109 protein-coding genes, 1 tRNA gene and 1 riboswitch (2 of these 111 running past the window's edge) are annotated in these 112,724 nt (G+C 61.4%); of the genes, 55 read left to right on the top strand and 55 right to left on the bottom strand.

Annotation, left to right across the window (positions count from 1 at the left end):
* Nucleotides 1-2,174: the 3' portion of a 1,4-alpha-glucan branching protein GlgB gene (glgB, locus tag AC3YMN_RS06335; protein WP_489889372.1), read on the top strand. It extends 46 nt beyond the left edge of the window; 2,174 of the gene's 2,220 nt are visible here — the last part of the coding sequence; its start codon lies beyond the left edge, outside the window; it ends in the stop codon at nt 2,172-2,174.
* Nucleotides 2,175-2,187: 13 nt separating this feature from the next.
* Here the strand turns inward: glgB and AC3YMN_RS06330 are convergent, their stop codons facing one another.
* The 3 genes from AC3YMN_RS06330 to AC3YMN_RS06320 all read right to left on the bottom strand — a co-directional run bounded on the left by AC3YMN_RS06330 (nt 2,188) and on the right by AC3YMN_RS06320 (nt 4,471).
* Nucleotides 2,188-2,955: an amino acid ABC transporter ATP-binding protein gene (locus AC3YMN_RS06330; RefSeq protein ID WP_489889371.1), complete on the bottom strand. Its 768-nt coding sequence runs from the start codon at nt 2,953-2,955 to the stop codon at nt 2,188-2,190.
* Nucleotides 2,952-3,632 (bottom strand): amino acid ABC transporter permease, encoded by a 681-nt coding sequence (locus AC3YMN_RS06325; RefSeq protein ID WP_489889369.1) that lies wholly within the window; start codon nt 3,630-3,632, stop codon nt 2,952-2,954. Before AC3YMN_RS06325 ends, AC3YMN_RS06330 begins: the two co-directional genes overlap by 4 nt.
* A gap of 71 nt (nt 3,633-3,703) precedes the next feature.
* Entirely contained in the window at nt 3,704-4,471 is a 768-nt protein-coding gene (locus AC3YMN_RS06320; RefSeq protein ID WP_489889368.1) for an amino acid ABC transporter substrate-binding protein, read from the bottom strand.
* 293 nt (nt 4,472-4,764) lie between these two features.
* On the opposite strand from AC3YMN_RS06320, the gene AC3YMN_RS06315 reads away from it, so the two are divergent.
* The 11 genes from AC3YMN_RS06315 to AC3YMN_RS06265 all read left to right on the top strand — a co-directional run bounded on the left by AC3YMN_RS06315 (nt 4,765) and on the right by AC3YMN_RS06265 (nt 17,181).
* On the top strand, nt 4,765-5,814 hold the full coding sequence (locus AC3YMN_RS06315; RefSeq protein ID WP_489889367.1) for a mannonate dehydratase: 1,050 nt from the start codon (nt 4,765-4,767) through the stop codon (nt 5,812-5,814).
* A gap of 65 nt (nt 5,815-5,879) precedes the next feature.
* On the top strand, nt 5,880-7,001 hold the full coding sequence (locus AC3YMN_RS06310; protein WP_489889366.1) for a lactonase family protein: 1,122 nt from the start codon (nt 5,880-5,882) through the stop codon (nt 6,999-7,001).
* Nucleotides 6,998-8,155, top strand: coding sequence for a mandelate racemase/muconate lactonizing enzyme family protein (locus tag AC3YMN_RS06305; RefSeq protein WP_489889365.1), 1,158 nt, complete (start codon nt 6,998-7,000; stop codon nt 8,153-8,155). Before AC3YMN_RS06310 ends, AC3YMN_RS06305 begins: the two co-directional genes overlap by 4 nt.
* A gap of 7 nt (nt 8,156-8,162) precedes the next feature.
* The gene (locus AC3YMN_RS06300; RefSeq protein ID WP_489889364.1) at nt 8,163-9,161 is read left to right on the top strand and encodes a hypothetical protein; all 999 of its coding nucleotides are present in this window, start codon (nt 8,163-8,165) and stop codon (nt 9,159-9,161) included.
* Between the two features lie 363 nt (nt 9,162-9,524).
* Nucleotides 9,525-11,315, top strand: a complete 1,791-nt coding sequence (locus AC3YMN_RS06295; RefSeq protein ID WP_489889363.1) for an ABC transporter substrate-binding protein — start codon at nt 9,525-9,527, stop codon at nt 11,313-11,315.
* 67 nt (nt 11,316-11,382) lie between these two features.
* Nucleotides 11,383-12,381 (top strand): ABC transporter permease, encoded by a 999-nt coding sequence (locus tag AC3YMN_RS06290; RefSeq protein WP_489889362.1) that lies wholly within the window; start codon nt 11,383-11,385, stop codon nt 12,379-12,381.
* 9 nt (nt 12,382-12,390) lie between these two features.
* Nucleotides 12,391-13,305, top strand: a complete 915-nt coding sequence (locus AC3YMN_RS06285; RefSeq protein WP_127751623.1) for an ABC transporter permease — start codon at nt 12,391-12,393, stop codon at nt 13,303-13,305.
* Nucleotides 13,306-13,309: 4 nt separating this feature from the next.
* Nucleotides 13,310-14,353 (top strand): ABC transporter ATP-binding protein, encoded by a 1,044-nt coding sequence (locus AC3YMN_RS06280; RefSeq protein WP_489889361.1) that lies wholly within the window; start codon nt 13,310-13,312, stop codon nt 14,351-14,353.
* Entirely contained in the window at nt 14,346-15,353 is a 1,008-nt protein-coding gene (locus AC3YMN_RS06275; protein WP_489889360.1) for an ABC transporter ATP-binding protein, read from the top strand. Before AC3YMN_RS06280 ends, AC3YMN_RS06275 begins: the two co-directional genes overlap by 8 nt.
* A gap of 7 nt (nt 15,354-15,360) precedes the next feature.
* A complete protein-coding gene (locus AC3YMN_RS06270; protein ID WP_489889359.1) occupies nt 15,361-16,323 on the top strand; it encodes a mannonate dehydratase in 963 nt (320 codons plus the stop codon).
* Between the two features lie 9 nt (nt 16,324-16,332).
* A complete protein-coding gene (locus AC3YMN_RS06265; protein WP_489889358.1) occupies nt 16,333-17,181 on the top strand; it encodes an NAD-dependent epimerase/dehydratase family protein in 849 nt (282 codons plus the stop codon).
* Between the two features lie 7 nt (nt 17,182-17,188).
* Here the strand turns inward: AC3YMN_RS06265 and AC3YMN_RS06260 are convergent, their stop codons facing one another.
* Nucleotides 17,189-17,575, bottom strand: a complete 387-nt coding sequence (locus tag AC3YMN_RS06260) for a cupin domain-containing protein (RefSeq protein ID WP_489889357.1) — start codon at nt 17,573-17,575, stop codon at nt 17,189-17,191.
* 244 nt (nt 17,576-17,819) lie between these two features.
* Between AC3YMN_RS06260 and AC3YMN_RS06255 the strand changes: the two genes are divergently transcribed.
* The 5 genes from AC3YMN_RS06255 (at nt 17,820) to AC3YMN_RS06235 (ending at nt 22,817) form a co-directional block, all read left to right on the top strand.
* On the top strand, nt 17,820-18,908 hold the full coding sequence (locus AC3YMN_RS06255) for an ABC transporter ATP-binding protein (protein ID WP_489889356.1): 1,089 nt from the start codon (nt 17,820-17,822) through the stop codon (nt 18,906-18,908).
* Nucleotides 18,909-18,938: 30 nt separating this feature from the next.
* Nucleotides 18,939-20,231, top strand: a complete 1,293-nt coding sequence (locus tag AC3YMN_RS06250; RefSeq protein ID WP_489889355.1) for an ABC transporter substrate-binding protein — start codon at nt 18,939-18,941, stop codon at nt 20,229-20,231.
* A gap of 174 nt (nt 20,232-20,405) precedes the next feature.
* A complete protein-coding gene (locus AC3YMN_RS06245; protein ID WP_489889354.1) occupies nt 20,406-21,263 on the top strand; it encodes an ABC transporter permease in 858 nt (285 codons plus the stop codon).
* 1 nt (nt 21,264) lies between these two features.
* Nucleotides 21,265-22,083, top strand: a complete 819-nt coding sequence (locus AC3YMN_RS06240) for an ABC transporter permease (protein WP_489889353.1) — start codon at nt 21,265-21,267, stop codon at nt 22,081-22,083.
* Nucleotides 22,080-22,817 (top strand): aspartate/glutamate racemase family protein, encoded by a 738-nt coding sequence (locus AC3YMN_RS06235; protein ID WP_489889352.1) that lies wholly within the window; start codon nt 22,080-22,082, stop codon nt 22,815-22,817. The genes AC3YMN_RS06240 and AC3YMN_RS06235 overlap by 4 nt, the downstream gene beginning before the upstream one ends.
* A gap of 13 nt (nt 22,818-22,830) precedes the next feature.
* On the opposite strand, the gene hdhA is transcribed toward AC3YMN_RS06235, so the two are convergent.
* The 5 genes from hdhA to AC3YMN_RS06210 form a co-directional block, all read right to left on the bottom strand.
* Nucleotides 22,831-23,598 carry a 7-alpha-hydroxysteroid dehydrogenase gene (hdhA, locus tag AC3YMN_RS06230; RefSeq protein WP_489889351.1) on the bottom strand — a complete coding sequence of 256 codons (768 nt, stop codon included), beginning with the start codon at nt 23,596-23,598 and terminating at the stop codon, nt 22,831-22,833.
* A gap of 167 nt (nt 23,599-23,765) precedes the next feature.
* On the bottom strand, nt 23,766-24,527 hold the full coding sequence (locus AC3YMN_RS06225; RefSeq protein WP_489889350.1) for an ABC transporter ATP-binding protein: 762 nt from the start codon (nt 24,525-24,527) through the stop codon (nt 23,766-23,768).
* Complete coding sequence (locus AC3YMN_RS06220) at nt 24,524-25,552, bottom strand: FecCD family ABC transporter permease (RefSeq protein WP_489889349.1); 1,029 nt, start codon at nt 25,550-25,552, stop codon at nt 24,524-24,526. Before AC3YMN_RS06220 ends, AC3YMN_RS06225 begins: the two co-directional genes overlap by 4 nt.
* 8 nt (nt 25,553-25,560) lie before the next feature.
* Entirely contained in the window at nt 25,561-26,559 is a 999-nt protein-coding gene (locus tag AC3YMN_RS06215; RefSeq protein ID WP_489889348.1) for an ABC transporter substrate-binding protein, read from the bottom strand.
* A gap of 152 nt (nt 26,560-26,711) precedes the next feature.
* Nucleotides 26,712-26,917: riboswitch (cobalamin riboswitch) on the bottom strand.
* 49 nt (nt 26,918-26,966) lie between these two features.
* Nucleotides 26,967-27,992: a LacI family DNA-binding transcriptional regulator gene (locus tag AC3YMN_RS06210; protein ID WP_489889347.1), complete on the bottom strand. Its 1,026-nt coding sequence runs from the start codon at nt 27,990-27,992 to the stop codon at nt 26,967-26,969.
* 252 nt (nt 27,993-28,244) lie between these two features.
* On the opposite strand from AC3YMN_RS06210, the gene AC3YMN_RS06205 reads away from it, so the two are divergent.
* The 3 genes from AC3YMN_RS06205 to AC3YMN_RS06195 all read left to right on the top strand — a co-directional run bounded on the left by AC3YMN_RS06205 (nt 28,245) and on the right by AC3YMN_RS06195 (nt 31,809).
* Complete coding sequence (locus tag AC3YMN_RS06205) at nt 28,245-29,786, top strand: sugar ABC transporter ATP-binding protein (protein WP_489889346.1); 1,542 nt, start codon at nt 28,245-28,247, stop codon at nt 29,784-29,786.
* Nucleotides 29,767-30,792, top strand: coding sequence for an ABC transporter permease (locus tag AC3YMN_RS06200; protein ID WP_172121882.1), 1,026 nt, complete (start codon nt 29,767-29,769; stop codon nt 30,790-30,792). Before AC3YMN_RS06205 ends, AC3YMN_RS06200 begins: the two co-directional genes overlap by 20 nt.
* Nucleotides 30,793-30,861: 69 nt before the next feature.
* Nucleotides 30,862-31,809 carry a substrate-binding domain-containing protein gene (locus AC3YMN_RS06195; RefSeq protein WP_172121883.1) on the top strand — a complete coding sequence of 316 codons (948 nt, stop codon included), beginning with the start codon at nt 30,862-30,864 and terminating at the stop codon, nt 31,807-31,809.
* Nucleotides 31,810-31,900: 91 nt separating this feature from the next.
* Here AC3YMN_RS06195 and AC3YMN_RS06190 read toward each other — a convergent pair whose 3' ends face one another.
* A complete protein-coding gene (locus tag AC3YMN_RS06190; protein ID WP_489889345.1) occupies nt 31,901-32,377 on the bottom strand; it encodes a MarR family winged helix-turn-helix transcriptional regulator in 477 nt (158 codons plus the stop codon).
* Nucleotides 32,378-32,496: 119 nt separating this feature from the next.
* Between AC3YMN_RS06190 and AC3YMN_RS06185 the strand changes: the two genes are divergently transcribed.
* Together AC3YMN_RS06185 and AC3YMN_RS06180 are read left to right on the top strand one after the other, a co-directional pair.
* Nucleotides 32,497-33,411, top strand: coding sequence for an alpha/beta fold hydrolase (locus tag AC3YMN_RS06185; RefSeq protein ID WP_489889344.1), 915 nt, complete (start codon nt 32,497-32,499; stop codon nt 33,409-33,411).
* 111 nt (nt 33,412-33,522) lie between these two features.
* A complete protein-coding gene (locus tag AC3YMN_RS06180) occupies nt 33,523-34,725 on the top strand; it encodes an MFS transporter (protein WP_489889343.1) in 1,203 nt (400 codons plus the stop codon).
* A gap of 225 nt (nt 34,726-34,950) precedes the next feature.
* Here the strand turns inward: AC3YMN_RS06180 and AC3YMN_RS06175 are convergent, their stop codons facing one another.
* From AC3YMN_RS06175 to AC3YMN_RS06165, 3 genes are all read right to left on the bottom strand, one after another.
* On the bottom strand, nt 34,951-36,462 hold the full coding sequence (locus tag AC3YMN_RS06175; RefSeq protein ID WP_489889342.1) for an alpha/beta hydrolase: 1,512 nt from the start codon (nt 36,460-36,462) through the stop codon (nt 34,951-34,953).
* 79 nt (nt 36,463-36,541) lie between these two features.
* Nucleotides 36,542-38,074 (bottom strand): alpha/beta hydrolase, encoded by a 1,533-nt coding sequence (locus AC3YMN_RS06170; RefSeq protein ID WP_489889341.1) that lies wholly within the window; start codon nt 38,072-38,074, stop codon nt 36,542-36,544.
* Nucleotides 38,071-39,747 carry an alpha/beta hydrolase gene (locus AC3YMN_RS06165; protein ID WP_489889340.1) on the bottom strand — a complete coding sequence of 559 codons (1,677 nt, stop codon included), beginning with the start codon at nt 39,745-39,747 and terminating at the stop codon, nt 38,071-38,073. Before AC3YMN_RS06165 ends, AC3YMN_RS06170 begins: the two co-directional genes overlap by 4 nt.
* A 401-nt stretch (nt 39,748-40,148) precedes the next feature.
* Here AC3YMN_RS06165 and AC3YMN_RS06160 point away from each other — a divergent pair, with 401 nt between their 5' ends.
* Nucleotides 40,149-40,850, top strand: coding sequence for a DUF1236 domain-containing protein (locus AC3YMN_RS06160; protein WP_489889339.1), 702 nt, complete (start codon nt 40,149-40,151; stop codon nt 40,848-40,850).
* A gap of 530 nt (nt 40,851-41,380) precedes the next feature.
* On the opposite strand, the gene AC3YMN_RS06155 is transcribed toward AC3YMN_RS06160, so the two are convergent.
* Nucleotides 41,381-41,752, bottom strand: a complete 372-nt coding sequence (locus tag AC3YMN_RS06155; protein ID WP_489889338.1) for a hypothetical protein — start codon at nt 41,750-41,752, stop codon at nt 41,381-41,383.
* 308 nt (nt 41,753-42,060) lie between these two features.
* On the opposite strand from AC3YMN_RS06155, the gene AC3YMN_RS06150 reads away from it, so the two are divergent.
* The 4 genes from AC3YMN_RS06150 (at nt 42,061) to AC3YMN_RS06135 (ending at nt 47,077) form a co-directional block, all read left to right on the top strand.
* Nucleotides 42,061-42,723 (top strand): response regulator transcription factor, encoded by a 663-nt coding sequence (locus tag AC3YMN_RS06150; RefSeq protein ID WP_489889337.1) that lies wholly within the window; start codon nt 42,061-42,063, stop codon nt 42,721-42,723.
* Nucleotides 42,720-44,093 carry a sensor histidine kinase gene (locus AC3YMN_RS06145; protein WP_489889336.1) on the top strand — a complete coding sequence of 458 codons (1,374 nt, stop codon included), beginning with the start codon at nt 42,720-42,722 and terminating at the stop codon, nt 44,091-44,093. The genes AC3YMN_RS06150 and AC3YMN_RS06145 overlap by 4 nt, the downstream gene beginning before the upstream one ends.
* A 765-nt stretch (nt 44,094-44,858) precedes the next feature.
* Nucleotides 44,859-45,350, top strand: coding sequence for a YciE/YciF ferroxidase family protein (locus AC3YMN_RS06140; protein ID WP_127751649.1), 492 nt, complete (start codon nt 44,859-44,861; stop codon nt 45,348-45,350).
* A 413-nt stretch (nt 45,351-45,763) separates the two neighbouring features.
* Nucleotides 45,764-47,077 (top strand): esterase-like activity of phytase family protein, encoded by a 1,314-nt coding sequence (locus AC3YMN_RS06135; RefSeq protein WP_489889335.1) that lies wholly within the window; start codon nt 45,764-45,766, stop codon nt 47,075-47,077.
* Between the two features lie 588 nt (nt 47,078-47,665).
* Here AC3YMN_RS06135 and AC3YMN_RS06130 read toward each other — a convergent pair.
* The 5 genes from AC3YMN_RS06130 to AC3YMN_RS06110 form a co-directional block, all read right to left on the bottom strand.
* Complete coding sequence (locus AC3YMN_RS06130) at nt 47,666-48,430, bottom strand: phosphodiester glycosidase family protein (protein WP_489889334.1); 765 nt, start codon at nt 48,428-48,430, stop codon at nt 47,666-47,668.
* A gap of 52 nt (nt 48,431-48,482) precedes the next feature.
* Complete coding sequence (locus AC3YMN_RS06125; protein WP_489889333.1) at nt 48,483-48,848, bottom strand: VOC family protein; 366 nt, start codon at nt 48,846-48,848, stop codon at nt 48,483-48,485.
* Nucleotides 48,849-49,081: 233 nt separating this feature from the next.
* Nucleotides 49,082-49,465 (bottom strand): response regulator, encoded by a 384-nt coding sequence (locus AC3YMN_RS06120; protein WP_172121895.1) that lies wholly within the window; start codon nt 49,463-49,465, stop codon nt 49,082-49,084.
* Between the two features lie 163 nt (nt 49,466-49,628).
* The gene (locus AC3YMN_RS06115; RefSeq protein ID WP_489889332.1) at nt 49,629-50,657 is read right to left on the bottom strand and encodes an aldo/keto reductase; all 1,029 of its coding nucleotides are present in this window, start codon (nt 50,655-50,657) and stop codon (nt 49,629-49,631) included.
* 99 nt (nt 50,658-50,756) lie between these two features.
* Nucleotides 50,757-51,698: an AraC family transcriptional regulator gene (locus AC3YMN_RS06110; RefSeq protein ID WP_127751655.1), complete on the bottom strand. Its 942-nt coding sequence runs from the start codon at nt 51,696-51,698 to the stop codon at nt 50,757-50,759.
* A gap of 97 nt (nt 51,699-51,795) precedes the next feature.
* Between AC3YMN_RS06110 and AC3YMN_RS06105 the strand changes: the two genes are divergently transcribed.
* Nucleotides 51,796-52,542, top strand: a complete 747-nt coding sequence (locus AC3YMN_RS06105; RefSeq protein WP_489889331.1) for an SDR family oxidoreductase — start codon at nt 51,796-51,798, stop codon at nt 52,540-52,542.
* Nucleotides 52,543-52,747: 205 nt separating this feature from the next.
* Here the strand turns inward: AC3YMN_RS06105 and AC3YMN_RS06100 are convergent, their stop codons facing one another.
* The 4 genes from AC3YMN_RS06100 to AC3YMN_RS06085 form a co-directional block, all read right to left on the bottom strand.
* Nucleotides 52,748-54,739 carry a BCCT family transporter gene (locus AC3YMN_RS06100; protein ID WP_489889330.1) on the bottom strand — a complete coding sequence of 664 codons (1,992 nt, stop codon included), beginning with the start codon at nt 54,737-54,739 and terminating at the stop codon, nt 52,748-52,750.
* Between the two features lie 242 nt (nt 54,740-54,981).
* Nucleotides 54,982-55,686 (bottom strand): DnaJ domain-containing protein, encoded by a 705-nt coding sequence (locus tag AC3YMN_RS06095; protein ID WP_489889329.1) that lies wholly within the window; start codon nt 55,684-55,686, stop codon nt 54,982-54,984.
* On the bottom strand, nt 55,683-56,402 hold the full coding sequence (locus tag AC3YMN_RS06090; RefSeq protein WP_489889328.1) for a VWA domain-containing protein: 720 nt from the start codon (nt 56,400-56,402) through the stop codon (nt 55,683-55,685). Before AC3YMN_RS06090 ends, AC3YMN_RS06095 begins: the two co-directional genes overlap by 4 nt.
* Nucleotides 56,403-56,611: 209 nt before the next feature.
* Nucleotides 56,612-57,385 carry a class I SAM-dependent methyltransferase gene (locus tag AC3YMN_RS06085; RefSeq protein WP_127751660.1) on the bottom strand — a complete coding sequence of 258 codons (774 nt, stop codon included), beginning with the start codon at nt 57,383-57,385 and terminating at the stop codon, nt 56,612-56,614.
* A gap of 104 nt (nt 57,386-57,489) precedes the next feature.
* Between AC3YMN_RS06085 and AC3YMN_RS06080 the strand changes: the two genes are divergently transcribed.
* From AC3YMN_RS06080 to AC3YMN_RS06045, 8 genes are all read left to right on the top strand, one after another.
* A complete protein-coding gene (locus AC3YMN_RS06080; RefSeq protein WP_489889327.1) occupies nt 57,490-58,626 on the top strand; it encodes an ABC transporter substrate-binding protein in 1,137 nt (378 codons plus the stop codon).
* 3 nt (nt 58,627-58,629) lie between these two features.
* Nucleotides 58,630-59,706 (top strand): FecCD family ABC transporter permease, encoded by a 1,077-nt coding sequence (locus AC3YMN_RS06075; RefSeq protein WP_489889326.1) that lies wholly within the window; start codon nt 58,630-58,632, stop codon nt 59,704-59,706.
* On the top strand, nt 59,700-60,455 hold the full coding sequence (locus AC3YMN_RS06070; RefSeq protein ID WP_489889325.1) for an ABC transporter ATP-binding protein: 756 nt from the start codon (nt 59,700-59,702) through the stop codon (nt 60,453-60,455). Before AC3YMN_RS06075 ends, AC3YMN_RS06070 begins: the two co-directional genes overlap by 7 nt.
* 834 nt (nt 60,456-61,289) lie before the next feature.
* Nucleotides 61,290-64,562, top strand: a complete 3,273-nt coding sequence (locus AC3YMN_RS06065) for a helicase-related protein (RefSeq protein ID WP_489889324.1) — start codon at nt 61,290-61,292, stop codon at nt 64,560-64,562.
* Complete coding sequence (locus tag AC3YMN_RS06060) at nt 64,562-65,227, top strand: DUF4391 domain-containing protein (protein WP_489889323.1); 666 nt, start codon at nt 64,562-64,564, stop codon at nt 65,225-65,227. The genes AC3YMN_RS06065 and AC3YMN_RS06060 overlap by 1 nt, the downstream gene beginning before the upstream one ends.
* 28 nt (nt 65,228-65,255) lie before the next feature.
* Entirely contained in the window at nt 65,256-67,127 is a 1,872-nt protein-coding gene (locus AC3YMN_RS06055) for a site-specific DNA-methyltransferase (protein WP_489889322.1), read from the top strand.
* 4 nt (nt 67,128-67,131) lie between these two features.
* Nucleotides 67,132-68,787, top strand: coding sequence for an RNA-binding domain-containing protein (locus tag AC3YMN_RS06050; protein WP_489889321.1), 1,656 nt, complete (start codon nt 67,132-67,134; stop codon nt 68,785-68,787).
* Between the two features lie 55 nt (nt 68,788-68,842).
* Nucleotides 68,843-71,923, top strand: a complete 3,081-nt coding sequence (locus tag AC3YMN_RS06045; RefSeq protein ID WP_489889320.1) for a type III restriction-modification system endonuclease — start codon at nt 68,843-68,845, stop codon at nt 71,921-71,923.
* Between the two features lie 419 nt (nt 71,924-72,342).
* On the opposite strand, the gene AC3YMN_RS06040 is transcribed toward AC3YMN_RS06045, so the two are convergent.
* The 4 genes from AC3YMN_RS06040 to AC3YMN_RS06025 all read right to left on the bottom strand — a co-directional run bounded on the left by AC3YMN_RS06040 (nt 72,343) and on the right by AC3YMN_RS06025 (nt 76,683).
* On the bottom strand, nt 72,343-74,097 hold the full coding sequence (locus AC3YMN_RS06040; RefSeq protein WP_489889319.1) for a type IV secretory system conjugative DNA transfer family protein: 1,755 nt from the start codon (nt 74,095-74,097) through the stop codon (nt 72,343-72,345).
* Between the two features lie 196 nt (nt 74,098-74,293).
* On the bottom strand, nt 74,294-74,731 hold the full coding sequence (locus tag AC3YMN_RS06035) for a hypothetical protein (protein ID WP_489889317.1): 438 nt from the start codon (nt 74,729-74,731) through the stop codon (nt 74,294-74,296).
* A 176-nt stretch (nt 74,732-74,907) separates the two neighbouring features.
* A complete protein-coding gene (locus AC3YMN_RS06030) occupies nt 74,908-75,762 on the bottom strand; it encodes a hypothetical protein (protein WP_489889316.1) in 855 nt (284 codons plus the stop codon).
* A gap of 54 nt (nt 75,763-75,816) precedes the next feature.
* Nucleotides 75,817-76,683 (bottom strand): hypothetical protein, encoded by an 867-nt coding sequence (locus tag AC3YMN_RS06025; protein WP_489889315.1) that lies wholly within the window; start codon nt 76,681-76,683, stop codon nt 75,817-75,819.
* A 607-nt stretch (nt 76,684-77,290) separates the two neighbouring features.
* Between AC3YMN_RS06025 and AC3YMN_RS06020 the strand changes: the two genes are divergently transcribed.
* On the top strand, nt 77,291-77,701 hold the full coding sequence (locus AC3YMN_RS06020; protein ID WP_489889314.1) for a hypothetical protein: 411 nt from the start codon (nt 77,291-77,293) through the stop codon (nt 77,699-77,701).
* Between the two features lie 116 nt (nt 77,702-77,817).
* Here AC3YMN_RS06020 and AC3YMN_RS06015 read toward each other — a convergent pair whose 3' ends face one another.
* Both AC3YMN_RS06015 and AC3YMN_RS06010 read right to left on the bottom strand, forming a co-directional pair.
* Nucleotides 77,818-79,413: a DUF6538 domain-containing protein gene (locus AC3YMN_RS06015; protein ID WP_489889313.1), complete on the bottom strand. Its 1,596-nt coding sequence runs from the start codon at nt 79,411-79,413 to the stop codon at nt 77,818-77,820.
* 85 nt (nt 79,414-79,498) lie between these two features.
* Nucleotides 79,499-79,588: transfer RNA gene (locus tag AC3YMN_RS06010), tRNA-Ser, on the bottom strand.
* Between the two features lie 244 nt (nt 79,589-79,832).
* Between AC3YMN_RS06010 and AC3YMN_RS06005 the strand changes: the two genes are divergently transcribed.
* The gene (locus AC3YMN_RS06005; protein ID WP_489889312.1) at nt 79,833-80,156 is read left to right on the top strand and encodes a hypothetical protein; all 324 of its coding nucleotides are present in this window, start codon (nt 79,833-79,835) and stop codon (nt 80,154-80,156) included.
* Between the two features lie 29 nt (nt 80,157-80,185).
* Nucleotides 80,186-80,842 carry a peptide-methionine (S)-S-oxide reductase MsrA gene (msrA, locus tag AC3YMN_RS06000; protein WP_489889311.1) on the top strand — a complete coding sequence of 219 codons (657 nt, stop codon included), beginning with the start codon at nt 80,186-80,188 and terminating at the stop codon, nt 80,840-80,842.
* A gap of 76 nt (nt 80,843-80,918) precedes the next feature.
* On the opposite strand, the gene AC3YMN_RS05995 is transcribed toward msrA, so the two are convergent.
* The 4 genes from AC3YMN_RS05995 to AC3YMN_RS05980 form a co-directional block, all read right to left on the bottom strand.
* The gene (locus tag AC3YMN_RS05995; RefSeq protein ID WP_172121920.1) at nt 80,919-81,554 is read right to left on the bottom strand and encodes a peroxiredoxin; all 636 of its coding nucleotides are present in this window, start codon (nt 81,552-81,554) and stop codon (nt 80,919-80,921) included.
* Between the two features lie 123 nt (nt 81,555-81,677).
* Nucleotides 81,678-82,205: a CreA family protein gene (locus AC3YMN_RS05990; RefSeq protein ID WP_489889310.1), complete on the bottom strand. Its 528-nt coding sequence runs from the start codon at nt 82,203-82,205 to the stop codon at nt 81,678-81,680.
* Nucleotides 82,206-82,718: 513 nt separating this feature from the next.
* Nucleotides 82,719-83,291, bottom strand: a complete 573-nt coding sequence (locus AC3YMN_RS05985; RefSeq protein ID WP_489889309.1) for a hypothetical protein — start codon at nt 83,289-83,291, stop codon at nt 82,719-82,721.
* Nucleotides 83,292-83,590: 299 nt separating this feature from the next.
* Complete coding sequence (locus AC3YMN_RS05980) at nt 83,591-84,850, bottom strand: hypothetical protein (RefSeq protein ID WP_489889308.1); 1,260 nt, start codon at nt 84,848-84,850, stop codon at nt 83,591-83,593.
* Between the two features lie 215 nt (nt 84,851-85,065).
* Here AC3YMN_RS05980 and AC3YMN_RS05975 point away from each other — a divergent pair, with 215 nt between their 5' ends.
* Nucleotides 85,066-85,662 (top strand): LuxR family transcriptional regulator, encoded by a 597-nt coding sequence (locus AC3YMN_RS05975; RefSeq protein WP_127751714.1) that lies wholly within the window; start codon nt 85,066-85,068, stop codon nt 85,660-85,662.
* On the opposite strand, the gene AC3YMN_RS05970 is transcribed toward AC3YMN_RS05975, so the two are convergent.
* The 4 genes from AC3YMN_RS05970 to AC3YMN_RS05955 form a co-directional block, all read right to left on the bottom strand.
* Nucleotides 85,634-85,837: a DUF2283 domain-containing protein gene (locus AC3YMN_RS05970; protein ID WP_127751715.1), complete on the bottom strand. Its 204-nt coding sequence runs from the start codon at nt 85,835-85,837 to the stop codon at nt 85,634-85,636. The genes AC3YMN_RS05975 and AC3YMN_RS05970 overlap by 29 nt on opposite strands.
* A 177-nt stretch (nt 85,838-86,014) precedes the next feature.
* Entirely contained in the window at nt 86,015-87,820 is a 1,806-nt protein-coding gene (lepA, locus tag AC3YMN_RS05965) for a translation elongation factor 4 (protein WP_489889307.1), read from the bottom strand.
* Nucleotides 87,821-87,872: 52 nt separating this feature from the next.
* A complete protein-coding gene (locus AC3YMN_RS05960) occupies nt 87,873-88,286 on the bottom strand; it encodes a hypothetical protein (RefSeq protein WP_172121924.1) in 414 nt (137 codons plus the stop codon).
* 74 nt (nt 88,287-88,360) lie between these two features.
* Nucleotides 88,361-88,504 carry a hypothetical protein gene (locus AC3YMN_RS05955; protein ID WP_173088493.1) on the bottom strand — a complete coding sequence of 48 codons (144 nt, stop codon included), beginning with the start codon at nt 88,502-88,504 and terminating at the stop codon, nt 88,361-88,363.
* 105 nt (nt 88,505-88,609) lie between these two features.
* Between AC3YMN_RS05955 and AC3YMN_RS05950 the strand changes: the two genes are divergently transcribed.
* The 4 genes from AC3YMN_RS05950 to AC3YMN_RS05935 all read left to right on the top strand — a co-directional run bounded on the left by AC3YMN_RS05950 (nt 88,610) and on the right by AC3YMN_RS05935 (nt 91,045).
* Nucleotides 88,610-89,521, top strand: a complete 912-nt coding sequence (locus AC3YMN_RS05950) for a LysR substrate-binding domain-containing protein (RefSeq protein WP_489889306.1) — start codon at nt 88,610-88,612, stop codon at nt 89,519-89,521.
* An 83-nt stretch (nt 89,522-89,604) separates the two neighbouring features.
* Nucleotides 89,605-89,970: an ArsR/SmtB family transcription factor gene (locus AC3YMN_RS05945; RefSeq protein ID WP_489889305.1), complete on the top strand. Its 366-nt coding sequence runs from the start codon at nt 89,605-89,607 to the stop codon at nt 89,968-89,970.
* The gene (locus AC3YMN_RS05940) at nt 89,967-90,404 is read left to right on the top strand and encodes an SRPBCC family protein (protein WP_489889304.1); all 438 of its coding nucleotides are present in this window, start codon (nt 89,967-89,969) and stop codon (nt 90,402-90,404) included. Before AC3YMN_RS05945 ends, AC3YMN_RS05940 begins: the two co-directional genes overlap by 4 nt.
* Nucleotides 90,405-90,487: 83 nt before the next feature.
* Nucleotides 90,488-91,045 carry a dihydrofolate reductase family protein gene (locus tag AC3YMN_RS05935; protein ID WP_489889303.1) on the top strand — a complete coding sequence of 186 codons (558 nt, stop codon included), beginning with the start codon at nt 90,488-90,490 and terminating at the stop codon, nt 91,043-91,045.
* 99 nt (nt 91,046-91,144) lie between these two features.
* Here the strand turns inward: AC3YMN_RS05935 and trhO are convergent, their stop codons facing one another.
* Nucleotides 91,145-92,164 carry an oxygen-dependent tRNA uridine(34) hydroxylase TrhO gene (trhO, locus tag AC3YMN_RS05930; protein ID WP_489889302.1) on the bottom strand — a complete coding sequence of 340 codons (1,020 nt, stop codon included), beginning with the start codon at nt 92,162-92,164 and terminating at the stop codon, nt 91,145-91,147.
* 108 nt (nt 92,165-92,272) lie between these two features.
* Between trhO and AC3YMN_RS05925 the strand changes: the two genes are divergently transcribed.
* The gene (locus AC3YMN_RS05925; protein ID WP_172121931.1) at nt 92,273-93,310 is read left to right on the top strand and encodes an aldo/keto reductase; all 1,038 of its coding nucleotides are present in this window, start codon (nt 92,273-92,275) and stop codon (nt 93,308-93,310) included.
* On the opposite strand, the gene AC3YMN_RS05920 is transcribed toward AC3YMN_RS05925, so the two are convergent.
* Nucleotides 93,307-94,194 carry an NAD(P)/FAD-dependent oxidoreductase gene (locus AC3YMN_RS05920; RefSeq protein WP_489889301.1) on the bottom strand — a complete coding sequence of 296 codons (888 nt, stop codon included), beginning with the start codon at nt 94,192-94,194 and terminating at the stop codon, nt 93,307-93,309. The genes AC3YMN_RS05925 and AC3YMN_RS05920 overlap by 4 nt on opposite strands.
* The gene (locus AC3YMN_RS05915) at nt 94,187-94,645 is read right to left on the bottom strand and encodes an Rrf2 family transcriptional regulator (protein ID WP_489889300.1); all 459 of its coding nucleotides are present in this window, start codon (nt 94,643-94,645) and stop codon (nt 94,187-94,189) included. The genes AC3YMN_RS05920 and AC3YMN_RS05915 overlap by 8 nt, the downstream gene beginning before the upstream one ends.
* A gap of 139 nt (nt 94,646-94,784) precedes the next feature.
* Here AC3YMN_RS05915 and AC3YMN_RS05910 point away from each other — a divergent pair, with 139 nt between their 5' ends.
* Nucleotides 94,785-95,993, top strand: coding sequence for an O-antigen ligase family protein (locus AC3YMN_RS05910; protein ID WP_489889299.1), 1,209 nt, complete (start codon nt 94,785-94,787; stop codon nt 95,991-95,993).
* Nucleotides 95,990-96,865, top strand: coding sequence for a glycosyltransferase family 8 protein (locus AC3YMN_RS05905; protein WP_489889298.1), 876 nt, complete (start codon nt 95,990-95,992; stop codon nt 96,863-96,865). The genes AC3YMN_RS05910 and AC3YMN_RS05905 overlap by 4 nt, the downstream gene beginning before the upstream one ends.
* A gap of 101 nt (nt 96,866-96,966) precedes the next feature.
* Here the strand turns inward: AC3YMN_RS05905 and AC3YMN_RS05900 are convergent, their stop codons facing one another.
* The 6 genes from AC3YMN_RS05900 to AC3YMN_RS05875 form a co-directional block, all read right to left on the bottom strand.
* Entirely contained in the window at nt 96,967-97,764 is a 798-nt protein-coding gene (locus AC3YMN_RS05900; protein WP_489889297.1) for a glycosyltransferase family 32 protein, read from the bottom strand.
* A 176-nt stretch (nt 97,765-97,940) separates the two neighbouring features.
* A complete protein-coding gene (locus AC3YMN_RS05895) occupies nt 97,941-98,429 on the bottom strand; it encodes a hypothetical protein (RefSeq protein WP_172121936.1) in 489 nt (162 codons plus the stop codon).
* A 117-nt stretch (nt 98,430-98,546) separates the two neighbouring features.
* Nucleotides 98,547-99,383 carry a metal ABC transporter permease gene (locus AC3YMN_RS05890; RefSeq protein WP_489889296.1) on the bottom strand — a complete coding sequence of 279 codons (837 nt, stop codon included), beginning with the start codon at nt 99,381-99,383 and terminating at the stop codon, nt 98,547-98,549.
* Nucleotides 99,380-100,234: a metal ABC transporter permease gene (locus AC3YMN_RS05885; protein WP_172121938.1), complete on the bottom strand. Its 855-nt coding sequence runs from the start codon at nt 100,232-100,234 to the stop codon at nt 99,380-99,382. Before AC3YMN_RS05885 ends, AC3YMN_RS05890 begins: the two co-directional genes overlap by 4 nt.
* Nucleotides 100,231-101,106 carry a manganese/iron ABC transporter ATP-binding protein gene (locus AC3YMN_RS05880; RefSeq protein WP_127751731.1) on the bottom strand — a complete coding sequence of 292 codons (876 nt, stop codon included), beginning with the start codon at nt 101,104-101,106 and terminating at the stop codon, nt 100,231-100,233. The genes AC3YMN_RS05885 and AC3YMN_RS05880 overlap by 4 nt, the downstream gene beginning before the upstream one ends.
* Nucleotides 101,103-101,993, bottom strand: coding sequence for a metal ABC transporter substrate-binding protein (locus tag AC3YMN_RS05875; RefSeq protein WP_489889295.1), 891 nt, complete (start codon nt 101,991-101,993; stop codon nt 101,103-101,105). Before AC3YMN_RS05875 ends, AC3YMN_RS05880 begins: the two co-directional genes overlap by 4 nt.
* A gap of 130 nt (nt 101,994-102,123) precedes the next feature.
* Between AC3YMN_RS05875 and AC3YMN_RS05870 the strand changes: the two genes are divergently transcribed.
* Nucleotides 102,124-102,270 carry a hypothetical protein gene (locus tag AC3YMN_RS05870; protein WP_489889294.1) on the top strand — a complete coding sequence of 49 codons (147 nt, stop codon included), beginning with the start codon at nt 102,124-102,126 and terminating at the stop codon, nt 102,268-102,270.
* Between the two features lie 10 nt (nt 102,271-102,280).
* Here the strand turns inward: AC3YMN_RS05870 and AC3YMN_RS05865 are convergent, their stop codons facing one another.
* From AC3YMN_RS05865 to AC3YMN_RS05845, 5 genes are all read right to left on the bottom strand, one after another.
* The gene (locus tag AC3YMN_RS05865; RefSeq protein ID WP_127751733.1) at nt 102,281-102,688 is read right to left on the bottom strand and encodes a DUF1801 domain-containing protein; all 408 of its coding nucleotides are present in this window, start codon (nt 102,686-102,688) and stop codon (nt 102,281-102,283) included.
* Between the two features lie 56 nt (nt 102,689-102,744).
* On the bottom strand, nt 102,745-102,957 hold the full coding sequence (locus AC3YMN_RS05860; RefSeq protein WP_172121943.1) for a hypothetical protein: 213 nt from the start codon (nt 102,955-102,957) through the stop codon (nt 102,745-102,747).
* 17 nt (nt 102,958-102,974) lie between these two features.
* Entirely contained in the window at nt 102,975-103,163 is a 189-nt protein-coding gene (locus AC3YMN_RS05855; RefSeq protein WP_127751735.1) for a DUF3606 domain-containing protein, read from the bottom strand.
* 77 nt (nt 103,164-103,240) lie between these two features.
* Nucleotides 103,241-104,134 carry a hypothetical protein gene (locus tag AC3YMN_RS05850; protein ID WP_489889293.1) on the bottom strand — a complete coding sequence of 298 codons (894 nt, stop codon included), beginning with the start codon at nt 104,132-104,134 and terminating at the stop codon, nt 103,241-103,243.
* Nucleotides 104,131-105,030, bottom strand: coding sequence for an ABC transporter ATP-binding protein (locus AC3YMN_RS05845; protein WP_489889292.1), 900 nt, complete (start codon nt 105,028-105,030; stop codon nt 104,131-104,133). The genes AC3YMN_RS05850 and AC3YMN_RS05845 overlap by 4 nt, the downstream gene beginning before the upstream one ends.
* 254 nt (nt 105,031-105,284) lie before the next feature.
* Here AC3YMN_RS05845 and AC3YMN_RS05840 point away from each other — a divergent pair, with 254 nt between their 5' ends.
* Nucleotides 105,285-106,073 (top strand): siderophore ferric iron reductase, encoded by a 789-nt coding sequence (locus AC3YMN_RS05840; protein ID WP_489889291.1) that lies wholly within the window; start codon nt 105,285-105,287, stop codon nt 106,071-106,073.
* Here AC3YMN_RS05840 and AC3YMN_RS05835 read toward each other — a convergent pair.
* Nucleotides 106,070-106,588 (bottom strand): SH3 domain-containing protein, encoded by a 519-nt coding sequence (locus AC3YMN_RS05835; protein WP_173088703.1) that lies wholly within the window; start codon nt 106,586-106,588, stop codon nt 106,070-106,072. The genes AC3YMN_RS05840 and AC3YMN_RS05835 overlap by 4 nt on opposite strands.
* Nucleotides 106,589-106,747: 159 nt before the next feature.
* On the opposite strand from AC3YMN_RS05835, the gene AC3YMN_RS05830 reads away from it, so the two are divergent.
* Genes AC3YMN_RS05830 through AC3YMN_RS05815 form a run of 4 tightly spaced genes read left to right on the top strand, consistent with a single transcriptional unit; the run spans nt 106,748 to nt 109,382 of the window.
* On the top strand, nt 106,748-107,773 hold the full coding sequence (locus AC3YMN_RS05830) for a 2-hydroxyacid dehydrogenase (protein ID WP_489889290.1): 1,026 nt from the start codon (nt 106,748-106,750) through the stop codon (nt 107,771-107,773).
* 57 nt (nt 107,774-107,830) lie between these two features.
* Nucleotides 107,831-108,250, top strand: coding sequence for a 30S ribosome-binding factor RbfA (gene rbfA, locus AC3YMN_RS05825; protein WP_172121950.1), 420 nt, complete (start codon nt 107,831-107,833; stop codon nt 108,248-108,250).
* Nucleotides 108,247-109,149 carry a tRNA pseudouridine(55) synthase TruB gene (gene truB / locus AC3YMN_RS05820; RefSeq protein WP_489889289.1) on the top strand — a complete coding sequence of 301 codons (903 nt, stop codon included), beginning with the start codon at nt 108,247-108,249 and terminating at the stop codon, nt 109,147-109,149. Before rbfA ends, truB begins: the two co-directional genes overlap by 4 nt.
* A gap of 59 nt (nt 109,150-109,208) precedes the next feature.
* A complete protein-coding gene (locus tag AC3YMN_RS05815) occupies nt 109,209-109,382 on the top strand; it encodes a hypothetical protein (RefSeq protein ID WP_489889288.1) in 174 nt (57 codons plus the stop codon).
* Here the strand turns inward: AC3YMN_RS05815 and AC3YMN_RS05810 are convergent.
* A complete protein-coding gene (locus AC3YMN_RS05810; RefSeq protein ID WP_489889287.1) occupies nt 109,379-110,128 on the bottom strand; it encodes a phosphatase PAP2 family protein in 750 nt (249 codons plus the stop codon). The genes AC3YMN_RS05815 and AC3YMN_RS05810 overlap by 4 nt on opposite strands.
* A 153-nt stretch (nt 110,129-110,281) precedes the next feature.
* Here AC3YMN_RS05810 and AC3YMN_RS05805 point away from each other — a divergent pair, with 153 nt between their 5' ends.
* The gene (locus tag AC3YMN_RS05805; RefSeq protein ID WP_489889286.1) at nt 110,282-111,235 is read left to right on the top strand and encodes a diacylglycerol/lipid kinase family protein; all 954 of its coding nucleotides are present in this window, start codon (nt 110,282-110,284) and stop codon (nt 111,233-111,235) included.
* Nucleotides 111,232-112,062, top strand: a complete 831-nt coding sequence (locus AC3YMN_RS05800) for a metallophosphoesterase family protein (protein ID WP_127751745.1) — start codon at nt 111,232-111,234, stop codon at nt 112,060-112,062. Before AC3YMN_RS05805 ends, AC3YMN_RS05800 begins: the two co-directional genes overlap by 4 nt.
* Before the next feature lie 151 nt (nt 112,063-112,213).
* On the opposite strand, the gene AC3YMN_RS05795 is transcribed toward AC3YMN_RS05800, so the two are convergent.
* Both AC3YMN_RS05795 and AC3YMN_RS05790 read right to left on the bottom strand, forming a co-directional pair.
* Complete coding sequence (locus tag AC3YMN_RS05795; RefSeq protein ID WP_172121954.1) at nt 112,214-112,384, bottom strand: hypothetical protein; 171 nt, start codon at nt 112,382-112,384, stop codon at nt 112,214-112,216.
* Between the two features lie 143 nt (nt 112,385-112,527).
* A protein-coding gene (locus tag AC3YMN_RS05790; protein WP_489889285.1) for a Crp/Fnr family transcriptional regulator crosses the window boundary here: on the bottom strand, nt 112,528-112,724 show its end. It continues 556 nt past the right edge of the window; 197 of the gene's 753 nt are visible here — the last part of the coding sequence; the start codon falls outside the window, past its right edge; it ends in the stop codon at nt 112,528-112,530.

Here is a 112,724-nt window from a genome sequence, read left to right as displayed (position 1 = left end):
AAGCGATCGTGCGGGGGCGGCATGGTAATCCCTTTGCCACGCTGGGCATGCAGGGAGGCGATAGCGAGCCCCTTGCCGTCAATGTCTTTGCCCCCCAGGCCGGGCAAGTTGAGGTGGTGGATAGCGCTACTGGCAAGAAGGTCGCCAAGCTCGAACGCATCCACCCTGAAGGGTTCTTTTCGGGGTTCATCACGGACCGCAACGAACGTTTTGCTTATCGGCTCGCCATGTCGGCCGGCGAATTTGCCTGGGAAGTCGAAGACCCCTATCGCTTCCCGCCCATCCTGGGTGAGATGGACGAATACCTGCTGGGCGAAGGGCGCCATTTCCGCCTCTACGAAAGACTGGGGGCCCATCCAACAGTTCTGGAAGGGGTAGACGGGGTTGCCTTCGCCGTTTGGGCGCCCAATGCCTCGCGCGTCAGCGTCGTGGGCGAGTTCAACGCCTGGGACGGGCGCCGCCACCCCATGCGCAAGCGCATCGGTGTCGGAATCTGGGAACTGTTTATCCCGGGTCTAGAGAAGGGCACCGTCTACAAATACGAGATCATCGGCGCCCATGGCGAGCGGCTGCCGCTCAAGGCCGACCCGCTGTCCTTTTACCAGGAGCATCCACCCGCGACTGCTTCGGTTGTGCACGGCCTGCCCGAACATGACTGGCAGGACGGCGAGTGGATGGGCAACCGCGCGGGGCGTCAGGATCTATCGGCCCCGATGTCGATCTACGAGATGCATCTGGGCTCCTGGCGAACAGGAGGGGACGGCGAGGCGCTCGACTACGACGCCATTGCCGACCAGCTCGCTGATTACCTGACCGATATGGGCTTTACCCATGTTGAACTCATGCCGGTCACCGAGCATCCATTTGGCGGATCCTGGGGGTACCAACCGGTGGGCCTGTTTGCCCCCACGAGCCGCTTTGGCACGCCGGAAGGTTTTGCGCGCTTCGTGGACCGTTTGCATGCGGCCGGCATTGGCGTCTTGATGGATTGGGTACCCGCACATTTCCCGTCCGACGCCCATGGCCTCGTTCGGTTCGACGGCACCGCGCTTTACGAGCATGAAGATCCCCGGCTGGGCTTTCATCGCGACTGGAATACGCTGATCTACAATTTCGGGCGCAATGAAGTGGCCAATTTCCTTGAGGCCAGTGCTTTGTTCTGGCTCGACCGCTACCATATCGATGGCCTGCGCGTGGATGCCGTGGCCTCCATGCTTTACCTCGATTATTCCCGTGAGGCGGGCGAATGGATCCCCAACAAGTTCGGCGGCAACGAAAATCTCGAAGCGATCGCTTTTCTCAAGGAAACCAATACCCGCGCCTATGAGCTCAATCCCGGCTCGCAGACCATTGCCGAGGAATCAACCGCTTTTCCCAAGGTCAGCCGCCCCATTTATGATGGGGGCCTCGGCTTTGGCTACAAATGGAACATGGGGTGGATGCACGATACGCTCCACTATATGCAGCTCGACCCCATCTATCGCCGGCATCACCAGGGTGAGATGACCTTCGGGCTGCACTACGCCTATACCGAGAACTTCGTGCTGCCGTTGAGCCACGACGAGGTCGTTTACGGCAAGGGGTCACTCCTGGGCAAAATGCCGGGCGACCGCTGGCAGAAATTTGCCAATCTGCGCGCCTATCTTGCCTTTATGTGGACCCACCCGGGCAAGAAGCTCCTGTTCATGGGCGGCGAGTTCGGCCAGGAGCGGGAATGGAACCACGACCAGTCGCTCGACTGGCATCTGCTCGAAGATCCCATGCACAAGGGCGTGCAGTCGCTGGTGCGGGACCTCAATCATACCTATCGCAACCATCCGGCGCTCCACCAGCTCGATGCAGACCCCGAGGGGTTTGAATGGATCGACGCCAGCGATGCCGAGGGCAGCGTCTTTATCTATCTGCGCAAGGGGCGCGATGGGGTGCCGCCGGTGGTCATTGCCTGCAACATGACGCCGGCAGTGCGCTCCGATTATCGGGTGGGGGTGCCGCAAGGTGGAAGCTGGGGCGAGATTTTGAACTCGGATTCAGAAGTCTATGGCGGCTCCAATGTCGGCAATGGCGGCCATATCAATGCTGAAGACGTCAGCTGGCACGGCCGGCCGGCGTCCCTGCGGCTCACCTTGCCGCCGCTCGCCGCCATTCTGCTGACGCCGAACGATCCGCCGGTATAAGAGCCGGCGGGAGTCACACCATCTGGATGGGCGCAGCCTGCGCCGTCAGCGTCGAGACAAAGCGCTTGGTCCGTTCAGAGGCGGGACTGCCGAACACCTGTTGCGCCGGGCCTGCCTCGACGACTTCCCCGGCCTCGATGAACACCACATTGGAGGCTATGGTGGCGGCAAGGCGCAGGTCATGGGTGGCCATCAGCATGGTCGTGCCTTCCCGCGCCAGCTGCGCCAGGACCTCCACGACCTCGCCTGCCAGCTGCGGATCGAGCGCGGAAGTGGGCTCGTCGCACAACAAGACCTTCGGGGTGGGCGCAAGGGCACGGGCAATGGCAACGCGTTGCTGCTGCCCGCCCGATAGGCTGGACGGCCAAGCATTTGCCTTTGCAGCCATGCCAACTTTTTCGAGCAGTTCGAGACCGCGTTGGCGCGCCTGGTCGGGGGGCCATTTCAGCACGGTCAGCAGTCCCTCCATCACATTTCCCAGCGCGGTGAAATGGGGAAACAGCTGGAAGTTCTGGAACACCATGCCGGTCTTGCGCCGTAGAGCCAAGACGGCTTTGCGGTCCACCTTGATCTCAGGCCCAAAATGGATGACGGCATCATCGATGCGGACATCGCCCGCTTGCGGCATTTCCAGCAGATTGACGCAGCGCAACAATGTGCTCTTGCCACTGCCCGACGGGCCGATCAGCGCTGTAACGCTGCCTTCGGGGACGGCCACGCTGACGCCCTTGAGCACCTCAGCATCGCCAAAGCTCTTGTGGATGTTTTCGAGCGTGATCACGCGCCAGCCTCGATGAAACCGCCATAGCGGGAAAAGCGTCGCTCCACTCTGGCCTGCAGGCTCGACAATACCGAGCTGACAACAAGATAGATCAGGGCGACCTCAACATAAAGAATGAGCGGCTCGTAGCTAGTCGCGACGATACGCTGGCCGGCGCGGAACAGCTCGGGCACGGTGATGGCGGCCGCCAGCGATGTGTCCTTCACCAGCGAGATAAAGGTGTTGGACAATGGCGGAATGGCTACCCGCGTTGCCTGGGGCAGGATGGCGCGGCGCATGGCCTGGGGCCAGGTCATGCCAATCGAATAGGCGGCTTCCCACTGCCCCTTGGGCACTGACAGCAGGACGGCGCGGATGATCTCGGACGTATAGGCGCCGACATTGAGGGTGAAGCCGATCAGGGCGGCGGGAAACGCATCAAGCACGATGCCGATGCTCGGCAGGCCGTAAAAGATCAGGAACAGCTGCACCAGCAACGGCGTGCCGCGGATGATCCACACATAGAATTTGACCAGTGCGACCAGCGGGCGCGGCCCGAACAGCCGGGCGATGGCGGCAAGAAAACCCAGGCTCAGGCCCAAGATAAACGACAGCAGCGTCAGCGGGATGGTGAACAGCAGGCATGCCCAAAGCAGCGAGGGCAGGGAGTCCAGCATCAAAGAAAGCCAGGGCGGCATCGCGGGGTTTCCGTCAACAAAAAAGGACCGGCCGAACCGGGCCGATCCTTTCACACAATATCGGAGAAAGTTTACTGGGAAACGTCTTCGCCGAAATACTTCTGGGAAATTTCAGCATAGGTGCCGTCGGCCTTGATCTCCTCCAGGGCCGCATTGATGGCGGCCAGCAGCTCGGGCCGGTTCTTGGCCAGCAGCACGCCAGAGAAATCGGCATCTTCGGCTTCGGCGACGATCTTCACTTCGGCACCGGGCTGCTGCTTTTTGAAGTCGTAAAAGGAGAGGCTATCATTGATGGTGGCATCGGCACGGCCCTGGGTGACGAGCGCGATCGACTGGTCGAACCCTTCGGTGGGCACCAGCTCAGCGCCATATTGCTGCGCCAGCTTGCCGAAATTGCTGGTCAGCGTCTGGGCCGAGCGCTTGCCGGAGAGATCCTCGAAGCTCGTGATGTCGGTATTGTCCTCGCGCACCACCAGCACGGCCTTGGAGGCGATATAGGGCTCGGAGAAGTCGTATTTGGCCTGCCGCTCGGCATTAATGCCGACCTGGTTGATGACGACGTCATAGCGATTGGCGTCGATGCCGGCGATGAGGCCGTCCCAGGGACCTTCCACAAATTGCGGCTCGACCCCAATATGCTCGGCGATGGCACGGCCGATCTCGACATCAAAGCCCACCAGTTCCCCGCTAGCGTCATGGAAGGTGAAGGGGGCATAGGTGCCTTCGGTGCCGATGCGCAGCGCACCCGACTGCTTGACCGCATCGAGGTCCGTCTGCGCCCATACCGGCGTGGCCACGGCCATCAAACCGACAGCAACAAGCACTTTAGCTAGCTTCATCTTTTTCTCCTGGCTGTCCGGTTCCTGCTGAGGCCCGGATTTGGTCAGGCAAACTGCGCCCAAGCCCGCCCGGTTTCAACTAGTTGAATGGATGTTTTCTCCCAGGCGCCGCGCAGAGTGCTCCCATGCTCCGCTTGCCGGGCGCTGACATCTTTTGTTGTGCCAAGTGCCACGGGCGCAAAACTTTCTTCGGTTGTTAGTTGGCAGCGGCGGGCGGCTGGCCTAGTCTCATTTGCATCACGGCCGCTTCAGCCCGCCAAGAGGCACGAGCTGGCCAGTGCAAGGGGGACGTCGTGGCGATCAGGATCGCTGTCGGGCAATTCCACGAGCTCAGCCAGGAGCGCCTGCGCTTTGCCGCGCAGATCGGGGCCACCGGGATCCAGATGAACAACCCCACCCTTCCCGGCGACGCACGCTGGGAAGAAGCGGATGTGCGCGCGCTGGTGGAAGAGGTTGAGGCGGCGGGGCTGGTCTTCGAGGCCATCGAGAATGTGCCCACCCATTTCTACCACAAGGCCATGCTCGGGCTTGAGGGCCGCGACGAGCAGATCGAGAATTACCAGGCTACCATCCGCGCGGTCGCACGAGCCGGGGTGCCGGTGCTGGGCTATCATTTCATGCCAAATTCGGTCTGGACCACCAACCGGACGGCGCAGACCCGGGGCGGGGCGCTGGCGCGCCAGTTCGACATGAGCGTCGTCGAGGCCCATGCCGACGATCTCGAAACCCTGCGCAGCTTCATGCCCACAACGCTCGGGCGGGCGAGTTCCATGCCGCTCTTTGGCAAGGACGGCCCGGTGATCACCGAAGAAGCGATGTGGAGCAATTACCGCTATTTCATCGAAGCGGTGCTGCCCGTGGCCGAAGAAGAAGGGCTGCGGCTGGCGCTCCATCCCGACGATCCGCCCGTGCCCATGCTGGGCGGGGTGGCGCGCCTCTTCTACCAGCCCGAAAATTTCCGCCGCGCCTATGAGCTTGCCGGCCAATCACCGGCCTGGGCGCTCGATCTGTGCCTCGGCTGTTGCTCGGAAATGCCCGGCGGCAAGGCGGCGGTGATTGAGATGATTGAGTTTTTCGCCCCGCGCGGCACCATCGCTTATATCCATTTCCGCGACGTGCAGGGCGCGATTCCCAATTTCACCGAATGCTTCATCGGCGACGGGAATTACGATCCGGCTGAAGTGATTGCGCTCTTGGCCAAGCATCGCTTCGATGGCTTTCTGCTCGACGACCATGTCCCCAAACTGGATGGCGACAGCGACTGGAACCATCGCGGCCGCGCCCATGCCATTGGCTATATGCAAGGTTTGCTGCGCATGGCCGATTATTGCGACCTGCTCTGAAACCCTTGCCGGCCGGCGTTCCCCCGGCCAGCCCCTGCGCTGCAAAAGTTTGAGGACCTGGTTTAATGCCTTCTGCCCTGGTGTTCGTTGGTGGTGTCAATCGCGGGATCGGCTATGTCGCCAAGCCTGCCGGGGAAGGGATCGCAGCCTTCCGGCTGGACCTGGCGAGCGGGGTGGCAGAGCCGCTGGCCATCACCAAGGGCATCGACAACCCGACCTTTGTGGCCGTGGCGCCCGATGGGCAAAGCCTGGTCGCCGTCAGCGAAGTGGATGGCTGGCATGAAGGCTTGATCACCGTCTATGGACTGGATCGGGCGACCGGCGCCCTGCGCTATCGCAACAAGCAGCCCACCCGGGGCGATTACACCTGCTTTGCCGGCTTTGATCGCTCGGGCCGCTGGGCCGGCATTGCCAATTATGGCGGCGTGCCGATCACCGAAGAGCCCAACCGCTCCTTTGCCATTTTCCCTGTGCGCATCGATGGGAGCCTCGGCGCTCCTTGTGCCGAAATCACCCATACCGGGCAGGGCAAGGATCCCGACCGGCAGGGGCGGCCCCATGCTCATTGCCTGCGCTGGAGCTCTGACAACCGCTTTATCCTCGTGGCCGATCTCGGGATTGACCGGCTGCTGATCTATCGCTTCGACGCGCAAAGCGGCGCCGTTTTGGCGCATGGCGCGGCCGAGTTGGCGCCGGGTGCCGGGCCGCGGCACCTGCAATTCCATCCCAGCCTGCCGCTGGTCTATTGCGTCAACGAACTCGACAGCACCCTTGCCACCTTGCGCTTCGACCCCGAGGCGGGGCAGCTCGAACTGCTGGGGGCCGTATCCACCCTGCCAGCGGGCGGGCACCCCGGCAATTCCTGCTCCGCCATCGCCGTGCACCCCAGTGGGCAACACATTTTTGTCGGCAATCGCGGCCATGACAGTGTCGCTCGCTTTGTTCTCGATATCCAAACCGGACTGCCGACGCTGCTGGGCACCACGCCGGCAGGCGGACACATTCCGCGCGACCTGGCGCTCGACCCCTCCGGTACGCTCCTGGCCGTTGCCAATCAGGAAAGCGATCGGGTGTCCCTGTTCCGCTACGAGCCGCAGAGCGGCGGGCTCGAGCCGCTCGACGTCCCCATCGATGTGGGCTCGCCGACCGTCGTTGCCTTTCACCCTGAACTCGGGGGCGCGGCATGAAGATCACCGCGATCAAGCCCTTTCCCGTTTGGGTCGGACACCGCAACCAGCTGATCCTCAAGATCGAAACCGACGAGGGGATCTATGGCTGGGGCGAAAGCGGGCTGTCGGGCCGCGAAAAGGCGGTGATCGGCGCGATCGAGCATTTCCGCGAGTTCCTGCTCGGGCGCGATCCCATGCGCATCGGCGCCATCTGGCAGGAGCTTTATCGCAGTCAGTATTTCGAAGGCGGGCGCGTGTTGCTCGCCGCCCAATCGGCGATCGACATTGCGCTCCATGACATCAAGGCCAAGGCGCTGGGCGTGCCGGTTTATGAGCTGCTGGGCGGCAAGCAGCGCGACGTGATCCCGACCTTTCCCTCCGTCGCCAATGTCGAGGGCTCCGAGGGGATTGCAGCCGCGCAGGCGCTGGTTGAGCGTGGCTGGAATGTGGTGCGGTTCTTTCCCGCCGCCTGGAGCAATGCCGACAACATCTTCGAGCCGCGCGTTTCTGTCGGCCGAACGGCAAAGGCGCTGGTTGCCGCGCGCGAAGCACTGGGCGAGGAGGTGGTGATCGGGGTGGACTACCACCATCGGCTGAGCGTGGCGGAAGCGGCGAGCTTCTGCCAGCGCATGCCGGCCGGCACGCTCGACTTCCTTGAGGAACCCATTCGCGACGAGACGCCCGAGGCTTATGAGGCCCTGCGCCGGCTCACCGATGTACCCTTCGCCATCGGCGAGGAATTTGCCAGCAAGTGGCAGTTCCTGCCCTTTATCGAGCGCGACATCCACCAGTTCAACCGGCTTGATCTCTGTAATGTTGGCGGCTTCACCGAAGCCCTGAAAGTGGCCGGCTGGAGCGAGGCCCATTATGTAGACATGATGCCCCATAATCCCTTGGGGCCGATCTGCACCGCCGCCACCATCCATTTCTCCGCCGCCGTCCCCAATTTCTCCTGGCTCGAAACCCGCGTGGCGGTGGGCGATCTTTATAGCGGGGAAGCGGGCAATGAGATCTTCACCCAGCAGCCGCGCCTCGAAGGCGTGGTTTACCGGGTCCCGGACGGACCGGGCCTTGGCGTCGAGGTGGATGAAGGAGGGCTCGCGGCGCAAAGCTTCCGTTTTTGGGAAGCGCCCCATCTGCGCCGCACCGATGGTTCGGTGACCAATTGGTGAGGCTGGGGTGAAACAGTTCGCACTGGGCTGGAGTCATGGCGACGCGCTGGTGCTGAGCACCGCTGCCATGCTGGCCGAGTGCCGCTTTGATCTTGGCGGCAGAGATTTCCGCCCCTTTGCCCGCGCCCCCTGGATGGGGCAGGTGAGCGATCCCGCCATTATCGGGCATCTGCGCGAACTAGGCGGCGATTTTGCCTGCCTGCCCTTTGGCGCCGGGGCCCCACAGCCCATCGGGCCACCCGAATGGGCCGAACTCATGGGCGAGCCGCCCCTTGTGCCCATTCACGGCCCGGCCGGTGACGCGGAATGGGAGCTGGTTGCGCGAACCGAGCACAGCGTAACCCTGGGGCTCGATTACCCCGCGGACTCCCTGGTGCGCCGGCTCGAGCGCCGGGTCGCCGGACGGCCGGGAGCGCCGGTTCTCGACTCGAGCCTCACTATTTACCCCCGCCGCTCCGGCGCCGTTTCGGTGGGCCTGCATCCCATTATGCGGCTGCCTGAAGCGCGCGGGCAATTGCAACTCGAAGCCGAGTTTGAGTTTGGCCTCGTTCATCCCCGGCAGGTGGGGGCAGGGGAGGCGCAGGAATTTTCCGCGCTCGCTGCGGTGCCGCATCGGGGCGGGCACATCGATCTGAGCCATGTGCCCCTGGGTGAGCTCAATTTCAGCGTCCAGCTCTGCGGCATGCGCGGACCGTTGCGCGCCGTGTTCCTCGAGGAAGGCGCGGGGGTGGAGATCGAATGGGACCGCGACCTGCTGCCCTCGCTGCAGATCTGGTGCACCGATCGGGGCATCGAGGGCGAGCCCTGGCAAGGGCGCTATCGCGGCATCGGGCTCGAGCCCATTGCTTCCGCCTTCGATCTCAACACCCGGCTTTCCGAGCGGCCCAACCCTATCAGCCGGCGCGGCGTCGCGACGGCAGTCCAGCTTGTGGCCGACACCCCGCTCACCCTTTCTCACTCGGTTTCCGCTTTCGCCACCGGAAGCACAGCCGCAGGCGGAGGTTGATCGCGCCCTAGTTATTGTTCCCTTCAGCCGCATTGCTCTGCCTGGTGCAAAGTAAATCATCTGATTTGCTTGACGGCCGGCTTTGTGTTGTCTGCGCCATATCTGCAATAATGCAAGTAACAGCATTGCCAATTCTGCCGGGCGGGCGCACAATAGTTATGTTGGTCCTCCAATCGCTGGCGTCAGATCAGGATGGAGGCAAACACAAGGAGGTGCAGGGCCCGGCTGGTTTGAGGAGACCGGGGCCTTGCCGGATCACAGCAATGCCGGCCCGCCGGCTTGAGGTGCGCGCAGGTGCCCGGCGCAGCCATGCCCTGCGGCATGCCGCCAGCCGGCTGGAGCCAACAAGGGAGAGAGCGTTTGATGTTCAAGTTTCATGCAGTTGCCGCAGCCTCGGTGATCGCGCTGGGGCTGGTGGCGGTGCCGGTGGCCAGCCTGGCCCAGACCGGCGCCCCGCCCGCGACCGAAATCACCCCCAGCGGGCCCCTGCCCGAATTGCCGCGCAACCAGACGCTGAACCTGGCCTGGGGCGTTTCGGCATCCTCCTCGATCGGCACCACCAATCCCTGGGTTCTGCCCGGTTATACCCATCAGGAAGGCAACAACCTGCTGTTCGAACCGCTGATGTATTTCGGCATCTACACCAACGAGTTCATTCCCTGGCTGGCCGACAGCATGGAATACACCAACGAGGATTTCACCGCGCTCGAGATCAAGCTTAACGAGAACGCCGAATGGTCCGATGGCGAGCCGGTAACGGCCGATGACGTCGTTTATACCTTTGAAGGCCAGCGCGATTACGAAACGCTCCCCTATCACGCCCAGTTCGCCGACCTTGTCGATACCATCACCGCCAAGGACGAGCTGACCGTCGAGGTGACCTTCAAGCAGCCGGCGCCGCGCTTCAAGTTCGAGGTGCTGACCGAGAAATTCGATACCGGCATCCCCATCGTGCCCGAACACTGGCTGTCCCAGCAGGAGGATCCGACCAAGGTGCCGGGCCTGGCGGAAATGCCCCATTCGGGTCCCTATGACGTCGTCGCCTGGAACGCCAACCAGAAGATCCTCGACCTGCGCGACGACTGGTGGGCGGTCAAGGCCGGGCGCGTCGAGACGCCGGCGGTCAAGCGGGTGGTGGTGGTCAACATCCTCAACCAGCCCATCGACACGGTGGCCCAGCGCCTCGTCAACAACGAGTTCGACTCCTCGGTCGATATGCGCGCCCAGATCATCGGCAATATCTTGCAGCAGAACCCCGACATCCAGTCCTGGACGGGCACGGAAAGCCCCTATGGCTATCTCGACTGGTGGCCCAATTCGCTGTGGATGAACACCCAGCTCGAGCCCTACAACGATGTGCGGGTGCGCAAGGCGGTGAGCCTCGCCATCAATCGCGACCTCATCAACGAGGTGCTTTACGAAGGGGCCGAGATCGCCACGATCTATCCCTTCCCGCTTTACCCCAACCTGCAAACCTTCGCCGACTCGCCCGAAGTGAAGGCCGAGGAGGAGAAGTATAGCCCCCTGACCTTTGATCCGGACCAGAGCGCGGCGCTGATGGAAGAAGTGGGCTTCACCCGCAATGGCGATGGGCTTTGGGAAAAGGATGGGCAAACGCTCGACGCCACCATCCAGGCCTTTGAAACCATCCATGGCGACGTCGCCCCGGTGCTGGCCGAAATGCTGCGCCAGGCTGGCTTTGACTCCAATGTCAATTTCGGCACCGATGCCTACCAGAACATGGTGGACGGCAAGGCCGGGTTCTACATGTTCGGCCACGGCGCGAGCCTGTTTGATCCCTTCGAGGCGCTCAACCTCTTCCATGGCCGTTATTCCAATGTGATCGGCTCCTCGGCCGGCAACAACCGCTTCTCGCGCTATTCCAACCCCGAATACGACGCACTGGTGGATGCCATTGCGCCCCTTGATTCCCAAGATCCCGCCTTTATCGAGGGCGCCGCCAAGGCGCTGGGGATTTACTGGCGCGACGTGATCGATGTGCCAGTGATCCAGTGGCTGCACCGCATTCCCTACAACAACCATTATTGGACCAACTGGCCGAGCGCCGAGAATGTGGGCCTGGGCACCAATGGCGCCTTTTGGGCCCATACTGGGCTCCTTGTGATCGCGGGGCTGCAGCCTTCGGGCAACTAAGACTTCCGGCACCCGGGGTGCGCGGCACGCGCGCACCCTTTCCCCCAAGTTTATCGGGATCAGTGCAGTGAACATTCGGATCGTTGCCCGGCGCCTGCTGTATTTCGTGTTGATCGTCTGGGCTGCCTCGACCATCGTGTTTTTCATTCCGCGCCTGTCGCCGCGTAACGCCATTCGCGAGCGCTTTGGCGAACTGGCGCGCACCGGTGGCTTTTCGCCCGCCGATATCGAAAAGCTGATCGGCTCCATGCAGCAGCAATTCGGCCTCGACCGCCCGCTGCTCGAGCAATACTGGCAGTATCTGGGCAATATCCTGCGGCTCGATTTCGGCTATTCGCTCAGCCGCTATCCCATGACGGTCACCGATGTGATCGCCCAGTCATTGCCCTGGACCATCGGGCTGCTGCTGGTCACGACGGTTCTGAGCTTCATCATTGGTACACTTCTCGGCGCCGTTGCCGCTTGGCCGAGGGCGCCGGGCTGGCTGCGCTCGACGGCAACCCCCTTCATTCTCCTCACCGGCGTGCCCCCGGTGATCATGGGCATCCTTCTGCTGTTCTTCATCGGCTTTCGCCTGAAATGGCTGCCGCTGGGCGGGGCCTATTCGGTGGGGCTGGTGCCCAACTGGTCCTGGGCGTTTTTTACCGATCTAATGGCGCACCAGATCCTGCCCGCCCTGTCGCTGATCCTGGGCTCCGTAGGCGGTTGGGTGCTCTCCATGCGCGGCATGGGCGTCACCATCCAGGGAGAGGATTACGTCAATTTCGCCGAACACAAGGGGCTGAGCGGGCCACGCATCTTCCGTGATTATTATCTGCGCAACGCGCTGTTGCCGCAGGTAACCGGGCTGGCGCTGGCGCTGGGCACGGTGGTCACCTCGGCGGTGATCGTTGAAGGCTTGTTCGGCCTACCCGGCATCGGCACGGCGCTGAACCTCGCCATCCGCGCCAACGATTTTCCGGTGATCTACGGGATCGTGCTGTTCATCACCATCGCCATTGCACTGCTGATGACGCTGCTCGAATTCGTTTATCCGCTGCTCGATCCGCGCATTCGCAACAGCTAGGAGCCCGCCATGACCCTCGTCAATGCTACGGGCGTGCCGGTGAGCCCCGCCCTGCCGACCCAGCCCTCCCGCGTGCGGCTGACGCTCCGTTATCTGCGGCGCAACAAGGGGCTGGCGCTCGGCGCCGCCATCCTCCTCGCGCTGGCCCTTTTCACTATTATCGGGCTCATCCTCATCGATCCCAAAAAGGCCTATCCGCTTTCGGCCGCGCTCAAGCAGCCCCCCAGCCTCAAATACCCTTTCGGGACCGATTTCTTTGGCCGCGATCTCTTGGCGGCCATGGTGGTGGGCACCTGGCAGACCGCCTTTATCGGCCTTCTCGCCGGCGGAATCGGTACGCTGGTGGGCGTGGTACTGGGCTTCACCGCCGCCTATTTCGGCGGCTGGATCGATGGCACGGTGCGCACGATCTGCCAGATTTTGACGCCCATTCCGGTGCTGCTGATCCAGGTCGTCGCGGCGGGCTCACTCGACAAGCGCGACGTCACCATCGTCACCATGGCGATCATTGTCGCCATGCTGGCCTGGATGGGCCCAACCCTCGTGATCCGGGCTCAGGTGCTGACCATGAAGGAGCGCCAGTTCGTGGCCGTCGCCAAGCTTTCGGGCGTTTCGGACATGGGCATCATCTTCAAGGAAATCCTGCCCAATCTCCTGCCCTTCATCGCCGCCGCCTTTGTCGGCCAGGTCTTTGCCGCCGTGTTCGCATCCTTCTATCTTGCCGTGCTGGGCCTGGGACCGCTGCGCGAGCCGCTCCTGGGCAACATCATCTGGGCGGCTCAAAGCCAGGGCGCGTTCTTTAATGGCTGGTGGTGGTGGCCGCTCGAGCCGGCCTTCGCCATGATCCTGATCCTGGGGGCGCTGGCCCTGGTCAATATGGGGTTGGACGAGTTGGCCAATCCCCGCGTCAGAAGGACGGAGTAGCGCTATGGCTGCCGTGACCCTCGACCCCCTGAGCGCACCATTGCCCCATGCCGGAATGCTGGCGCAGGCCGCGCCCAGCCCCGTGCTGCGCGTCAACCAGCTCGCCGTCACCTACTACACCGATCTTGGCCGTGCCCGCGCGCTCGATGATGTCAGCTTCACCCTCAATGCCGGCCAGAAGCTGGGCATGGTGGGGGAGTCAGGCTCGGGCAAGAGCACCTTGGCGCTCGCCATGATGCGCATGATCAAGCCACCCGGGCGCATCGAGGGGGGTGAAGTCTTTGTGGGCGACACCGAACTCATGGGCCTGAGCGAAGACGCCATGCGCCGCACACGCCTCAGCAAGATCGCCTATATCCCGCAAGGGGCGATGAACTCGCTCAACCCCGTGATCCGCATCGGCGCGCAGATGGTGGATGCCGTCAAGGCGCATCTGCCAGCGGAAAGCCGGTCGGCCATCCATGATCGTTGCCGCCAGGCGCTGCGCTCGGTCGATCTCGATCCGGGCGTCTTCAACATGTATGCCCATGAGCTGTCGGGCGGCATGAAGCAGCGCGTCTGCATCGCCATTGGCGTGTTGCTCGAGCCCAGCGTCATCATCGCCGATGAGCCTACCAGCGCCCTCGATGTGGTCACCCAACGCCAGGTGATGGAAACCATCGACCGGGTGCAGGACCAGATCGGCGCCGCCGTGATCCTGATCGGGCACGACATGGGGCTGATGGCCCAGTTCGTCGATCGGGTGGCGGTGATGTATGCCGGCCGGCTGGTGGAGATCTCCAGCGTGCGCGAGATGTTCACCGATCCAAAACACCCCTATGCAAGGGCGCTGATCTCGAGCCTGCCCAATCTCGACAATCGCGGGGTGTTCCAGGGCATTCCGGGCCTCGCGCCCTCTTTGCTGCGCATTCCCAGCGGCTGCGCCTTTCACCCGCGCTGCCCCTTTGCCATGGACGTCTGCACCACGGTGCGGCCCGAAGTGCTGGAACTGGAAGGCGGGCGGCGCGTCGCCTGCCACCTGTTTGACGAGGAGGCCCGCCATGGCTGAACTGCTCGAGCTGCGCGGGGTCTCGAAAGTCTATACCCGCGGGCTGACCCATTCCCACCCCACCGTGGCGCTGCGCGAGATCTCGCTGACCCTCAAGGAGGACGAGCCCACCATCCTCACCGTTGCTGGCGAAAGCGGTAGTGGCAAGACGACACTCGCCATGCTGCTGCTGGGCTTCATCAGCCCCACAATGGGGGAAATCCTCTATAAGGGTCGCAATATCACGACGCTGACCGGCCCCGAACGGCTGGCCTATCGGCGCGAAGTGCAGGCGGTGTTCCAGGATCCTTTCGCGGTCTTTAATCCCTTCTATACCGTCGATCACCTGCTGACGGTGCCGATCAAGCGCTTCAAGCTGGCAAGCACAAGGGCTGAGGCGCGGGCGCGCATGGAAGACGCGCTCAATGCCGTGGGGCTGCGCCCCGAAGACGTACTCGGGCGTTTTCCCCACCAGCTTTCGGGCGGGCAGCGCCAGCGTATCAATGTCGCCCGCGCCTTGTTGCTGAAGCCGCGCCTGCTGATCGCCGACGAGCCGGTGTCCATGGTGGATGCCTCGCTGCGCGCCACGATCCTTGAAACCCTGCGCAACCTGCAGCGCGATTATGGCGTCTCCATCATCTACATCACCCACGACCTAACCACGGCCTACCACATCGCCAAGTCGATCATCGTGCTTTATCGCGGTGGGGTGATGGAGGCGGGGGATGTCGATCGGGTGATCAAGTCGCCCCAGCACCCCTATACCCAGCTGCTGGTCGATTCCATTCCCTGGCCCAATCTCGAGCAGCGCTGGGGCGAGCAATCGATCATGGCGCGCGAAAGCACCGCGCCCCCGCCCGGCGCCTGCCCCTTCATGCCGCGCTGTCCCAAGGCCATGCCGATCTGCGCCAGCCGCCCGCCGCTGTTCCAGATCAATCCGCACCAGGCGGCCGCTTGCTACCTGCATGAGCGGCAGCCCCAACTCGTGGCTGAAAAGCTCTCCGAACTCCTGCCTGCCTGAGAACCCTATGCTGGAAATCGCCGAATTCATCAGCCCCACGCCATCGCCGGTCTGGCAGCTTGCCTTGCAGGCCGGGGTGAACCTTGCCGTGGGCGGGCTGCCCTTTGACAGCTTGCGCCCCGGCGAAAGATTGGGGGATCTCGCTCCGCTCACCCGCATGCAGCAAAGCTACGGGGATGCCGGCTTTGAGCTGCGCGTCATCGAGGCACGCCCGCCGCTTAATCTGGCCAAGCGCGGCTTGCCGGGGCGGGACGAAGAGATCGATGTCGTCTGCGAACTCCTCACCAGCATGGGCAAGCTTGGCATCGGGGTCTGGTGCTATGAATGGATGACCGATTTCAACTGGGTGCGCACCAATATGGCGACGCCCTCGCGCGGCGGCTCGGTGGTCACGAGCTTCAATCTCGATGATGTTCCCGAGGACCTGACGAGCAATCCGCCCATTGGCGAGGAGGCGCTTTGGGAGAACCTCGATTATTTCCTCAAGCGGGTGCTGCCGGTCGCCGAACAAGCCGGGGTCAAGCTCTCCATGCACCCCGACGATCCGCCGATCACCCCAATTCGTGGCGTCAGCCGCATCATGCGCAGCATCGAGAACTACCAGCGCCTCCTCGTCATGGCGCCCAGCCCGATGAACACCATTACCCTGTGCCAGGGCAATTTCACCCTGATGACCGATGACCTCCCCCGCGAGATCAGGCGCTTTGGCGACAAGATCTCCTTTGTGCATTTCCGCGATGTGCGGGGCGTGCCGACCCGGTTCGAGGAAACCTGGCACGACGACGGCAAGACCGACATGCTCGCCTGCATGCAGGCCTATCGCGATATCGGGTTCAGCGGCGTGCTGCGGCCCGACCACGTGCCCACCGTTGCGGGCGACAGCAACGATAATGCCGGCTATTCCGCCTTCGGGCGGCTTTACGCCATTGGTTACATCCGCGGCCTGAACGAGGCCGTTTATGCGCAATAGGTCAGATCCATGAGAATTGCAGTTACCGGCGCCAGCGGCGGCATTGGCCGGGCCATTGTCAAAGAGGCCGAGGCCCGCGGCCACACGGTGGTCGGCATCGACCGGGTCGAGCATGCCGATGTCGCGGCGAGCGGCGAGCGCCGCTTCGTTCTGGCCGACATTGACAATTACGATGCCCTGCTCGATGCCTTTGCCGGCTGCGATGCGGTGATCCACATGGCCGCCATTCCGTCCCCCGGCCGCCACCCCGATCACATCGTGCACAACAACAATGTGGTGGGCAGCTATAATGCGCTCCAGGCCGCCGTCGAGAACGGCATCCGGCGCGTTTGCCAGGCCTCCAGCGTCAACGCCATCGGCCATTCCTTCAGCCGCGCCCCGCGCTATGATTATTTCCCCATCGACGAGAGCCATCCAAACTACGCCGAAGACCCCTATAGCCTCTCCAAATGGATCTGCGAGCAGCAGGCCGACGCCTTTATCCGGCGCTATCCGGAGATGGTAATCGCCTCCATGCGCTTTCATTATGTCTGCGATGACCGCTCTATCGCCAAGGCGCTCTATGACCCCAATCCCGAGATCGCCAAGCATCTCTGGGCCTATACAAGGCGCGATGCGGCGGCCGATGCCTGTCTCTTGAGCCTCGAAGCTGCCATCGAGGGTCACGAGGCCTTCTATATCGTGGCGCCCGACACGATTTCGGACACGCCGAGCCGGGAGCTGGCGCGCCAGTATTTTCCGCAGATTCCGCTGCGCGATGGCTGGGGCGGGCACCAGAGCTTTTTCAACTCGGCCAAGGCCGAGCGCATGCTGGGCTGGCGGCACGGCCATGTGCCGCCCGAGCGCCTGACCGACTAGGATCGCGCTAGAGGTCGGCCTGCAGCCATTGAGGTCCGAGATGGATGTCGATGGTTTGCAGCCGGCCCGGCCCCAGATTCTCGAACCGGTGCGGCAGCCCCCTGGGGCCGAGCACGACCTCGCCAGCTTGCGCGTCGATCACCGCATCGCCCACGTAAAAGCGCCCGCGGCCTTCCACCACGACGAAGAGCTCGTCATAGGGGTGGACATGCAGGGCCGGCCCCGTGCCCACCGCCTCATTGCCATAGGCGAGGATCGTGGTCGTAGTGCCCAGGGCCTCGCCCGGAAGGTGACCGCGCCAGGGGCCGGGCTGGGTCGGGTCGAACAGCTGCTGTTTGGCCGGGGCGCGCCCGTCCGGCACTGCGGCGCTGGGGTCGATGCTGAGTTTTGCCATTGCTGTTGCACTCCAAGGTGAGTTGCTCACGCATAATTGCGCCGGTGCACCAAGACTGCCAAGAGGTAGCAGCCAGTGCATAGGCTTTGAGCTCAATTGCGCGCAAATTAGGCACAAGCGAATGCTGCTATTCTGTTGTGCAGATTTGTGCGCCCAAATTGGCGATCAAGCGCAAGGACTTACCGCTAAAACCAAGGATTGGCACAACTGATGCATGACAGTTCCCGACAAAGGGAGCTGAGCAATGTCCAAGTCTGCCGAGATCGATCTTGCTTCTGTCTCCAAGATCTACGGCAAGACCACGGCCGTCGACAGCATCAGCCTTAAGATCCCCGCCGGAAGTTACTGCTGTCTGCTTGGGCCTTCGGGCTGTGGCAAGACCTCTACCCTGCGCATGATTGCGGGGCACGAAACCGTTTCGATCGGGGACATTGTTCTGGGCAAGCAGGTGGTGACCGACCTGCCGCCGGCCAAGCGCGGCACGGCGATGATGTTCCAGTCCTATGCGCTGTTTCCCCATCTCGATCTCGTCGACAATGTCGCCTTCAGCCTCAAAATGGCGGGGGTGGACAAGCCGACCCGCCGTGCGCGGGCGCTCGAGCTGCTCAAGCTCATGCAGATGGATGCTTATGCCGACCGCCGTCCCGGCCAGCTTTCGGGCGGCCAGCAGCAGCGCGTGGCGCTGGCCCGGGCGCTGATCACCGATCCCGAAGCGCTGCTGCTCGACGAGCCGCTTTCGGCGCTCGATCCCTTCCTCAAGATCCGCATGCGCGCCGAGCTCAAGAAACTGCAAAAGCAGCTGGGCATCACCTTTGTCCATGTCACCCACAGCCAGGAAGAAGCCATGGCACTGGCCGACCTCGTCGTGGTGATGAGCAATGGGCGGATCGAGCAGGCCGCCACCCCGCGCGAAGTGTTCGAGCGCCCGGCGACTGCCTTTGTTGCCCGCTTCATGGGCGATCATAATGTCATTTCGGGCAAGGTCACCGGCGCCAGCAACGGCCTGGTGGATTTCACCGTGGTCGGCGGCGGCAGTTTTTCCGCCACCGGCGCACCCCTGCCGCTGGGCGCCGATATGGATGTCGCCGTGCGCACCGACCATGTCCGGATCGGGGAAAGCCCGCAGCCGGGCCTCGGGTTCACCGGCATCATCTCCAACATCGAATATCGCGGCGCCACGGTGAAGCTCACCGTGGAAGGCGCCGGGATCAGCGAATTTACCGCCATCATCACTGACACCGCCTTTTACGCGACCCCGGTCGCGGTGGGCGATGCGGTGCCCCTCCATTGGGATGCCCAGGACGCCATCGTCCTCGCCCGCCCCGATGCCTAACCGTCCATCAAGCCAACAGGGAGACGTGCCATGACCGCCAAGAGTGACATCAAGTCCGGTGTCAGCCGCCGCAACTTTCTCAAGACCAGCGCTGCCGCCGCGGTCGGCGCCAGCCTGGGTTCGGGGGTGATTACGGGCTTTCCCACCATCTGGGCGCAAAACCCCATCACCCTGCGCCAGTTCGGCACCGGCGTGAGCAACCTCAATGCCATTGCCGAAAAGTGCAAGGAAGACCTCGGCATCACCATCCAGATGACGGCCACGGACAGCGATGCGGCCGCCCAGCGCGCGGTGACCCAGCCCGACAGCTACGACATCGCCGATGTGGAATACTGGATCCTCAAAAAGGTCTTCCCGGCCGGGGTCATCCAGCCCATGGATATCAGCCGGCTGACGCACTACGACCAGATCGTGCCGCTGTTCAAAACCGGCAAGCTGCTGCCCGACAGCGTCATCGCCCAGGGCACCGCGCCCCATACTGTTGGCTTTGTGGAAGGCCCCGACAGCCGCGACTTCGCCAAGGGCGAAACGGACTGGTTCACCATGGTCCCCACCATCTACAATGCCGATACGCTGGGTATCCGGCCCGATCTGGTGGGTCGCGAGATTTCCTCCTGGGCCGATATCATGGACCCAGCCTTCAAGGGCAAGTCGGCCATCATCAACGTGCCCTCGATCGGCATCATGGATGCGGCCATGATCATGGAAGCCATGGGGCTCATCACCTATGGCGACAAGGGCAACATGACCACCGAGGAGATCGATGCCACCATCGATTTTCTGATCAAGGCCAAGCAGGACGGCCAGTTCCGCGCCTTCTGGAAGAGCTTTGACGAAAGCGTCAACCTGATGAGCTCGGGCGAAGTGGTGATCCAGTCCATGTGGTCGCCCGCCGTCGCCGCAGTGCGCTCCAAGGGCATTGCCTGCACCTACCAGCCCCTCAAGGAAGGCTATCGCTCATGGGGCGGCGGCATGGGGCTGGCGGCGCACCTGTCGGGCGCCCAGCTCGACGCGGCCTATGAATATATCAACTGGTACACGTCGGGCTGGGTCGGCGGCTATCTCAACCGGCAGGGCTATTATTCGGCCAATATGGAGACGGCCAAGCAGCACATGACCCCCGACGAATGGGGCTTCTGGATCGAAGGCAAGCCCGCCCAGGGCGACATCCTTGCGCCCGATGGCACCGTGATGGAAAAGGCCGGCGCGGTGCGCGATGGCGGCTCGTTCGAAGAGCGCATGGGCAAGGTCGCCTGCTGGAACTCGGTGATGGACGAGGACCGCTACATGGTCCGCCGCTGGAACGAGTTCATCGCCGCCTGATGCCTCAGCCCGTCTGGCAGGCTCTTGCCACATCCACCGATGCGGCACCTCCCCCTTGACGGGGGAGGTTGGGTGGGGTGGCGGGAGCCACGTTATCCGGGCTTTCGACCCCCCACCCTTGATCCCTCCCCGCCAGGGGGAGGGTGTCGACTGCGACCGCAGGAGGAAGTGCCAATGAACGCTTTGCTCGCCCGCGCCACGCCCTATCTGCAGGCGACGCCGCTGCTGCTGATCCTCGGCTTTTTCCTTGCCGTCCCGATCCTGCTGCTGCTCGTGGTCAGCTTCTGGGATTATGATTTTGCCGGCATCTATCCCGATTTCCTAACCCTCAACTATGCCGAAGCGCTGGGCTCCTGGGTCACCTGGCGCATCTATGCCAATACGCTCAAATATGCAGTCATCGTCTGGGCGATCACCGCTTTCGTGGGCTTCTGGGTCGCCTATTTCCTCGCTTTTCATGTGCGCACCGCGACCATGCAGATGGTGCTGTTCCTCATCTGCACCGTGCCGTTCCTCACCTCCAACATCATCCGCATGATTTCCTGGATCCCGGTGCTGGGGCGGAATGGCTTGATCAATTCGGGGCTGACCGGGGCAGGGATCGTCGAGCAGCCCATCGAGTGGCTCTTGTATTCCGACTTCGCCGTCGTGCTCGCCATGGTCCATCTTTATACGCTCTTCATGGTCACCCCGATCTTCAACGCCATGATGCGTATCGACAAATCCCTCGTTGAAGCGGCGCGCGATGCCGGCGCCAAGGACTGGCAGGTGATCTGGAACGTGGTGCTGCCGCTGGCCAAGCCCGGCATTGCCATCGGCACCATCTTTGTCGTGACCCTGGTGATGGCCGATTTCTCCACCGTGCAGGTGATGAGCGGGGGGCAGAGCGCTTCGGTCGCACTGATGATGCGCAACCAGATGAGCCTGCTGCAATATCCGGCGGCCGCCGCCAACGCCATCGTGCTGCTGGTGCTGGTGCTCCTCATGGTCGCGGGCATGCTGCGCATCGTCGATATTCGCAAGGAGCTCTAGGATGGAACGCGAAAAGCGCAGCCCCGGCTTTTACCTGCTGGCGGGCTTTTTCGGCCTCTTTGTGCTGTTTCTCTACGGCCCTCTGTCGGCCGTGTTTATCCTCAGCTTCCAGGGGCCGCAGGGCGGGCTGACCTTTCCGCTCAATGGCGTGTCGCTGCGCTGGTTTCAGAACCTGTTCGAAACCCAGGCCGTGGGCGATTTTGGCGCCAGCTTCGGGCGCTCCTTTGCCCTCGGGCTGATGGTGATGGCGGGCACCGTGCTCGTCTCGCTGCTGGCGGGCCTGGCCTTTCGCCGCAGGTTTCTTGGCGCAACGCCCCTGTTTTACCTCACGGTTGCGAGCCTCGTCGTGCCCTCGATCATCGTTTCGCTCGGCATCGGCGTGTTGTTCCAGCAGATCGGCTGGCGCCCTAACTGGTTCAGCTCCGGCTTTGGCGCGCATCTGACCTGGACGCTGCCTTTTGGGGTGCTGATCATGTTTGCGGTGTTTAACCGCTTTTCCCCCAGCTACGAGGAAGCCGCGCGCGATCTGGGCGCCAGCAACTGGCAGACCTTTCGCCATGTCGTCTTGCCCATGATCGCGCCCAGCCTCATTGGCGTGGGGCTCTTTGGTTTTTCACTCAGCTATGACGAGTTTGCCAGGACGCTGATGACCTCGGGCAGCGCCAACACTTTGCCGCTCGAAATCTATGGCATGACCACCAATGTCACGACCCCGGTGCTCTATGCGCTGGGCACGGTCACGACGCTGTTCTCGTTCCTCGTGATCCTCGTGACCCTGAGCACTATCCTCTGGATCAACCGCCGGCGGGTGCGGGCATGAACCGCATCGCCGTCATCAATCCCAACACCACCGCCAGCATGACCGCGACCATTGCCGCGGCGGCCCGGCTGGTGGCGGCGCCCACGACCGAGATCGTGCCGCTCACCTCTTCCATGGGGCCGGTCTCCATCGAAGGCTATTACGACGAAGCCTTTGCCTTGCCTGGATTGCTGCGCGAGATCGGCCAGGCGGAGGGGGAGGGGGCCCGGGCCGCAGTGATCGCCTGTTTCGATGATACCGGGCTCGATGCCGCCCGAGCCATGGCCACCATTCCGGTGCTCGGCATTTGCGAAGCGGCGCTCGCCACCGCGGCCTTCCTCGCCAAGCGCTTCACGGTCGTGACCACCACCGAGCGCTCCCGCGTGCCCATCGAGGAGCTGGCGCAGCGCTATGGCATGTCTGGACGCGCCCGTATCCGCGCCGCCGACATTCCGGTCCTGGCGCTCGAGGATCCAGCCTCGGGGGCGCGCGAGCGGCTACGGGCGGAAATTGATCGTGCCATCAGCGAGGACAAGGCCGAGGCCATCGTGCTGGGCTGCGCCGGGATGGCCGACCTGGCGCGGGCGCTGCAGGAGGAACTCGGGCTGCCTGTGATCGATGGCGTCGGCGCCGCGGTCAAACAGGCCGAAGCGCTAATCGCGCTGGGTCTGCGCACCAGCAAACGCGGCAGCTATGCCCCGCCCCTGCCCAAGCCCTACAAGGGCGAACTCAGCGCTTTCGCGCCACGAGGATAGGGGAGCGAGCCGGTCAGTCCAGCTCCTGCACCCCACCGCCCGAAACGGTCAGCACCTGCCCGCTGATCCATGACGCCGCGGGCGAACACAGAAACAGCGCCGCATAGGCGATGTCATCGACTTCCCCGAGCCGCCGGATCGGGGTGTGCTGCAGCATGCTCTGTTCGATCTCGGGCGTCAGCACGCTCGCCAGGGCCGCGGTCCTTGTCGCGCCAGGCGCAATGGCGTTGATCCGCACGCCCATTGGCCCAAGATCAAAGGCGATATTGCGGGTCAAATGGTTGAGCGCAGCTTTGGAGGAGGCATAGGAGGCCATGCGCTGGTTGCGGTTTTCTCCGGCCATGGACGAAATATTGAGCACTGCGGCACCCCCTGCTGCCGCCAGATGCGGCGCGGCCAGCTGGGTGAGCCGGAACGCCGAAAACACGTTGAGTTCATAGGCCCGGTGGAAATCCTCCATCGGCATGTCAAAGGGCTGGGGGCCGCCGCCTCCGGCATTGTTAACGAGGATGGCGAGCTTGCCGAACTGGTCCAGTGCCGTGTGCACCAAGAGCTCGAGGTCATCGTCCCGGGTGACATCACAAGCCACCGCGACCGCCTTACCCCCTGTTGTGTTGATTTCGGCGGCAGCCGCTCGGGCCGCCTCGGGCTTGCGGTCGCTGACCACGATGGCGGCCCCCGCACCCGCGAAGAGGCGCGCAATGCCAAGCCCGATCCCGGCACCAGCGCCGGTCACCACCGCCACCTGCCCATCGAGGCGAAACTTGTCCGGGTCATACATGCTGTGCTCCCGTCGTTCTTTGCCAAACCCTAAGCCGTCGCGCCTTTCAGCTCTTGATTTCGGTCAGGCCCGGGCTGGTATTGACGGGGCGCGTGCTGTCCGGTGGACCCGTGACGTGGTGGGCCGATCTGACAGCCTGGGTTCCCGCTCCCCCGGCGAATTCGGCATCACGGCAGATACTGGATCTGCAGACCCCGGTGCAGCGTCGAGGGGGCCACCTGCGCGCGCACCTTGAACACCTCGACGATCAGCGCCTCGGTCAAGACTGCATGTGGCGTGCCCGCGGCGACGAGCCGCCCTTCGCGCATCACTGCGACGCGGTCGCAGAACATGGCGGCGAGGTTGAGGTCGTGCAGCGCCACGATCGTGGTCAGCGGCAGCCCGGCCACGAGGCGCAGGATATCGAGCTGGTGCTGGATATCGAGGTGGTTGGTGGGCTCATCGAGGATCAGGTGGGTGGGCTCCTGCGCCAGCGCCCGCGCCAGCTGCACGCGCTGCCGCTCGCCGCCCGAAAGCGTATGCCAGGGCTGGTGGCGCCGGTCGGCCAGCTCCACCCGCTGCAGGGATTGTTCGACAACGGCATCGTCCGCTTGCGTCCAGGGCGACAGGGCCGAGCGATGCGGCGTGCGCCCCAGCCGCACCACATCGAGCACCGTCACTTTGGCTTCGGTCGTGGCATGTTGCTCGACCACGGCCACGCGCTGGGCCAGCTGGCGCCGGCCGAAGCGGCCAAGCGGGGCGGCATCGAGCGTGACCTCGCCGACGGCGGGCGCGCGCAGACCCGCGAGGAGCCGGATCAGCGACGACTTGCCCGAGCCATTAGGTCCGAGCAGGCCCAGCGTCATGCCGGGCTTGGCCTCGAGGGTCACGCCATCGACGATGATCTTGCTGCCGGCCTTCCAGCTGACGCGGTGGGCGGCAATGCTCATTGCGCACCCCGCCCGCGATACAGGACGACGGCAAAAAACGGCACCCCGACCAGCGCGGTGACCACCCCGATCGGCAGCACCTGCTGGGGCAGGATGATGCGCGAAACGATATCGGCCAGCACCATGAACACCGCTCCCACCACCACGCAGGCCGGCAGCAGCCGCAAATGGTGGGGGCCCACGATGAAGCGGGCGGCATGGGGGATCACGAGGCCCACAAAACCGATCGAGCCCACCATTGACACCATGGTCGCGGCCATAAGGGCGGTGAGCGCAAACAGCACCACCCGCACCTGCGCCACGGGCACGCCGAGCGAACGGGCCGCGTCATCCCCGAAGGTGAAGGCATCGAGCGCTCGGGCATAGCGCAGGCAGACGATGAGCCCCGCGCCAACCACGCTCGCGGCAAGGCCCACATCGCTCCAGCGCACGCCGGCAAAACTGCCCAGCAGCCAGAACATGACGCTGCGCGCCTGTTCGGCATCGGCCGAAGTGCTGACGACATAGGAGGTCAGCGCATTGAACAATTGCGAGGCGGAGACCCCGGCCAGGATGGTGCGCTCGGCGCTACCCGCCGCGCCTCGCGCGAGGAGAATGACAAAAGCGAAGGCCGCCAGCGCTCCGGCAAAGGCGCCAATGGGAATGGCGGCGCTACCAGCGCCCATGCCGAGCACGATGACGCAAACCGCCCCGGTCGAAGCGCCCGCCGAAACGCCCAGCACATAGGGTTCCGCCAGCGGATTGCGCAGCAGCGATTGCAGGATCGCGCCACACAGCGCCAGCCCCGCCCCGCAGGCGGCCGCCACCAGCGAGCGGCTGAGCCGATAATCCCAGATCACGCTTTCCTGGATGCGGCTGATCTCGAACTGCGTCCAGCCCAGGCGATTGGTGATGGCCTGGAGCGTGGTGTGGAGCGAAATGGGCATTTCGCCAATGCCCACCCCGAGCGCCACGGCAAGGGGCAGCAGCAAGGCTACCCCGCCGATCACCGATCCCCCCAGCCGCGCGCGGCGCCGCTGGGTCATCGCCATGCTCATTGCAGCAAGCCCTGGCTCTGCAGTGCCTCCGCCAGAGTTTCGAGCCCGCCAATGGTGCGCAGGGTCGGGTTCATCGCCTGCGCGTCAAGCAGCACCAGATGGCCCGCCTGCACGGCGCTGAGCTGGCTGACCATGGGGTCGGTTTGGAGAAACTCCATTTTGACGGCGGGGTCATCGGCCGGCCGATTGCGCCGGTCCATCGTGCCCACGACGATGACGGTGGGGTCGGCCGCGGCAATGGCTTCCCAGCTCACCAGCGGCCAATCTTCTTCGCTGTCGACGATGTTGCGGGCGCCCAGCACCTCCATCATATAGGCCGAAGCGCCATTGCGGCCCGCCACCCAGGCATCCCCGGCGATTTCAGGGCTCGAAAACCAGAACACCATGGAAAGCCCCGCCGCACGCTTCCCCAGTTGCGCGCGCACGGCCGCTTCGCGGCTGCGCAGCTCGCTCACGAGTTCGGCCCCCCGCTCATTGACGTCAAAGATCGCCGCCAATTCGCTGATCTCCTGGTAGAGCAGTTCGCTGGTCCAGGGTTCGAGGCGCACGCCATCGCCATTGCTGGCATCCTTCATGGCGCAGGTGGTCGGCGAGATATAGCTCGGGATCCCGAGATCAGCATATTGCTCGCGGTTACCCGCTTCATCGCGCATCCCGAACTGGGCGGCAATGAAATCGGGCTCGGTGCCAAGGATTGCTTCATAGCTCGCGGTGCTGTCGGCCAGGCGCGGCACTTTTGCGTTGTCGGCGGCAACCTCTTCGAGCACCGGCGAAACCCAGGTGGCGGTGCCCACCATGCGATCGGCCAGACCGAGCAGCAGCAGGATTTCCGAGCTGTTCTGCCCGATGCCGACGGCCCGCTGCGGTGCCTCGGTAAAGGTGAGTTCGACCCCGCAATTTTCGAGCTGCAGGGGGTATTGGGTTGCGTGTTGGGCCAAGGCCGTGCTGGCCGTGGCAACAAAAATGCCGCTGGCCAGAAGGGAGAATAGACGCATCGAAACCTCTCGTGATGCTGTTCAAGCCAAACGATCAGCCAGACACGAGGGGAAAAATGAGGTCATGCTCCCGCTACCCCGAAGAGGGCGCAACGGCAACGATCGGACGAACATGAAGCCGGTCCGCACCCCACCGAAACACCTCGTTCGGTTTGCTGGTCGTTGTCCCGGCAGGTCTCCTGGCTCGCGGCTCTGGCGCTCCTCGTCCCCTTCCCGGTCGCATGACCAGTGGCTTGGACGGTGAACTTGCCGCTTACAGTTGCGAGGGCAGCTTCGGTTTTGACCCCTGATGGGTAATCCGCACCGTATTCCCTTTTCATCCGCGCTCGATGGCGGAACCGTGACCCTGCCGTCTTAGCGGCGCGTCGAAGCCTGGGCAAGGGGGAAGTGGCGGAGGAGTGTCGCAGTCAATTGCTCGCCAGCCGCGCCACCGAGCTGCGCACCACGAGTTCCGCGCGCAACAGGATATTGGTGGATTTGGGCTGCTCGTCGGCCAATAGCGTCAGCAGCAATTCCATCGCCGCTTCCCCGATCCGGTGCCGGGGCTGCTTCATCGTCGTCAGCGACGGGCTGACAAAGCTGGCAAAGGAAATATCGTCGAACCCCATCACCGAAAACTGCCGCGGCAGTTCATAGCGGCGCGTGTTGAGCGCGATGATGACCCCGAGGGCCGTTGCATCATTGACGCAGAAAAACGCGCTGGGCAGCGCATCGCGCACAAACATCAGCTCGGCGGCGGCGCGTCCGCTTTCCGTCGTGCCATCGCCATCGAGGATCAGCCGCGGATCGATGCGGATGCCGGCCCCTTCAAGGGCCGCGCGATAGCCCGCTTCGCGCAAGCGGTTAATCTCCCGGCTGCTGGAATGGCCGATAAAGGCGATGCGCCGGTGCCCCTGCGAAATCAGGTGCTCGGTGGCGACGCGGGCGCCCTCGACATTGTCGACCCCGACAAAGGGAATGCTTTGCCCCGTCACCGGCTCGTTGACGGCGACGGTCGGGGGCAGGCGGGTTTCGCCGCGATCCTGCCCGAAGCCGAACGGCAGGTGGCCGGTAAAGAGGATCAATCCATCCGCCTGGTTGGAGCTGATGAACCGGAGATAATCGGTTTCCCGGCTCGGATCGTTCTGGGTATTGCCGATCAGGACCCCATAGCCGCGCTTGCTGGCTTCGGTTTCGAGACCCACGAGGATGTTGGAGAAATTGGGGTCGCCCACATCGGGGGCCAGGATCAGGATCATGTTGGAGCGCCGCATGCGCAGCGAGCGCGCCAGGGCGTTGGTGGTGTAGCCGGTGCGGGCAACGGCTTCGGCGACCTTGCGGCGGGTGGCGTCGGCGACCTTGGTAGGCTCGTTGATGGCGCGGCTGACGGTGGCGATCGACACCCCGGCCATGGCCGCAACATCTTCAATGGTCGCCAGCTTTTGCTGCTGCACTCGGCCCCGCTCCGCCCCCCGCGCCGCTCAGTTGCGCTGCAACCGGCTTACGCCCAGACAAGTGTCATTTGCGCGATCAAACAGCGCGCCTGTGCCCCTTAGCAGAGGCCGATCCAGGCGGCACGCTCTACCACTCCCCCATAGCAGTTATGCACCTGTGTAAACCTTTACATCAATCCTGAAAACCTTTACACCGGCACTCAAGCAGAGAGCCGCACAGCAAGTGCGCCATGCTTGGGGGAGGGCGGCAGCATGATCGATGCGCAAGACGCAAATGCGTCCCCGATCTTGTCGGCCCATCGCATTTCCAAGTCCTTTGGCGATATTCCGGTGCTGTTCAGCATCGATTTCGACATCAGGCCCGGCGAGGTTCACGCCATTATCGGCGAGAATGGCGCGGGCAAGTCGACGCTGATCAAGATTCTTTCGGGCATCGAGCAGCCGACCTCGGGCACCATCACCTATCAGGGGCAGACGGTGGTCTTGCCGCCCGACGGGCAGGCGGCGGCCATGGGCATCGTGGTGATCCACCAGGAATTACTGCTGGCCGAACATCTGAGCGTCGCCGACTCCATTTTCCTCGGGCGCGAATTGCGCCGTGGCCCCTTTTTGCAGCTCAAGCAGATGCGCGAGCAGACCCGGGCCATCCTCGAGACGCTCCATGTCCATATCGACCCCGATGCGCGCATCAATACGCTCTCGGTCGCCGACAAGCAGATGGTGGAAATCGCCAAGGCGATCAGCCGCGATGCGCGCGTCATCATCATGGACGAGCCGACCGCCGTGCTGTCGGTCGGCGAAACCCAGACCTTCTTCGAGCAGATCCGCCGCCTGACCGCCAAGGGTGTCGCGGTGATCTTCATTTCCCACAAGCTCGAGGAAATCATGGAGCTCGCCGACCGGGTGACGGTGCTACGCGACGGGCAGCTGATCGCGACGGTCGGCACCGAAAACCTGACGCCCGATTCCATTGCCCAGATGATGGTGGGGCGCGAACTCTCCAATCTTTATCCGCCCAAGCACGAGCCCGATGTGGATGGCGAAGTCGTGCTTTCCGTACGCGATCTCGCCGCGCCCGGGGTCTCGGGCATCTCCTTCGAGCTGCGGCGCGGGGAAATCCTCGGCTTTGCCGGGCTGATCGGCTCGGGCCGCACCGCGGTGGCCGAAGCCATTGTCGGGCTCACGCGCAAAACTGCCGGGGCTCTGGAGGTGCATGGCGCTCCCGCCGATTTCCCGGATCTCTCGAGTTCGCTCGATGCCGGGCTGGCCTATATGACCAAGGACCGCAAGGGGCGGGGGCTGCTGCTCAATGCCGGCCTGCAGCCCAATCTCACCTTGCTGACGCTGAAAAAGCACCTGCGCCATGGCTTTCTTGACGGGCGCAGCGAAGCGCAGGCGCTCGAGCGTGCGGTGCGGCGCTTTGATGTGCGCGCGCGCGATCCGTCGGTGCCGGTGGGCAAGCTGTCGGGCGGCAATCAGCAAAAGCTGATGCTGGGCAAGACCATGGAAAGCGAGCCCGACATCATCATCATGGATGAGCCCACGCGCGGCATCGATGTGGGCACCAAGCAGCAGATTTATCACATCATCGCGGCGCTGGCCGCCGAGGGCAAGGCGATCATCGTCATCTCCTCGGAAATGCAGGAAGTTATCGGCCTTTCACACCGTGTCGTCGTCATGCGCAACGGGCGCATGGCCGGGGTGCTGGAAGGCGCTGAGATCACCGAGGCCGAGATCATGCGTTACGCGGCCGGCATCAAGCTGGGGGTGGAAAATGAGCGTGTCAGTGCCTGAAACCGCAAGCAAGCCGGCCAAGAGCTTCAAGATCGATCTCAAGATCCTGGGGCCGCTGCTGGCGCTGATCCTGCTGATCATTCTCGGCTACAGCCTCAACCCGCTGTTTTTGGGCGAGGGCAATGTCACCAATCTGCTGACGCGCTCGGCCTTTATCGGCATCATCGCGGTGGGCGCGACCTTTGTGATCACGGCCGGCGGCATCGATCTGTCGGTCGGCTCCATGGCCGCCTTCATTGCCGGCATGATGATCATCATCATGAACTCGGCCGTCGACAGCATGGGCGCTTCGATCTGGACCGTGCTGCTGGGCGTGGGCTGTTCGCTGATCCTAGGCTTGGGCGCCGGCTTCATCAACGGCTTTTTAACCACCAAGGCCAAGATCGAAGCCTTCATCGTCACCCTGGGCACGATGGGCATCTACCGCTCGCTGGTGACCTATTTCGCCGATGGCGGCACGCTCTCGCTCAACAGCGGCGCGCGCGAAATCTACCGGCCGGTCTATTACGATAGCTTCCTGCGCATTCCCTATCCAGTCTGGGTGTTCATTATCGTCGCCGTCGTCGGCTGGATCCTGATGAACCGCACCGCCTTTGGCCGCTATTGCATGGCCATCGGCTCCAACGAGCAGGTGGCGCGCTATTCCGCCATCAAGGTCGATCGCGTCCGCACCTGGACCTATGTGCTGCAGGGCCTTTGCGTATCGCTCGCCACCATCATCTATGTGCCACGCCTCGGCTCGGCCTCCTCGGCCACGGGCGTTCTGTGGGAGCTCGAAGCCATCGCGGCCGTGATCATCGGCGGCACCATGCTCAAGGGCGGTTACGGACGGATTGGAGGCACGGTGATCGGCGCGCTGATCCTCACCGCCATCGGCAATATCCTCAACCTCACCGATATCATCTCCAACTACCTCAATGGGGCCGTGCAGGGGGTGATCATCGTCGCCGCCGTCTACCTGCAGCGCGGCAGCTTCAAGCGCGCCATCCGCAAAAAGGCCGAATAGCGAAATTTCCCGGCCCAAGTGGGCGGGGCAAAACCGGCGCACAACGCGCCACACAAGGGAGGACTACCCATGTCTATCAAGGCATTGACCCTGGCTCTGGCCGCGACCACGGCCCTCGCGGCCCCGGCGCTCGCCCAAGACCAGGTCAAGATCGGCGTTTCCATTCCGGCGGCCACCCATGGCTGGACCGGGGGGCTCAACTACCACGCCAACGAAGCCGAAAAGCGCCTCGAAGCGCTGTATCCCAATCTCGACATTACCATCGTGACCGCCGACAGCCCTGCCGACCAGGCCGGCGATATTGAGGACATGACCTCGGTGCAGCAGATCGACGCCCTGGTCGTGCTGCCCTTCGAGTCCGACCCGTTGGTTGAGCCGGTGCGCCAGGCCAAGGAAGCGGGTGCCTTCATCACCGTGGTCGACCGTGGCCTGCCCGACGAAACCATCCAGGACGTTTATGTCGCCGGCAACAACACCGAGCTGGGCGCCACTTCGGCCGAATATTTCAAGACCCGGCTGGGCGAGGGCGACAACATCGTCATCCTGCGCGGCATCCCGACCGTGATCGATACCGAGCGCTTCGACGCCTTCATGGCCGGCATCGAAGGCTCGGGCATCACTGTGCTCGACAACGAGTTTGCCAACTGGAACCGCGATGACGGCTTTGAAGTGATGCAGGACTTCCTGTCGCGCTTCCCCGATATCGATGGCGTCTGGGCGCAGGACGACGACATTGCCATGGGCGTGGTGGAAGCCGTGCGCCAGGCGGGCCGGGAGGGCGATATGTTCATCGTCGGCGGCGCCGGGATGAAGGACGTGATCAAGGGCATCATGGATGGGGACGAGTTGATCCCGGTCGATGTGCTTTATCCACCCGCCATGATCGCCACCGCCATGGACGTGACCGTCGCCAATTTCATGTCCAACGCACCGGTGCAGGGGCAATATATCCTGAGCGCGCCGCTCGTGACCCAGGACAATGCCGAGCAGTTCTACTTCCCCGACAGCCCGTTCTGATTTTCCGAAGCAGTCTCAAGATTGTGGGGCGCTTCAGAGGCGCCCCATTTTGCTGAATCAAGCGCGGCTTAGCGGCCGGCAGCTTCTCTGGTCAAGCTTCGCCGATGTCAGAGACAATCTGCCCCGGGGCAGCGAGATCGATCGGTTGGGGGCCCAGAAGGGCAACGAGGCTGCCTTCCAGCCTCGACAGTTCATCGGCGCCGATCTGGCTTGCCCATCTTGCGCGCAGTTCTTCAAAGATCGCCTCGCCTTCACGCATCACGCCGTATCCCGCTGGGGTGACTTGCACGAATTTGCGCCGCGCGTCCGCAGAATCGTCGGCCCGGGTGAGATAGCCGCGCTCCTCCAGCAGGGCAATGGTCTTTGCCGCTGCCTGCTTGCTCACCCCTAGTCGGCGCCCCAGATCTGAAGCGTTGGAAGCGCCAGCCGCAATGGCGCGCATGGCAAAGTCATGGGCCGGACGCACATCCTCGTAGCCGCGTCGCGCCAGTTCCGCAGTGGCCGCATCGGCCAGGAAGCGAAAGCCGCCAAGAAGCAGAAGTGCAAGATCAGCGCCGGTCCGTGCCATAGCCGGAACCTACAATTGCGCGCCGGCAATGACAACCAGGTTGCCGAACCCTAGACAACGACAACTAGGTTGTCTATGTTGGTGAAGAAAGACAACAAGGTTGTCTAGCAGAGGTCGACATGGACTTTTCTCCCGTGAGCTCAACCAATGCCGCATTCAGCCACCAACTGGTGAGATTTGACGGCACCGACATCCATTATGTTTCAGCAGGTACCGCGGGATCGCCAATCCTGCTGGTTCACGGTTTTCCGGAAACCTGGTGGGCGTTCCACAAGCTCTTGCCTCTCCTCGCCGAGCATCATCGGGTCTTTGCAGTCGACCTGCGCGGTTTTGGCGGCTCCCGCGGGGCGATGCAGGATTACGACAGCAGAGCGGTGGCCGAGGATCTACACCGGTTGGTGGCTCACCTCGATGTTGGCCCCGTGCCTCTGAGCGGGCAAGACATTGCTGGCGGCGGCGTTTTCCGGCTTGCTGCGACCTATCCCGAGCAAGTCGCGAGTTTCACCGGCATTGAAATGGGCTTGGCTGGATTTGGCCTTGAGGCGCTTGCCGATGTTACCCTTCACCCCGGCTCCTGGCATATCGGCGTGCTGGCCGCTCCGCAAATTCCCCAACTGTTGCTGGCTGGGCGCGAAGAGGCATTCCTCCGGTTCATGTTCAGCTCGATGTCCGCTACCGCCGAGGCCGTGTCGGACGCCGACCTTGCCGAATTCGCCAAAAGCTATTCCCGTCCGGGCGCCTGGGAAGGTGCCGCCAAACTGTACCGATCCATGCTGCGCGAAGGGGCAGATATTCGCGCCATTGCCCAAGATAAGGCTTTGACAATGCCCGTGCTCGCGGTGGGCGCGGGTGGTGGCGAGTTCACGGCCACGACCATGGCCAAGGTCAGTGCGGGCACCGTGCGATCAGTTCTTCTCGATGGAGTAGGGCACTACCCGGCTCTTGAAGCGCCGGAGCGGTTGGCCCAGGCGATGCTGGCCTTTGTTGCCGAAGTTGATGCCAGCAGGAGGGATATTGCCAGCGCTCATTCGTGATGCTGCTTTCAGCAGCAGCTCGAAAGGCCCTGACTGAACACAGGCAAGGACAGTCACGGGCTAACATGTTACGAGGAAGAGAGCATCCTCCCGCCGCCCGGACCTTCCAAAGTGAATCTCACCGCCAGCTCGTCAGTGACCCATCTCGCCGGCAAGACCACGCTGCCCATCATCATTGCGGTAAGTGTTTGCCACCTCATCAACGATGTCATGCAGTCCATGCTGTCGGCGATCTATCCATTGCTCAAGGTCAACTATCAGCTCGACTACATCCAGATCGGGTTGCTGACGCTGACCTTTCAATGCGTAGCGTCGCTGCTGCAGCCGGCAATCGGCATGTATACCGACAAACGCCCGTTGCCCTATTCCCTGCCCGTCGGGATGGCGGCGAGCCTATTGGGTCTGATCATCCTCGGCATGGCACAGACATACTGGTTGTTGCTGATCGGTGCCGCATTCGTGGGACTAGGCTCGGCGATCTTTCATCCTGAATCCAGCCGCGTCGCCCGCCTGGCTTCGGGCGGCCGGCATGGTTTGGCCCAATCGATGTTCCAGGTTGGTGGCAATGCCGGCTCGGCCATCGGGCCATTGCTGGCCGCTTTCATCGTGCTGCCGCGCGGGCAGTGGAGCATCAGCCTGTTCGCTGCCGGCGCCCTGGTGGGCATATTCATCTTGTGGCGGGTGGGCAATTGGTATGCCGAGCACCAGCGCAGCAATGCTGGCAAGGCGCCCGCCAGCAAGTCGTTGATGTTCGATCACCGCACCACCATGATTGCGCTGACCGTGCTGACGGTTCTGACCCTGACCAAGAATGCCTACACCGCCAGCCTATCGAGCTATTACACCTTCTTTCTCATCGACAAATTCCAGGTCGGGGTGCAGGACGCGCAGTTGCTGCTGTTCGTTTATCTAGGTGCTTCGGCTGTCGGCGTATTCCTCGGCGGACCGATCGGGGACCGGTTCGGGGCCAAGTTCGTAATCTGGTTTTCAATCCTGGGGGTGCTGCCGTTCACGCTTGCACTGCCCTATGCCGACATGACCTGGACCGTGATCCTCACCATCATCATCGGGCTGGTGTTTTCCTCGGCCTTTTCCGCCATTGTGGTCTTTGCGCAGGAGTTGATGCCGGGCCGCGTTGGGTTGATCGCGGGCATCTTTTTTGGCTTCGCGTTCGGCGCTGGCGGGATCGCTGCGGCGGCACTGGGTGCCGTCGCCGATTTCACCAGCATCCAGCACGTCTTCTGGCTCTGCTCCTTCCTGCCACTCGCCGGCTTGCTGACGGTGTTCCTGCCCGATATGGGCAAGGTCAGGTAGCTGGCGGGGGCGCCAGGTGGACAGGTTTGGGCCGGAGCTTCAGGAAGGCGAATGGCCGAAATCAAATCTGTCGTCCACCGGGATGCCGACCCTAGCTCTCAGCCCTGCGGGTTACTTGGCCCGCCAGATACGTATTGGCTGGACGTCGGGATGGGCAGTCGGCCAATTTCGGGCAAACTGGTCAGTTCCCAGGTCACGTCGCCCGCCCGGACCACTCGCGCTCATTCATTCTTGCGCCTCTTGGATCATGTCCGCGAGCAAAGAATAAATGAGGTCGGTATTGCCAAAGATCTCCTGCGGATTAATCAGGTCGTGCGGCAGGTGGTTGGAGAACTCCAGCCGTTCGGTTGAGACGTCCGGGTTCCGCGCGCGCCACAGATTGACCAATTGGTCGGTCAACTGGTTGTTGACGGCAACATCGGCCTCGTTGAGCACAACCGAGATGCGCGCGACTGCGGGTGGCTCCCGCGCGGCATCATGCATCACCGCCTCGCCCAGCCGCATCACCTGGGCCAAGGTGTGGGTCGATGGACGAGGGAACACATAGTCGGTCTGTGGGGCGGTCACCGGCGCCAGCGGATTGATCCAGAACATCATGTTGGGCAACAACAGGAGCAGGTTGGTCGCCGCCGTGTTGGCCCAGGGCGGCACGATATAGGGGCCAAGAAAGGGCGATACCGGGACGGCCAGGCGAATGTCGGATCGGTGCTGTGCCGCCCAGGTGACGATCGTACCTCCGGCGGATAGACCGACAACCACCACGTTATCACCCAGCCCCTGCGCCAGATCGGTTGAGCTATTAGCCAGATCCACCAGGTGCTCGGCGGTGAGAGCGGCCAGGGAAACGGTGTCGGGATCGGCCTCGCCATGGCCGAACATGCGGGGCAGATACACATTGTAGCCCAATGCAAAGACCGAGCGCGCCAGCGCCTCGCCCTGGGCGGGGCAACTGGTAAGGCCATGGAAAAAGACCACGGCAATGGTGGTCTTGCGGCCATGGGTGAGGAGTTGGGAGGAGCAGCGCTTATGAAGCGCCAGTTCGCCTTCCGCCCCCCGCACCGCGTAAAAGGCCGCGAATGCCTCTTCATAGCTTTGCGCCGGCGCGGTGGCTGATGGCCTTGCGCTTAATCCCTGCACCGGCACAGGGGTGAGGGAGAGAATGACAAAGGAGCCGGTCAGGCCGACAGCAAGGATCAGGGCGCCGACCCGGGCTGCCCGACGAAGATTCCGGGAAAGCGTCCTGACAGACCGGGACGGGCGATTTCGCGCCGCGTCGTGCGGCCTGATGAAGGCAATCAGCGCCCAGGCCAAAATCCCGCCCGCCAGCCCCAGCGCCATCGCGGCGGCAAAGCCCGTGGTCATCAGGCCAAGGCCCGCAACCCAAACCACCCATTGGATGCCGCCAGTGGCCGGAGTGTCGGAGACCACCATTTCGTTGAGGCCGAGAACGACCGGATAGGACAGCGTTGCCGCCAGTATCCCCGCTGCAGCGCCGGCTAGCGGGGAAACCCTGGGCCAGTTGGGCATCAATAGCCACCAAACCAACCAGCCGCATAGGAACACCCCGGCAAACAGCACCGGCCAGGGCACGCTCCCCGCACTGTTGGGAACGGCTCCCCCCATGTTGAGCCCGAGCAAGGGCGCCAGCCCTAAGGCTAAAAGGGCGAAAAGCAGTCCGGCGGCAAGGGTCCAGGGGAGGTACCAAGCGGCGCGGCGTTGAGGAGCGTCTGTTGGCATCAATAGGCTCCCCACCCGATGCAGGCAGGCAAGGCGGGGCCCATACTGAACAGTGCTGCCATGGTGCCCACGCCCAAGCTCATTTGCTATCGACCGCGATCATGTCGAGCAGGATTGGGTAGACAATGCTCACCGCGCCATGCGGTTCGCGCGGGTCGATCACATCATGGGGCAATCCGTCCGCCTGGGGCAGGAGTCGCAGGTCGACTGTTCGTCCATCCTCGCGCCACTGCGCCACCAACTGCCGGGCCAGTGCGTTATTGACCGAGTGATCTGCCTCGTTGAGGAGAACACCGATGCCCTGCGCAGCGGGGGCTTCCCACGCCGCCTGGGCCGCAGTGATCCGCCCGAGGCGCATCAATTCGGCCACGGCGCGGGTAGCAAAGCGTGGATAAACATAGGGCATGCCGGGGGAGCTATAGGGCGTTTCGGGGTTCCACCAGAGCATCATATTGGGCAAAAGGAGGAGCAGGTTCGTTGCGGCCTGCGTTGCCCAAGGTGGCAAGAAGGCCGGCCCAAGAAAGGGCGCTACCGAAGTCGCACCCGCCAGGGTGCTGTCGTTCTGTGTCTCGAAGGTGGTGATCGTTCCCCCCGCCGAAAGGCCGGTGATGATCACCTCGTCGCCCAGGCCCTGCGCGAGAGCAATGGCAAACTCGGCTGTATCGACGAAGTCTTCGGCGGTGACACTGGCCAATGCCAGGGTGAGCGGATCGGCTTCGCCATGTCCCGGCAGGCGGGGTACGAGGACGTTATAGCCAAGGCCGAAGAGCCGGGAAGCCAGTTCGTCGCCTTGGGCCGGGCAACTGGTCAAGCCGTGGAAATAGATCACGACCCCCGCGACCTTGTCCCCATGCGTTTGCAACTGCGAGCGGCATTCCGGCCGTAGCGGCAGAGTGGCTTCCTGCGCCTGGATGACGGCAAAGCCGGCCAGGGCTTGCGCATAGCTTTCAGCCGGGCGAGGGGGCGTGCTTGCGGCGAGCTGAGGGGTGGGCAGGACGGTAAGCCCGACAAACACGGCGACCAGTGTGACCACTGCGAAGGCGGCGCAGAAGACCAGGCCTCGAAACATCCGCCGCAACAGGCCCACTTCCCGCTTCGTTCCGCGCGCCGACGGCGCGAGGTCAACGGCGAAGCGGCGCTGCAGGAGGGCGATCAGCATGCCTGTCAGTGCCAGCGCGATAGTAGAAGCGAAACCAGTGGTGACCAAGCCCAACGCGGACTGAACCAGAACATAGCCGAGTTGGCGCAGCAGGGACGCAAGGTCTGCGGCCACGCGCGCGTCCAAATGGAGGAACTCGGCCAGCAACAGCACGGCAGGATAGGAGAAGCAGGCCACCAGCACGCCCGCGACAGCGCCCCTGACCAAGCTGACCTGCCCCGGCCGAATAACAAGCAGCCACCAGACTACGGAGCCACAAAGGAAGACACCGAGGAGAATATTGGCGACGGTGATTTCGCCGCTATTGCCCAAGGCTGCCGGGTTAATCCGCAACTGGGCGGAGGCGCTCGCGAGCAAGGCGGTTACAGCAAAGGCGAGGCCAGCAAGGAGGCTCCAGAGCCAGCGCTGTGCCGCCAAAGGGCGGGCAGAATTCCTTTCCACGCCCGTGCTCATGGCTTGCCTGCCGGATAGGAGGCCATGCGTTCCTTGAGCTCGGCAATGCTGGCATCGTTCCAGCCGCGCGGGTCGACGAGGGCGCGCCAGGCATCGATGTAATCATCAATGGCGTAGTTGTGGCCATAGCCGATCGGGGAGGTCTGGGCGAGAGCCATATCCATGCCCAGTTGCAGCCAGGTGACCAGGGGATACCAGGTCAGGGCCGAGGACACCCCCGGGCCGCGCTGGCCGATCATCCAGGCCGGTTCGGTGCGATAGCTCGACCATTCGAAAAAGACGATGGGGTCGCTTGGATATTGCAGAAAGGCGATCCGCAGCGGTCCCCAAGGGGTGCCAGGGTCAGCCAATTCTGCGCCGCGATTGGCAAAGCGGACCGTCGATGCATTGCCAAAGCGGGGCCGCCATTCGGGGGAGCCGGGATCGCGATTGGCGGTGGCATAGCCCCAGATGGAACTGGTGAAAGGCGGGCCTGCCCAAAGTGCACCATTATAGGGGTCGGCAAACAGGTCAAGGATCTGCGCCGAGGCCTGGGAGCTATTGGCCCCAAGGCTGAGGCCGTTGAGATAAAGCCTTGGCCGAGTATCGCGGGGTAGCTTGGTCCAGTATTGATAAACGATGGAAAACAGGGCCTGGGCCGCCTCTGTGCCGTATTCAGGTTGAACCACCAGGGAAAGCGGGCTGGTGAGATAGGAATATTGCAGCGCAACGCTGGCGACGTCCCCCGCCATCAGATATTCCAGGCTATCAATGCTGGGCGGATCCACCCAGCCCGTGCCGACCGGCATGATGACAACGAGCACGGACCGGTCGAACGCACCCACTCGAAGCATTTCCTCCAATGCGAGGCGGGCGCGCTCTTCAAGGGTCGCAGCCGAGCGCAGGCCGACATAGACACGCAGTGGCTGTTCGGCAGGCCGCCCGATCATGGCGGCGATAGCAGACTGGCTGGGGCCCGACTGCACATAAACCCGGCCATCCCGCCCGATCGTGTTCCAGGCCACGAGCGAAGCGGCGCTGCCTGACTGGAGCGGATTGGTGGGTGGCTCGCCAAACTGGCCCGCGACCTGGTCAAGCTGCTCAAAAAAGCGGTCCGCCGAAGTGAGGGCAAAGCGCAGCAGCACGCCATTGAACAGCACAGCGGTGACCACGCCTACAAAAGTGATACCCAAGAGGAGCGCCACCCGACGTGGCACATAGCGCTTCATCCGCCGCGCCACGGCCTGGACACTGTGGACAAGGAGGGTGCCCAGGGTAACCAGCACAACGGCGGGCAGCAGCGCTACCAGCACCACCTGGAGCGGGTGGCCGCGATGCACGGGTGGCTCGCCCATGGCTGCGCGGACCGAGTTTTGCCAGGGCACGATCTGCACCAGGCTGTAAAGGACCAATGCGGCGCAAAGCACGGCGACAAGGAAGCTGACAAGGCGCGTATAGGCGCCAAAAGGGCGGCCGAGCTCGATATAGTCCCACAGCCACTGCAGCGTCGCGCCAATGGCATAGCCGAAGGCAAAGGTGGTGCCCGAAAGCAGGCCTTGAATTGGGGGTGTTCTGGGCAGCAGCGAAGGGGTTAGCGACAAGCAGAACAGGATCACCCCAACCACAAGACCTGCTCGGGACAGATTGCGATCGATCAGGGGCAGCAGCGAGGTCGCCCGCAGGGCTTTTTCCATGGCGTCATCCCTCCACTTGCGACCCCGCTCATGGTTCCTGATGGATGGTTCCTTGCCGTCCAGATGTGATTGGCCAGCTGCGGCCGGTCAATGAATGGCTTCAAAGCGGGTGAACAGGGGAGTGTTTGTGTCCGGCAGAATTGCTCGACCGTGGATAGAAATTTTAGCGTAATTGCTTCGCCTGAAGCTAAGCAATCGGAAGCTCAAGCCGATGTGCGCCGCAGGTAGCCGCAGAATGGGGGCCGGTCGCTGGCCCGAGTGGCAGCTTCAGCCGCACTGGTAGCGCTGGTTGGATGACAATACCCTTACGCCCAACTGGAGAGATTTTCAGAAATCTTTCAAGCACTTAGTGGAACGATCGGGCTGTGCAAGGGTTGGGTTGTGCAAACAAGAGAACCACAATGAACCAGCTCCTCACTTTCATGACCGCTGCCACTCTGGCGACCACCGCCTTTGCTGGCGTCGCTTCGGCGCAGAGCCCGACATCAACAGCCACCACCACAGCCACAGCTGCAACGGATCTCACCATCCGCTCCGGTCCGGGGCCACAATATGCGTCAGTGGGCTTCATTGCCGCTGGGGAGAGCGCGACCGTGGGTGGTTGTCTGCAGGGCAGCAAGTGGTGCCAGGTCAGCTATGATGGTGCCACCGGCTGGTCCTATTCGGATTATCTTACGGCCGATCTTTCGGGCGAAGCTGTGGTGCTGACGGAGCGTTACTCCGATGTGGGCCTTGCGACCGTCACCTATGAGGATGAAGGTGCTGCTCCCGGCGGCGCGGCAGCTGGTGCAACCAGCGGTGCTATCGTTGGCGCCCTTATCGGCGGCCCTATCGGCGCGGCCATTGGTGGTGTTGTCGGTGCGGCAAGCGGCGCCACCGCCGGTGCAGTGATCGATCCGCCGGAAGTCGCTCGCACCTACATCACCTCCAACCCCCAGGAGTCAGTTTATCTGGATGGGGAGGTCGTGATCGGCGCCGGTGTTCCTGAGACGGTGACCCTGCAGGCTATCCCTGAATACACGGAATACCAGTACGTCTACATCAACGGCCAGCCCGTTCTGGTTGACCCCGCCACCCGGCAGATCGTCTACGTCGTTCGCTGATCACGCGCCGGCTGGTTCAGATAACCAGCCGGCTTCCTCTCGACTGCGCTGCCTCTCTTTTCACCTTTGGCGGTGTGCTGAACTGCTCGGGGCCGTCCCTGACTGCGGGTAAGGCGGCTCAGGCGCTGCAACCTGTGCGGGTTGAAAACCCAGGGGCCGCGCGGTTCCTGGTCCCGCGAATTTCAGATGCGGCAGGCGAGACCATGCGGGTTTCGCGGCCCGGTCCGAACTTGCCTGCGGCTTTGCTCTCCAACTTCAGAGCAGGGCCGACCCGCGAGCGCGTTGAGACGTAAGTGTCTTCCCACGATGAACCCGGCATGCCCTCGCTGAGGCGGATCCGCGACCTGCCAATGGTCAGCTGATTGGTCAGTAAAACGGCACCAGAAGCGCGGGGGGATACTTCTGGCGCCGTTTTCTAGCTGACGCTCCAAGAGTGGGCAATCCAAGAAGGCATGGGACCTTGGAAGTCAACGCTACCACCATAACCCACCTGCTGTGACCCATCGGTGATAGGCTTTGTCAGGTGTTTGTCAGGCAATAAGGGGTACAATTTCGTTATGCCAATTCGCACCCTCATTGCTGCGCTTGCTCTTTTCGCCCTGCTTGGCCAGCCAAGCTGGGCGCAAGGCAATGGAAATGGGAATGGGAATAGTGGAGGGGAAAGCCGGGGCAGCGACAGCGGGAATGGCGGGAACTCCAATGGAGGGAACGGAAACGGAAATGCTGGTGACCGGGACGGCAACGGCAATAATGGCAACGGCAATAATGGCAACGGCGATAATGGCGGCGGCAATAATGGCGGCGGCAAGGGGAACGGCAATGGCAATTCGGGTAGTGCCGGGGAAGCAGGTCCGTCCAATCCGGGCAACGAAAACGCTGGGCCTGGCAACAATTCGGGCCATGGGGGAGGAGGGATTGGCAGCAACGGGCGCGCCAACGCTGGAGCGCCGGGTCAGTCGCGATCCAGGGAAGAGCCGGTTGGGGAAAGCCCGGAACGATCAGCTCTAGAAGCAGTGCGCTCCGGCAAGGCAGTTCCACTCGAAAGCTTGCTCCCCGATGTGAGGGCCAATACTGGCGGCGAGGTTATCGACGCTGAGTTGCTAACCGTGGACGGCTTCCTGCTATACGGCATCAAGGTACTGACGCCGGCTGGCCGCGTCAGCGTTCAATATTATTACGCCAATTCGGGCCGACCCGTGAGGGACCGCTGATGCGGGTGCTGATTGCCGAAGATGACGATCGGATCGCCGAGACGCTCGTTGCGGCGTTGAGCCGCGCCGGCTTTGCCGTAGAGCGCGAAAGCGATGGTGAATCGGCCTGGTTCCGCGGGGACTCCGAGGCGTTCGACGCCATCATTCTTGATCTCGGCTTGCCGCAAATGGATGGGTTGACAATACTCAAGCGCTGGCGCAACGCCGGGCGCCTGACGCCGGTACTGATCCTGACGGCGCGGGGCCAGTGGGAAGAACGCGTTGACGGCATCGAGGCGGGAGCTGATGATTACGTGGTCAAGCCCTTCCACATGATGGAGATCATCGCCCGGGTCCGCTCCCTCGTCCGAAGGTCCGCGGGCCTTGCCTCCTCGCGCATTGCCTTTGGGCAATATCTGCTCGACACGCGCACCATGCAGGTCACCAATAATGGCACTCCTGTTGATCTGACGCCGCAGGAATTCAAGCTGGTTGCCTACCTCGTGCACCAGCGCGGACGGGTTGTGTCGCAACTCGAGATCACCGAGCACATCTATAACCAGGATTTCGAGCGGGACTCCAATGCCATCGAAGTTCTTGTCGGGCGCGTACGCAAGCGTTTGGGCCCCAATGTGATCAAGACCAGGCGTGGCTTCGGCTATGTGCTGGGTGAGGAGGGGTGAGACCCAGATCACTTCGCCTGCGCATGATGGGATTGGCCCTGATCTGGGTGGTTCTGTCCCTTCTGGGCGCAGCGCTGGCTCTGCAATTCCTCTTTACTCTCAATATCGAGCGCACCGCGCGCGCCGAAATGGCGGCAGCATTGAACCGGCTGGCGGCAGAAATCGTGCCGGAAGTGGCGACGCCCGCAATTGGCACGCCCCTGCCGGACCCGCTTTACTCAACCCCATTTAGCGGCCGATATTGGCAGATCGAGGCGCTCGACAATGGCGGGGTCACCCGGTCCAAGTCACTTTGGGACTTCGTACTGCCCACACCGCCGGTCGCCACTGGTGGCGAGCTACTGCATTATGCCGAAGGCCCAGAACAGCAGCCGCTAATCCTGCTGACCCGCAGACTGGAGCTGGAGACTTCGACCGGTGAGCGACCCTTCCTAGTCACGATTGGGGCGGACCGCTCCGCCCTTGATGCCGCCAAAGTGGAATTCGCCTGGGACGCAGCCAAAGTGCTGGCCATGCTGGGCGCCATTATCGTGCTGGCGGCCTGGGTCCATATCAAGCTGGGCCTCGCCCCGGTTCAGTCAGTGCGCCGCGGAGTGGAGGCGATCCGCCGCGGCGAGGTGGAGCGGCTGGAAGGGCCCTATCCCAGCGAGCTTGAGCCGCTGATCGATGAAGTCAATGAACTCCTCGCCACGCGCGATGCCGCTACAGAAAAGGCCCGCTCGCGGGCTTCCGACCTCGCGCACGGACTGAAAACCCCCCTTGCAGCCCTTACCGGAGTGGCCGAACGGCTTCGCAACAGGGGTAATCCCGCCGACGCGGACATGATCGAAAGCCTGACGGAGGAAATGGCCGAACGCATGGATTATCAATTGCGGCTCGCCTCCCTGCGCGTGCGAACCGCCGCCCATGCCGCCAGCGCGTCCCTGAACCCCGCGGTGATCCGCACAATGACAGTGCTCAAGAAAACCGGCCACGGCGAACATCTGCACTGGGTGGCGCAACTGGGCGATGATTGTGACGTCGACATGCACCGCCAGGATCTGCTGGAGCTGGTTGGCATTACCCTCGAGAACGCGGCGAAGTGGGCCCATAGCAGGGTTTCGGTGCACAGCCGAAGGGATGGTGGTTTCGCGGTGCTCGAAATTGGCGATGATGGCCCGGGCATACCCCCCGAGCAGATTGCCCAGCTTGGCATTCGGGGCCGCCGACTGGACGAGAGCCGGCCAGGAACTGGCCTCGGCCTTGCCATGGCTGCACAGATTCTGGACCTGAATGGCGGCTCAATGCAGTTCGGCCGCGCCGATGCAGGTGGGCTTTGCGTCACACTGCGAATGCCGCTTTCGCTAGCTCGACGCCGCGCAGGACCTTAAGCGGCCGCGACTGCTTCGTCTGGAGTGTAGGCGTTCTGGTTTTGATTGGCCGCTACGTCAGCTGCGGGCGCTTGCCCCAATTGGGCGCTGATGATGAGCCCTGCCGCAGCAAGGCAGCCAAGGGACAAACAGCAAAGGATCATAAATGCGGTGACCATGAGAGTGCTCGCTTGCGAATAAGGATCGGCCTGACCAAGAAGGACGAAGCCCGGTTTTATCCAGGCATGACGGAAGAACGAAGCAAACTCGCCAGCGGTTGCGTGTATTAATTAATTGTCGCTCCGTGTGTAGCCTGACAAATCGATATCCGGACTGTCATGATCATGACAGGAAGTGCGCTTCCAAAACAACACCGAAGTAGTGCGTTAATATATATCATTCGCCATCGACGATTAATCAACGAACGACACAGTGCGTTTAGCCGTATATTGTAGGCGTCTCTCCGGACGCTGCTCCACTAAGATGTGTTTGGTTATCACGCCCCGGTCGAACCTAGGGCTCGAGCAGCCTGGCAATTCGGAGCGGAGCCAACTTGGGTAGCTATTCCACGGCAGGCGAGCAGTGCAGGGCCTGCGTGTCCACCTCCGGCATGCACGCGTTGACGCGTGTGCTTACAATCTGGTCTACGCCAGCGCCGGAGAGCATCAGCCCGGGGCGTGGCAGCGCTGCAGCCATTATCCGCTTGATCTAAGTGCAAGCCCAGGCAACGTTTCCGCACCTGTCCAGTTGACCAACACCCCTATCGATTCAATCTGGGACATGAAAATGGCAACGGAAAAGACACTCAGCGACGCTTTCTACGAAGCTCTCAAGGATGTTTACTTCGCCGAGCGCACCTCGGTGCGGGCACTCAAGAAGGCCGCGAAAGCCGCCAAGCACCCCGAGCTCAAGCAAGCCCTGGAAAAGCATGGCGAAGAAAGCGCGGAACAAGTCGAGCGCCTTCAGCAGGTGTTCGAAATCTTCGGAAAGGCGGCGCGAGGCAAGACCTGCGAGGCTATCCAAGGTTTGATGGCCGAAATGGAAGAGCATCTGGAGGACTTCAAGGACAGTGAAGCCTCGGATGCCGTTCTTATCGGGAGTGCTCAGGCAATGGAGCACTATGAGATTGCTCGTTATGGCATGCTGAAGTCATGGGCGCAGCAGCTGGGACTGAAGGATGCTGCGGACTTGCTGGAGCAGACCCTCAACGAAGAAAAGAACGCAGACCAGTTGCTCACTGAACTTGCAGAAAGCTCCGCGAACCAGCAGGCCGCTTAACCGGAGCTAGCGCAACACCGATTTGGGCCCGCCTGCCTCGGCAAGCGGGCCCACTGTTGCTCAATGAGCATCGCGCGTGCGCGCGCTCTGCCCATGCCAGGCTCAGGAATGGGGAGCTAGCCGACGAGATCCTTGCATCATGCGTCGGACGTGTGCCGTGTGCCCCACCACAGACGGGAACAGCTGCCGTTTAAACGACGGTCGGGCCGATCCCGCATATGAGGCGAATTCGGCGGCTCAAGCTGCTGAGCCGATCTTGAGAGCAGCCCGGCCGCGTGCCCAAATTGCATAACTCGAACCCAGCATACGGTGGCAGCGGCTCGTGTGGTTTATGACAGGGCTTTCATGCCGTTGTGATGGTTGCGACATGCGACGTGACTAGGAAGAAGCGTCAGTTTCTCCTGGAGAATACAATGCTCAAAGCTCTCGCGCTTGGCGTCAGCCTCAGTTGCCTTTCCGCTCTCGCCCTGGCGCAGGAGGGCGCCGAAGGTCCGGCAAAGTTCGACGCTGTGCTCAAGGCTCATGCGCAACTGCCCGCCCAGACATTCCTGCCGGCCCCGGCCGACGCGCCTCCCGGCCTTGAGCTTTCGGGTCGTTTTACCTCTGGCACGCGGGTCGAGACGCCTTACGGCTGGGACAATCCGGCTTCGGGTATTGCTATGCCTTTTCCGGGTCAGCCCCTCCAGGGCATGAGCGGCGTGCGTTCGCTCGGCAATGATCGCTTCCTGTTCCTGACGGATAATGGCTTTGGCAACAAGGCGAACTCCGCCGACGCGATGCTGATGTTCAACATCCTCAAAATGGACTGGACCGCCGGCAAGGTTGGTATCGAGGAAACGATCTTCCTCAAGGACCCCAATCGGGTCGTGCCGTTCCCGATCGTCACCGAACATAGCGAGAGCCGGTATCTTACCGGGGCTGACTTCGACCCCGAGTCGATTCAGCCTGTGGGCGAAAACTACTGGATCGGCGACGAGTTCGGTCCTTGGTTGATCGAAGTTGACGGCAAGGGCGTCGTGTTGCAGGTCATCAAGACCAATCCTGGCGGCATCGACTACAGGTCTCCGGACAACCAGTTTACCTCGCAGCCTGCGGCGGGCGCGACCGTCACCGGTATCAACACCGGCCGCTCCGGTGGCTACGAAGGCATGGCGCAGTCAATGGACGGGAAAACGCTGTATCCACTGCTCGAAAAGCAGTTCTACGATGAAGAGGCGGGGTCGCTGGAGACCGTAGACGGGCAGCCGGTTATTCGCATGCTGGAATTTGATGCCGCTGGCGCATCCTGGAGCGATACGGTTCGCCGCTATCCGCTCGATGATGCCGGCCACGCCATCGGAGACTTCAACCTATTTGAGGGCACCCGTGGCCTGATCATTGAGCGTGACAATAATGAAGGTGACGATGGTCGCGAAAAGGCCGCCGCCTTCAAGCGCATCTATCTGGTTGATCTCGCCCGTGCAGACGAGAACGGCGTGCTTGAAAAGATCGCCTATATCGACCTGATGGCCATTCAGGATCCCGATGGCATTGCCCCGCGCGGCAGCAAGGACGGGGTCTTCACGTTCCCATTCGTGACCATCGAAGACGTCGACTTGGTCGATTCCACCACCATCATCGTCGCCAACGATAACAACTATCCCGGCTCCACCGGTCGTGAAGCCGGCCGCGCCGATGACAATGAGTACATCCTCCTGGACGTCGCCGACTTTCTCGCCGCCCAATAGGCAAATTGCAAGGTGAGGAGGTCTCCTGACCTCCTCACCTTGCTCAATCCTGGACTGGGTAGTGCCTAGCGGTTCTAGTCGCCAACGCTCTCCAGGCTGCAGCCTGGTCGTCATTTCTGCAGCGGCACCAACGCCGAGCGTTTTCTATTTACAAGAAGGGAGCCAGGGAACCGCTCCTCGTCCCGTACTCGCCTTAGATTTCTGCCGATACTGCTGACACCAGTGCCCACGCGATTACGGCGAGGCCGGCCAACAATCCGCCGCCTTGCCGCTTCTTTGGAGCCGTGGCCTGATCCTTGCTCGCTGACGGAGCGCGCACATTCTTTTGCATCGCAACCTCCTCACTTCGTGCTCGACCTTAGCGGGAACGATGATGCGCTTGCCGATGGCCCAACTCAACACACTGTTGTTCACAGTCGCTAGAGCAGGGAAGCTGATCGACGCCGGCATTGCCGATGATGTTGCTGAGTTCAGGTCCAGCCGCAGGCCGAGATCGACACCGTGTTCCGCAAGGTCTAGCTCGACGTGTTCTCTTCCTGGGGCTCTCCTGCCCGGCAGGCAATCTCTTCAACAACGCTCTGGGAGCAGTTATTTCACCAGACCAAACATCGGTCCAAAGCCACCATGCCATGAGTAGTCACGCCGACCCGATGCTGGATCGTAGATGCCCGTGCCTCGCCCCCCATCAAGGAAGAGCGCATTGGGACACTGAAGATGATCCCGGAACAGTTCGGCAAAGTCATGGAAGTTGACATTGCCGTCGCTGATGGCGAGGCGCACTTCGCCCTCTTCGCACACACCGATGCCGCTTCGGCGGGTTCGATCGGAAGAGCCGGGGATCAGGAGCGGATGGATCTCGCCCTCGATCACCAGCATGGGGCCGGACTGGGTGGCGAAGCGGGCAGGGGGGCGCCCTGCTTGGAAGGCTTCGGTGGTTAGAACGCCCGCGCCTTCCTCGCTGAGGAAAAATACTCCGTTCGGCTTCTTGTAGAAATTGGGCACTCGGCCAGGTTCCGCGTTGACGGAGTTGGTGTTTAGCGGCCGCAATTCCCTACCGTCTTCAACGTAAAGCCCTGAGGGGGTGAAATCGGGCAAGTACATCCCTGCGTTCATCGCGAAACCCAGCTTCTCGCCTTGACTTTCCACGGCGTCAGCCAGTTCGCGAAAATGCCGGAAGGGACGCCCATCTGGGGACCGCCAGTACAGGCGCAAATCATCGCTCGCCGGGTCCACGGTGCAAACAAGGTATCCGTTGCCTGCAAATTGCTGCGATGCGCAATGTTGTGCCTGCGCGCGTTGAGACGACAGCAGCAGCAACAACAACAGGAACGTTCCTCGCAGTATCCACGCCATGCTCGTTCCTTTTGTTCTAATCGCATTGACCGCACTGATGAGGGACTGAGCCCTACGCTGGCAGATCCGACACGATCTGCAGTCGGTTGCCGAAGGGATCAAAGACATGGGCATAGGTGACCATGCCCGGTACGGGAACCGGGTCTCCGCATTCGACGCCTCTGGCCCGGAGCGCTGAGACCGCTTCAGCACAGTTCTCGACGTTCAGGACCAAGGTGGTGTGATGCGAGGCAAGGAATTCACCAGTCTCGGGCAAGGTGATCGCAAGGTTTCCGCCGCTCCCGCCAGTCGAAAATTCAACCCAGGCGATCTCGGGAAGATCATAAACGGGCTCACCGAGCCCAAATATGTCCCGATAGAAATCGCGTGCAAGGTCAAGGTCGGGCGTGATGGAGACAAGGTTGATGCCCTTGAACATGGCAGTTCCTCACGACTGCGTGGATCGGTCCGACGCGTCAAAGCCTGCGCAACTCTGCGGATACTGAAAGCGATGACTCGGCAGGGTTCACCATCTTAGTAGTCCGCAATGAGACAAAGTGGAACAACCGCGGTGTTGTTCGTCCAGCCGTCTTGGCGCGCCTATCGTTCTTTTTGGCGATACTGGCAATTGCGGGAATGCTGCGCCAGCCGCAGAGGCAACAAGCTTGGCGGCTATGCGTGAAACTGCTCACCCGCGGCAGTCAGACGACGGATCAAGTCTCCGACCGTGTCCAAGCTATATGGCTTGCCTACGAAAACCCCGCGAGGCGGCAGGTCGTCATGCGTTACGTTGCGGTGCCCGGATGTCACTATGACCTCGATCGGCGGCCAGGCGTCCTTGACCATTGTCGCCAGCTCCAGACCATCCACATCACCGGGCATGTCGACATCGGTAAACAGGCATTCAAAGCGCTTGCCGGATTGGAAAATGGCAATGGCTTCCCTGGCGTTTGCCGCTTCTACCACCTCAAGCCCTTGATCCGTCAGCTCCTCGACAGTGTTCATTCGGAGCAGGGCTTCATCCTCCACGACGAGGACGGTGATCTTGCTGGTCATGGCTTCCTCGATGCACTAGGTGGAGGGCAACGCAGGACCTGTAGGATCGATCCTTGTCGGCACGAGGTTGGTGTCCGAAGGGTCACTTTTTGACAGGTCCGGGCGGCGGCAGCGTTTCAAGTCAACCATTTGGATCAGCGGCGGCATCCCGGATTTCTTCACCTCATCTCGAGGGAACAGGAGCATCAGCTCGCAGAAGACCGCCCGCTTTCAATTCAGCCCAGAAGGCAACAGGTATGTCCCGCAACATATCGCTGTGGTTCCGAAAGGGGTGGGCGGGTTCTACTCCCCCCGGAATAACTGAAGCCACAAGCGGATGGTGCAGGGGGAATTGCAGCGCTGCGGCGGCTAGAGAAATCTCGTGATCCCGGCAAACCTCTTCCATCCGACGTACTCGCTCGCTCTCCTCGGAGGTCGGCTCGTGATAGTTGTATCGAGCTCCAGGGACAGGGCCCGTGGCCAGAATGCCTGATGCAAGCGGGGCGCCGACAATGATACCGACCGCTTTTTCCTCGCATAGGGGGAATTCCCGATCGAGTGCAGGCTGCTCTGCCAAGGTGTAAGGAAGCGCGACAAGAAAAAAGTCGAGCTCTAGGCATTCGAGGAACAAGGGGATGGTGCCGATCCGGTTGACCCCCGCTCCAATCGCTTGAACTCGCCCAGTTTGCTTCAGCTCCTTGAGCGCTCTGATGCCCCCGGTGGCGAGTTGGGCAAGGTGGGCCTGCACCAGGGCATCGGTGCCAAAGCTGGTGCGATCGAGATCGTGGATGATCAGCATGTCGACCCGGTTCATGCCCAGCCGCTGGAGGCTATCCTCATAGGACCGCATGACGCCCTCATAGGAGTAGTCGTGGTAGTAATCGAACGGCAGGGCAGTTGGGGCGAACCGATCCGAGCTCCGGAAGGCACGGATATTGGCGGGCGCGACGAAGATGCGGCCGACCTTGGTCACCAGGATCAGCTCGTCGCGCGGCTTGCTCGCCAGCACCGTCCCAATCCGGCGTTCGCTCAGCCCGCGTCCATACCACGGGGAGGTATCGTAGAAGCGAACCCCGGTCTCCCAGGCCGTTTCAACTGTAGAGGACGCTTGGGTCTCCGACACTTCAGTACTGCCCAGCCCGGCTGCACCGAACCCCAGCCTGGGCAGCATGAGGTCTGACCGGCCAAGGCGTTTGAGTTCGAAAGGCTCCATGACTGGTCCTAAGAATGAGGGGGCCGTTCAATCAATGGGCTTTTCCCTCATGCGTTCCGCGGGTCAGCAGATCGGCGGTTCGAACCATTGATAGGGCCGCTAAGAAGCCGTAGGAACGGTTGTACGCGCCGATGCGTGGTCCAGTTCGGTCAGGCCTGCATACTGGCTCGGCGGCAGGCCAACGAACCGGGAAAACGCGACGCTGAATGCACTTGCGGAGCCATAGCCGATGCGGCTGGCGATTTCTTTCATGCCCCCATCCCTACGCCGCAGCATGTCCTTGGCGAGGGCCATGCGCCAGGAGAGCAGGTATTCCATCGGCGCCATGCCGGTTTGCTTTTGAAAGCGATCAAAGAACACCGATCGAGACAACATGGCCGCCTTCGCCAATTCATCGATCGTCCACGCCTTGGCTGGTGTTCCGTGCATGAGGCGAATAGCTGGGCCCAGATGGCGGTCCGCCAGGCCACGCATAATACCCGGCGTTTCCGGGCTCGCGGAGTTCGATCGCAAGGCTTCGATCAACAGCAATTGCAACAGGCGCTCGAGCACGATGTCTTTCGCTGGTCGGGTGTCTTGGGCTTCGTTGCGGAGCATCCGGACCAGATCGGTAAGGCGAGCCTGGCCCCTGACAAGAAGCACGCGCGGCAGCAAGGCCACAATGAGGGTTGAGTCTGGAGAGCCGAAAGACAGCCGACCCACCAACACCCGCATATTCGGATGCCCACTTGGGTCGCCGTGCCGGGTCTCCTCCCCAAGCCGGGTCACCCGCAGGGGATCAACACCTTCCTCCACGTCGGCTTCACTGCTCGACATGGTGAAGCGACAGGATGCCGGAACGAGCACGAAGTCATTTGCTTTCAACTCTGCTTCCGGTTCCCCATCGACGCTGAGCCTCGAAGAGCCGTCCAGAATGACGGCGAAGAACGGGCTGCCTTCAGCTGCGCCCTCCACGCGCCAACTGCCTGAACCACTGGCGGCCTTCGAGAAGGGCATGCTCGGCTGCAGCATGGTGACGATTTCGGCGAGGGGATCGATCAATCGGACGCTCGCTGATGCAAACACGACGCTCTATCATAGCGCGTCCTCCTTGGCAGGTCCACATAAGCAACTTCGAACTCCGCCAAGGGATCTTTCCATGAATACCGTTCTCATCACAGGCTGCTCGTCGGGCTTTGGTCTCGACATCGCCAAACACTTTCTGGGCCATGGCTGGAAGGTCATTGCCACAATGCGGTCCCCGCGCCTGGATCTGTTCCCGACCTCGGAGAACCTGGTGCTGCTGCCGCTCGACGTGACCAAGGACGACAGCGTAGCCCGCGCGATCGAGGCCGCAGGTCCGATCGATGTTCTCGTCAACAATGCCGGTATCGGCTGGCTAAACGCTCTGGAGGGCACGCCGATAGATGTCGTGCGGTCCGTCTTCGAGACCAACACCTTCGGAACGATGCGGATGGTGCAGGCCGTGCTGCCTCAGTTCCGGGCCAGGAAGGCGGGGCTCATCATCAACGTGACCTCGAGCGTCACGATGAAGCCGCTGCCTCTGCTTTCCGTCTACACCGCAAGCAAGGCCGCCGTGAACGCATTTACCGAATCCCTCGCCATCGAGCTTGCGCCCTTCGGCATTGCGGTGAAGATCGTTCTTCCTGGTGCCGCACCTGACACCAGCTTTGGCACCACAGCTCTTTCCCGCCTGGAGGACCATGGTGGCTTCCCCGACGCCTACGCCGATTTTGCGGAAACGGTGTTTACGGCCATGAGGGCGCCTGGCGCTCCTAAAACCCGATCCTCCGACGTGGCGGAGGCCGTGTGGTACGCGGCAACCAACCCGGCAGCACCAGTGCGTATTCCGGCCGGCGCCGATGCGCTTGCGCTCGCTGACTAGTCGGAGCTTCGAGAAGTCCGATGCCGACCGTTTAGGTCCGCATCGGATCGAGGATGAGCTTGATGGAAGCTTTCAGAATTGAAAATTCGTCCCGCATGGCCGGAATGAGCCGCTTGCCGCCAGGGGGCACTCCCACTCTGCCTTCGCGTTGCGATGGTATATTTCAGCTCCAACAGCGTCCCAGCCGGCAAACATCGCCGGCATGTCAGCTATCAAGCGTGTGTTCCGGAGCCCCATGGAGGAGCTGGGACTCCGGGGCTTGTGTAAGATGAAGGTAGCGTTCGAACTGTGCCAGCACGTCGGCAATCAACTGATCGCGATGTAAGCCCATGACATCATAGCCGCGCCCACCACTGGAGAAATAGGTGCGCGCCTCATAGCGCGGTTCTGGTTGGCCGGTCGCGAGAGGGGCAAAATTGGCGACTGGCTGGGATGCAACGCTGACGCCATAAACAAAATCGCGCACCCCTTGGGCAGGAGAACGCAAGGCAACAGCGCCAGCTTCGTCCGCTTCAACCCAGGCGGGCCGACCACGTGCGGCCAATTCACGTGCGACCTGTTCGAGCGCGGGTCGAACCTCTGTGGTGATGAAGCTTTCAACTTCTTGCTTGCTGGGAGCCCGCATCATCAAGGCTAAGCGGCGTTGCCAGGTTAGCTCTACAGCCGCATGGGCGGGCACGGCAGCCGCGCCACCTTGGGGATATAGCTGTGCCAGGTCGGCGCGCATTCCGAGGTACAACGACCAAACCAAGCCCAGCATGACGAAGGTGAAGGGCAGGGCGGTGGCAATTGTTGCCGACTGCAATGCGCCCAAGCCTCCGGCCACGAGGAGCGCTGCGGCAACAATTCCTTCCATGAAGCACCAGAAAACCCGCTGGCCGGTGGTGGTCTGGGTCTCGCCACCTGCGGCGATGGAATCGATGACCAATGAACCTGAGTCTGCTGAAGTGACGAAGAAAATGGCGACCAGAAGTATTGCCAAAATTGAGGTGATGTTGCTGAACGGAAGGTATTGGAAGAAGTGGAAGAGGCCAGTTGAAACATCCGCCGCAATAGCCTGTCCCACTGCGCCTGCTGCTATACCCGTGTCGATGAAGATTGCCGTGTTGCCGAAAATAGTCATCCAGATGAAAGTGAAGCCGGCGGGAATGAAAAGCACCGCAGTCACAAACTCCCGAACGGTGCGACCGCGGGAGATACGGGCGATAAACATCCCGACAAAGGGAGACCAGGAAATCCACCAGGCCCAATAGAACAATGTCCACTCGTCGATCCAGGGTGTCGGCTGGTAAGCGTAGATATTGAAGGTACGTAGTACCAGGGTATCGAGATAAAGCCCCAGGTTCTGTACCAGATCACGAAACAACTGTGTGGTTGGCCCGACGACTAGCACAAACAGCATCAGCAGAATCGCCACTACCAGGTTGGTTTCCGACAAAATGCGCACGCCTCGGTCCAGTCCAGTGGCGACCGAGACGGTCGCCAGCGCCGTTACCAGTGCGATAAGCGGCAGTTGAACAACAGGACCGATGGGAACACCCAGCAGGTAAGCCAGCCCTGCATTGATCTGGGAAACACCCACCCCGAGTGAGGTAGCTATGCCGAACATGGTGCCGACAATCGCAAAGATGTCGACCGCATGGCCGATGGGACCGTTGATACGCTCCTTGAGCAGCGGATAAAGACCCGAGCGAATAGTTAGCGGCAGGTTGTAGCGGTAGCCGAAATAGGCCAGCGACAAGCCAACCACCGCATAGATCGCCCAGGCATGGATGCCCCAGTGAAAAAAGGTGACGGTCATAGCTTCGCGCATCGCGGCAATAGAGCGCGGCTCGGCGGTCGGGGGCGCCATAAAGTGGGTCATCGGTTCGCCCACGGCATAGAACATCAGGCCAATCCCCATGCCGGCGGCAAAAAGCATGGCGATCCACGAGGTGAACCTGAAATCGGGCGTGGAATCATCGGGGCCGAGCTTGAGGCGCCCATAACGGCCAAAGCAAAGGAGCACGACGGTGATAAGGAAAATTCCGACGGCCAGCAGGTAGAACCAGCCGAAGCTCTGCAAAATACCGGCCTGCATTGAGCCGAAAATATGATCAGCTTGGTTCGGGAAGAAAACCCCGATCGCGACAAAGGCCCCTATGACGAGAAGGGACCCGAAGAATACCGGCTTGTTGATGATGAAGGGCTTTAACATGCCGCCATGTCCTTGAGCGTCGTGTCAGCGCATGACCGAGCCCAAACGCTGTCAGCTGCGGTGGTGATGTCCAGGGTGTAAAGCGTCGACAAGGCAGAGGTTCCGAACCGGCCCTAGGCGAAGACGCCACCCGTGGCCCGCCCGGGCGGACCGTCAGAAGTGGTCCTGGACAGTTCAATCGATCCTGGTAGTGGCGGGTTTACCAAGGAAGACGGCCAGGTGATCGCCGCAGACAGCCGGCCCTACTTGGCGTGCTTGAGTAGCAGGTCACGCGCCTGGTTGATCTTGGCTGCCAAATAGCTCGAGCCGCCATGGTCCGGATGCACCGCCTTCATCAACTCGCGATGAGCGGTTCGGATTTGCTCTTCGGTCGCGTCAGCCTCGAGACCCAGAATGGCGTAAGCTTCCTCCAGTGGATCGCGTTCAGGGGCAGCTTCCCCGGTTCCACCGCTGTCCTGTTGGGCGAAGTACTCGCGCCAGCCGCTGCGGTTGGCGTCAAGCCAGCTCTCCAGCAGGCTGAGGCTGTTGGCATCCCCCGCTACCTCGGCCAGAAGGGTGCGTGTGTCAGCCTCGCCGAGATCAAGCAGGTCCATCCCAGCGAACTCACCGTTAAGAATTCTGCCGGTAACGGCCCCGGTGTCGTGATCCAGCTCCATCGCGAAGCGGTAACTGCGCACTTTGGAGATGTTGTGGGCTGGCCCGAGTGGTCCTTGGAGGGAAAAGGGGCCAAGCCGGCCTGTACGCAGCACTGCAAAGGCCGCCGCCCCGACAAACACTGCAAGATCCAAGCGCCGGGCCACGAGCAAAAGGGTGGCGATTGCCACGCCCAGGCCGCCCACCAGCCAGCGAAGTCCACGTCTGAGCAGTTGAGGATCGTATCTTTTGATCTGGTTGAAGATGGCCAGTGTGGCGAGCAGCGCCAGGCTACCCAAAAGGATATAGGTCATGGACGCAGTTGCGAGAGCAGCCCTAGGGCCTGTGGACTGGCTTGCAGCCTCAGCATGTCGCTACCGCCACTCGCGTAAGCTGCCACCGCCTTGAGCAGCGCTGCGAGCTCTTGGGGCGCCGACGAGTCGAAACGTGCATATGCGCCCTTGCTTAGTCGGGCAAACTCTCGGAAAGCCTGCTCCACCTGCGCATCCCGCCCCTCTTGAAAGATGAACAGGGGCAGACCGAGGAGGCCTAGTTGTCCGGCGGTCTCCGCCAGCTCGTCCACACTCTCCTCCACCGCGTCCCCCACATAGATCACGGCATTGATGCGGCGCCTGGCGTGCTCCGCACGGGCATGGGCGAAGGCCTTGGAGATCTGCGTCCGCCCTCCCTGGCACTGAATCCCGCTCATGAGCTTGGCCAGGCTGCCTCCATCGACCACCCATTTGCTGGCGCGGCATTCGCCGAAGCCGCGAAAGTAGAGCAGTTGGACCTGAAGTGCGCTGGCGCTGGGGATGGCCTGAAACATCTCCGCCTGCAGCGAACAGGCGAGATCCCAGGTCGGCTGACGGCTGAGCGTCGCGTCGAGCGCGAAGAGCAGACGTCCGTCATGGCGGGCGCTTGGCCTCGCTAACTCCCTCACGTTCCTGACGAATGCAGCAACCTCACCGCTCACTCCTGGTTGGAGAGCGGTGCCGTCGGCTTTACGCCCTGATGGGTCTTTTCCTGCCATTCTCCGAATATGTGTGTGTCAGAGAGCGCCCGCAAGTGCCGGACCGACTAGTCACGCCATCGGGGAAGGGCAGGATACTACCGAAGTTTCACCATACCCGCTGGAATGCCGTCCACCAAGCGGGGGTGTATCCCCGCCGGTGGAGGGCAAAGGCATAACCTTGGCTTAAAATGTAGCGCCGCTTTGGATAAGAAGAGCCGGAGCAAATATCACGGCTTGCGAACGCAGATCGCAAAGCGGTCCTGGGTAAGCCGCTCCAGCCCGCGCCAGAAGCTCATCTTCCGGGCTTGGGGCCAGTGAATGGCGATGAGCTGGCGGTCAATGACTGGATCGACAAAGCCGACTTTGAGCAGTTCGGCGACCACCGTTTCAGCGGGCATTTCGCCGGAGAAGTGGACATGTTCCCGGATGCGCTGCAGCCGCTCGGCCATGCCCGGAGCGAGGTTGCCGTGGCCGGGCTTGCCGCCGAAGCGTAGCCGGAGCCGGGTGACCCAGCTCTTGCGGCCCATATTGCCATCGACGATTAACAGCTTGCCGCCCGGCTTGAGCAGCTCGAACCACTCCTCGAAGGCGGCCGACGCATCGACCAGCGTCCAGACCAGGTGGCGATTGGTGATGACGTCGTAGCTGGCGCGCGGCTCCTGCGTATTTTCCGCGTCGCGCATGATGAAGCGAATATTGGAGCCGCGCTGGAGCGACTTGGCGCGCGCCTGGGCCAGCATGGCTTCGGACCAATCAGCACCGGTCACCGCAAAGCCCATGTCGTGCAGCAGGTGGGAAATAACGCCAGTGCCGCTCGCCAGATCGAGCGCCTTTCTTCCCGCGCCATCGCCCAGATGCTTGCGGATCAGCTGGTGCCAGCCGCGGCGCTCGGCTTCCGAGAAGATTTCATGCCCGACGCTCTGGTCGAAGGTCGCTGCCCGTTCGGACCAGAATTCCCGAATTTCATCGCGGATAGAATAGTTTGCGCCGAAGCCACTCATGTTTCTGCCTAACACCTTATAATTGCTCTAAAAGATAATTCTTGATCTTGGAGTTCATCTTTTATAGCTGACTCTGCGTATCAAGTTTTCCGAGAGACAGCAAAATGAAAATGTCGCGTCTGATGCTCGTGCCGGCGCTGGCCGTGTTGACGTCGTTCTCTCTGCCTGCGTGGGCCCAAGCGTTCACGATTACTGATGTCGCCGGGCGCGAAGTCGCCTTTGATGCGCCCGTCGAGCGGGTCATCCTGGGCGAAGGGCGTATGCTCTATTCGCTGGCCACGATCGAAACCGAGAACCCCTTCGCCAAGGTCGTGGGTTGGCGCAATGATCTGTGGACCACCGATCAGAAGTCCTTCGATGCCTATGCGGCCAAGTTCCCGGAGGCCAAGGACCTGCCATTCCTGGGTAATCTGACCGATGGCACGCTGCAGACCGAAACCGTGGTGACGCTGGATCCAGACGTCCTGATCTTGCCAATCGGCAACAAGACCGCAGCTGACGAGGTCAAGCTCGAGGAGATGCTCGAGGGCATCGGGGTCAAGATCGTTTATGTCGACTTCCGCGAGCACATCATCGACAACACCGTGCCCAGCCTGCACATCCTAGGGCAGCTGTTTGGCAAGGAAGAGCGCGCCCAGGAAGTCGCCGATTTCTGGCAGACCGAAATGGACAAGATCGCGGCCGTGCTGGCGGCGAACAATCCCGAGCGGCCCGACGTTTTCATGTATCGCGCTGCCGGTTTGGTTGAATGCTGCGGCACCTTTGGTCCCGACAATTTCGGGCTCATGGTCGAGCTCGCCGGCGGCAACAATCTCGGTTCCGATTTCCTGCCCGGCTATACCGGCTCGATCAATCCCGAACAGGTCATCGCCTCGGACCCCGACATCATCGTCGTAACCGGCTCGGACTGGACCAATTCACCGGATGCCGCTGGTTTTGTCAGCGTCGGCCCGGGCACTGCCGATGATGCCGAAGCGAGCCGCGCGATCCTCGCGTCGCTGGTCGAGGCGCCGGCCTTTACCGGCTCCACCGCGGTGGCCGAGGGCAATGTGCACGCCATCTGGCACCAGTTCTATACGAGCCCCTACCAGTTCGTGGCGATTGCCGAGATGGCGAAGTGGTTCCACCCCGACCTTTTCGCCGACACCGATCCTGACGCCACCTTCAAGGCCTTTTACGATCGGTTCCTGCCCATCGCATACGAGCCCGGCTCCTGGCTGTCGCTCAAGGCCGACGAGTAAATCATGGCCGCCGCGGATAGCTCTCTGCTGACGGAAGCGGTGGCTGAAGGGCGCGGTGAATATCGCGCCCGCACCCGTCGCAAGTTGCTTATCTTGGGAGGGCTGAGCCTGGCGCTTTGCTTTTCCTTTGCGGTCGACCTCGCTTGGGGGCCGGCACGCTATGGTCTCGATCAGGTGGTGCTGGCGCTGTTCAATCCGGATGCGGTGTCGGCGCAAGTACGCACCGTGGTCTGGGACATCCGTATGCCCGTGGCCGTCATGGCGATCGTTGTCGGCGCCGCGCTATCGGTTGCCGGCGCACAGATGCAGACCATTCTCGCTAATCCGCTCGCGAGCCCTTTTACGCTGGGGATTTCGGCCGCAGCCAGCTTTGGCGCCGCCCTTGGCATTGTCACGACCGTGCCGCTCATCCCGGTTGCTGCCGGGCTGATCGTTCCGGTCAACGCCTTTGTCATGGCGCTGCTCGCCACGCTTTTCATCCATTTCGTGTCGCAAATGCGCGGTGTCACCGTGCAAACCGTGGTGCTGCTGGGCATCGCCCTCGTCTTCACCTTCAATGCGCTCCTGGCCTTCGTGCAATATCTGGCGTCCGAACAGGCGCTGTCGCAGGTGGTGTTCTGGACCATGGGCAGCCTGACCAAGGCGACCTGGCCCAAGATCTGGATCACGCTGGCCGTGTTGCTGGTGGCGCTGCCGCTGTTTGCCCGCAACGCCTGGGCCCTGACGGCCATCCGGCTGGGCGAAGACAAGGCGGCGAGCTTTGGCGTCAATGTGCGCTATATCCGGCTCGAGACCATGCTGATCATTTCGCTCCTGGCGTCGGTGCCGGTGAGCTTTGTCGGCACGATCGGCTTTGTTGGCCTCGTTGGTCCCCATATCGCCCGCATGATACTGGGTGAGGATCAGCGCTTCTTCCTGCCAGGCTCGGTGCTCGCCGGAGCCTTGCTCTTGTCGCTCACCTCGATTGTCTCCAAGTCGATCATTCCCGGTGTCGTTTTCCCCATCGGCATCATCACCGCTTTGGTTGGCGTGCCGTTCTTCATTTCGCTGATCCTCTCCAATGTGAGGCGCTCATGGTAAGCCTTCAGCTCCGGGATCTCGGTGCGTTTTACGGCAAGAAGCTCACCATCGCTGCCGTCAGCACCCCCGAATTCCATTCCGGTGAAATCGTTGCGGTGATTGGCCCCAATGCGGCGGGGAAGTCGACGCTGTTCAAGCGCATTGCCGGGCTGCTCAGCGGGCCGGGCGAGGTCAGCCTTGCCCATACCAGTAAGGGCAAGAAGGCGATCAGCTATATGCCGCAGGACACGTCGGCCAATGCGGTGCTGACGGTTTACGAGTCGATCCTCTTGGCCCGCAAGCAAGGCAGCCGCTGGTCGGTGGACGATGCCGATCTGCGGTTCATCGACCAGGTGATGGCGGCTCTCAACATCAAGCCGATCGCCTTTCGCGACCTTGGGGCGCTCAGCGGGGGGCAACGGCAACTGGTATCCATCGCCCAGACCCTCGTGCGCGAGCCCGACGTGATGTTGATGGACGAGCCCACCAGCGCCCTGGACTTGCACCGGCAGGTGGAAGTGCTCAGCTTCATGCAGGCACAAGCACGGCAAAAGGGCATGATCGTGTTGATCGCGATCCACGATCTCAACCAGGCGCTGCGCTTTGCCGACAAGGTCCTGCTGATCGCCGATGGCAAGATGCAGGCTTGCGGCTCGCCTCTCGACGTCATCAACGCCGACATGCTGCGCCGTGTCTATGGCGTTGATGCGCGGATCGAGAAATGCTCGCGCCAGTTCGACCATGTCATTGTGGATGGCGTTGCCGCTTAGCGGCCTGTTCCGTCGTTGAAGTCAGCTTACGCAGCAAAACAGACCGCTTGCTGGCAGCAGGCGCCCGTTCATGGCTGTGGTCATTAGGCCCAGCCCCCGAGCAATCCGCCGGTGTTCTCATCGGACCAAATGCTGGACGACATCATGCTGTATCCAGAGCTTCGTCCCAAAAATTCGTGACCGCGTCGACGGTCAGTTGCGGTTCAGGCGCGGTCTACCGACTTCTGCATCCATCACTCATTGCCGTCACGAGAGTACCTGAGCAACAGCTACCATGACCAGTGCACGCTTTGTGGCCTGAATGGCAGTCATTGCGCAAAGGGGGAATACGGGCCTTGGAAAGGAGTCATATCTTAGTTCATGTTCGCCGGCGTTCGAAACTAGAGACTCAGGCAGAGTCTTTGCGAACCAGATATTGGGCACACATGAGGTCTCGGGAGTACAACCGGGATGTGCCGGATTGGTCGGGGGCAGATGATTTCGGAAGTTTGAATTTTGTGGCGTAGAGAGAGGGACTCTGCCGACAAGCACCAAAAAAGCCCAAAACCTGGGCGCTGCAACCGCGTTGATCTTACCTTGTGTACCAATGGTGTGGGCCAGACGCAATCGCGCAGTGGGCTGTTAGATTTCATTCCCACACCGCAGATCGGTGACCAACAGCTCCGCGTCACAAGGTCTATAGGGGGCTGCCGTCCACCTCGACATCAGCCGCTAGGGCCATTCAATCATGTCATCCATCCACATGGTGGTCAGATCGCGACCAGGTATGTAACGATGATGCGACTGCTAAAAAACTGATTGTGCTAGATAATTGCTTCGCTGATGGGAGTGGCAGTGAAAATCATAGACAATATTTCAGACCTACTCGGGGATGACCTCAAGTCTTCTTTAGGCAAAGGTGATCGTCTCAAGATCGCGGCGTCCTGCTTTTCGATGTTTGCCTTCGAGGCCCTTAGAGCCGAACTCAAGACCATCGACGGGATGGATTTCATTTTCACCGCGCCAACTTTCGTGCCCGAAGAGGCCACCGATCAGGTGAAACGCGAGCGACGCGAATTCTTCATTCCCAAAATGCAGCGTGAGCGCAGCCTCTACGGCTCCGAGTTTGAAATTCAGCTCCGCAACAAGCTTACGCAACGCGCCATTGCGCGAGAATGCGCCGACTGGATTAGGAAGAAAGCGCGCTTCCGCTCTAACTCCACAAAATCTCCGATGCAGCAGTTTGTGTGCGTCGATGGTGCCGACAAACAGACCGCCTATATGCCTGTCAGCGGGTTCACTGCGGTCGATCTCGGCTACCAAAAGGGCAACGCTATGTCCAACATCGTCAACCGCTTTGACGGGGCGCCCTACACTACGACCTATTTAGATTTGTTCGACCAAATCTGGTTGGACCCCGAGAAGGTTCAAGACGTAACGGAGTCGCTTTGCTCGCACATTGAGTCCGTCTACCAGGAGAACTCACCAGAGCGCATTTACTTCCTGATCCTCTACAACCTGTTCAACGAATTTCTCGAACAGATCGACGAGGATGTCCTTCCCAATGATCGCACTGGGTATTTGGACACCGTCGTTTGGAAGAAGCTGTTTAACTACCAGCGCGACGCCGCAACCGGCATTATCAACAAGCTGGAGACCTACAACGGCTGCATCCTGGCGGACAGCGTAGGGCTGGGCAAAACCTTCACCGCTCTTGCGGTCGTCAAATATTACGAGCTTCGAAACCGCTCGGTCCTCGTTCTCTGCCCCAAAAAACTGGCAGACAACTGGCTAAACTACAACAAGAACCTCAAGACCAATATCTTCGCCAAAGACCGTTTCAACTACGATGTCCTATGCCATACCGACCTTTCCCGCACTTCCGGCGAGTCGTTGGGTATGCCGCTCGGCCGCGTAAACTGGGGCAACTATGATCTTGTCGTGATCGACGAGTCACATAACTTCCGGAATAACGATGTCTATAAGGACAAGGAAACTCGCTACCAGAAGCTTATGAATCAGGTGATCCGGGCGGGCGTGAAAACGAAAGTTCTCATGCTCTCTGCGACCCCCGTCAACAACCGCTTTACTGACCTCAGAAACCAACTTGCCCTAGCCTACGAAGGGCAGTCCGAGACATTGAGCAAACAGCTCAAATCCGACACGAGCGTCGAAGAAACTTTCCGGAAGGCTCAGACGGCATTTAACGTGTGGTCCAAGCTTCCAGTTGAAGACCGAACTGCTTCCGCCATTCTATCCATGCTCGACTTCGATTTCTTCGATCTGCTCGACAGCGTGACCATCGCCAGATCCCGGAAGCACATTGAGACCTTCTATGACATGGCCGAGATAGGGAAATTTCCCGAGCGCCTAAAGCCTTTGTCGTTCCGTGCGCCTATGACCAGCCGTGACGACGTCATGAGCCTGAACAATATCTTTGGGCAATTGTCGCTGCTCAAGCTCGCGGTCTATGCACCGCTCAACTATGTTCTTCAGAGCCGCGTGGCGAAATACGCTGAGATGTACGACACGGAAGTGTCCAGTGGTGGCGGTAGACTCCGCCAGGCGGATCGGGAGCGTAGCCTCCAGGCCCTCATGACCACAAACCTGCTTAAGCGGCTAGAAAGTTCGGTAGAGGCGTTCCGGCTGACCCTGAGCTCCTTGAAAGGAAACCTCGAAAACACACTCAATTCCATCGCGAGCTTTGAACGTTCAGGCACCAAGGTGGAGGTGTCGGACTTCACCGGTGACTTGGCGGAGTTTGACGAAGAAGACGAAAATTTCAGCGGTCTTGGCGAGTTTACCGTCGGAAAGAAGGTCCAGATCGATCTCGCCGATATGGATGTGCAATCTTGGAAACATGACTTGACGGGCGACCTGGCGTTGATCGAGGGGCTGCTGGATTCAATGAACCTCATCGCGCCAGAGGATGATTCAAAGCTTCAGCATTTGAAGGCCCAGATCGCCCACAAGATCGCAAACCCGATCAATGCCGGGAACCGCAAGATTCTTATCTTCACAGCCTTCGCCGATACGGCAGGGTATCTCTACAAGAACCTGGCTCGCGACCTGAACGACTCCTATGGGTTGAACGTCGCCCGCCTCACAGGCTCTGACAGTCCCAAGAGTACCCTGACGATGCACTACGACTTCCAGTCGATCCTGACGCTCTTCTCGCCTCGATCCAAAGAACGGCACCTCACCATGCCGGAGGAAAAGCATGACATTGACGTCTTGATTGCGACGGACTGCATTTCCGAAGGCCAAAATCTGCAGGATTGCGATTATCTGATCAACTACGACATTCATTGGAATCCGGTTCGCATCATACAGCGCTTTGGCCGCATTGACCGCATTGGCTCTCCCAACGACCAAATTCAGCTCGTCAATTATTGGCCGGATATCAGCCTGGACGAGTACATCAACCTCAAGGAACGGGTCGAAAATCGCATGATGATCGCGGACGTCACCGCGACCGGCGACGACAACGTTCTCACATCCAAAAGTAGTGAGATTGCTTATCGCAAGGACCAGCTTAAGCGTCTTCAGGAAGAGGTGCTTGAGCTTGAAGACCTCAAAACCGGCGTTTCCATCACCGACCTTGGCCTCAACGATTTCCGCATGGATTTGCTGAACTACGCCCGGCAGCACGGCGACATCGCTCGCATGCCAAATGGGCTGCATGCGGTTGTTCCAGCAAACGACGCTCTAGGGCTAAAGCCCGGCGTCATATTCACCCTGAAAAACATCCACCACGGCGTGAACATCAATCAGCAAAACCGGCTGCACCCCTACTACCTCATTTACATCTCCAATGCCGGTGAGGTCGTTGTCGACCACACGGAGGTCAAGCGACTGCTCGACCTGATCAGGGCTAGCTGTAAAGGAAAGGACGAACCCATCCACCACGTTTGTCGGTTGTTCAACACACAGACCGACGACGGCCGCGATATGGGCCATCACTCCCAATTACTGGGCGACGCCATTCGATCCATGATTGAGGTCAAGGAGGAGCGGGACGTTGACAGCTTGTTCAGCGGGGGACGCACGTCTGCCCTCGTCGATAGCATCGCTGGCCTAGATGACTTTGAGCTCGTCGCCTTCCTGGTGGTGCAGGAGGCTGGCTAGTGGTTTTCTTTGAGTATCCCAAGGCCGCCCAATTCGGGCGCGTTGTCGCAAAATCCAAAATCTATGGGCATGCGAGCGTCCACACCCGCGTGCGGCAGATGTTCGTTGATCAGGTGGACCAGATCACCTGGCGCTACAAGCTCGCGCCAGAAACCATCAATCTGCCAGCCACCCAGTCTATTACGGAAATTCAGGTTTTTGGTGTGGCGCTGCGCACCCCGCAGCTTCAGGAAGATGTGCTTCGCGCCATAGACACCGCTATCCCCTTCCCGATTATCTTCGAGCTGGCTTATGACGGCAAACGTAAGCTTATGGCGGCATTCAAGCGCCGTAACGCTGCCGACCCCACCAAATGGGTGGTCAGCGAGTACTTTGCCTCGGGCTGGGAAGCTGAGGATAAGTCCCGGCAACCCATCCCAACGGCTCTGAATCTGGCAGTTCTCTATGATAGGCTTCTGACGGCCTTGATGCCTGCCACCATAGGGACCGACGAACCACTGGAGTGTCGCGTCGAACGGGTGGAAGCGATACGGGCCAAGGAGCGAGAACTGGCGCGGATTAAGGCGCGCCTAAGCCGCGAAAAGCAATTCAACAAGCGTGTCGCTATAAATGCCGAGCTCCGGCAGGTGACACAGGAACTCAAGGGCCTCGGCGGTCGCCAATAGGTGTTCGCCAAGGAAGGAAAGCTGACCGATGGAAAAGCTCAAGATGCATAGCCCCGATCTGACGCAGGAAAACGTCGCAAAAATCCGCGACCTATTTCCAGGCTGCGTCACCGAGGCTATCGATGAAAACGGTATCTTGCGGCTGGCAGTAGATTTTGACCAGCTTCGCCAGGAGCTTTCTGACCACATCGTTGAAGGCCCGCAGGAGCGTTATCGACTGGATTGGCCTGGGAGGCGCGCGGCTTTGATGGCGGCCAATGCTCCGATTGCAAAGACACTCCGTCCCGCCCGCGATGAGAGCGTTAATTTCGATACGACGAAGAATCTGTTTATCGAGGGGGATAACCTCGACGCGTTGAAACTTCTTCAGGAGACATACCTAGGGAAAATCAAGCTTATCTATATTGATCCCCCGTATAACACAGGTAATGATTTCATCTATCGTGACAATTTTAGCCAATCCGTTGCGGATTACTTAATTGAGTCAAATCAGAAGACTGACGGAAAACGACTTGTCGCGAATACGGAAGCCAATGGACGGTTCCACTCTGACTGGCTAAGCATGATGTATTCGAGACTTAAGTTGGCTCGAACGTTGCTTGCGGATGACGGACTGATTTTTATCAGCATAGACTCTCATGAAGTGCATAGATTGAGAGCTGTATGCGATCAGGTGTTTGGAGAAACAAGTCACAAGAATACTATTGCAGTGCGGCGTGGTATAAAGAACGTCCAAGCCCAATTTGAGGATGTCAGCGCGCTTTCGCAGGGCCACGAGTACATACTTTTGTATGCGAAAAATAAGGACGTCCGTCTCCCGAAGTTATCTTTAAGCCACAGGGAATCTAAGCCCGGCAAGTGGGATACATTCTGGCGAGGGACAGATCGTCCGACGATGCGATATGAGCTTTTCGGGATCAATCCCGATAGCGGTCAGTGGCGTTGGGAAGAGTCTCGTACGAAAGAGGCGGTCGGCAATTATGAGACGTATCTGAACGAGATAGCCTCAAATATGTCTCTTGACGAGTGGTACCTCGATAATCTTACCGCGACGAACACAAAGCTGAATTTTGTGCGAAAAAGCGAAGAGGGTACAGTGCAATACTATGTGCCGCCATCAGAAGGGAAGCTACTTTCTGACAACTGGATGGACTTAACCCTTAGTGGTAATGAAACTGAAGAATTTGATACGGAGAAAAGCGTCGAACTTTTGCGGAGAATTGTGTCTTGGGCGACGCAAGATAGCTCGAAGGCAATTGTACTCGACTTTTTTGCAGGATCAGGGACCACCGCCCATGCAGTTGTCATGCAAAACGCCATCGATGGCGGTGCGCGGAAATTTATCCTCGTTCAGCTCCCAGATCTCATTGCAGCGAAAGGTGGAGAAAGCTCGGAACGGACGATAGCGGACACAACTAAGGACCGATTGGTAGCCTCAGGGGAGGCGGTTCAGGCCAATGCCTGTCATGAAAATTGGGATCGAGACGTCGGCTTTCGTGTGATGAAGATCGATACTTCAAGTATGGCCGAGGTGCACTACACCCCTCGAGATACCAAACAAGCTGACCTTCTGTCTGTCATTGAAAATATCAAACCCAACCGCGACCATCCAGAAGACCTGCTTTTTCAAGTTTTGGTCGATTGGGGTGTAGACCTTACTTTGCCGATCCGTATGCAGACTATTCAAGGAAAGACAGTCTTCTTTGTGAGTGAGGAGCCGTATGACCTTATCGCTTGCTTCAACAAAGAGATTTCTGAGGCTCTCGTGACCGAGTTGGCCGGGCATAAGCCCATGCGCGTTGTCTTCCGGGACAGCGGCTTTGAGTCCGACGCTGTCAAAATCAATGCCGGTCAAATTTTCAAACAGCTCTCTCCCGACACCGATGTGAAGGTGATCTGAGGCAATGGATCAAGCCGCGCTCAAATCCCTGCTCCAGACCCTTATCTCCAACTGGGAAGATGAGGTGACGGAGTTTAAAGAGGCGAGCGCTGACTACGATACCGACAAAATCGGCCGCTACTTTTCGGCGCTCAGCAATGAGGCCAATCTGCGCGGTCTTGATCGGGGATGGCTTGTGTTTGGAGTCAAGAACGCCAGCCGCAGCATTGTTGGCACGGACTACCGCAGAGAGCAGGACCGGCTCCAGTCGCTTAAGCACCAGATATCATCCGGCGCGGAGCCCAATGTTACGTTCCGCAATATCCATGAGTTGAATGATCCCGCCGGACGCGTCGTGCTAATGGAGATTCCTGCGGCGCCGCGTGGTTTGCCTATTGCCTGGAACGGTCACTACTACGCCCGCGCAGGAGAAAGCCTCGTCAGTCTCGGGATCGACAAGCAGGACGAAATTCGCAATCAGACCTTGGCCGCCGATTGGACAGCACAGTTTGTCCCAGGCGCAACCTTGGACCATCTGGACCCCGCTGCCTTCCAGCGCGCTCGCGAAAACTTTGCTCTCAAATATACGCAACGGTTTGAGTCAGAGGATGTCGCAGCCTGGCCTCTTGAAACCTTGCTCACCCGCGCAAAGCTCATCACGGACGGCAAGATTACCCGCGCTGCGCTCTTACTTCTTGGTAAGCCTGAAGCCGCCCTTCTCTTGTCCCCCCACCCGGCTCAGGTGACCTGGAAACTTGAAGGGCCTGAGCGGGCCTATGAGCATTTCGGGCCGCCATTCCTGCTCAGCACTACCGAGCTTTATCAGCGCATCCGCAATATCCAGCTGCGTCTGCTGCCGCAAGACGAGCTGCTTCCCTATGAGGTCTCCAAGTACGACCAGACGGTCGTCATGGAAGCCCTGCATAACTGCATCGCCCATCAGGATTATTCCCGCAACGGTCGGGTGATCGTGACCGAGTACCCGACACGGCTCACCTTTGAAAATGAAGGTGCCTTCTTCGAAGGCCAACCGGAAGAATATGTCAGGGGGACCCAAACACCTCGGCGTTACCGCAACCCCTTCCTGACCCAGGCCATGGTCGAGCTAAACATGATCGACACCATGGGGTATGGCATCCATCGCATGTTCGATGAACAGCGCAAGCGCTACTTCCCTCTCCCCGACTATGCCCTGGGGGCCAATAGCGTCTGCCTCACCATCCATGGCGGTGTCGTCGATCCGGCCTACACTCGGATGCTCATGGAGAACTCGGACTTGGCCTTAGAGGACGTCCTGGCCCTTGATCGCGTCCAAAAGGGGCTGCCTATCCCAAATACCGCAGTCGTACGCCTGCGTCGGGGGAGCCTGATCGAAGGACGGCGGCCCAATCTCCGGGTTTCGGCGTCCGTTGCTAAGGCGACCTCCCAGAAGGCTCAGTACATCAAGACCCGTCCGTTTGACGACCAGCACTATGAGAAGCTCGTGCTCGAATATCTACGAAAGTTCGGGAGAGCCTCACGAAAGGACATCGACGATCTCCTCTGGGATAAGCTCAGCGATGCGCTGGACGACAGTCAAAAAAAGTACAAAATTGGTAATTTAATCAGTGGCTTAAGGAAGAATGGCTATATTCACAATGAGGGGTCAATGACCCGGCCCGAGTGGCGAATTGTAGAATAAAGAGTGAACATCCTAAGAGAGCTGTACGAGAGATTTACGAAAGACCACCCTGCTTATGAAGCTTAAGTTCAAGGTTCAGCCCTACCAGACCCAGGCCGTAGAATCGGTCGTGGATTGCTTTGGCGGTCAGTCCCGGTCGAGTGGGCCTACCTATCGAATTGACCCAGGCCGTAAAGCTCAGGTCAGTGCTTTCGATGAGGGCTTTCGTAACGCTGATATCTCCATCCCCGAGCAGCAGCTTCTTTCAAACATTCAGACCGTTCAGAAGAACCAGAACCTACCCGTATCCAAGGCCCTGGACGACTACTCGGTAGTCAACCGCAAAGGCGAGCGCTCCGCCACGCCCAAAAGCTACAAGCCAGGAGCCGCCATTAATCTCGATATCGAGATGGAAACCGGCACCGGCAAGACCTATTGCTACATCAAGACCATGTTCGAAATGCACAAGCGTTTCGGATGGTCCAAGTTCATCGTCATGGTCCCTAGCATCGCCATTCGCGAAGGGGTCAAGAAATCCTTGGAGATCACCGCCGACCACTTCGCAGAGGCCTATGGCAAAAAGGCCCGCTTCTTCGTCTACAATTCCAAAAGCCTGCACGAGCTGGAGAGCTTCTCTTCCGATGCAGGCATCAATGTCATGATTATCAACATCCAGGCCTTCAATGCCAAAGGTGCTGACAATCGACGCATCTACGACGAGTTGGACGATTTTCAATCCCGTCGGCCCATCGACGTCATCAGCGCAAACCGTCCCATTCTCATTCTGGACGAGCCGCAAAAGATGGAAGGCGCGGCCACGCTTGACGCCCTGCCTAAGTTCAACCCGCTGATGATCCTGCGCTACTCTGCGACCCATAAGACCCAGCATCTTAAGGTCCACCGGCTGGATGCCCTGGACGCTTACAACGAGAAATTGGTCAAGAAAATCCAGGTGCGCGGCATCCAGACACGCGGCCTCGCGGGAACCAATGCCTATCTCTACCTGGAAGGCATCGAGATATCGAAGTCCGCCCCTATTGCCCGCATCGAGATGGAGGTGAAACTCCAGTCAGGAAAGATCAAGCGGCAGCTCAAACGGTTGGAATTCGGGCGCAATCTATACGACGTCTCAAATGGCCTGGACCAGTACCAGGGTTTTACGATCTCCCAGATCGACGCCAATCAGGACAGTGTCGAGTTCACCAACGGCCTGATCTTGCGCGCCGGTGAGCCCCATGGCGATGTCAATGAGCAGGATATTCGTCGCATCCAAATCCGCGAGACCATCAAGTCTCATCTGGACAAGGAAAAGCAGCTTTTCAGCCAGGGCATCAAGGTTCTATCGCTCTTCTTCATCGACGAGGTCGCCAAATACCGCGACTACGCCCGCGAGGACACCAAGGGCGACTATGCCCGCGTTTTCGAGGAGGAATATGCCACTCTCAGGGACGAGTACCTCAGTGAGCTTGCCATCGATAACGAGGCCTATAGGGCCTATCTGGCAGGCATAGAAACCGCCGCCACCCATAGCGGTTACTTCTCCATCGATAAGCAAAACCGGATGGTTGATCCCTCGATCAAAAAAACCGGCGACGATAAGGGCCTGTCAGACGACGAGTCCGCCTATAATCTTATCCTGAAAGCCAAAGAGCGGCTTTTGTCGTTTGCGGAGCCCACCCGTTTCATCTTCTCACACTCCGCTCTGCGCGAAGGCTGGGACAATCCCAACGTCTTCGTAATGTGCATGCTCAAGCACTCTGACAACACCATTTCCCGCAGGCAGGAAGTCGGACGCGGTCTGCGTCTTTCGGTCAACCAACAGGGCGACCGCATGGACCACAAGGCTACTGTCCACGAGATAAACGTCCTCACGGTGGTCGCCAGCGAGAGCTACAAAGACTTTGTGGCAGGTCTGCAAACTGAAATAGCTGAAAGCCTGTCCGCGCGCCCCCGCAAGGCCACGGCCGCCTACTTTACCGGCAAGATGCTTCAAACGCCTAACGGCCCGGTCGAGGTCACTCCGCAAATGGCGGCTCAAATCTATCGATATCTCGTCAAGAACGACTACGCTGACGACAGCGACGCTATCACCGATGCTTATCATCAGGCGCGGAAGGAGAGCACACTTGCGGGACTGTCCGAAGAGCTCACCCCTTACCTAGACCAGATCATCGGTCTTATTGACAGCGTCTTTGACGACAGCAAGCTCCCGCAAATCGGGGATGGTCGTGCAGGTAAACCCAACTTGCTCAACGATAACTTCCACAAAAAGGAATTCCAGGAGCTCTGGAGCCGGATCAACCGCAAGGCCGTCTATCGCGTGGATTTCGACTCGTCAGAACTGGTATCGAAGGCCGTCCAGGCCCTGGATAGCCATCTTCGCGTTACCCCCTTGCAGTATACCGTGAAGTCCGGCGAACAGATTGCCGCCGTGACCAATGAGCAGCTTGCCAGCGGCGAAAGCTTTGTCGAAACGCGGTCAGCAACAGAGCATGGCGTGAGCGCTCATTCCGATGTTACCTACGACATCGTCGGCAATATCGCAGATGGGGCAGAGCTTACGCGCAAAACCGTCGCGGAAATTCTGACCGGCATCGAGCCCCTGACCTTTGGCCAGTTCGCCCAGAACCCAGAGCATTTCCTTGCGGAGGCTACCCGCCTAATCAAAGAGCAAAAGGCAGCTACGATCATCAAGCGCCTGAAATACAACGCTCTCGAAGACCACTACGACACCAGCATATTCACGGCAGCGCAGAGCGGTCAGGATTTCAGCCGCGCTACCGCCAAGCTCAAGAACCACGTGTACGACTACTGCATAGTGGATTCGGCGACCGAGCGCAGCTTTGTCGGCGAGTTGGATACGAGCGCAGAGGTGGTCGTCTACGCCAAGCTCCCACGCGGTTTCCTGATCCCGACACCGGTAGGCGACTACAACCCGGACTGGGCGATCTCTTTCCGGCGGGGCAGCGTCAAGCACGTCTACTTCGTGGCAGAGACCAAGGGCACCATGTCCACACTAAATTTGCGAGAGCTGGAAAAAGAGAAAATCAAGTGCGCTCGCAGATTCTTCAGTGAGCTCAGCGCCAGCATCACGGATGACAAGGTGCAGTACGACGTGGTGACGGACTACGCCAAACTGCTGGACCTTGTGCATTAAGGGGAACGTGGTCGGTGTTGCTGGATGAGATAAAGCGCCGCATCGGGTCAATCATTGTCTCAATGCAGACCCGATGCTTAAAGGTCATTTTTCACGTCCGGCTCCTGGCATGCGGGTTCGAATGAACCCAGCTAGCTCCCGGCAATGAGGGGGATTGAACCGTCAAGCACCGACCATGGCGGAGGGGTATCACCTGGCCTGCACGACCATCGGAAGGAAGGCCGGGGAGACCGTCAGGGTCGCGCCGTTCGCGTCCAGTGCTTGAGGGGAGAAGGGGCGCAGCCCCATCAGAAAAGCTGCATTGACTAAGTTCAGTCCGAGCTCATCCAAAACCTGGATTGCAGTCCATCCAGCCTGTTGGTTATCGCCACACAAGAAGAGTCTATGGCGAAGGTCGGCAATGTTTGCCGTCAACCGCCTTACGCTCGGTCGGGCCGAAGCCCTGGCAGCTGTCCTGCTATACGAGACAGGCGGCACGACATCTTCAGTCGCCCACCACTCTTCTTTGAGATCAAATAAGCCTCTGCGGTTCCCAATTCCTTGAAGTCGTCTGGTGACACCACGAATTCCCGACTGCTTCTCGCCGAACCAACTCCAGTTGCCACCCCTTCCACCACCTGTGCAGTCACCTCGACCTTTTGGTAGGTACCGGAATATTGCGCTGCCAGTTCCGCATCCGCTGGCGAGTTAAGTTGGTGAACCATCAGAGTGTTCACAGACGCTAGAACCTGGTTCAGAAAAGGGGCCCCTCCAGCGACAACCGAGACCTCCAGGTCCGAAAAGCTTTGCCCCGACAAAACAACACGGGCGCCGTAGCTTCGGCCTTGGTTCACAAGGTTGAGCACCTGCTGACCGACAAAGGTCGAAATCTCGTCCAGGACGATCAGCCAAGGGCCTTCCCGCTGCGACAGCGTGTTACGTGCATCGTTTATCACGAGCCTACCAATTGCTTTGGAGAGATCAGGGAACGTCAGGGCGGGCAATGCGAAATATGCTACCGCACCTTCGTCCCGGGCCTGGTCCAGTTGAAGGACAGGAGCGCCGCCATTAACATCAAAAAGATGAGCCGCCGAGGATCGTGCCAGATTGCGGATAAGCGCGCGAAGCCCCTCAATTCCTGCATCCTCAGCGCTGCCCTGATCGACAATCTCCGAAAGAAGGCTTTCGGCATTAGGTATCGTCTTGGCGCGGCCCCGCACTGCCTTGACCATGGCTTTAACGGACATGAGTCCTTGAATGCTCAACAGGTCAACAGGATGGCCGATCGCAAGTGCAACCTTGAACACCGTCTGCATGTAGCCTTTTGCCAACACCTGGTAGTACGGCTCGGACCATTCGTGCAGAGTGACCACCATGTCAGCAAGGGCGGAAAAATCCTGGGACGTGAATGGATTGTACGCGCACCCGCTGCCCTGGCCGTTTTCGTCTTGGTGGAACAGGTATGCCTTGCGACCCTGTTGCCTGGCGTATGCCACGACTTGGCGCCCTGTCTTGACATCGCCTTTCCCGTCCAGGATGAGCACCGGCAACCCACGCTCGATGTGTGACTCAATTAGGTTGAGCGTGGTGACGGTTTTTCCGCGCCCGGTCGTCCCCACCACCAGGACGTGATTGTTCAAGGCACTGTCGGTAATGAACGTGGGTGAACCCGTTCGCCAGTTCACGCCGACCAGGGTCTTGTCGCCTGATGCAGCCGGCAACAACCTTGCTTTGTTTTTTGCGGATGAAGCAATTGGCGCAGGGCGAACTCGGCGGCGAATGAGCCCCTTGGTCCCAGAGTTCGCCGCATCCTCGAACAACAGTCGGGCAATTGCCCCAATGCCGATGCCGATGGACGCGAGAGAAACCGCTGTCCAGGGATCGCTTGCTAGATCTAGCCAAGCATCCACCAGCAAATAGGCATCTAAGGTCCTGAGCGGCTCATGCAAGCGATCGACCAGAGCCAGCGCAACTGAGTGCAGACGCCCGCTCGTGTAGAGAGCCAAAGTCAACAGCATAGAAAAGACAAAGCCAAGCGCACATGCAAACAGCGATCCCGTGTACCAGGCCGCAACCCAAGGCAAGACGGCAGCTGCAATGCCTACCGGGCCGAGAACGACTGCCCCGACGAAAGCCACCAGCAGCTGAAAAACCACGACAAAGTCCTCAGACGAGTTCGAACCGTTCGAGGTCACTTGCTTTTCCCTCTCTGCGCAGCAGCTGTACCGCTAGGGGTCCATTTGACGATCTTGATGTGAGAGCTTTCGCCTGCGATGCGGCGCACATATCCGCGCATGGTCTCGTCCGTGACGACGTACCAGACTTCGCTTAGTTCGAGGTTCGCCGCATGGCTGTCGATAATCTCTGCAAGCCTGCGGGGTGCCTTCTGGGTCAGCTCCAGTTCAATGCCGACGGTGGAGTTTTCCCGGTGAAGTAGCCCATCGGGTACGTGAAACTCGCCGGCCCGATCAGGTCTGCGCCAACGGTACTCACGCTCGGTCTCAAACCGCCCGTCAAATTTCTTCTCCAGGTCATGGCGAGATCAACAAGCTTGCTGTCATGGGAGTACGTGGCGGCTCGAATGCCCTTCACTGCCGGAAGAGTATCGCCGGCGAAGAGACGCCCATTGTCGGTGACGAGGAGCGGACGAACATCAAAATGCGGCATCTCTGCGCGCTTCAAAATCCCTTCATTCACCAACTTCCGAACCCTGGCCGCAGCCGTGGAGAAATCAATCCCTCCCCAAAAACGGGCAACCTGAGCCACCGTCAAAAAGCCGAAGCGGTTTACACACCGCACCAATGCCAAGTCACGTTCAGTCAAATTCACAAAGTTACTCCAAACAAAAAACTCATTTCCCCAGCCCTGTTTCTTAGGCCCACCTGGTACCAACCCCGACCCCATGTAATCGTCCTTGATTGCGTGGGGTCGGGGTTGGTACCAGGCTCTGAAGGGCCGAAATCCAGGGCTCTAGAGGGGAAATGTCCCCACCCAGAGTGGGGACCCTAGTGGGGATGGTGACTGGTGGGCTTGGTAGGCATATCGAAGTCCGCTTCAGTGGCGTCTCCCATGCCTGAATGTGCGGGGCCGTGTCCCATCGCGTAGCCATCGGATTTCTCGATGTCTCCGCGCAAGCGATCACGATCCTCAGAAATGCTTTCTGGCAGGTCGGGAATCTGACGAGGTCGACCGATCTGCTCTTCGGCTTTAACGGCATTGCGCTGCCGAGCTTCTCTTTCCGTCTCCAAGAGACCGATAAGACGGTCGCGTGACCCTGCCAGCTCCAAATGCGCGGCGATCTTCGAATTTTGATCCGCAACCAAACTGCGCAATTCGGACACGACGTCCATCGCTTCGACGAGGGCGGCGTCTTTCTCTTCAAGGACCGCATTCAGCTTGTCGATGCACTCCTGCCCCGCCAGCAGCTGTTCATGCATCGCGTTTCTCTCGGCCCGTATGGTTTCCAGCTCCGTCGCAAGCTCGACAATTTCGGTCTGCTGAGCCAAATCGTGCGCCGTCATCATCTTGGCAAAAGCCGTCGATGACCGATGGGTAAGATCGTCCAGAGCTGCGCCGACTTCGTTCTTGAGGCAGGCCGCAGAATCCAGCAGGCTAACAAAGGCGCTGTACACGCGCTCGGGTAGGACTGACGTGTCTACGTCGGGCGCTGCAATCTCGGCTTTGATCGAATCGGCCGCGAAGAAAGCACCGACATACTTGTGCGCGGTACCCATCGAGCGCACGACACCCTCATCAACAAGGCGCTGGCAAATCTCTGTGCGGCTTGGATTGGGATCTTTGGGTGTGCTTTCGAGGAGCTTTCGAATTTCGCCGAAGACTTTGTCGGGATCATACGCCATGGGTGCGTTCCAATTTCGCGATGCTCAATTCCGGAATTCCGGAATTCCGGAATTTCAGCGGCGGTAGCGCTCAGGCAGGTGCAGGAGGCTTCGGCGATCAGGTGCAGGGGAGTTTTCTGTGGGCGCGCGTGCGAGCCAGAGCTTGGGCTCGCCAGGGTCGAATTGCACGAGACCGACGTTGGGCAAATGGTACTTGCGAGCTAATGCGTCCGCTTCTGAGATGACCGCAGCCGGCACAACCAACCAATAGGTGTCGAAGAACGTCGACTCCCAACCGACACGCGCGAGAGCACGATATAATTCGTCGAGGCTGGGCTTAATCAACACGAACACACCCACCACCTCGATGGCCGCATCAGCTCTTGAGTGGATTGCCACCAAGGACGGAGAAACCGCGGCCGTCGTGCCCGGCCACTTTCGAAATTTCATGGCCTGAACAGAATGCGGAGCGACCAGGTTTGGCATTTGATCGGCCACCGTCGCTAGGGAGTGATTTCGGGCCTTATGGCCTTCAACCAAAGCGGAAATGTCGCCATCAGTCTTAGCGCGTACTTCGTCCAACACCCTGCGCAAGTCACGCACGGACTGCACGTTTTCAGGAGACAATATGAGGTCGATGGCACGCTTGAGGTCGGAGTCAGCAATACGCGAGAGCAGTTCCAAATGGGTATAGGGTCGCCCCAATGCCAGCTGGAGGAACTCTGGCGGCAAGTGGGGAGAGTGGGTCAACACGAATTCATAAGCGCTGCACATCTGGCGCAATGCATGTTCTGGTTTGCCTGCCGAGGCTGACGCGTTCCGCCAAAAGGCCATTCCCGTCGTCACCTCGCCATGATTGCGCCAACTGACGATCGCCTCAGGCACTGCCCACCAATTTGGAGAGCGAGCTGCGTCTTTGAGGGCGGAATCGATGCTACTCACTGTCATGTGTCCACAATAGTGTGGACGAAGTTGTTAGAGCAACCCAGGCGCGCTTGTCGCTTCGAAAATGGGTTAACCGCAGGGAAAGTGGGCTTTGCAAATTTGATAGGTTCGCGATCGATCGGCGGACCGGGTCAGGGGTCGGCGCAAGTTGTCGTGCCCAAGTCGCGCTACTCGCGACTTGGGCCCCCACTCCGCCTCTTGCCTTGATCTGCCATGCCGGCTGTCGCGCCCTGCGCTCCAACCCGCCTTCGCTTAAGCTACGCCGGGCTGGGCTAGGATCGCGCCGGCCTGACAGCTCAACCCCTTTCCGCACCACTCCGACGCGCACAGGCGAACATCACACGCAGCACCCGGTGAAAGCAGCATGTCGTGCCAAGAATCAAGATACTTATTTGCACGCCCGCCAGGACACCGCTGGCGATGCCAATCTGAACCTGCCCAAGAGGATTAATTGTCAGAAAAACTTGAAATATCTATTCTCTGCCGATGGGCCACAATCACGTCAAGGCGAGACGGAAGCGGGCCCATCTACTCCAGCGTGCCTCAAATTTTACCCGGTGGCCAAAAGTTGTTTCGAGTACATCGAGCGCCAGACCAGCAATCTGTGCAGATCGCACTCGATCAGCGTCCACACCACTTTGCTACCACCCGTGCGATTGCGGAGACTTATGCAGACAGAGGGGTGGCAAAAAACGGTTTTGCATCATTCCTGATTGAGGCAACCGCCTGTCGAGCTGTTCGGCTCGCAAATATGACTACATTCGAGATATTTGAGGCCGTAAATCTGGGCGTCACACTGCGTAACGGAGATAAAATCGATTTTCCGCACTTGAAGAACAAGCCAGAATTCCGAGGCGATCAGATCGCGGTACAGCGCTGGGTGCCAATTCAAATCGCAAACAGACTGTTGGAGGAGAATTCAACTCCATATGACGGGATATGGGAAAACCAAGGCGACGACGTCTTACTTGTTAACCCAAAGGCGGTAGCGCAAATTGAAATAACACGATTCTAGGAACGGGCCGCCTGGTCCAGCTCCAGTGTAGCCGGACAGTCCTTTGCCTGGGCTCCGTGTAGCGCTTCAAATGCTGCCGCCCCGATACGGACAGCTGAGGAATGCACCGGAAGGACTTAGCCGTCGTTCAGGTTATATGCCGGCAGCTTTGCAATTTCCTCCAGAAGTACTTGCGGCTCGAACTCACCATACTCCTCGCCTTCGGTCGCGGCGGCATGACCCTGCATATAATCGCGCGCACCGACATCGAGCTTGTGGCGCCGCGATAGCGTCTTGAAACGATGCCGCCAGGCGTGATTGGGGGCAACACGCTTGTCGGTAAGCCCTTCCTGCCGAATCCATGCCGCTAGTCGTTCGCCGACCTTCTTGGAGGTCGGGTTCTCAGCACTCCCCCCGCGCTTTCGCGACTCGCTGTAGAATAAAGGCCCCACCTTCGCGGCCTTGGAAAAATCGAGGAAACCCTGATCGATCAAATGGGGGTGAATGGCAACATGGCGCGAATTGCCATCCTTCACGGTTCCGGCTTCCGGCGTGATCCAAAACAGCCAGACGCCATCCTTCTGCTGGATGTCCTGTTTGCGCAACTGCGCGATTTCACCGACGCGGGCACCGGTATAGGCACAAATCCATGGGACCCAACGTCTGGCCGCCCGGTGCTCAAGAGACAATCGGCCCTCCACCGGCTCGAGGGTCAGCCCAAGTATGAACCGAGCCTCAGTATCGGAATAGCCCTTCGGCCGCTCCTTCTTTGCTTTGGGCACCTTTACAGCAATACCGTCCACAGGATTGCTGGCGATACGCTTGTTGGTCACTGCCCAGGCACAGGTCGAGCGTAGTGCCGCCAAATAGCCAAACTGGATAGATCGCGCCGATAGTCCCCTGGCCAGCAGGCGGTCCTTCCACTCGATACACCATAAGTCAGTAACATCGCGAATATCAGAGTGGTCCTTTGCCACCGCAGCAATGATCGGGCGCCATTTCTTGCGCGTTGACATGGAGTGCTTGGTTTCGTCGGCAAACTTTTCGTATATCGCGTTGAGATCGTAAAAATCGGCTGGCGCATCAGGGGCCGCTGTCTTTGGTTCGGGACGCTTGAGCTCCAAGGAGGGAAAGCGATCCGCCATCGGATCGGGCCGATAATTCCCCTTTCTATAGCGGATCAGTTGATCGCGAGCCTGCCCCGCGCCAGTGGTGATGATCTCGACCAAGCGAACAAGAGCGTCCGGGGTGACACGTATGCCTCTGGCCAGGAGGAACCGTTCAACCTCGACCCGCCGTTGTTCTGTCGACGTCAATCGCAACCGCTCGACAGGCCGAACGCCGCCGGGCGGCGTGTCATCCATGGCCTGCACGGCCAGCAAACCAAAATCGCTGACTAGCGTATCGCGCAGTCGTTCATCTTGCAGATCGGCAAGCGGCGGGGGATTGTCCTCGCCCGAAGCCACCAGCATCCGATAATACTCTCCGGCAAGCCCCATCATCTGCTTGTGCGTGAGGATTTGGAAGCCTTGCCGCAGCCGTGCCCACCGGGCTTCGATCTCCGCAGCTACCCGAACATACGCGGATTTGGCTTCGGCCGGGTCACGAGTGCGCAGGCTCTGCTTTTCTTCTCGACGCCCGACGAGCCCGACCAGGTCGGCCGGGACGCGCCGCCGCAGCCAATAGATGCCAGATTGAGGATGCTTCCAGGGTGTTGCCATGCGAAGGCCCATGTGTACCGCTCCTGTGTACCAAACGAGCGGTTGCAAAGCCCTTAATCCCAGGGACTTGGCAGAATTCCTGGCTTTTTTGGAAGTATGGCGGAGAGAGAGGGATTCGAACCCTCGAGACGGTTCCCCGCCTACACACTTTCCAGGCGTGCGCCTTCGACCACTCGGCCATCTCTCCGCATCGCCTGTACCCTTGGTGTTGCGCAAGGGAGACCGGTCTGGAAAGCCGGTGCGAGCGAGGCGCAATATACCCATCGGCTCTGCCGGCGCAAGGGATCACAGTACGGTAAACCCAATTGTTTTAAGGCTCCGGCATCCCCATCTTGTGAGGACAAGCGCTAGCGTGTCACAAGGAGCGGTGTGCGACAGCAAGCGCTCGTCCTAGGCGCTAGTCGAGCTTCCGCAACGCCATAGAGGTTCCAATGCGGCTTTTTCTTCGGATCGTGGGCACCTGGTTGATCGGCTTGGCCCTGGTCCTGTTGGTGGTCGATGGAACCAGGTCGCTGGCAGCCAACGCGCTGCAATTCACCAGCCTAGCCCAGGCCTGGAGCAGTTGGCACCTGCCAAGTCTCGTGGCTGTCCAAGAATTCTTCGCCAGCCGCTTCTTTGCCGATCTGCTCGGCACGGCCTTGGCGGTCCTGCTGACCTACCCCGCATTCGCGGTGATTGGCGTGCCAGGCATTATTCTGGCGATCATGGGCCGCACGCCCAGAACAGAGCGCTTTGTCCGTCAGAGTCAAATCTGACGCCTCTTCAAAGCACAAAAGGAAAACCGATGTTCTTTAAAACCAAGCCCACCAGCCTGCCCACTGTCGCCGAGGCCCTGCCGGGTCGGGACCAGCCCTTGGCTACGGCCGAGAACCACTATGTGAATGGCGAAAAGCTTGCCGGGCCCTATCCGGCCGGCGCCGAGGTCATTTATCTCGGGCTCGGGTGCTTTTGGGGCGCCGAGCGCTTGTTCTGGCAACTCCCGGGCGTCATCCTGACGGCGGTGGGGTACGAGGGCGGCGTGACGCCTAATCCCACCTATGAGGAAGTGTGTTCCGGCCGCACCGGGCATACCGAGGCGGTCAAGGTAGTGTTCGACCCCGCCCTGATCAGCCTCGAGCAGGTGCTCAAGACTTTCTGGGAGGAGCATGACCCCACCCAGGGCATGCGGCAGGGCAATGATGTGGGCACCCAGTATCGCTCCGCCATCTATACCACGACGCCGGAGCAGGCGGAGATCGTGCGCATGAGCCGCGATGCTTATGCGGCGCAGCTCAAGGCGCGGGGCTTTGGCCCCATCACCACCGAGATCGCCCCGGCGGGCGCGTTCTTTTATGCCGAGCCTTATCACCAGCAGTATCTGGCCAAGAACCCGAACGGTTATTGCGGGCTGCAGGGGACCGGGGTCGCCTGCGCCATCGGCACCGGGGTAGCGGCCGAATAGGCTGCCCGCACGCACCACAAAGAAAAGGGCGGCATTGCTGCCGCCCGAGTGGTCAGGGAGAAGACAGTCGCGCCACTTAGGCGCGGGGTTGAGGAACAATCCGCAGATAGGGCTTGAGTTCCGTCCAGCCCTCGGGATACTTTGCCTTGGCCTGCTCGTTGGATACGGCCGGCACGATGATCACGTCATCCCCGTTCTGCCAGTTGACCGGGGTTGCCACCTGGTGCTTGGCCGTCAGCTGCAGCGAATCGATCACCCTAAGCACTTCATCAAAGTTCCGGCCGGTGGAGGCGGGATATTCGATCTTGAGCTTGACCTTCTTGTCGGGCCCGATGACGAACACCGACCGCACGGTCAGCGTATTGTCGGCATTGGGATGGATCATGTCGTATTGGCGCGCCACGGTGCCATCGGTATCGGCCAGGAGCGGGAAGTTGAGGGCGGAGCCCTGCGTTTCCTCGATATCGGCGGCCCAGCCGGCATGGTCCTCGAGCTTGTCGACCGAAAGACCCAGCACCTTGACGCCGCGCTTTTCGAACTCGGGCTTGAGCTTGGCGGTATAGCCCAGTTCGGTCGTGCAGACAGGGGTGAAGTTCTTGGGGTGGGAGAAGAGGACCGCCCAGGAGCCATCGATGTAATCGTGGAAATGGATGGTGCCCTCGGTGCTTTCGAGGGTGAAATCGGGGGCGGTGTCGCCGATCAGAATGGCCATGGTGCAATCCTTGGGCTCGTTGGCGTTTGCTTGTCAGGAACAATATCGTACTCCGCCGCGCCGTTTGAAGCCGGGCGGGGCGGAATGATTTTGTGCAAGGGGCGCTCGGCGCGCGAGCCCATGCTATTGCGCGGCGGCTGCGGGGGCAGGGGCGGTTGCGGCGGCGGGCGGGGCGTTGAGCCAGGTGACATTCTCGCCGCGCAGCGGCACGACCGACAGGCTCATCTTGCCCGAGCCCTGCTGGATCTGGCGGGCATGGCCGAGATAGACGAGAGCATCATTGGTTGCGTCATAGATGCGGGTGACGCGCAGCGACTTCCAGATCAGCGAGCGGTTTTCCCGAAAGATCTCCTCGCCCCCGGGGCGGGTGGAAATATCGCCCACGGTGATCGGGCCGACGGCCGAGCAATCCAGCGCCGAATAAGAGGGGTCCTCGAACCAGTTGCCCTGCGAGATGCGGTCGATAAAGCCGCGGTTGAAATAGGCGAGGTGGCACACGACCCCAGCCACTTCCGGATCGGGCACGGCATCGATGGCAATGTCATTGCCGGTCCAGTCAACGCCCACGCTCCCCACTTCGCGGGAATCGCCGCAGGCGGCAAGCGCCAGCACCGGCAGAACAAGGGCGGCAAGGCGAACAATACGGCGCATGGGGCAAATCTCTCCCGGGGGTTTTTCAGCGGCCGGGCATAGATGGCCCGCGCCGGGGCCGGGTGCAAGGGGCGTGCGAACGCGCCCGCTGGCCGGGGCCGCGGGGGAGGGGGGATGCTCGCCATAGCCTGACGGCTAGGCGGTTGTGCGCGACGTCCTGCGGACGCGCGGGGCTAGAGCGCGATCGCCTGCGGCGACGCGGACGCCATAGCTGCAAGGGCGGCTAGGCAGAGCAGACCCCGAGGCGGTGGCGCCTCTTGGGATGGTTGGAGTGAGACGACATCGCCTCGGGGCGGCCGGGATTTACCGATCCAGCTCGCAAAGCGCGCCCCCCAAAGTCGGCAGGGGGCGAACTGTCCAATGCGGCTCGGACCCACGGCGTGCAGCGACGCACCCCGTCCCGGCTGTTCCATCCGCCATCTGGTCGCTGCAGCGCCGCTCCTGCGGGGGAATGGACAGCACCATACACCCCGGGCAAGGGGGCGGGGATAACTGCCCGCCCCTGTCCTGCACCTAGAGCCGGCGTATTTGCGGAAACCCCGGATCGATCCGCGCCGGCGGCACGGCTTCCCCGAGCGGCTCGGCCCGCCGGGCGGCGGCAATCCCGGCCTGGTAGCCGCGGCTGAAGTGATCGCGAAAAGCCCGGTCCATGCGCAAGGCCAGTTTCTGGCGGATCGAGCGCATCTCGTCGCGCCCCTCGGGCGAAAACTGTTCGGCCGGCAACAAGCGCCGCACCGGCATCGGCAGCGGCCGCGTCAGCCACACCCGAAAGCGATCTTCTTCGCTCCAGCCGGTATGGCTGGCCTCATAGGCGGCCAAGAGCGCCAGCGCCTGCCCCAGCTGCACAGAAAGCCCGCCCCAGCTGGGCGCTGCCGGCGGCAGTTTTTCCCGGGCCCGCCGCTTGGGCCCAAACATCTGCGCATCATGCAACACGGCCTCGGCCGCCATCCGCACCTCGTCGCCCAACAGGGCCTCGGGCTTTTTCGCCGCCACGCTGCGCGCCTGTTCCTGCAACGCCGTCAGGCGCAACCACAACGCCTCATGGCGCTCCGCCAGCGCCGGGGTAATCCGAAGGACTTTTGGCATGGTTTTTGGGACTTTCTCCTGTGGGGGAACAGGAGAGGATAAGGCTGGGTGGAGGGGCCGGGATAACAATCGGCGTAATAGTAGGCCCAGAGCAGCGTCAGGGCCTGATCGGCAAAGCTGGCATTCCCGCCAATGGGGCCGATGTCAGCTATCGACCTTTCTGCCGTCCATCTGGGCATAACAGCCCCTAAGAGCTGCCGTGATTAGGTCTGCCGCTAAACGGCTTGTAGATCGGTTGCATCAAATGTGAGCTTTCCTGACCGGCCGAGAGCTTCTTGATCCTCAAGCCCGCTCAACCGTCAATTTTGCCCTTGAAGATCGTTAGCATCCAGCCACTCCTTCATCTCTCGAACAGCGTTTTGTAGGCAAACGCGGCCGAAGCCTTGGAAACCGACAGGCAGTTTGGTGATATCCCTTTCTATTCCAAGCAGCCGAGCCTGCCTGATCGCCAACTCCTCGTAGTACTTGCGTTCACTTGGAGAGAGCTCCGGGGGCTGGTCGGCCCTGCGAGATTTTCTCCTTACCCTTGCTTCCGCCGCCGCAGGTATTTCTGCTGTTGGCGTAGTTGACGCCTCTGGCTCATGCTGGTTGACCTGTGTGTAGGCGGGGATAGCATCCGGTGGGATATTTGGCTCATTCCGAACTGAAACCGGGTGGTCACTCCCGCCCTCATGTGGAGGATTGAGCGACACCGGAGCTTCATTGCCATCTTCAAGGTCCTCGTCCTCCCAAAGATCGGCGCAGTCGAGCTCCACCTCCTCTTCGAAATCGGGATCACCATCCATCCTGTCGAGCAGGTCGATGGCCTTTTCGGCAATGTCACGCAGCAACTGCCTGGCCGTTTGTCTCACGCTACGTCGGCGTCCCAGGAACGCCTTTACCTGCTCACCAAGGTGAACCAGGTCGTCGCTATAAAGGAATTCGTCGTCTACGGTTTCCAGCGCAGCCCATCCTGGTTGCTCTAACTGGTCATCGGCACAAAACCAGAGTCTGATCTGGTCGCCGGTAGCGAGCATCATGTGCAGCCCACAATGGGTTTCGTTGACGACAACCCCCATGACCCGAGCGTCCACCAGGCAATTTAGGGATTGACCAAGAAAGCGCGCATAGCGCCCTTGGAGCATGCTCTGGCGCACGCGACTAATGAGGCCGGCTTGCACAAGCAATTCTGGGGTGACGAGCCCTGCGGCGTCCCGGATACTCTGATCGACCGCGTTACCTGAAACATTGAGCAGCCACACAATCTGGTCAGCGCTATGCCCCTGGGCGACGAGGCTGAGTATCTCGGCATCTTTCTTTGTCAAAGATTCCAAAACTTCAGTCAGTTCATCGACGACCTGGTCGAATTCCTCATCCTCATCCTCATCCTCATCCTCTCCGTCGGAAGCGTCTTCGGAAGATGGGGCCCCATCCCAAACAAAGTCCGCGGCAACCGGGGCATCCGTGCCTTCCTCTAGGAGGTCATGGTAGAAGGGCGTGGGATCTTCCCAGAGAACGGGCGCATAGAAAATTGCACCTTGTGCTTGAGCGTCGTCATCGTTGTGGACATCGAGCGGCATTGAAAAACCCTCCTTCAGCCCTACCAATGTGAGCTAAAGCTAAGGAGTTTGCCTATGGAGGGGACTGACGGAGCAATCACGGCAACAGGGTTGTTTTGGCCCCACGTATTGCCGGAAATACCGTGCTCCTGCGTAATTTACCGCGATAACAACTAACAATAGTCTTAGTCCTTAAGATTTGCTTAGATGAGGCTTGTTGTTGTTGAGGGCCAGCAATGCTGGACGAGTTGTGGAATGCCGAACGCCTAGGCTTTCGCACTATTGCCGACGACGCGCCTACCGCAATGTGGCTGACATTGCCGACGGGCTATTGTTTCTACCTCAATCGTTCCTGGGTGGAATTTACCGGCCAGACCGAGAACCAGGGGCACGGATCCGGATGGGCTCAGGCACTTCATCCGGATGACCGAGTCATGGCCTACAACGCCTACTTCCGGGCCTGCGTTACCGCTTCGCCCTATCAAGTGAGCTGCCGCCTGCAGCAAGCCAACGGTGGCTACCAACAGGTCACGGCTGCTGCGTTGCCCCATCTTGATCAAAGCGGAAATCTCGATATTTACGTGGGTGCAATTTCGCTTGCTGTTGACCAACGTTTTTCCAAACCCGGGTCGGCTGCCTTGTTGTCCCCTAGGGAAAAAGAGCTCCTGCGCCTCTCAGCCCTTGGTAAGACCGCCGGCGAGGTGGCAGCCCTGATGGGTATCGCGGAGCGAACGGCACACTCCTACATGGGCAACATTATGCGCAAGCTGAGTGCCAACAACCGGGTGCACGCCGTTGTGGAGGCTATAAGGCTGGGCGAGATCGAGATCTAAGCTCTGCCGGCAGGTGGGCGCGGGCGTCGAGCACTTCCATGCCGACAATGCGGCCCTGCGCGTCATAATCGAGCACGATCCCCGCGCTGGACTCTTCGCTTTCCTGCACCCCTTCGGGCGAAAAGCGGATGTAAGCAGCATTGGCTTCGGGGTCGTAGGTCACTTGCGGTGTCATTGCGGCCTCGCGCGGCGATCCAGAAACGCCGATATTACCCGAATATCGTGCCCGTGGGTGGCTGCAAGGGAGGCAGGCACCTGCATCGTACCGGGTGCCCGCTGCCTTTGGCAGCGACCCGGCGACTAACCTGCCGTCGCGCCACTGGCGCGCCGCTTCGCGGAAGGCGCGAACCGGTCAGTCGTCACCCATCTTGAGCGCCTTGATGAAGGCCTCTTGCGGGATTTCCACCGAGCCGAACTGGCGCATGCGCTTTTTGCCGGCTTTTTGCTTTTCGAGCAGCTTGCGCTTGCGGGTGGCGTCGCCGCCATAGCATTTGGCCGTCACGTCCTTGCGCATGGCGCGCACGGTTTCGCGGGCGATGATCTTGCCGCCGATCGCCGCCTGGATCGGAATGACGAACAGATGGGGCGGAATGAGGTCCTTGAGCTTTTCGCACATGATGCGGCCGCGCGATTCGGCGACGGTCCGGTGCACCAGCATCGACAGGGCATCCACCGGCTCGCTGTTGACCAGCACGGAAAGCTTCACGAGATCGCCGGGGCGATGCTCGGCCAGCTGGTAATCAAAGCTGGCATAGCCCTTGGAGATGGATTTCAGCCGATCATAGAAATCGAACACCACCTCGTTGAGCGGCAAATCATATTCCACCATGGCGCGATTGCCGACATAGGAGAGATTACGCTGGATGCCGCGCCGGTCCTGGCAAAGCTTGAGGATCGAGCCGAGATATTCGTCGGGGGTGAGAATGGTGGCCTTGATCCAGGGCTCGCGGATCTCGGCGATCTTCATCACATCGGGCAGATCGGCGGGGTTGTGGAGCATCACCACCTCGCCATTGGTCATCTCGACCTCGTAAACCACCGAAGGGGCGGTGGCGATCAGATCGAGATTGAACTCGCGGCTCAGGCGCTCCTGGATAATTTCGAGGTGGAGGAGGCCCAAAAAGCCGCAGCGGAAGCCAAAGCCGAGCGCGGCCGAAGTTTCCATCTCGAAGGAGAAACTGGCGTCGTTGAGCCGCAGCTTGCCCATGGCGGCACGCAGCTCGTCGAAATCACTGGCATCGACGGGAAAGAGGCCGCAGAACACCACCGGCTGGGCCGGGCGGAAGCCTGGGAGGGCTTCGCTGGTGGGCTTGCGATCATCGGTGATGGTATCGCCCACATTGGTATCGGCCACTTCCTTGATGGAAGCGGTGAAAAAGCCCAGTTCCCCCGGGCCGAGTTCGCCGACATCGACAAGCTTGGGGGTGAACACGCCGACGCGGTCGAGCTCATACACGGCGCCCGACGCCATCATGCGGATGCGCTGGCCCTTTTTGACCGTGCCATCGACAACGCGGATCAGCACCACGACGCCGAGATAAGTGTCGTACCACGAATCAACCAAGAGCGCCTTGAGCGGGGCGTCGAGAATGCCCTTGGGCGGGGGCAGGCGGGTAACGATGGCTTCGAGCACGGTGTCGATGCCGAGCCCGGTCTTGGCTGAGATCTCGAGCGCTTCGGACGCATCGATGCCGATCACGTCCTCGATCTGCTGTTTGACGCGCGGAATATCGGCGGCGGGCAGGTCGACCTTGTTGAGCACGGGCACGATTTCGTGGCCGGCGTCGAGGGCATGGTACACATTGGCCAAGGTCTGCGCCTCAACGCCCTGGGAAGCGTCGACTACAAGGAGCGAGCCCTCGACGGCGGCCATGCTCCGGCTGACTTCATAGGCGAAGTCGACGTGTCCGGGCGTGTCGATGAGGTTGAGGATATAATCCTCGCCATCTGCCGCGTGGTATTTGAGGCGCACGGTTTGCGCCTTGATGGTGATGCCGCGCTCGCGCTCGATATCCATCGAGTCGAGCACCTGCTCCTTCATCTCGCGCAGCTCCAGCCCACCGGTGAGCTGGATCAGCCGGTCGGCCAGGGTGGACTTGCCATGGTCGATATGGGCGACGATGGAAAAATTGCGGATGCGGTTCTGCGGCGTTGTCATGGGCAAGCGTCTAGCAGAACCGCGGGGGACCGCAAAGATGGTTTAGCGCGCGTTAACTGCCGCTTTTCATCCCGGCATAGATGTTCACCACCGCTTCGGCATTTTGCCGGTCGGCGCCACCTTCGGCGCAATCGGGCGTGGTGCGCTCCACATCGGCCTTGATCTTGGCATAGGCTTCGGTCGCGGCAGCGTCATCCATGCCCAAGCCCGCCTCGAAGCGCTTCTGGTCGTTGTTCATGCGCGAAGTGGCATTTTCATCCACGGTGATGGCGCAGATCTCGATGATGGCCTTGGTGGCATAAAGCCCGGTGAGCAGATTGGCCTGCTTGGGCGTGGCATTAACCGGGGCGGCCGGATCGATGCTGATTTCGGCCGGAGCGGGGGTCGTGGTCGGCGCGGCTTGCTGCGCCTGGGCGGCGGTGAGCGGCAAGATCAGGACGGCAGCAAGAACGAGTGGGCGCAACATGGATCAGCTCCTTTGGGGCGGCGGGCAGGGCCCGTCGGGGATTGCTCCCCTTGGAACGCGCGAATGTGGCTTGTCTACGGCGCTCCCCCGCAAACCGGGTGGTGCGGGGGCAGATCGGCCCAGTCGCGCAGCCCCGGCGCTTCCGGCTCGGGCGGTGGCGCGGCGGGCAGGCTGAACCAGGGCAACAGCCATTGACGGAGACGGGCAAGAACAAACATTTTGTCGGCTCCTTTCCGGGACAACGGGTGAGATGGGGCCCAGAATGCGCGCGGGTCGGAGCTCGGGCAATCGACAAGGTTGCGCTGCCATTATAGAAAATCTCCATGAGCAAGGGCTTTCCCATTCCCCTCAATGCGGTGCGCGCGATCGAAATCGTGGCGCGGCGTGGCGCGCTGGCGCCGGCTGCCGAGGAGCTGGGCGTGACCCTTGGCGCCGTCAGCCAGCATTTGCGCCGGGCCGAGGCGCGGCTGGGCATGGAGCTGTTCGAGCGTACCGGGCAGGGGCTGGTGCCCACCGCAGCCTTGCGCGCTGCCTTGCCCCAGCTCAGCGCCGGCTTTGCCGCGCTCCAGGACGGGCTGGCGGAACTGAGCGGCAGTGACGAGGCCATTCTCAACCTGACGGTGGGGAGCGTTTTCGCTTCGCGCTGGCTGATCTGGCGGATCAACAAGTTCACGACGCTTTATCCCGAGATCGAGGTGCGGCTGACGGTAACGGGTGCCATGCTCGATCTGCAGCGCCCCGATATCGACTGCGGCATTCGCTTTGGCGCCGGCAACTGGCCGGGCGTGATCGCGACACCGATCGGGGGTGCCGAGTTCCAGCCCGTGTGTGCGCCGCCCATTGCTCGGGCCCTCAAGCATCCCAGCGATCTGTATGGGGTGCCCGTGATCCGCGACGAAACTACCATGCTCTCCTGGGATCTGTGGCTGAACTCGGTGGGATTGGACGCAGAGCGGCGCCTGCATGGTCCCACCTATTCCGATCCCTCGCTCGCCTTTGATGCGGCGATTTCCGAACAAGGCGTGCTGATGGCGGTGGACATGATGAGCGCCGATGCGGTCAGCGATGGCCGACTGGTGCGCCCCTTCACCGGTCCAGTGAGCGGGCCCCATCAGTATTGGCTGGCGACGGCCAAAGGGCGACGCGAAACGACGAAGCTACGCCGCTTTCGCGAATGGCTGGCCGCCGAAATACCCGCCTCGGCGCGGGGCTATGTGCACCAGTCGCGCGGCTGAGCCCGGCCAGGCAATTCGGTATTCAGATACTTAAGCGAAAACTTAAGCGTTGACGCTCCGGCTTGACTGCGATAGTTAAGTGCATGCTTAACCAAGACGACCAACTCGACCAGATCTACCGCGCCCTCGCCGATCCGACCCGTCGGGCGGTGGTGGAGCGGCTGACCGCCGGATCGGCCACGGTGAGCGAGCTTGCCGAGCCGTTCGCCATGTCGCTGCCGGGCCTGACACAGCACCTGCGGGTGCTTGAAGACGCCGGGCTGGTGCGAACCGAAAAAGTGGGCCGGGTGCGCACCTGCACGCTCGACCTCCAGGCCTTGGGGAGCGCCGAACGCTGGATCAACCAGCGCCGCCAGGCATGGGCGCAGCGCTTTGATCGACTGGGCGCCTTGCTGGCCGAGGATGACGAGCCTTCACCGCCAACACCATCCAAAGGAAGAGATTCATGACCGATCGTTCCGTTTCCCATGGCAGCTTCACCATTGACCGGGTTCTTCCCGCCAAGCCAGAGCGCGTGTTTCGCGCCTGGTCGGACCGGGAACAAAAGGCCAAGTGGTTTCCCGTGGGTGAGATTTTCGAGTTCAAGGTCGGTGGCCGGGAATACCAGGCCGATAACGGGCCCAATGGCGCCCAGTTCGTGTTCGATGTGCGCTATCACGACATCGTCCCCAACCAGCGCATCGTCTATGCCTATGAGATGCTCATGGACGGCCGGCGCATTTCGGTGTCGGTCGCCACGGTCGAACTGGTGCCCGAGGGCGAGGGCACGCGGATGATCGTGACCGAACAAGGCGCGTTCCTCGACGGGCTCGACAACTCGCGCCAGCGCGAAGAAGGCACGCGCCAGCTGATGGACGCCCTGGCGCTCGCGCTCGCCAATTAAGGCCCACTCTTTGATCCGTAACCGGAGCGAGCCCCGGCTTTGTCAGCCAATGGATCGCGCCCGGCAACCAAAAGGAGGTTTGTATGCGTTCTTTGCTGGCCTGGAATGTCATGACGCTGGATGGCTATTTCGAAGGCGCCCAGCCCTGGGATTTGAGCTTTCACAATGTGGTCTGGGGCCCCGAACTCGAGGCGCAATCGCGCGAACAGATGGAGGGCGACAAAACCCTGATCTTCGGGCGCAAGACTTATGAAGGCATGGCGGCCTACTGGCCCAAAGCGACAGATGAAGGCTTGGTCGCCGAGCGCATGAACGCCATTCCCAAGATCGTGGTGTCCAATACGCTCACAACCGCCGAGTGGAACAATACGCGGGTGCTCGCGGGCGATGCGGCCCAAACCATCGCGGCGCTCAAGCGCGAGGATGGCGGCGATCTTTATGTGTTTGGCAGCGCGCAACTGCTGGGCAGCCTGCTCGCGGCAGGGCTGGTGGATGAATACCGGCTGTGCCTGGCGCCAGTGGTGCAGGGGCGCGGCACGCCCCTCTTCAAGCCTGCCGAGCAGCCGCAGAACTGGACCTTGCTGGAAGCCCGCGCCCTGCAAACCGGCGGTGTAATGCTGCGGTATCGGGTCAAGGGGTAAAGGCCCCTTACCCGCATCTCAGGATGGATCCCGGCTCAGGGCCGGGATGACAGCTGGTGGAGAGGGCGTGCGCGCCTGCCGGTAAGGTGCGCCGGCGGGTTAGCCCTGGCTGTTCCGCAGACGGGATTGTTCGGCTTGGTCGCGTTTGCGTTGCTTGGCCTGGCGGGCGGCTTCGGCGGCTTCGTCGCCGAGATGGGCGGTGCCGCGTTGGCGGGCGAGTTCGATCTGTTTTTGCCGCTCGGCGGCGGCGGCATGCTTGGCGGTGTCGTCAGCACAATGCGGGCAGGCGACCCCTTCGCTAAAGCGCGGATCGGCGCGATCGGCGGGGGTAAGCGGGTGGCGACAGGCGCGGCAGAGGGTCGCCTCACCTTGCGCGAGGCCATGGCCAACCGCGACGCGATCATCGAACACAAAGCATTCGCCCTCAAACCGGCTTTCGGGTTCGGGAACGGTTTCAAGATAGGCCAGAATGCCCCCCTTGAGGTGGAACACTTCGGCAAAGCCCTGGCTCAACAGGTAGGAAGACGCCTTTTCGCAGCGGATGCCACCGGTGCAAAACATGGCGACTTTCTTGTCGCGCGCGGGATCAAGATGGGTCGCCACATAGTCCTTGAACTCGGTGAAGGTCGCGGTCGCCGGATCGAGCGCGCCCTTGAAGGTGCCCAGCCCCACTTCGTAGTCGTTGCGGGTATCGACCAGCACCACATCATCGCGCTCGATCAGGCTGTTCCAGTCGGCGGGTGCCACATAGGTGCCCACGGTTTGGGACGGATTGGCTTCGGGGGCGCGCAGGGTGACGATCTCGTTCTTGAGCCGCACCTTCATGCGCAGGAACGGCATTTCGGCAGCGCCCGAGAACTTGATCTCGGCGCCGGCGAGCCGGCTCGCCCATAGCGGATCTTCGAGCAAAAAGGCGTGCAGGGCGTCGATCGCCTCGGGCGTGCCGGCAACCGTGCCATTGATGCCTTCGGGCGCGAGGATCAGCGTGCCCTTGATCGCGCGCGCGCAGCAGAACTGCGCCAGCACCGGCTGAATGGCCGCGGCATCGGGCAGATCAGCGAACTTATAAACGGCCATGACCTTGTATGGCAGGGCGGCTTGCGGCAAGTTATCGGGCATCGGGATTCCGGCAGACGCTGAATGGCGTCTGGCTCTCTATCATCGCGTCACGCCCTGCGCCAAGCAGCGCGCCGTCGCGCAATCGCACATTTCTGGGAGGCAAGAACCATGACTTATCGGGCTGATACGGCGCGCTACGACACAATGCAATATCGCCATTCCGGCCGTTCGGGCCTGCAGCTGCCGGTGGTGAGCCTCGGGCTGTGGCAGAATTTCGGGGGCACGCGCGACTATCCCAGCGCCATGGAAATCCTGGGCCACGCCTTTGATGCCGGTGTCACTCATTTCGACCTCGCCAACAATTACGGGCCTCCCGCCGGCTCGGCCGAAGAGCTGTTCGGGCAGGTGATGGCGCGCGATTTTCGCCCCTATCGGGATGAGCTGATCATTTCCACCAAGGCGGGCTACAATATGTGGCCGGGCCCCTATGGCGAGTTCGGCAGCCGCAAATATCTCCTGGCGAGCCTTGACCAGAGCCTGGGGCGGATGGGGCTCGACTATGTCGATATCTTTTACTCCCACCGCTTTGATCCCAATACCCCGCTCGAGGAGACCATGGGGGCGCTGGCCCATGCGGTGCGGGTTGGCAAGGCGCTTTATGTCGGCATCTCGTCCTATCCAGAGGCGCAAACGCGCGAGGCCTACCGGATCCTCAAGGAAATGGGGGTGCAGACCACCATTCACCAGCCCAGCTATTCCGTGCTCAATCGCTGGATCGAGAACGATCACACCATCGACGCCTGCGGGGAGCTCGGGATCGGCATGATCGCCTTTTCGCCGCTGGCGCAGGGCGTGCTGTCGGGCAAATACAACAATGGCAAGAAGGAAGGCACGCGCGGGGAGAACCCCAATGGCTCCCTGCGGGCCAGCCATATCGAGCCGCGGGTGCTCGAGGCCGTCGACAAGCTGGGCGAAATTGCCAAGGCACGCGGGCAGAGCCTGGTGCAGCTGGCGCTGAGCTGGGTTTTGCGGCGACCGGAAATGACCTCAGCGCTGATCGGGGTGCGCAATCTCGACCAGCTCAAGGACAATCTGGGCGTGCTCAACAATCTTGCGCTCAGCGCCGAGGAGATCGCAGCGATCGACGCGGCCACGGCCGGGGGGCAGATGGAACTGCACCCCAGCCCCAAGGGCTGGCTGCGCTAAAGGAGCATGGACTGCTGCGCGCCCATGGCGGCCATCGAGCCGGCATAGGCGGCGCTGGTGACACTGTGCATCGGGGTGGTGAGGTCGCCCGCCGCGAAGACCCCCTCGCGCGAGGTGGCCTGGCGCTCGCCCACCACCACCATGGTGCCGGTGGGCGTGGTGTCGGTCTCGAGCCCGAGTTGCTCGTGCAGGTCGGCGGATGGATGATTGCGGGGATGGGCGTAAAGCGCATCGAGTTCAACCTTGGTGCCATCTTCGAGGCTCACGCCCGACATCTGGCCGTTGTCCTGGTGGACCGCGGCCAGCTTGCCATCATGGATCTTGACGCCCCGTCGCTGCAGCTTGTTGCGCTCCGCGTCGGGGATGGCATTGCCATCCAGGATCAGCGTGATGTCCTCGGTCCAATCGCCATAAAGGGCCGGGGCATGCAGCGACATGGGGGTGCTGTAAAGCAGCCCCCAGCGCGGGCCCGCTTCATAGCCGTGGCAGAATGGGCAATGGATCACCGATTTGCCCCATGCCTCGGCAAAGCCGGGGATGGGGGGCATTTCATCGGTGATGCCATAGCTCAGGATCAATCGGCGAGCGGCAAAGCTGTCCCCGGTCTCGGTGGTGATCGTGAAATCGTCGGGCTCGCCTGAAACGGTGCTGGCGCGGCCCTCGATCAGCCTGACCGTGGGATAAGCCTCGAGCTGGCGGCGGGCGGCAGCGAGGATATCGCCGGGCGCTACCCCGTCATGACCCAGCACATTGTGGGCACTGTCGGCATAGCGGTTCCGGTTGAGCCCGGTATCGAGCACGCTCACCTTGCGGCGCGCGCGCCCGAGCTGGAGGGCTGCGGAAAGGCCGGCGAACGAGCCGCCGACAACAAGTACGTCATCCATGAAAATGGCTTTCGGAAGAATGGGAAAGAGCGGGAAGCGCAGTTGCGCCCGCCGCGAGTTGGGCAATGCTCAGGCGGCGCAGCCGGTTGGCGAGCAGGGCTTCGGCATCGGCCAGCACCTCGTTCATCACCCCGTCAACGGTGCGCACAATGGCGCAGCCGGGATCGCCCGGCTCGCTTTCGGTGCGCACGAGAAGGGTTTCCCCCAAGGCATGGTACACATCAAAGACGCTGATCTCGGGGGCGGGGCGCGCCAACTGCCAGCCCCCGCCATGGCCCTTGCTGGAGCCCACCAAACCCGCTTCGCGCAGGCTGCCGAGCACACGGCGGACCACCACTGGATTGGTTTGCAGGCACACCGCCAGAACCCCCGAGGTCAGCGCGTCCGCGGGCTGGGCGTGCAGATGCACAAGGGCATGTAGGGCAACGGAAAGGCGGCTGGATCTTTTCATGTAACTTTTTTAGTTGCAATATTGCGGCGCGTCAAGCGGGCGCGAAAGCCACACTCATGTGGTCAGGGGGTGAGCGCCGGTTGACGGCCGGGGCGGCAGCGACCATGGTCGCCCCAGCCACTCAGCCCAGGACCTGCGCTTGCTTCGATCAACCCTTACCATGCTGGCATGGTGCGCCCTGGTTTGCGGGCTGACCCTGCCGACGCTAGCGCCGGGGGCCGCCAATATGCTCACCCTGGTGCTGATGGGGGTGGGCTTGACCTTGCTGCCCACGGCCGAAGGGCGCCGGGCGCTTGGGCAGCCAGCGACCTGGCTGCCGCTGGTCGCCGGCGGCTTGATGCTGCTGGCCATTGCGGGTTCCGCACGCGAGCCGATGTCGTTTGGTGCCATCATTTTTCTTGTGCCCCTGTTTCTGGCCGCGCCGCATGCTGCCCTGGTTGGGCAATTGGGCGCGCGCCTCACCCTAACGGCGGTCGGGACGCTGGCGTTGCTGGGCGCTATCGCAGGAGCGGTGGTCGCGGGATTTGACGTCTTTGTCATGGGCGAGCCGCGCGGGGGGGTGCTGGTCAACAACCCCATCCACCTGGCCGACCTGGCGCTGACTTTGGGCTTTGTCGCGGCAGTGGGGGTGTTGAGCCGATGGCGTTGGCGGGCAGTGTTCCTGCTCAGCCCGCTCGCGGCGCTGCTGGCGATCTGGTTTTCCGGCTCGCGCGGGCCGCTGGTGGCCTTTGTGCCCATGAGCATGGCCGCGCTTGCCGGTGCCGCGCTGCATTATCTGCCGCGCCGGCGCGCCTGGCTGCTGATCGGGTGTGGTGCAGTTGCCGCGCTGCTGGTGTTTGCCGTGCTGATCGGCACCGGCTGGATCGAGCGCACGGGGCCCTTTGGCGAGATCGTGTCGCTGTTCCGTTCGGGCGAGCCTGGCGACGATTCCACCAGCCAGCGCCTCATCATGTATCGCAGCGCTTTGGCGGCCTTCATGGCCTCGCCGGTCTGGGGGCACGGGCTGGGGCACTTCATGGAGGCAGCAGCCCAGTTTGCCCCACCAGGGGCGCGGTTTCCCAAATACGACCATCTGCACAATGACATCGCCGACTTTGCGGTTTCGGGGGGCCTCTTGGGCCTGCTTTCCTATGGTTTGATCCTCCTCGCGCCCTTTGCCGGCGCCTGGCGCGCCCAAGGGTCGCAGCGCGCACCAGCGCTCTATCTGGCGCTGGTCGCCAGCGTCGGCTATGCGGGCATGGGGCTGACCAACGCCATGTTCGGCGTGTTGGCCCAGACGCTGGTTTATACCGTGCTGCTGTCGCTGATTGCGGTGCTCGCCAGCCGGCCTAAAGAGAGTTTCCCTTGAGCGACCGCCCCATCCATATCGCGCTGACCTTTGACGACAATTTTTGGGCGCCGGCCTATGCCACGATGCGCTCGGTGTGCCTGTTCACCCATCGGCGCAGCGACCTGGTGTTTCACCTGTTTCATCGCACGCTCACGGTGGAGCACGAGGAGGACCTGCTCGCCATTGAAAGCGAGTTCGGGGCGCGGCTCGAGTGGTATGATCTCGACGCTTCCCCCTTGTTCGCCGATGTGGCGGCGCGGATGCCGCTCAACAAGCGGCTGAGTAACATTGTTTATGCTCGGCTGATGATCGATCGCCTGCTGCCGGCTGGGGTGGAGCGGGTGCTGTATCTCGATTGCGACATGCTGGTGCGCGACGCCATCGAAAAGCTGGTGGAGATGGACATGCTGGGCCATCCCATCGCGGCGGTGCGCGACACGATGGGCGCCTTCATCACCGGGGGCCGTGACCTCAAGGCCAATCGCGATATTCTCGATCCCGCCGATCCCTATTTCAATGCGGGGCTGGTGCTGATCGATGTCGCCCAATGGCGCGACGCCGACATCCTGGGTCAGCTCGAAGTGGCGCTGCGCGAAGGCGTGATGGAGCGCATCTATTATGACCAGGATTTCTTGAACCTGGTGTTCAAGCGGCGCTGGCTGCAACTGCCCTGGCGCTGGAACACGATCGATGCCCGCCACGCCCATGAAGGGCTCGACCCCGCCATTCTGCACTATACCGGGGAAGCCAAACCCTGGGGCATCTTTGCCGGCATGTTCCACTGGGTGGCCTTTGGGCGGCTCTACCGGCATGTGATGGGCAATGAGCTGTTTTACCGCTTCGCCCGGCATCGCTGGAAGCGCTGGTGGCTGAAGAAGCTGGGGCGTTAGGCGCTGCAGCCCTAGATCGTGCGCCGTCACGGGATCTCAGGATGGATCCCGGCTCGAGGCCGGGATGACAGCGAGTTCCGGGGAGCGACAGCGGCCTTCTCTTAATCCAGCGTGATGCCTTCGCGGTCGCAGAGTTGGCGCATGGCGCTGCCGGGAGGCGGTGCGGGCAGGGCGGCGCGGCCGCGATTGGTCAGCTGCGAACGCCAGAGATGGATGCTGAGGGTTTCGGGACGGAGCGCCGGGCCGACGCTGCTGCCGGGCTGCATCAGGGCCGGGATCTGCTCATAAGCGAGAGGATAAAACACCGGCTGGGGCTGCACCCGGTCGAGCAGATCGCGCTTGGCCATGAAATGGGTAAGCGCAAAAGGTCCCGTGGCGCCGAACTGCATCTGGTGGGGCAGCACTTTTTGCCCGAGCAGGCGCCGCGCCGCTACTTCGACTCGCCGGCCCAAGGGTAGGTGGGGCTCGAGTAGCGGCCGATCATGCGGCTCGAATATGCCCAGAAGATCCCCCAGGAGCGGGGCGTCGGCGGGAATATGCAGCACGGCATTGTTGATCGAGCCGGGGCGCTCCCACCCCATCAGGTAGTCGGGGTTCTCCGGAAAGGGGCGCACGCAATAAACGTCCAGATCGGCATAGATGCCGCGCCCGGCGCGCAGAAGTTCGAGCCGGAAGCGGTCGGAAAATACCGCCGGTGTGCCGCGGTCCTTGTAGAACACCAGCGCTTCACGCCCGAGGATTTCGGCGGCGTCGCGCCGCTCGGCGCCCGGAGGCAGCTCCAGCGGATCAAAGCTGTAAACGGCGACGGAATGGCCGTGCCGCGAAAACGAGGTGATCGACAATCGCTCGAGCCAGCCAATGGGGCCATGCCAAAACGAGACAATGGGTGGCGCACTCACGAGGCTTCAGCGCTCATACCGGCAAGGCGAATGGTTGGTGGCAAGTCGTGCGGCGCTCATGCGTTGGTCCCCAGAATCGGGCGCAAGCTAGCGCTTTGGGTGACGCCCCGCCAGCTTTGTGGGTGGTTAAACGGGGAAAGGAACTGGCGCGCGGACCTGCCGCGCGCCAGCAAAGGCTAATTGGTCGTGGGGGCAGCGGACGCGCCGGAATTGGTGGTTGTTGCAGCGGGCGTTTCCGGAGCCGCCGAATTGGAAGCCGCGCCAGTGGTGAAGCCGCCAGCCTGACACGCTTCAATATCGATGCTGGCAAGGTCAATGCTGGTCGCCGGGGCAGCGGGGGTGGCTGGATCAGCAACCGAGCCTGCAGCATTGCTGTTGGAGGCGTCGGTCGCTCCGTCATTGCCGCCCAGGGGCGAGGTGCCGCCGATCGAAGGGGCCGAGGGGTTGGTGCCCGCCGTAGCGTCGGGGGTGGCCGCTGATGTGGCGGCGCTCGCCTGGCCGGTGCCCGCGGGAGCATTGTTGTTGGACAGCTCGTCGCAACGGGCCTGCACCGCACCCAACTGATCGGCGGGAACGTCGACGCCGTTGATCTGCTGGGCCTGCGCCAAAGCGGGGCTGCAGAGGCCTGCCGTCAACAAAACCAATGCGGTGGTGCGCTTGAACATGAATGTTTCTCCTCTTCCCTTGGGCTGTTTGCCGGTAGGTTAACGGGAGAGGGGGACAGGCGTTGCGAAAGGGCCTCACGCCATCACAGGTGATCGGCGCGGGGATATGCCCCGGGGTCAAACCGGCAGCGGCGCGGGGCGACGCGTGGTCCAGATGAAGGTTGCTACAAAGACGCCGCTGAGCAGCAGCACGATCGTGGGAGCGGGGGCGGAGTCGATGAAGAAGCTGAGATAGATGCCCAGGAGCGAGCAACTCACGGAAATAGCCGTGGCCAGCAGCATCATTGGACCAAAGCGCTTGGACAACAGGAAGGCGATGGCACCGGGGCCCACCAGCATGGCGACCACCAGCACGATGCCCACTGCCGAAAGGGCGGCGACAATGGTGAGGGAAAGCAGCACCAGCAGCCCGTAATGCAAGGCGCGCACGGGCAAGCCGATAGCGCCGGCCTGCTGGGGATCGAAGGTGAACAGGAGAAAGTCGCGCCATTTGGCGGCGAGCACGCCGCAGACCAGGAGCGCGATGATCCCCGACAGCGCCAGATCGCCACCATCGACACCCAAGATATCGCCGAAGAGGATGTGGTCGAGATGTACATCGGTCTGGATCGCGGTATAGAGCACGATGCCGAGGCCAAAGAGACCGGCAAAGACCACGCCCATCACGGTGTCTTCCTTGATGCGGCTATGCTCAGTCAGAAAGCCGACCGAAAGGGCGCAGCCCATGCCGGCGATAAAGGCACCGACGCCAAAGGGCAGGCCAATGATATAGGCGAGCACGACGCCGGGGAGCACGGCGTGGGAAATGGCATCGCCCATCAGCGACCAGCCCTTGAGCACCAGAAAACAGGACAGGAGCGCCGTGGGCACGGCAACCAGCACCGCAATCAGCATGGCATTGGTCATGAAGGGAAAGCTGAAGGGCCAGAGAGCGTAGAGCCAGAACTCGCTCATTGCGCGATCTCCCGCGCCGCGCGACGGCGATTGGCGAGAATGCCGTGCTTGGGGGCGAACACAAAGGCAAGCAGGAACACGATGGTCTGCAGGCACACGATCACGCCGCCGGTGGCGCCATCGAGGAAGAACGAGAGATAGGCGCCGACAAGGCTCGACAGCGTTCCTACTAGGACGGCGATGGTGATGACGCGCCCGAACCGGTCGGCCAGGAGATAGGCGGTGGCGCCGGGGGTGACGACCATGGCGATGACGAGGAAGGCGCCCACGGTTTGCATGGCCGCGACCGTGGAGGCACTGAGCACGGTAAAAAAGATGACCTTGAGCAGCGGCGGGTTGAGCCCGATGGAGCGGGCATGGGATTCATCGAAGAACGTGACCATCAGATCCTTCCAGAGGAGGAGCATGACGCCCAGCGTCACCAAGGAAATGATCACCAACTGCAGGGTTTCGTTGGGCGTGACGGCCAGGATATTGCCCATGACGATGGTCTGGATATTGACCGAGGTGGGCGAGAGCGAAATCATGAAGAGCCCCAGCCCGAAAAAGCCGGTGAAGATCAGCCCGATCACCGCATCTTCCTTGAGCTTGGTGCGCTGGGTGAGAAACAGCATGGCGCCGGCCGCCAGACCGCCCGACAGGAACGCCCCGAGTGAAAAGGGCAGGCCCAGCATATAGGCGCCCGCGACACCGGGCACGATGGAGTGCGAAAGCGCGTCGCCGATGAGACTCCAGCCCTTGAGCATCAGATAGGCGGACAGAAAAGCGCAAACGCCGCCGACCAGCGCCGACACCCACATGGCGTTGATCATGTAGTTGTAGGTAAAGGGCTGCAGCAGCGCTTCGATCATGGCTCGGCACCCGATTGCTGCGTGGTCATCTTGCCCTTTTCGCCATACATGACGAGTGGCCGCTCATCGTCGGTGAGCACCGAGACCTGGCGCGGATCGTCATCGGCATGCAGGCCCTGCCCGGCGAGCACGAAATGGCGCAGGGCGCCGCCAAAGGTGAGTTCGAGATTTTCGCGCGTGAAGATCTCGGGAGTGGGGCCATGGGCGAGGACGGTGCCCTTGACCAGCACAGTGCGGTCGCAGAATTCAGGCACCGAGCCCAGATTGTGGGTTGAAACCAGCATCACTTTGCCTTCGTCCCGGAGCGCGCTGAGCAGGGCGATGATGGCGTCCTCGGTCTTGACGTCCACGCCGGTGAACGGCTCGTCGAGCAGGATCACCGCCGACTCTTGCGCGAGGGCCCGGGCGAGGAAGACGCGCTTGCGCTGGCCGCCCGATAGCTCGCCGATCTGGCGCTTGCGGAAGGGAAGCATGTCGACGCGCTCAAGGGCGGAGGTGACCATCTGGTGGTCAACGGCGCGGGGGATGCGGAGCATGTTCATATGCCCGAAGCGCCCCATCATCACCACGTCCTCCACCAGCACCGGGAAGTTCCAGTCCACATCCTCGCTTTGGGGCACATAGGCGACGAGGTTGCGCTTGAGCGCTGCCTTGCCAGACAGGCCCAGAATGCTGACCGAACCGGTGCTGAGGGGCACAAAGCCCATAATGGCCTTGAACAGGGTGGATTTGCCCGAGCCGTTGACACCCACAAGCGCGGTGATGGTGCCGCGCGGAATGGCAAAGCTGGCATGGCGTAGGGCGGTATGGCCGTTGCGATAAGCAACGGTCACATCGGCGACCTCGAGGCCGGGTTCGACAAGGGCGTTCAAGGGCGCAACCCCGCAACGATGGTGGATGTGGTTACGGCAAGAAGATCAAGAAAGGTCGGCACGGGGCCATCGGGGTCCGACAGCGAGTCCACATAAAGCACGCCGCCATAATGGGCGCCAGTTTCGCGCGCCACCTGCTCGGCCGGCCGGGGCGATACGGTAGATTCAGAGAACACGGCGGGGATGTTGTTGGCGCGCACAGTGTCGATCACGCGGCGCACCTGCTGGGGCGTGCCCTGCTGATCGGCATTGATGGGCCAGAGATAGAGCTCCTTAAGGCCAAGGTCGCGAGCGAGATAGGAGAAGGCGCCTTCCGAGGAGACGAGCCAGCGGCGTTCGGGCGGAATGGCCTCGATCTGGGTGCGCAGGGGGGCGATGGCGGCTTCGATCTTGGCGGAATAAGCCTCCGCATTGGCCTTGTAGGTTTCGGCATTGGCCGGATCGTACTCGACAAAGGCGTCCCGGATATTGGCAACATAGGTCAGTGCATCGGTGGGCGACATCCAGGCATGGGGATTGGGCTTGCCCTGGTAGGGGCCCTGGCCAATGCCGATGGGCTCGATGCCTTCGCTGACCACGACGCTAGGGACATCGGGCAAATTGCCCAGGAACTGCTCGAACCATTGCTCGAGATTAAGCCCGTTCCACAAGATGAGGTCGGCGTCCTGCGCGCCCACAAGGTCGCCCGGGGTCGGCTGGTAGTTGTGGATCTCGGCGCCGGGCTTGGTGATGGACACCACTTCGGCAGCGTCGCCCGCAACATTGCGCGCCATATCGGCAATGATGGTGAAGGAGGTGACGGCCTTGAACCGATCCTGTGCCTGGGCGGGCAGGGTGGAACAAAGCGTGGCAACGGCAAGCAGCACGGAAAGAAGATAGCGAGGCATAGGCATCCCAGGCATGTTTCAGTTGACCCTCAGAAGTTAGTGCAATTGCAAATCATTTGCAAGAGGCGTGAGGAGCGGAGCCAAATGCCCGGCCGCCCGTTGGGGTGCAGCGCGAGTGGAGGAGCCTGCCTTGGATCGTAAATGGATTGCCGGACTGATCGTTGCTGCCATTGTGGTCGTGGCCCTGCTGGTGTTCAGTCAAGGGTCAAGCCAGCCCGACCCGGTCGCCGCCGATCCGGGTCTCACCAGCCCCAGCGATCCCGCGCCGCGGCCCTGACCGGCGGGGTTTAGGGGGTGGGAGGCGCAGTTTTACCCTGGCGCGGCTTGGGCGCTTGCCGGGCGCGATTATAGGCGACGGCCCTGGCGACCAGCTGGGTGAGGGCGGATTCGTCGAGCGGGCTGTCCTGGAAGAGGTCAATAGCGCGCCAGAGATTGCCCTCGAGCCCGGCATTGAACAATCCATCGGGATCATCGAGCTTGGCGCCATGCGAGAAGGTGAGCTTGACCTTGTCCTTGTGGGCATTGCCCACCACCAGCTGCCCATTGGCGGACCAGACGGGGCTGCCCCGGTATTTCCATTCCTCGATGATCGCGGGATCGGCGGCGAGAATGGCGCGCCGCGCGCGGGCGAGCAGGTCACCGCGCCAGTCGCCGAGTTCGGCAATCAAGTGGTCGAGTTGTTCGGACGGGCTCATTGCGCAGCCTCCCCACCAAGCTTTGGGGCTAGCATGGCACGGCGCGCCACCCGGCTCTAGTGGCTGGGATCGTCGAAATCCCGGGACTCGTTGTCAGGCTCGATATAGCCCTCGCGCTGCAGCCAGTCGCGCAGGATGCGGTTGATCGCATCATTGCGGCTGAGCTGGCCGGCCGAGGTCTGGCTGTGATCGGCCACGAAACGGTCAATGCCCGGCAGCAGGTCGGCATCAAGATCGGGGATGGGGCTGAGGTCGGGATGGGGCTGCATGGGCACACTCGTGGGGATCAAAGGGGGCGCTTGTGGCGTTCGGCGGCGGCGTCGGGATCTTCGCGATCCCCGGTGCGCGCCAGAATTTCACGCGCTTCATCGATGGACAGGCCATGCCGGCTGGCAAAGGCCGCCACTTCATGGGGCAGGTCGACTGACAGGCGGCCTCGCTCGGCACCGCCCAGCAAATCCTTGGGATCCAGCATGATGGTCGCCTCCGCTTGGGGTTGCACAAGGTAACCCCGGCCGCGGGCGCCGGTTCCGCCATGCTGTGCGCCGAGCGCTACTCGCCAATGCCGCGGCGGCGATACTGGCTGGCAAAAAACACCAGGACGAGCGCGAGCACGATGCCGATCCCGACCTGGGTCCAGCTGATGCGCGCCATGAGGTCAGTGGCGAAGTCGGCAAAGCTGAAGGTCGCGGCGGTGGTGGTCCAGGCCTCGATATAGCCCTGCGTCAGCGGGAAATTGGCGCGGTATTGCAGATACTCCCAGGTGCGGGTGCTGAGCGGCTGCCAGCCGCCCCCAAACACCACCCATTCAAGGGTGGACAGGATGGAGGGGAACAACAGCGACAGGGGAATGGCCCAGCGCCCGACCACGGCAGCGAGGGCGCCGACAAAGGCCATGAAGGGCAGGTACCACAAGAGGCCCACGACCAGCACGACGAGAAGGCTGGCGGCGATCTGGCCATAAACCCCCGCCACATTGCCAAGCAGCGCATAGCCGCCCCCGCCATTCATGGCAGAGGTGGATACGGCAACGCCAAACAGCAGCAGGCCGCTGAGCAGGGCAATGAGGTAGATGATGGCGGGGAAGATGGTGATGGCCGCGACGAGCTTGGACAGCAGCACCGTGAAATCGCTCACCGGCATCGACTTCCAGAACAGCATGGCATTGTTGCGCTTGTCGGCGGCAAAGCTGTCGGCGCAGTAAAAGAACAGTGTCGCCAGAAGATACAGCAGCCAGGCAAAGGCAAAGCCCAAAAAGCCCCATTCATAGATGCGCATGGGCGCGGCGGTGAACAGGGCGCCCGAAAAGCGCATATCGATGCGCCCCACGGTAAAGGCGAGGATAGTGGAGCCGAGCAGGACCGCCACCAGCAGCAGCGGCCCATAGAGGAACGCCCCGCGATGTTCGAGGAACTCGCGCCAGATCAGGGCTGCAAAGGCCTTCATGGTGTTTGCTCCGCAATGGCGGTCGGGCGCTGCATCAGGGCAACGAAGAGGTCGGACAGGGTGGGGGTCGAGAGCACGCCCAAGCCCTCGAGCCGCTCGCGCGGCACATGGTCAAAGATCATCACCGTTTGGCCGAAGCGGGTTTCCTCGTAGACCGGGCCAAGGCCGCGGGCGACGGCCTGATTCTCGGGATCATTGCTGACCAGCTGGATGAAGTTCTGCGCCACCGCTTCCATGGGCTGATGCAGGATCAGGGCGCCATCGCGGATAAACATCACATCGGTGAGCATGAACTCGATCTCATCGACCTGATGGGTGGTGATGATGAGCGTGCGCTCGCCGGTCATGTAGTCGTCGAGCAGTCGGCGGTAGAAGCGCTTGCGATAGGTGATGTCGAGGCCAAGGGTGGGCTCGTCGAGGACGAGGAGCTTGGCGTCGATGGCCATGACGACCGCCAGATGCAGCTGCGCCAGCATGCCCTTGGAGAGGTTCTTGATCTTGAGCTCGGGCTTAAGATCGGTGCCTTGAAGAAAGCTTTGCGCCTTGTCGGGTGAGAAATTGGGGTGGATGCTGGCAACGAGCGAAAACAGTTCGCGCACCCGCAAGAAGCGCGGCAGGCTGGCCACATCGGAGATGAAGGCGACATCGCGCATGAGGCGGGCGCGGTGGGCAAAGGGATCGAGCCCAAGCACGCGGATGGTGCCACGGCAGTCGGTGAGGCCCAGAATGGCATTGAGCGTCGTGGTCTTGCCCGCCCCATTATGGCCGATCAGCCCATAGATCCGGCCCGCCGGAATATCGAAATCAAGCCCATGCAGGATTTCCTTGCGGCCAAACTTCTTGCGCAAGCCACGCGCAGTGACGATCGGCTCGATGCGGGCGGAGGGCTCAGTCATCGTTGGATCCCGGCTCGGAGTAAGGGGGCGATTGCGGCAAGGGGCGCACACTGAGGCAACGCCCGGATGGGCCGTGCGATCCGCGACCTTTGGTCCTGACGGCAATTGTTGCGCGCTGAATCGATCACGGCTGAGCTCCTCGCGTCAGGAATAGATAGGACGCTGAGGGGGTGGGTCAATCTGCGCCGCGCGCTGACTTTGCAGCGGGCCGCGGAGCGCGATAGGTTAAGCCCTGCTTGTTCCGGACCTTCCCAGTGACCGCCCGTTCGTTTTTGTTTCCGCCCAATGATGCCGATATCGCGCTAACCCGGCTCCTGGCCAGGGCGGCCGAGGTCACCGGCTTTCTCAAGGGTGCGCCCGGGAGCCACAAGCCGGGTTGGTACCGGCACGGGCTCGATAACGGCCCCATGCTGCGCGACCTCTACGACGCGCTGGCGCAAGCCTATCCGGCGGGTGGGCCCGCCTTTTGGGCGGTGCGGCTGTGGACCAATCTGTTGTGGCAGCCGGCTTACCTGGCGATGATCGCCGTGCATGCCCATGGCGGCGTCCCCGATCTCCGCGCGATGTCGCAATGCCGGCAGATGCTCGACATCAACGGCTTTCGCCTGCCACCCGGGCCGCAGCGGCAGGGCGAGGTCGAGGCGATGATCGGCTGGGCCACGGCGGACTTGAGAGCCACGGCCGAAACACTCCTCGAGGAGATCAACACGATCGTGCGCTTCAAGCCCGTGCCGGCGCAACGTTTGCTCGCCGCGCGGGTGCTGGGGGTCGTGGCGCTGCTGGAACGGATGCAGCCGGGGATTTCGCCCGACGAGATCAGCCGCCATGCACAGAACTGGCTTGCGGCACTGGATCTGGTCGGGCAGGGAGCGCTGGAGCCCGTGGTGCTGACGGATGGGCGCCAAAAGCTGGTGTTGGCGCGCAAGGGCTGTTGCCTTGATTACCTGGTGTGGCCGGACCGGCTTTGTGCGTCCTGCCCCAAGCAAACCAGGGCGGTCCGGCTGGCCCGCCAATGCGCCGAGCTCGAGGCCGAAGCGGGCTAGTTGAACACTTCGTCGGGGTAGACGCCCCAGATTTCCTCCTGGTGCAAGAAGCCCGAATAGGTCGCGGTGCGCTGCCCGTCGCCGCCGGCGGCGCTGACTTCGCACCAGGTGCCATCGCATTCCTTGATCTGGACGCGCAGGCCCGCGCCAAGTCGAGCGCGCACGCCCGAATCGTCGTTCATGCCCGAGCGCAGCGCGATCTCGCCATTGGCGACGACCGGCGCGACATAACCGGCGCGATTGCCTGACAGCAGGTTCTGGTGCACCCAGCCCTCGTCGCCATCCTGGTCGCGGATCTTGCGCCAGGTATCGAACTCCTGCACGATTTCCACGGGAATGCCGGACTGCCGGTAGATCCAGGCGATGTCGTATTTGGTGCCGGGGCCGACGCGCACATTGATGGGCGTCGAGCGCGTGCTGGCAAAGCGGGGCAGGGGCAAACCGCTGGGATTGTCGGCCTGCGCCCAGGCCTGGACCGGCGTGAGGGGGCCCGGCAGCGCCAGCAGCGCTGCCATAATTGAAACAAGTGCCAAACGGGCACGGGACCGCATTGCGCTGCGGAACACGCTAAACATGACTTTGCACAAGGAATACATTTGTCCTATCACTAAGGCATGATCCTTAATGGTCGCTGAAAACGGAAGGCCTTGTCCTCCGCCACGCATCGGGACTGCATGACCGGCACGAAACCCAAAGTCCTCGTTACCCGCCGCCTGCCCGAAGCGATCGAGGCGCGTATGGCGACATTGTTCGAGACCGACGTCAACGAGGCCGATGGCATTCTCGCGCCCGCCGACATCGCCGAAGGCTGCATCGGCAAGGATGTGCTGGTATGCTCCATCACCGACCGGATCGATGCGTCGCTGATTGCCGCACTGCCCCCTTCGGTGCGCATGATCGCCCAGTTCGGCAATGGCGTGGACAATATCGATGTGGAAGCGGCCTGGGCCGCGGGGTTGACCGTCACCAATACGCCCAGCGTCCTGACCGATGACACCGCTGACATGGCCATGGCGCTGATGCTGGCGCTGCCGCGCCGGCTAGTGGAAGGCACCCAGATGCTGATGCGCGATCGCGCTTGGGCGGGCTGGTCCCCGACCTCCATGCTGGGGCACCGCCTGCGCGGCAAGGCGCTGGGGATCGTCGGGATGGGGCGGATCGGCACCGCGGTGGCGCAGCGCGCCCGCGCCTTTGGGCTCAGTATCCATTATTGGTCGCGCAACCGGCGTCCGCCGGGCCTTGAAACGCCGCTGGGCGCAACCTTTTGGCCAGATCTCGATGCCATGCTCGGGGCGGTCGATATTGTTTCGCTCCATACGCCGCTGACGCGCGAAACGCTCCAGATCCTGGGCGCCGAGCGGCTCGGGCGGATGGGCGCGGGCAGTTTCGTGGTCAATGTGTCGCGACCTGAACTTGTGGACGAAGCAGCGCTGGTGGCGGCGATCGAAGCGGGCCATTTGAGCGGGGCCGCGCTTGATGTGTTCGAGCATCGCCAGGGCATTAATCCCAAGCTCCTGGCGCTGGCGGAAAACAACAAAGTCGTTCTAACCGCCCACATGGCCTCCGCGACGATCGAAGCGCGGGTGGAGATGGGAGAAACGGTGATCGTCAATATTCGCGCCTTCATGGATGGCCACCAGCCGCCCCATCGCGTGCTGCCCGATGGCGTGCCCAAACCCGCTCGCCTCGCTAGCGCGTGAGCAAACGGCAGGCGCTGGGGCGTTGACTAGGACCCGGGGAGGGCCTAAGGGGCCGCAATGAGCAGAGACCAAAAACCCCTCGGGCCAACCCAGCGCATGTTGCGCGTCGGCGAACTGGTGCGGCACGCGCTGGCCGCCATTTTCGCGCGCGGCGATGTGGAAGACGATGCACTGCATGGCGCGGTGATCACCGTGCCCGAAGTGCGCATGAGCAATGATCTCAAGATCGCCAATGCATATGTGATGCCGCTGGGCGGCGAGCATGCCGAGGAGATCGTGGCGGCGCTGAACCGGCATCGCAAGTTCATCCGCGGCCAGGTGGCGCCGCAGATCAACATGAAATTTGCGCCCGAGCTGCGCTTTTTCGTCGACGAAACCTTCGAGGAAGCCAGCCGGATCGATGCGCTGCTGCGCTCGGATCGCGTGCAGCGTGACCTGCAGGCCGGCGAGGACGACGAGGACGATACGCAAGCGTGAGTGCCCCCAAGCGCATCAAGCGCCCCGTTTCGGGTTGGGTGGTGCTCAACAAGCCATTCGACATGACCTCCACCCAGGCCGTCGGCAAGGTGCGCTGGCTGTTCAGCGCCGCCAAGGCTGGCCATGCAGGCACGCTTGATCCCCTCGCGACCGGCATCTTGCCTATCGCCTTAGGGGAAGCGACCAAGGCGGTGCCGCAGGTGCAGGATGGCACCAAGCGCTATCGCTTTGCCATTCAGTGGGGCACGGCGACAACCACGGACGATGCCGAAGGCACAGTTGTGGCCCAGTCGGAGCATCGGCCCTCCGAGGCCGAGCTGAGTGAGGTGCTGCCGCGCTTCACCGGTGAATTGCTGCAGCGCCCGCCAATCTTTTCGGCGCTCAAGATCGACGGCGAGCGCGCCTATGACCTTGCGCGTGCTGGCGAAGCGGTGGAATTGGCACCTCGCCCTGTCCAGATCGATACTATCGAGCTGATGGAGCATGGCGCGGAACGCTCGGTGCTGGAGGTAACCTGTGGCAAGGGGACCTATGTGCGCTCGCTCGCGCGTGACATCGCCGAAGCCTTGGGCACGCGGGGCCATGTGGGTATGTTGCACCGCGCGGCCGTTGGGCCCTTTACCGACGCTGACGCGATCACCATCGAGCAGCTCGAAGCGGTTGAGCTGGAGGCGCGCGACGCCATGCTCCTGCCGGTTGCGGCGGGACTGGTAGAGCTGCCCGAGCTGCGGCTCGATGCGCTGCAGGCCAATGCGGTGCGCCACGGCAATGCGGTGCTGCTGACCGGCGCACGCGCCCCGGTCACGCTGGATGAAGCCTGGGCCAGCCATGCCGGTAGGGCCATTGCCACTGGCTCGGTGCAGTTCGGCCAGTTCCAGCCACGACGCGTCTTTAACTAGGCTCGCGAGGGAACCCCACCCTTTGCCTCGGCTTAATGGTGCACAACCAGGAGGCAGAGATGATTGAAGACAAATTGCGCGAAACCATTATCGGCGAATTGCAGCGCCAGGCCAGCAACCAGCCTGAAAAGCTCAAAGTCACCGCTCAGGACGATCGGCTGCGCGTCGAAGGCGACGTCAATCTCGATGATCTGGTGATGGCCGTCTTGGGCTCGGTGGCCGGCGGCCCCTAGGCGGTCCGGTCGCTCAAGGTTTCAGCGGGAGGTTGCTCGACATGCCCCCGCTTTTGCAGCCAGATGGCAATAACGCTCCAGAGAAGCGCCCAAGCGGCGCCAATGCACCAGCCGGCTAGAATATCGCTGGGGAAATGCACCCCAAGATAAAGCCGGCTGAACCCGACCAAGAGGGTGAGGAAAACCGCAGCGCTCAGGGCATAGATCTTGAGCGCCAGTGTCGGTGCCAGCCGCGCCAGCAGCGCGCCGATCGAAAGATAGGTCACCGCCGAGAGCATCGAGTGCCCGCTGGGAAAGCTCGAGGTGAACTGGTGGGTAAAGGATTCAAGATCGGGGCGGGGACGGTCGTAACCCATCTTGAGCAAGGTGCTGAGCGCCGTGCCGCTCAGCACGCACACAACCATGAGAAGGGCCGCATGCCGCAGGCCTGCCAGCACCAGATAGATCGCCACGCCTACGACAAGGAGCCCGAGGCAGGCGAAGCTGCCCAGCGCGGTGACGTCGCGCATCATCTCCTGCACCCACAGCGGCCCGATCAACTGATGGCTCGGGTCGGGCGTGCGGAACAACATCAGGAGGGCGGTGTCGAAGGCCTCGGTATCGCCTTCGCTGACCTGGTCGGCCAGTGACAGAAACGCCAGCACAAGCCCGCTCACCACTGCGATGCCAGCCAGCACACTCGCTTCCCCACGAGCGAAGTTGATGACGCTGCGCAGGTTCAACAATTGGGAAAGCGATCTTGCCATGTTTGCCTCTATTGGTGGGCGAGCAACGCCGCCGGAGGTCGCGATGTTCCACAATCGCAGGTGAGCCTTGTGGTGCGACGCCGCTGCATTGAACCATAGCGCGCTCTCACCGTTGTGTGACAGCGATTCCCCTCCTTTCAGCGGGCGACACTGATGGTCGAACGACATTTCCACGTGATCCTTAACACCAATGCCGGCACGGCCCATGCAACCGGCACGACGGGTGAGACGCTGGCGGCCATGTTCGCCGAGGCTGGGCTGGAGGCCACCATCGACGCCGACGGTGACGCGCCGTTCAAGGAGCGCATCGAGCGGGCGCTGCAAAGCCCGGCCGACACCATTGTGGCCGCAGGTGGCGATGGGACGATCACCGCGCTGGCTCACGCGCTGGTGGGGACGGACAAGAACCTAGCCATCCTGCCGCTCGGGACCGTCAACCTGCTGGCGCGGGACCTGCATCTGCCGCTGACAGTTCCCGACGCGGTCAAGCAGCTGCAAACCGCCGAGTTGCGGCGCATCGATGTGGGGCAGATCAACGGGCAAACCTTCCTGCATAAGGTCGTCATCGGCACCATTCCCGGGGTAGCAGCCGGGCGCGAGCATATTCGCGGTACCATGAGCATCGGCACCAAGATCGCCTTTTTCCGCTATTTCACTCGCCGCCTGGCGCGGGCACGGCGCATGGCCGTGCGCATCGTGCCGCGCTCGGGCGAGGCGCGGGTGGAGCGGGTGCAGTCCATTGCCGTGTCGAGCAATGCCTATGAGGAGGGGTTCGGCAAGTTCTTTGCCCGTAACCGGCTGGATCGCGGGAGCCTGACGCTTTATGTGATCAAACACCTCAATCTGGGTGACGTGGCGCGGCTGACAGCGCGCATGTTGCTCGGACGGTGGCGTGACGACGAGGCTCTCACCATTGAAAGCGTTGACGAATTGACTATCGAAACCCGCAAGAAGGCGCTCAAGGTAATGTTGGACGGAGAGGTCGAGACCTTCTCGACGCCCTTGCATTTCAAGATCCTTCCCCTGGCGCTTTCGGTGCTGGCACCGGCTTCCTCCGAAGCGCCCGCCGATGCGCCCCTCCCCCTGGAGGAGGGGCTGGCTCCATGAAGGTCGTCCATCTCTCCGACTTGCATTTCGGCAAGCATGACACACGCATATCCGCAGGGTTGGCGGCCGATATCGAATTGCAACAGCCCGATCTGGTAGTGGTGAGCGGCGATTTTGCCCAGGTCGGCAGTCGGGAAGAGTTCGTTACCGCGCGAGCTTTTCTCGATTCCCTGAGCGCGCCCTATTTTGCAGTTCCCGGCAATCACGACGTCCCGGCGATCAATCTGGTACGCCGGTTCCTCAACCCTTATGGTCTTTACCGCCGCTATATCGCTGAGGAGCTGGAGCCGTTCCTGGAGCTCAATGGCGTCGCCTTTGTGGGTATGCGCACGTCTCGCCGCATGCGGCTGGAATGGAACTGGGGCCATGGCACCATTTCGCGCGATCAGCTGGAGCATCTTGAGGAGCGGTTCAGCAAGGCCTCTCCCGATGCGATCCGAGTGGTCGTTGCCCACCATCCACTGCTTTATCCCACCCAGCCCATGCAGCAAACCGAGGCCCGGATCGTCAAGCGTGCCGACGAGGCGCTCGAGACCTTTTCGCGTCTGGGCGTGCGGCTGGTGTTATCGGGGCATTTCCACCTCTCTTATGTGCGCAAGCACGAGGCGGTTGGTGCGGTCAAGGCAGGGGCGCCTACAGGACTGCGTAAATCGGCCGTGGCGCCGATTTTGGTGGCGCAGGCGTCTTCCACCATTTCCACGCGCCTGCGCGGTGAGCCCAATGCCTACAACCTCATTGATTTCAAGGATGGCATGATCGTCATCACCGTGAGGGAATGGGCGGGTGAAACTTGGAAGACGCGCGAAAAGGCCAGCGAGCCCGCTTGAGCGGTGTTGCGCGCGGCCCCTGGCTGCTGGGCGCCAAACTGCGCGCAAAAAAAGACCCAGAGCTGTGTGCATGGCTCTGGGTCTTGCTATTCTTTGGAGGTCGCAGTTGGCCACTGCTACATCTCAACGTCACAGGCGCGCAAACGGTTCCCTATGGTGCGCCTTTTTGTGCGCGCTCATTGTCCTTGTCGGCCTGTTCGGCGGCACCACGGGGCCCCGCCGGCTTGGGGGCACGATCGGCAACCGGGCTGTAGTTGGGATCCTCATCATCGACCGCCTTGCCGATGGGTTGAGCGGGTCCGCGCGGATTTTGGTTGGGCATGACTGAACTCCCTAGTCGCCGTCGACAGCAACAGTCAGGGTTGCAAGAACGGCAGTGGTTACGGCGATCAACATGATAGTCATCGATTAACTCGACTGTTGGGTGGTCATGGGAGAACAACACCCATGGGGCGGGGGCGTTCCCTACCGATCGGCACTAACTTGAGCGAGCTGGCCGCGCCGCAACGGCACCCCGATCAGGCGCTCATATTCGGCTTCCGGGACGCCGTAGCTGCCCTGGGCCACTGCTTCAAGCGTCGCACGGGAGACCACCTGCACATTGCCGCGCGTGGCCCGGATGGCGCCCAGCCCCTCGATCGTGTGCAAAGCGTCGGTGATCC

It is taken from the genome of Devosia sp. Z11_6 (assembly GCF_058133665.1).
The sequence above is the reverse complement of the archived record's forward strand: the minus strand, read 5'-3'. Positions and strand labels throughout refer to the sequence as shown.

Bases quoted from the DNA above. Each gene is read 5' to 3' on its own strand.
- AC3YMN_RS06325 (WP_489889369.1), bottom strand. From the start codon at position 3,632: ATGCCGCCCTGGCTTTCTTTGATGCTGGACTCCCTGCCCTCGCTGCTT.
- AC3YMN_RS06320 (WP_489889368.1), bottom strand. From the start codon at position 4,471: ATGAAGCTAGCTAAAGTGCTTGTTGCTGTCGGTTTGATGGCCGTGGCC.
- AC3YMN_RS06310 (WP_489889366.1), top strand. From the start codon at position 5,880: ATGCCTTCTGCCCTGGTGTTCGTTGGTGGTGTCAATCGCGGGATCGGC.
- AC3YMN_RS06305 (WP_489889365.1), top strand. From the start codon at position 6,998: ATGAAGATCACCGCGATCAAGCCCTTTCCCGTTTGGGTCGGACACCGC.
- AC3YMN_RS06295 (WP_489889363.1), top strand. From the start codon at position 9,525: ATGTTCAAGTTTCATGCAGTTGCCGCAGCCTCGGTGATCGCGCTGGGG.
- AC3YMN_RS06285 (WP_127751623.1), top strand. From the start codon at position 12,391: ATGACCCTCGTCAATGCTACGGGCGTGCCGGTGAGCCCCGCCCTGCCG.
- AC3YMN_RS06280 (WP_489889361.1), top strand. From the start codon at position 13,310: ATGGCTGCCGTGACCCTCGACCCCCTGAGCGCACCATTGCCCCATGCC.
- AC3YMN_RS06275 (WP_489889360.1), top strand. From the start codon at position 14,346: ATGGCTGAACTGCTCGAGCTGCGCGGGGTCTCGAAAGTCTATACCCGC.
- AC3YMN_RS06270 (WP_489889359.1), top strand. From the start codon at position 15,361: ATGCTGGAAATCGCCGAATTCATCAGCCCCACGCCATCGCCGGTCTGG.
- AC3YMN_RS06265 (WP_489889358.1), top strand. From the start codon at position 16,333: ATGAGAATTGCAGTTACCGGCGCCAGCGGCGGCATTGGCCGGGCCATT.
- AC3YMN_RS06260 (WP_489889357.1), bottom strand. From the start codon at position 17,575: ATGGCAAAACTCAGCATCGACCCCAGCGCCGCAGTGCCGGACGGGCGC.
- AC3YMN_RS06255 (WP_489889356.1), top strand. From the start codon at position 17,820: ATGTCCAAGTCTGCCGAGATCGATCTTGCTTCTGTCTCCAAGATCTAC.
- AC3YMN_RS06250 (WP_489889355.1), top strand. From the start codon at position 18,939: ATGACCGCCAAGAGTGACATCAAGTCCGGTGTCAGCCGCCGCAACTTT.
- AC3YMN_RS06245 (WP_489889354.1), top strand. From the start codon at position 20,406: ATGAACGCTTTGCTCGCCCGCGCCACGCCCTATCTGCAGGCGACGCCG.
- AC3YMN_RS06240 (WP_489889353.1), top strand. From the start codon at position 21,265: ATGGAACGCGAAAAGCGCAGCCCCGGCTTTTACCTGCTGGCGGGCTTT.
- AC3YMN_RS06235 (WP_489889352.1), top strand. From the start codon at position 22,080: ATGAACCGCATCGCCGTCATCAATCCCAACACCACCGCCAGCATGACC.
- hdhA (WP_489889351.1), bottom strand. From the start codon at position 23,598: ATGTATGACCCGGACAAGTTTCGCCTCGATGGGCAGGTGGCGGTGGTG.
- AC3YMN_RS06225 (WP_489889350.1), bottom strand. From the start codon at position 24,527: ATGAGCATTGCCGCCCACCGCGTCAGCTGGAAGGCCGGCAGCAAGATC.
- AC3YMN_RS06220 (WP_489889349.1), bottom strand. From the start codon at position 25,552: ATGACCCAGCGGCGCCGCGCGCGGCTGGGGGGATCGGTGATCGGCGGG.
- AC3YMN_RS06215 (WP_489889348.1), bottom strand. From the start codon at position 26,559: ATGCGTCTATTCTCCCTTCTGGCCAGCGGCATTTTTGTTGCCACGGCC.
- AC3YMN_RS06205 (WP_489889346.1), top strand. From the start codon at position 28,245: ATGATCGATGCGCAAGACGCAAATGCGTCCCCGATCTTGTCGGCCCAT.
- AC3YMN_RS06200 (WP_172121882.1), top strand. From the start codon at position 29,767: ATGAGCGTGTCAGTGCCTGAAACCGCAAGCAAGCCGGCCAAGAGCTTC.
- AC3YMN_RS06195 (WP_172121883.1), top strand. From the start codon at position 30,862: ATGTCTATCAAGGCATTGACCCTGGCTCTGGCCGCGACCACGGCCCTC.
- AC3YMN_RS06190 (WP_489889345.1), bottom strand. From the start codon at position 32,377: ATGGCACGGACCGGCGCTGATCTTGCACTTCTGCTTCTTGGCGGCTTT.
- AC3YMN_RS06185 (WP_489889344.1), top strand. From the start codon at position 32,497: ATGGACTTTTCTCCCGTGAGCTCAACCAATGCCGCATTCAGCCACCAA.
- AC3YMN_RS06175 (WP_489889342.1), bottom strand. From the start codon at position 36,462: ATGCCAACAGACGCTCCTCAACGCCGCGCCGCTTGGTACCTCCCCTGG.
- AC3YMN_RS06170 (WP_489889341.1), bottom strand. From the start codon at position 38,074: ATGAGCACGGGCGTGGAAAGGAATTCTGCCCGCCCTTTGGCGGCACAG.
- AC3YMN_RS06165 (WP_489889340.1), bottom strand. From the start codon at position 39,747: ATGGAAAAAGCCCTGCGGGCGACCTCGCTGCTGCCCCTGATCGATCGC.
- AC3YMN_RS06160 (WP_489889339.1), top strand. From the start codon at position 40,149: ATGAACCAGCTCCTCACTTTCATGACCGCTGCCACTCTGGCGACCACC.
- AC3YMN_RS06155 (WP_489889338.1), bottom strand. From the start codon at position 41,752: ATGGCCCGAATTGTTGCCAGGCCCAGCGTTTTCGTTGCCCGGATTGGA.
- AC3YMN_RS06150 (WP_489889337.1), top strand. From the start codon at position 42,061: ATGCGGGTGCTGATTGCCGAAGATGACGATCGGATCGCCGAGACGCTC.
- AC3YMN_RS06140 (WP_127751649.1), top strand. From the start codon at position 44,859: ATGGCAACGGAAAAGACACTCAGCGACGCTTTCTACGAAGCTCTCAAG.
- AC3YMN_RS06135 (WP_489889335.1), top strand. From the start codon at position 45,764: ATGCTCAAAGCTCTCGCGCTTGGCGTCAGCCTCAGTTGCCTTTCCGCT.
- AC3YMN_RS06130 (WP_489889334.1), bottom strand. From the start codon at position 48,430: ATGGCGTGGATACTGCGAGGAACGTTCCTGTTGTTGTTGCTGCTGCTG.
- AC3YMN_RS06125 (WP_489889333.1), bottom strand. From the start codon at position 48,848: ATGTTCAAGGGCATCAACCTTGTCTCCATCACGCCCGACCTTGACCTT.
- AC3YMN_RS06120 (WP_172121895.1), bottom strand. From the start codon at position 49,465: ATGACCAGCAAGATCACCGTCCTCGTCGTGGAGGATGAAGCCCTGCTC.
- AC3YMN_RS06115 (WP_489889332.1), bottom strand. From the start codon at position 50,657: ATGGAGCCTTTCGAACTCAAACGCCTTGGCCGGTCAGACCTCATGCTG.
- AC3YMN_RS06105 (WP_489889331.1), top strand. From the start codon at position 51,796: ATGAATACCGTTCTCATCACAGGCTGCTCGTCGGGCTTTGGTCTCGAC.
- AC3YMN_RS06100 (WP_489889330.1), bottom strand. From the start codon at position 54,739: ATGTTAAAGCCCTTCATCATCAACAAGCCGGTATTCTTCGGGTCCCTT.
- AC3YMN_RS06095 (WP_489889329.1), bottom strand. From the start codon at position 55,686: ATGACCTATATCCTTTTGGGTAGCCTGGCGCTGCTCGCCACACTGGCC.
- AC3YMN_RS06090 (WP_489889328.1), bottom strand. From the start codon at position 56,402: ATGGCAGGAAAAGACCCATCAGGGCGTAAAGCCGACGGCACCGCTCTC.
- AC3YMN_RS06085 (WP_127751660.1), bottom strand. From the start codon at position 57,385: ATGAGTGGCTTCGGCGCAAACTATTCTATCCGCGATGAAATTCGGGAA.
- AC3YMN_RS06080 (WP_489889327.1), top strand. From the start codon at position 57,490: ATGAAAATGTCGCGTCTGATGCTCGTGCCGGCGCTGGCCGTGTTGACG.
- AC3YMN_RS06075 (WP_489889326.1), top strand. From the start codon at position 58,630: ATGGCCGCCGCGGATAGCTCTCTGCTGACGGAAGCGGTGGCTGAAGGG.
- AC3YMN_RS06070 (WP_489889325.1), top strand. From the start codon at position 59,700: ATGGTAAGCCTTCAGCTCCGGGATCTCGGTGCGTTTTACGGCAAGAAG.
- AC3YMN_RS06055 (WP_489889322.1), top strand. From the start codon at position 65,256: ATGGAAAAGCTCAAGATGCATAGCCCCGATCTGACGCAGGAAAACGTC.
- AC3YMN_RS06050 (WP_489889321.1), top strand. From the start codon at position 67,132: ATGGATCAAGCCGCGCTCAAATCCCTGCTCCAGACCCTTATCTCCAAC.
- AC3YMN_RS06045 (WP_489889320.1), top strand. From the start codon at position 68,843: ATGAAGCTTAAGTTCAAGGTTCAGCCCTACCAGACCCAGGCCGTAGAA.
- AC3YMN_RS06030 (WP_489889316.1), bottom strand. From the start codon at position 75,762: ATGGCGTATGATCCCGACAAAGTCTTCGGCGAAATTCGAAAGCTCCTC.
- AC3YMN_RS06015 (WP_489889313.1), bottom strand. From the start codon at position 79,413: ATGGGCCTTCGCATGGCAACACCCTGGAAGCATCCTCAATCTGGCATC.
- AC3YMN_RS06005 (WP_489889312.1), top strand. From the start codon at position 79,833: ATGCGGCTTTTTCTTCGGATCGTGGGCACCTGGTTGATCGGCTTGGCC.
- msrA (WP_489889311.1), top strand. From the start codon at position 80,186: ATGTTCTTTAAAACCAAGCCCACCAGCCTGCCCACTGTCGCCGAGGCC.
- AC3YMN_RS05995 (WP_172121920.1), bottom strand. From the start codon at position 81,554: ATGGCCATTCTGATCGGCGACACCGCCCCCGATTTCACCCTCGAAAGC.
- AC3YMN_RS05990 (WP_489889310.1), bottom strand. From the start codon at position 82,205: ATGCGCCGTATTGTTCGCCTTGCCGCCCTTGTTCTGCCGGTGCTGGCG.
- AC3YMN_RS05985 (WP_489889309.1), bottom strand. From the start codon at position 83,291: ATGCCAAAAGTCCTTCGGATTACCCCGGCGCTGGCGGAGCGCCATGAG.
- AC3YMN_RS05980 (WP_489889308.1), bottom strand. From the start codon at position 84,850: ATGCCGCTCGATGTCCACAACGATGACGACGCTCAAGCACAAGGTGCA.
- AC3YMN_RS05975 (WP_127751714.1), top strand. From the start codon at position 85,066: ATGCTGGACGAGTTGTGGAATGCCGAACGCCTAGGCTTTCGCACTATT.
- AC3YMN_RS05970 (WP_127751715.1), bottom strand. From the start codon at position 85,837: ATGACACCGCAAGTGACCTACGACCCCGAAGCCAATGCTGCTTACATC.
- lepA (WP_489889307.1), bottom strand. From the start codon at position 87,820: ATGACAACGCCGCAGAACCGCATCCGCAATTTTTCCATCGTCGCCCAT.
- AC3YMN_RS05960 (WP_172121924.1), bottom strand. From the start codon at position 88,286: ATGTTGCGCCCACTCGTTCTTGCTGCCGTCCTGATCTTGCCGCTCACC.
- AC3YMN_RS05955 (WP_173088493.1), bottom strand. From the start codon at position 88,504: ATGTTTGTTCTTGCCCGTCTCCGTCAATGGCTGTTGCCCTGGTTCAGC.
- AC3YMN_RS05950 (WP_489889306.1), top strand. From the start codon at position 88,610: ATGAGCAAGGGCTTTCCCATTCCCCTCAATGCGGTGCGCGCGATCGAA.
- AC3YMN_RS05945 (WP_489889305.1), top strand. From the start codon at position 89,605: ATGCTTAACCAAGACGACCAACTCGACCAGATCTACCGCGCCCTCGCC.
- AC3YMN_RS05940 (WP_489889304.1), top strand. From the start codon at position 89,967: ATGACCGATCGTTCCGTTTCCCATGGCAGCTTCACCATTGACCGGGTT.
- AC3YMN_RS05935 (WP_489889303.1), top strand. From the start codon at position 90,488: ATGCGTTCTTTGCTGGCCTGGAATGTCATGACGCTGGATGGCTATTTC.
- trhO (WP_489889302.1), bottom strand. From the start codon at position 92,164: ATGCCCGATAACTTGCCGCAAGCCGCCCTGCCATACAAGGTCATGGCC.
- AC3YMN_RS05925 (WP_172121931.1), top strand. From the start codon at position 92,273: ATGACTTATCGGGCTGATACGGCGCGCTACGACACAATGCAATATCGC.
- AC3YMN_RS05920 (WP_489889301.1), bottom strand. From the start codon at position 94,194: ATGGATGACGTACTTGTTGTCGGCGGCTCGTTCGCCGGCCTTTCCGCA.
- AC3YMN_RS05915 (WP_489889300.1), bottom strand. From the start codon at position 94,645: ATGAAAAGATCCAGCCGCCTTTCCGTTGCCCTACATGCCCTTGTGCAT.
- AC3YMN_RS05895 (WP_172121936.1), bottom strand. From the start codon at position 98,429: ATGTTCAAGCGCACCACCGCATTGGTTTTGTTGACGGCAGGCCTCTGC.
- AC3YMN_RS05890 (WP_489889296.1), bottom strand. From the start codon at position 99,383: ATGAGCGAGTTCTGGCTCTACGCTCTCTGGCCCTTCAGCTTTCCCTTC.
- AC3YMN_RS05885 (WP_172121938.1), bottom strand. From the start codon at position 100,234: ATGATCGAAGCGCTGCTGCAGCCCTTTACCTACAACTACATGATCAAC.
- AC3YMN_RS05875 (WP_489889295.1), bottom strand. From the start codon at position 101,993: ATGCCTCGCTATCTTCTTTCCGTGCTGCTTGCCGTTGCCACGCTTTGT.
- AC3YMN_RS05865 (WP_127751733.1), bottom strand. From the start codon at position 102,688: ATGAGCCCGTCCGAACAACTCGACCACTTGATTGCCGAACTCGGCGAC.
- AC3YMN_RS05860 (WP_172121943.1), bottom strand. From the start codon at position 102,957: ATGCAGCCCCATCCCGACCTCAGCCCCATCCCCGATCTTGATGCCGAC.
- AC3YMN_RS05855 (WP_127751735.1), bottom strand. From the start codon at position 103,163: ATGCTGGATCCCAAGGATTTGCTGGGCGGTGCCGAGCGAGGCCGCCTG.
- AC3YMN_RS05850 (WP_489889293.1), bottom strand. From the start codon at position 104,134: ATGAAGGCCTTTGCAGCCCTGATCTGGCGCGAGTTCCTCGAACATCGC.
- AC3YMN_RS05845 (WP_489889292.1), bottom strand. From the start codon at position 105,030: ATGACTGAGCCCTCCGCCCGCATCGAGCCGATCGTCACTGCGCGTGGC.
- AC3YMN_RS05835 (WP_173088703.1), bottom strand. From the start codon at position 106,588: ATGGCAGCGCTGCTGGCGCTGCCGGGCCCCCTCACGCCGGTCCAGGCC.
- AC3YMN_RS05830 (WP_489889290.1), top strand. From the start codon at position 106,748: ATGACCGGCACGAAACCCAAAGTCCTCGTTACCCGCCGCCTGCCCGAA.
- rbfA (WP_172121950.1), top strand. From the start codon at position 107,831: ATGAGCAGAGACCAAAAACCCCTCGGGCCAACCCAGCGCATGTTGCGC.
- AC3YMN_RS05815 (WP_489889288.1), top strand. From the start codon at position 109,209: ATGATTGAAGACAAATTGCGCGAAACCATTATCGGCGAATTGCAGCGC.
- AC3YMN_RS05810 (WP_489889287.1), bottom strand. From the start codon at position 110,128: ATGGCAAGATCGCTTTCCCAATTGTTGAACCTGCGCAGCGTCATCAAC.
- AC3YMN_RS05805 (WP_489889286.1), top strand. From the start codon at position 110,282: ATGGTCGAACGACATTTCCACGTGATCCTTAACACCAATGCCGGCACG.
- AC3YMN_RS05800 (WP_127751745.1), top strand. From the start codon at position 111,232: ATGAAGGTCGTCCATCTCTCCGACTTGCATTTCGGCAAGCATGACACA.
- AC3YMN_RS05795 (WP_172121954.1), bottom strand. From the start codon at position 112,384: ATGCCCAACCAAAATCCGCGCGGACCCGCTCAACCCATCGGCAAGGCG.